Source organism: Trichormus sp. NMC-1 (assembly GCF_001858025.1).
Lineage (GTDB): Bacteria > Cyanobacteriota > Cyanobacteriia > Cyanobacteriales > Nostocaceae > Anabaena.
On the sequence record NZ_LZQD01000007.1, the window covers coordinates 155,550 to 260,239 of the forward strand.

Sequence of the window (104,690 nt, forward strand, 5' to 3'; positions counted from 1 at the left end):
TGAACCTTCCCGTAAAAACTCTGGATTGCTGACGACATCAAACTGAGCAGCAATCTCTGGTAATTTCTCCTCCACTGCTGTCCCACCCGCTGGTATCAATGTTTTTTGGCGTTCAGCAATGCCATCTAAAACAATCATCCTTACCCAGTCACCAGAGCCGATAGGTACAGTAGATTTATTGACAATGACCTTATAACCACCGTTGAGATTTTCCCCGATACCGCGAGCTACAGCTTCTACATAGCGGGTATCACTTTCACCAGTGGGTAAAGGAGGAGTTCCCACCGCAATAAACAGAATTTCGCCGTGAGCTACTCCAGCAGCCAGATCAGAAGAAAATAGAATATTGCCTGTATTAATGGCAGACTGCATAATTTCCGAGAGTCCTGGCTCGAAAATTGGCGACTGCCCAGACTTCATTAATTTTACTTTTTCTTCGTTGTTATCTATGCAAATAACATCATGTCCAATATGAGCTAAACAAGCACCTGTTACCAAACCAACATAACCAGTCCCGATTACACAAACACGCATTTTTTAACTCCTTGTTTTTTTGTCATTGGTTATTAGTCATTAGTCATTAGTTCACAAATGCCTAATGACTAATAACAACTAACTAATTGTTACTTTCAATACGTTGGCGGAAATCTTCTATTGCCAGTTTTAACCCATCTTGCAGAGGAATGGTAGGTTCCCAATTTAACCAAGTCTTAGCTCTAGTAATATCGGGACGACGACGACGAGGATCATCTGAAGGTAAGGGTTCAAACTTAATTTGTGCATCTGGGTTAATTAAGTTCTGCACAGCCTGTGCCAATTCCAAAATTGTGTATTCATCAGGATTACCCAGATTTACTGGCCCAATGTACTCACCATTCATCAACCTGATTAGTCCTTCCACTAAGTCAGAGACATAGCAGAAGCTACGAGTTTGTGTACCTTCACCGTACACAGTCAAAGGATTACCCCGTAAGGCTTGAACTATCAAGTTGCTGACTACCCGACCATCGTTTTCTAACATTCGTGGTCCATAGGTGTTAAATATTCTGGCAACCCGAATATCGACTTTATTTTCTCGGTAGTAGTCAAATGCTAAAGTTTCAGCGATTCTTTTGCCTTCGTCGTAGCAAGAACGGATACCAATAGGATTGACACTACCTCGATAATCTTCGGTTTGGGGATGAACTTCTGGATCACCGTAGACTTCACTGGTGGAAGCTAACAAAAACCTTGCTTTCACACGTTTAGCTAACCCCAACATATTCATTGTTCCCATCACGTTAGTTTTAACGGTTTTAATGGGGTTGTACTGGTAATGTACTGGAGACGCGGGGCAAGCTAAATGATAAATTTGATCCACTTCTAACCGAATTTGCTCGGTGATGTCATGACGGATCATCTCAAAATTAGGGTTGTTTAACCATTTGAGGATATTACGTTTATGTCCCGTGTAAAAGTTATCCAAGCATATAACTTCATGACCTTCAGCCATTAGTCGGTCGATCAAATGGGAACCAATAAACCCAGCACCGCCCGTCACCAAAATTCTCATAAATTTCTCGGTAATTTTACAGTTATTTCCAGTGGGTATGATCTTGATTGTGGGATTACCCAGCTAGGGTACAAAAATAGATAATTAACGAAGATCACGGAAAAATGTATTTGTGGATTGAATAATTTTTCTACATATACAATGTGGTGATCTTAGTGTTTGTTACCTGCATGATTAAAGAAGCAAAATAACTAACATTTTCTAATAATGGGAGGATTTTTAGCTAGAGTTCATCAAATCTTCAAAAAGAATATAAATGTTTTTTACAGTATTTTTACACAGAAGCTGTATTACTAGGAATAGTTTTTGACCAAAGTACATTTTGATTGTGTTGTGGTTCACCCAGAATAATGATTGAGCAAGTCAGTTGGCTAACTAATTGGTTGGTAACATCACTAATGGCTAATCCTCCCGGACTAGTACGATTACGGATAAAAGGCAAAACAATTAAATCATATAATCTGGCGGCTTGCAAAATCGCTTGGGCAACATTTTCATGAGCAATAATTTGAATCTCTGGCGGATGAGCCAAAGCTAATTTAGATACTAGTACAGAGAGATGGGATCGCCTAGCAGCAATTTTACTCGAACTGGTGCGGCGATCGCACACATTTAAGATAGTAATGTGGCTGTGATTGGCATCTGCTAACATCTGAGCAAATTTTACAGGAGTTAGTGTGGGAGTCATGAAGTTTTCTATCGGCACCAGGATGCGCTGAATTTTTTTTGGTGATTCTACCAGACGTGCCACAGCCACTGGGCAATGGGATGCCCACAGGACACTATCAATCACATTACCCAACAAACGCGCCCTCAAGCCAGTACGTTTACCCCAACCCATGATAATTAAATTTGCCTTTTGTTCACGAGCCGCCCTGCTAATTCCTGGGGCAAAGGCATCATCAATTCGCAGTAATGGTTCAGCTTTTGCTCCCAATAATTGACTTTGTGCAGTGGCTTTTGCTAATAACCGCTCACTCCGTTGCCAAGCGACTTCTAACTGGGGTGTATCCATCTGAGCCGTAGCATGAGCGATCGCTAATGGTAAAATTTTGCCATTGGACTGACAGGCCAATAATGCCGCCATTTCAATCAAATACCTTTGATTATGGGGATTATACAAAGGTACGACAATTGTCAAATGATCATCTGCTGATTGTCCTTGCTGTTCAGACAGAGGACTTGGTGATGCCTCTTGAGCGGATGAACAAGTTAAGCCAGTAGCACTCGCAGCCACCAGACTCGTCAGCCAAGGCCCCAAAGTCGCTGTCATCACCATTAAAACAATAACGCTGTTGAATACCAATGGTGGCAGTAACCCTGACCGATATCCCCCTAATGCCACTGCTAATGTCGTACTTACCAAAGGAATTGATAGCGACCAAATTGTGAGGGTTTCTTGCCAGTTATAGCGGTAAACCAGTTTTGCCACCAAAGCGGCTATAAATTTGCTAGTAATCAAACCGCAGAAAATTAACAACAATAACGTGATTGTGCTATCGCCGTCAAAAAAGGTAGGTAAATCAATCCTTGAACCCAGATCAACAAAGAAAATGGGAATAAATAGCACACTGCCAATAAACACCAATTTTTCTTTAACTGGCCCTTCGCCCACAGCTTCATTCACCGCCAAACCCGCTAAAAACACACCGACGATTTTTTCTAACCCCATCATTTGAGCAACTACAGCGGCGAGAAACACAGACATTAAGACAAATAAAAACTTGTTGCCCTCGTCGTCTCCAGAGCGTCGGAAAAATTCTTTACCTGCCCAATCAAACCCTACTAACACTATCAAAGCGTAACTTGTTATTAATGCTACTATAGGGATTAGTTGCTCAACGCTGAATACCCCAGCCTGAGAGCTTGCTATACAAACACTTAATATCAGCAGTGTACCGATATCCGTAAAAATTGTGGCTCCCATTGTCATGGTGATAGCCTCGTTATTTACCACTCCCAAATGACTGATAATCGGATATGCCAAAAGAGAGTGAGAGGCAAGTAAAGCACCAATTAATATGGAAGTATCCCAGCTAAAGCCCAAAAATCGCCCTACTAATGTGCCGATCATCAGGGGTAGACTGAAAGTCAAACTACCAAACACCAAGGAACGAATTTTCTGTTCACGAAAAACTTTGATATTAAATTCTAATCCCGCTATAAACATTAAGTAAACTAACCCAATGTCTGATAGCAAGGTGATCATTGGCGATTCTGACTCCAATAAACGCCAGCCTGACGGACCAAGTACTACCCCAGAGCCAACCAAACCCACTAATCCTGGCAATCTTAGCCGATCAAAAAGGATAGGTACAACTAAAATAACCACCAATAAAATAGCAAAGGGAACAATTGGTTCCTTACCAAGAACTTGGGAGGTTGGTTCCGAAGTCAGTACTTGTGATAAGAGTTCCATAAGTAGGACCGAAATGGGCAACGGTGCAGCTGCGATAATCGCAAGAACTATCGCCTGATTTATATAACTTTCAAAAGCTCCCCTGAACAAAGATTAAAAAAACTTAACTTAATACTACATACTACCCAGGTATTTGTTTGGGAACTAACTACCTAGGGGTGGATTTGACTCAAAATAAACCGCAAGCGATCATAATCGTCTTTTAGCAGCACACTCAAGTGTCTTCCCGCTTTAATCAACCATTCTCGGTCAGCTTTGCGTAACTGGTAAACCTCACGAATGGCAGACGCGGCCAAAGATTCTACCGGCGCACCGTTAATCAAAAGTAATGTCCGCAAAAAATCTAGTTTTTCGGTGAACTTGACAATCGCTTCCGGCTGACACCGATAAACAGCTTGATGAATCTGAGGTGGACGGGGTGGGAGATACTGATATACTCCTTGGTTATAACTTAGATTTTGAGACTGCTGTTCAAATCCAACAATCGCTGCCCGAAATTCAGTTCTGAGCATAGCAAATATCTGGGGTTGTTCCTCGCGCAAAGTTTGCAAGGACAACCCCAACGCCCTGGCTCTGTGTACTGAATCTATAGGCATAGTTGTGGCATGATACACCACAGCATAGACTTGATTGCCAGATTCTTCATCCACAGCACAAACCCAACTACCAAAAGGTGGCATAGGCGGAAAACTCAAGTCTTCCGGTTCTAAACACTGTGCCAAAAATTCGGTAGTCGCGGTTTCGATCACCTCCCCAATGTGGTGAGGATGGCGATCGCCTGTAGTAAACTGTGGTAAAGGTAGACGCATAGTAGTCCTTAGTCATTAGTCCTTAGTCATTAGTCCTTAGTCTTTTACTAATGACTCATGACCACTGACTAATGACTCAATTATTATTTTCCTTTTTTCTTGGCTGTAGTGTCTACAGGTTCTAATTCTGGCAAGCGAAAGGTAATTAATTTATCCCAATTACCACCTTCAAAAAGTACAGCTACCTTGCCATCACTGACTCGTTGCACAAGTCCTTCATAGCGATAATAGGTGTCTGCGGGATTTTTGACGCGAACAGTTGCTCCTGGCAGAATCATGTTTTTACCCTCGGTTTATTCTCTGTTAACACCTTAATATTAGTTGTTTGTTAGTTGTCAGAGGGAGGCTTTCTTGCTGGGGGCTTTCTTGCTGGGTGCTGGACGAAGAAAGATACAGGACTTACGCAAAATTTCTCTAAACCCTTTTTCCTTCTCTTCGAGACGCTACGCGTTAGCGGAGCTTTCGCTTTAGCGATACGCGCTCTTTGCTACGCAACGCTACCGCGAACGCGTCTTTGCGGTTCATTTTTTCTTTACTTTTGCGTAAGTCCTAAGATAAATACTCTCCCCATTTTGAGCGTCCCCGCGTCCCCGCGTCTCCCCATCTCCCCAGTCACCTGTCACCTAATTTAATAATATTTTTGACGTTGGCGGAAATTGGCTACAGATTCTACTATTCCTAAAGCGATGAAGTTGGTCAACATCGCAGAACGACCATAACTCATCCAAGGTAAGGGTATACCAGCTACAGGTGCTAAACCAACGGTCATACCTACATTAACAATTAGTTGAAAGATAATCATGGATAAAACACCAATAGCCAACAGAGAGCCGAAATTATCTTTGGCGGTTTGAGCTATGTGTAGTATACGGAAACAGATCAAGCAAAAGACAAATAATACTATTAAACAACCAACAAAACCAAATTCTTCACCAACGGCAGAGAAAATAAAATCTGTGTGCTGCTCTGGTACAAAATTGAGTTGAGTCATCGGACCTCTAAACAAACCCTGTCCCCAGATTTCTCCTGCACCAATAGCAATACGAGATTGAATTAAGTGATAACCCGCACCAAGGGGATCATGTTCAGGATTGATAAATACACTCAACCTATCTTTTTGATATTCTTTTAATACATGATTCCAAGCAAAAACACCTAATTCACCCCCCAACATATTGAGAGTAAAAGCAGCAAGCGCACCAAGATTAAATCTCCGCCAGGGTAAAGTCTGCCATCCCACAATCCCCATAGCACCTGCCCAAAATAAACCCAAGGGACTAAAAATGAGTTCTTTGAACAAAACTATCGGTTCTGATAAGGGCCAGGATATACTGAAGAGAATGGCGGATATCACAGGGGAAATCATCAGAATCAACCAACCAGGGTTGGCATTTGCCCAATACAGCATTCCCAAAACTATCGCCGCAAATACGAGTGAAGTAGCTAAATCTGGCTGTAAAAATATCAATCCCCAAGGAACAGCTGTAATTGCCAAAACACGGAAAACACTATCTAAAGAGGAAGCAGTACGCCTGTGTAACAAAGCTGCGAGGGTGATAATTACGCCTACTTTGGCAAATTCTGAAGGTTGAACATTGAAGCCCGCAATACTAATCCATCGCTGTGCGCCTTTGGCACTTGTACCAGCCACCATGACCACAATCAAGCTGAAATTAGTCAGAGCGTAAGTTATCCAATGCCACTGAATCAGGTTTTCGTAGCGGCAACGAGCTAAAAACAGAGCAATAATTGATCCAATACCAGCTACAAGCCAATGCCACCACCAGTCAATAACTGACTCATTGAGTTCTGTACTCAGGATCATGAGTCCGCCAAACATACTGGCAGCAATAACTAAACACAATAATAGCCAATCTATTTGCTGCCAGGGCTTAAACCAATATTGCCAGCGGATTTTGGGGAGCGAAGGTTTTAACAACATTGTGCGAGGAGGAACTTGAGCGTTAGATAGGGATTGAGGACGCGGAGATAGGGAGATGGGGAGACGCGGGGACGAGAAAAGTAAGAATTACCTGCCTTCCTTATGCCTTCTGCCTTATGTTAGAGCAGCGACTGATACTTTACCGGCGATAGTTAAAGCGATCGCTTTCAGGGCAATAGCCGAAGCTGAATTTGGTTCAGCAACAACTATTGGCACACCATTATCACCGCCAATTCTGGTAGAAATTTCTAAAGGTACACATCCCAACAGTGGTACTCCTAATTCTGCGGCAGTTTTTGAGCCACCTCCGGAACCGAAAATATCATATTGTTTATCTGGTTGATCTGGGGGAATAAAATAGCTCATATTTTCCACAATTCCCAATACCGGGATATTCAACTGCTGGAACATCCGCAACCCTTTCCGCGAATCCAACAGCGCTACTGTTTGCGGTGTAGTCACAATCACTGCCCCAGCTATCGGTACTGCTTGGGTTAAAGTTAACTGAGCATCTCCAGTTCCTGGTGGCATATCCACAATTAAATAGTCCAGTTCTCCCCATTCCACCTGATAGAGAAATTGGCGAATTATGCCATTCAGCATTGGTCCACGCCAAATAACTGGCTGATCTCGGTCTATTAAAAAGCCCATTGAGACTAATTTGACACCATGATTAAAAGCAGGTTCCAGGATGTCACCTGTTTCTGTGGAGCGAACAGCAATTTTGGCATCAGCCAACCCCAGCATCGTGGGGTCATTAGGCCCGTAAATATCAGCATCTAACAAGCCGACTTTGGCTCCTGTTTGTGCTAGAGCCACTGCGACATTTACCGCCACTGTACTTTTACCAACGCCGCCTTTACCGCTAGAAACAGCAATAATATTTTTTACGCCCGGAACACCATTACGGTCAGGTAAGCTTTTTTGCTGTGGTGTTTCTGCTGTCACTTCTACACTGATATCTGTCACACCTGGGAGCTTGTGTACCGCTTTTTTACAATCTTCAACAATAAATTCCCGTAAGGGACAGGCAGGAGTTGTCAATACCAAAGTAAAGCTAACCTTGCCAGCGTCAATTTTGACGTTGCGAATCATATTCAGTTCTACCAGGCTTTTGCGAAGCTCTGGATCTTCAACTGGTCGCAAGACTTCTAGGACTGAGTGAGAATCTAAAACATCATACATAGCGTGTATACCCTTGCGCCTTAATAAAATTTAAAAAATTGTCATTTTTACCTACTTGCATCTTAACTTTCTTGGGGCAGTTATCAGTTATCAGTTATTACAAGGCTTTTAACGCTTAACAGACAACTGACCCATTTCTCCAGTCCCTAAAAATCCAAACACCCACCATTCAAGGATTTTTTCTTTCCTGAAACTGCTTGTAATGCTGCCTTTTCTACAGCTTCCACCAAGGAACGTGCTACCCGATCTGCATAAGGACGAGAGAACGACCAAATTAGAGGTGATAACCAACCGCGTAATGTCACAGAATAAGATAAATAACTACCACAAACAGTTGACTCAACTTGGTATGTCACCCGTTCCTCAATTCCCGGAATTGCCAAAATGCGGATACTCAGCATTTTTTTGGGATTGACGCATTCTACAAAAATCTGGATGGGAATCGGCGAAAAGCGTGTGAAAGCCTGGAAAATCAATCCAGGTTTGGGTACTAGTCCTAAGGGTACATTTGTACTTTTGAGTAGTGGATGCCAAGAAACATCTGTGAAGTCAACCACTTGTTGCCACAGTTCATCTACAGAAGCAGAACTGATCTCTCGATAGGTCCGCACCAGAGCAGCGCAAAATCGAAGACGTTTGCGGTGGCTGAATTTTGACAACCAACTTTGCACTTTTCTCATCCTCCTCTAGGAGCAAACCTACACAGTATCTACTAACTTTGGCATTTTAGGCAGTAGCTCTTTGCTTCAGCCTTTCATCTATTTGCCACAGATGTCATCCAACAAACAAACTACTTTGTAGACTAATTGGTCAGAGTCTGGTATTCGTACCAGAATGTTCCAAGCAAAAAGTCGAAAAAAAACTTGGTTAATATACAAGCCTATACGCATTTGAGGGACAATAGCTCTAGTCATGCCCATCAATGGTGCAAATGCTTGATAACTAAGAAAAAGCAGTTTTGGCATTCTTGAGCTTTGGTGGCTCTGATTGCCGACAAATTTTGAAAATGAAAATTTGTAGCTTTCACAGAAATTGTAATTTTAGGTTCGGGAATCTATGTTGACCAACTCACAAACACCCACTCTAGCAGCAGAATCATCCCAGTTTCTTCCAGCATCTGACGCTCAGGCTAGAGTCAGTCAGTTTATGCAAAATTTACAAGCCGAAATTACTCAAGGTTTAGAGGAACTGGATGGTGTTGGTAAGTTTCAAGAAGACAGTTGGCAGCGTCCAGAAGGGGGTGGGGGGCGATCGCGTGTACTGCGTGATGGGGCTATCTTTGAACAAGCTGGTGTAAATTTTTCTGAAGTTTGGGGTTCCCATCTGCCACCGTCGATTTTAGCCCAACGTCCCGAAGCAGAAGGACACGGCTTTTATGCCACAGGAACTTCACTGGTGTTACATCCCCGTAATCCTTACGTACCCACAGTCCATTTAAATTACCGCTATTTTGAAGCAGGCCCAGTCTGGTGGTTTGGTGGTGGCGCTGATTTGACACCTTATTACCCTTTTGCTGAAGATGCAGCCCATTTCCATCAAACTCTCAAACAAGCTTGCGATCAACATCACCCAGAATATTACCCGGTATTTAAGCGTTGGTGTGATGAATATTTCTATCTCAAACATCGGGATGAAACACGCGGTGTGGGCGGTTTGTTTTTGGATTACCAAGATGGGCAAGGGACTATATATCGCGGACCCGACCCCAATGGAGCAGCGGCTATTTATAGTAACGAGGTAGGAAAACTACCACCACGCACTTGGGAAGAGTTGTTTGCATTGGTGCAAGACTGTGGTGGAGCCTTTTTACCAGCCTATGTACCAATTGTGCAAAGACGACATGGGATAGAATATAGCGATCGCCAACGGAATTTTCAACTATACCGTCGCGGCAGATATGTAGAATTTAACTTGGTTTACGACCGGGGGACAATCTTTGGACTCCAAACCAACGGACGCACAGAATCCATTCTCATGTCCCTACCACCTTTAGTGCGTTGGGAATACGGCTACAAACCAGAACCCAATACGCCCGAAGCTGAGTTGTATGAAACTTTTCTTAAGCCTCAAGATTGGATCAACTGGACACCAAGTCATACTTAATGTATGTGCGTTAAACTACTAAATACAGGCATTTGACAAAAATGTCGTATTTTTTAGTTGTAGCTTGCTCATCTCCAATTTCATCTGAGGATGCTCCTGTGTCTGGTGAGCCAACTAACTTACTAAAAATCTAAGAACTATCCCAATGAAGGTGAAATTTAAAGATGATAAGAACAGCAAGTTTTTTGGCTCACTAATTTTAAGTCTATATACAAAAGTAGTTGATCTTCAGCCCATATCACGGAGAGGTACAGTGAATATAGACCAAAAAGCCTATACAATCCAAGACGGCAGTACTGTAATTGTCTTGAAACCTACAGATCGCCTAGACATCACAACGGCTTGGCAATTCCGCCTGAAATTACAGGAATGTATTTCCAAACTCAGTCGTCATGTAGTTGTGAACCTGGCACAAGTAGATTTTATTGATAGTTCTGGTCTCACTTCTTTGGTCGCTGGGATGCGTGATGCTGATAAAGTGAAGGGCAGTTTCCGCATTTGCAATGTCCACCCAGAGGCCAAACTTGTTTTTGAGGTGACAATGATGGATACAGTTTTTGAAATCTTTGAAACTGAAGAAGAAGCTTTAGAAACCCTATTCCCCAGCTTAGTCAGCAACGATGATCATCTTTTCGAGCCGGGATATCAAAATACTCACCAGACAAGCCCCACATCAAGTTTAAATCCTTCATCTGCTTACTTTGTCCAATCATTAGCTGATGAATCAACGTGACGAAGAAGACGCTCTGACGTTGAGAGTTTCTATTCAATTAATCTTCGTGTAGCGTTGACACTCCCCTGCCTAAAGGCGAGGGGATTCTACATTCATAGACTCGCCATTAGACGACAGGTTTACACCAATCGCCCAAGAGGGCAAATCTCCTGTAGCGTAAGTTCCCGAATGTCCTGCGGTACTTAATGCTAATTTCAGAATATTGATACTGGCATTTATATCTCTATCTTCTACAAACCCACAATGATGACAAACATGGGTTCTAGTTGATAAAGATTTTTGTACTTTTTGACCACAATTAGAGCAATTCTGAGAAGTATTATGCGGAGGAACTGCAACAGTTACCTTTCCATACTTATATCCAAGATATTCTAACCATTGCCTAAAAGTAGACCATCCAGCATCAGAAATTGATTTAGCTAAATGTCGGTTTTTTACCATGCCTTTAACATTTAAGTCTTCATAGGCTACCAAATCGTTAGATTGGATCACGGAATATGCTAATCTCTTGCAATATTCTTTTCGCTGCCTACTTACCCTTAAATGTTCCATATTCTGCCTCATCCCCAGAAATAAAAATGATGGTGACAGAAAAAACTGTAAAGCTGATGCAGTAAGTCTTTGAGAACCCAAAATCTAAAATCCAAAATCCAAAATAGGATAACTTGGCAAAGAAGCCTTTAAGCTAGAAAATAAGAACACGTCGCCCTTAACATTTTCTCTGTGAATAACGTCCGTACTGTCTCTGATACAAAGCGAACTTTCTACAGTCTTCATACCCGTCCAATCAACACTATTTACCGCCGGGTAGTGGAAGAGTTGATGGTAGAAATGCATCTGCTGTCGGTCAATGTCGATTTTAGCTACAATTCAATTTATGCCTTGGGCTTCGTCACATCTTTTGACCGCTTCATGCAAGGCTATCAACCCGAACGGGATCAAGAAGCGATTTTTAATGCTTTATCTCAGTCTGTAGAGCAAGATCCACAACTTTATCGACAGGATGCAGCAAGATTGCAAGCTGTCGCTCAAAGTTTGCCAGCTAAGGACTTAATTGCTTGGTTGAGTCAAACCACTCACTTGGATGTAGATGGCGATTTGCAAGCACAACTGCAAGCGATCGCTCAAAATCCTAATTTTAAATACAGTCGCTTGTTTGCTATTGGTTTATTCTCATTGTTGGAACTAGCAGATCCCGAACTAGTCAAAGATGACAAGCAACGCAATGAGGCACTAAAAGCGATCGCTAATGGTTTGCATTTATCAGAAGATAAACTTAGCAAAGATTTAGAATTATACCGCTCTAACCTAGACAAGATGGCACAAGCACTGATAGTGATGGCAGATATACTCACCGCTGATCGGAAAAAACGCGATCAACGTCAACAAAAATCTACCATCCCAGTTGCCCCTCCTAGTAACAACGAATAATTTATAATTCATAATTCGTAATTCGTAATTCGTAATTAAAGGTTGCAGATCATAAAATAGTCAATGCAAAGCAACCTTGTTTACAACTAAGAAAATTTACCATGTAGTAAATTCTAAATTACGAATTAGCAATTACGAATTACGAATTATTTACACACCCAGTAATTTGTAAAGTACGCTGTTAATAACAGTCAGAGCAAAAGCTCCTAAAACAGCACTCCAAACACCATAACGTAAGCGAAAACCCTCCACTAACCATGCAGCAATACTAAAACAAGCCACAGCAATCATGAATGTGAAGATACCAGATAATAAGTCAAATGTGGCAAAATTTGGGATAATGAATACAGCACCTAGAATTGGTCTGACTAATGCTGTAATAATACCAAGAATTGCAGCGGAAAAGACGGCTTTCCCTGGAGTATCAATTTCAACCCCAAAAGGCAATTTGCTAATAATCCACAAGCTGATAGAAGTGACTATCCAAACAATTAACAGTGTCACAATATTCATTGCCGCAACCCTTGAAACGTAAATGGTGATGGCGATAAATTACTTGGTTTATTGATAGAAAAATCTTTGTAGCTTAACCAATTATTTATAAATTAGCAGCAGTTCTTATTCCAACTGGATTTTATTTTAGATATCTTTAGGTTTATCCAATTTTTCTTGATATTTCTAAAAAATAAAATTCCCCCTAGCCCATACTATTAAACAGGGTTTGGGGGATTTTCACATACAAACGTTTACAGAAATTGTGTCACCTTTTAGGTGTAGAATTGCCGTTTCCCGGTGCTACAGGCACTTGAGGGACGCTGTTGTTGGGAACTATAGGTGAAATACCAGGATTGATACCTTCCCCAGTTCCAGGGAATTGATTTGGGGCTGGGGGCAGAGAAGGGTTAAAATTGCCTTGAGAATCACTGCCCGGAATTGGTACCGTGTTAGGTATTGGCATCATCGGGGTAATTGGTGAGTTGGTGAGTGGTTGAGATGGCCCAGGAATAATTCCCAAAGACACACGATTACCTCCCACTTGCCGCAGCAAATCTAATGTTTGGATGACATCGTTATAAGTTGCTGTACGCGATGCATTCAGCACCAAGATGCCATTAGGATTTGCTTGGACATATTGTTTTAATCTTGCTTCTAATTCCTCCCGTCTGACAGGATCTTTTTCAATGTAAGTTTGACCAACAGCATCAATAGTCACAGGTAAGATATTGCTACTCTTCTGTGAACTGGCAGCAGAAGTTGTACCTGTGCTGGCTTTGGGTAAATCAACATTAATTGCTTGTTGACGAGTAAATTGCAAGGCTGCCAACAAAAAGAATGTCAGAATACAAAAAACGACATCAATTAAAGGGATAATTTGAATCTGGACTTCTTCAACGGGAGTATGCAGGTTAACTTTCATTTTCTAGCTCTGGTGACGAGTTAGGGTGAGAATTTGGGGGTGTTTCCTCCAGAGGAGTTTCAGGAGTTTCAGTAAACTTGTTTTTACCTCGCTTGCGGGGTGGATTAAAGCGTTCCCGTGCAGATTCCCGTACAATTTCTGATGTACTTTGATGAGGATCAGGGGGAAACTGACGATAGAGTAACTCTAAATCATTCCCAGCTTTATTAAAAACTTTGGCTTGGTTAACAACAAAACCCTGAAACAGGCGATAAAATACCAAAGTAGCGATCGCAACGATTAACCCAGTTGCCGTACTAATCAAGGATTCCCCAATCCCAGTAGTTACGCCAGCCGTCGATTCAGTACCCAAATCGCCAATGCGAATTGAGCGCAAAGACTGAATCAAACCTAAAACTGTACCCAACAATCCTAATAGCGGGGAGAGAGCAATCACAGATTCTAAAAGTTTTTCTCCCCTCCGCATATCTGCTATTTCTTCACCCGCCGTTGACTCTAGCGCCAATCGAAAGGTTTCCGCATCACCTTTTTGTAAACGTAGCGGTGCATAGAGAAAACGTCCAATCGGTTGATCTACTGCTTTTTGGGCAATTTCTGTAGCTATTTCCCAATTTTCCGCAGCAGCATCAAGAACGCGCTCAACTATTTCCTTTTCCTGTGTCAAAATCCGCAACCAGAACCACAGACGCTCGAAAATGACACTTACAGATAGGACAGACAGCACCAGCAGAGGCCACATTGCCGGGCCGCCCTTCTTAAACAAATCTAAAATATCCACTATGTAGGTTTCCTCCCTCCATTACTAGAGCAACAATGCTAGAGCATTTTAATTTTAAAGATTAATGCACCATTACCACACTCACCCACTTTATCGCTAGATAAGTAGTAAATAACTCCTTACTAGTACCATCTTCTATACACACTAGGGCGGTTATTCCCACCGGGAGTTTAGAAGAGAATTTGCCAAAATAAAAATAACTGGAGGTTAGAAATATGAACTTCTCAATTCAATCGCTTTACAGCTGGTATCGGAATACACTTCGTAACCCCAAATACCGTTGGTGGGTAATTCTGGGTACAATAGCGTATCTTCTCAGCCCCATAGATATTGCTCCCGATTTTATACCTGTTATTGGACAAATTGATGATGTTTTGCTTTTGACTTTACTAGTTTCTGAAGTTTCTGGATTAGTTATTGATGGCTGGAAAGCGAAAAAAGGTGATGTAGAAACTAGCGTTAATGAGTCTACATCTACAGATAATACTGTTGATGTTGATGCTGTTTCTGTGAAATAAGTTTTTTTAACGCTGAGTCACGCTGAGGTTAACGCGGAGGTACGCGGAGTTAGAGGTTGTTAGCTACTCGTTTGATGCCATCTTTGAGGTGGAGGACGTTAAAGTTGATGAGGAGTCCCAGTTTACATTTGGCTAGTTTGAGATAGGTGAGAAGTTGAACGGAATGAATCGGATTTAAGGATTCGACTGCTTTAACTTCGACAATAATTTTGTTTTCGACTAGCAAATCTAACCGATAAGCACAATCTAGTTTTACATTTTCGTAAATCAAGGGTACAGGAATTTGTCTACCAATATTGAGATTGGCTTTTTTGAGTTCATAGTCTAAACATTCCTCATAAGCTGACTCTAACAACCCAGGTCCCAACGCAGTATGTATCCTCATCGCACAACCAATAATCAACCCACTTAACTCATTCTCTTGCATTCTCTGCGTTCCTCCGCGCTTACCTCTGTGTTCCTCTGCGTTTAAGCATCTTCTCCAAACTCTATCAAGAACCTAAACGCCTTCAAAATATAATTAGCGCAATCTTGAGGAGAAGTATTGTAAAAATATGGCCATGCTAAACCTTTATCTTCATCATAATGATGACTGCGATGGGGATGATTTTCTAGCCATGCTAACCGCACTGCGTGACCGACTAACACATCTAAAACTATATATTCTTCAATTTGCAAGCTGGGGTTATTAGCGACTATGGCGGCTAATTCCATCAATGCTTCTACATTAACTTGGCGATATTCTGGGGCTTCAATTTTATTTAGCAAATGTTCAACTAGCAAAGCAAAATTTCTTTCTCCTGATGTCATTTCGGAAAGCATTATTTCACTATCTAAACGATTGCGTCGTTCTAATTTATCGCCAATTACTAGACCTTTACAATGTTGCATTAATAGCCAAACTTGTTTAAAAAAGTTTTTGGGAACTCGGTTCAGTGCGCCTTCTGCTTGGCGAAATCTCCGCCAATTTTCGGAATTAATGGCAATTTCTTCGCTAATTGCTGGTAAAATTACCCAAGCGATATCACTTTCTTTTTGTTTGACGTGAAGTGATTCTTGTTGACGTAATAAACCACTTACGCCACTATAACCAGTTAAGACTTTATACAAGCGTATTTTTACTTCAAATGGCGAAAGTTGCATTAAGTAATCGTAGGCTTCATCTTGAGTAACGTGCAGTTCTTGAGCTAGTTCGCTGGTAATTAATAGAATCAAATAACCAACTCTTAGGGTTAGCAGTCCTTGAAATAATTCTGGTTCTGATTTGATTAATATACCCAAATAAATCAAAATCTCTTGCGTCAAAACGCGATCGCGGATATCCTCACGACAGAAGTTATTTATTTTTTCCGCAATTTCATGGTGAGACATGGGTACAACCATCAGAGAAGCCTCACTGTAAGCCCTACCTACAGCAATTTGCTTACCTCGTACCACTATACTTGTGACTGCATCAGACAAGCCAATATCCACCATTCGGCGCAAACCCGCAGCGCGACGCACTACCGCCCAAATGCCTAAATCTCCGGCTTTGGTGTAAACTTCATCCAGTAAATCTGCTACTGTTACAGGCCGTCCAGGACCACCATATCCTGTATCAAATTCTAAGCTTTGTAACCGTTTTAAAGTTTGTAATAACTCAATTTGCTCATAAATATTTTCTGATGAACGCAAATGCAGCAACAATGAATTCAGGTTAGTTTCACATTCCATTTGGAATTCTTGGGTATGTCCTAACCGCCAATTTTTCGCCGGATTATAAGCTAGATAATAGCAACGTATCCCGGCATTTTTTAATGGTAATTGGGAAAATTCGGCATTGGGAAGAAAATCAATTGTTTGCATTCCTGCTGTCAGCATTAACTGATTTATTCGCCCTAATTTTACCTGGACACCGTTACAAACACCATCTTTTAGTTCTTGCATTAATTCTAATAATGCTTCGGAACCAATTTCTAACATGGTGTGAGTTAACATTAAAGTCAGAGTCGGACGACCTAAATCACTCCAATATTTTTGAATATAAGCTAATTCACTTCTCAGTTGATCTACCAAAAAATGGTAATCAAGAGTTAAATAAAACTGCTGAGAATCAAGAAAAGATGGCAAAAATACAACGGTTTCACCGCAAATCCTAAAAATTCTTGATGTTGTCAAACTCCGCAAACGTCGTATCGGACGACCAGTTAAACCGAGTTTATCATTCCGCCCAATTTGTGTATAAATGTGGGAAAGATCCCCAGATTTTCTCACTTGAATTGGTTCAACTTGGGTAGGAGTTTGGGTTTCAATTCCGTGAACTGCTAGTTTTGCTTGTAATTCTTCGTCTTCTGCTAACAAAGCAATTTGTATTAAGGCTTCGCGTTTTTTATTTATACACAAATGTCTACCTAAAGGATCAATTTCGCCAATTGCTATTAATCCTTCACTCAACATTTGACCCAGTAAGTATAAACTTTGCGCCCAAACTAAAGGGATATTTTCGTTAGGTAAACGCGGTTGAGTTTGTGGTGCTAATTTTTCGGCTTCGACGTTTTCAGCGGGGACATAATAAAGTTCAGGTAATAACCCTATTCCTTCACTTTCTACAAGTAATGATTCTAATAGTTGTTGATATTGTTTAACTTGTTCTTGTTCACCGCGAAATATACCATCCAGAACTAAATATGTGAAAAATAACGGCCATTCACATTCAATATCTTCAAATTGCTTTAATTCCCCAGGTTCATAATGTAAGCGTTGAGTGTCTTCTAAAACGGTTTGATGTCCATCTCGCAAAAAGCGTTTACAACCGTATTTACCTGCGAGTTTGGTGATAATTTTATTAAAAGTCCGTTCTCGCAATTGCACATCTTCCACTGCAAAAGCGGGATAACTAATAATACTTAAAAGCGCTGCATCAACTTCTTTAGAACCTGATTCTCTTGGTAATAAAGATTCTAAGGTAATTCTGGCTCTAGCAATTTCATCGGGTAGTACATGAATTACTGAAGTTTGACTTCCATGTATACCAAAAAGATTGAGTCCATTGATAGCTTCTAAAGCTGCTTTAGCCATTCCTACGGAACTAGCATTTAATTCAGCACTTCCATGATTAATTTTATTTCCTCTTTCCCAAATGCCAAAGTCGGGAGTGCGGTAAGCTCGGCCAATATAATAAACTAAATTTTGGACAAAGTTAACTTCATCAAGTGTATAAATAATTGATAATCCCCCAGCAGTCATTTGCGCCAACATCAGTAAAAATATTGATGTTGCATCAAGTTGCAAATGTCCCCATTCGTCATCACCAACTACAATGTCACCAGTGGCTGTATTGTATTTAGCGTGCAGTCCATCTAATAAAGATTGAGTATGTTTAAATGTTTCTACTTTTTGTGCTTGTCGCATCATGGCAAACAGCAAGCCACGCATTAACTTGACAACACTATGCTGAAGTTCATAGGTGCGTCCCTCGTCGTTGTCTAGTTTACGATATGCAAGAGCTAAACCCCAAACTGCTAAAATGCTGTAAACGTTATCTCTTACCCAAGCATCAGTATAATCACCATGAGCGGTAATTGCTGTACTCGCAGGAAGCAAACCAGTAATGGGATTTTGACGAGCTATGATAATTGTCTTGATTTGCTGGTAGTAAGTATCCAGACGAGTTGACAATGCTATGGGTGTTTTCATAAGTTGCTGGGGAACGGCGAGGTAAATAATGTAACTCGATACAGCAAGGCTGTTGATTGCTGAATTCCGATATCATTACTGATGTCTAAATGTGGAAATTATTAATGACCAACTTGCACTTATTAATTGATGCTCAAAACGATATCATATAAAGCATCACTTCAGACATCACAGTCTAGAACGCGCCATGAAAGCAGAAACAATTCGCACGACGTTAACAATCCCGAAAGAACTGCTAGAAGCTACAGATAAAGCAGTCCTAGAGGGAAAAGCCAAAAGTAGGAATGATTTTGTGGTGCAGGCTTTGAAGCGGGAATTAGCAGCCCAAAAGAGAGCCGAAATTGATGCTGCTTTGGCGGAAATGGCAAAAGACCCAGATTATCAGACCGAAGTATTAAAAATGGAGGCTGAATTTGCGCCGGCTCAGTGGGAGGCGTTGCAGCTAGGGGAATCTCCAAGATGAGAAGGGGTGAAGTGTATGATGCGCGTCTAGAAATGACTGAAGGTTCAGAACAGGGAGGAACTCGCCCCGTAATTATAGTCAGTCGTGACGTGATTAATCTATCTAGCCCTGTGGTTTTGGCAGTACCTTGTACCACCTATCAAGACGGGAAGCGAGTTTACCCTACTCAAGTTTTAATTTTAGCACCAGATGGCGGACTGAGGAAAGACTCAATCGCAATGGCAGATCAGGTGCGGGTGTTGTCTAAAACCCGCTTTTTGCGTTTAAGAGGGGTACTTTCTGAAGTGGTAATGGCGCATTTGGCACAGGCTTTGTTGATTGCTTTAGATTTACCCGGTTGAGTAGGAAGATTAATCAATTCAAGATTCGGCGCTGTTTAAATTTGGTAAAGTGCGTTAATTTCTGTTAACGCACCATTTGTATCATGTTTATAAATTGCTAACTGCTTCCGCAATTTTTCCGGAAACAAACGGTAAGATTTCCCGACTCTTCGCTTGTTCTTTCCCTTCCGTAAATACTACTAATAGATAAGGACGCTGATCTGGTAATTCAATATAAGCCGCATCATGGCGCACAGAACTTGTCCAACCGGCTTTTGACCAGATTTGACTATTTTGGGGTAATCCACTGCCTAGAAAGCCTGTAACTTGGTCTTCTTCCACGTCTTGGGGTAACTCATCAGGGTTAAGACTGCGTTTGAGTAAAGACATCATGGATTGCGATCGCACACTCGACACCGCTACCCCACCCACGATACTATGCAATAACCTAGCAGTAGCATTGGTAGTCAGCATATTCCGATTTTCAAACATCTCTCCATAAAACGCCCTTTCTCTTCCATAGGGGCCATCACCCCAAGTTTTTTGACAGACGTTAATCGTCGCCATTTCCTCCCACCCCAAAGACTGATAATAGCGATTAATAATATGGCGCTGATATTTCCAAGTTTCAAAAGGGCCAGGGGGTAACTCTGCTCCCGATGTAGTACCGCTGAGAATATCGACAATTAAACTGGTAGCATCATTACTAGAGTCCACAATCATATCCCGCAAAGCTCGCTCCAATTCCTTGGAAGTATTGCTCATTCCCTTTCCTAGCCATTCATGAACCGCTACTAAATAAAACAACTTGACTACACTAGCGGGATAGGTACGTTCAACACCACGATAACTAAATCCTCGCACCGGATGATTCCAAAAAGCATCAGGAGTCAACGCACCACCTGTATTTACTAGCACTGGTGGATCATAAACAACCCAAGTTAAAGCAATTTGGTTACGAGCTAAACTTGTAAATTTAGACCAAGTTGCCTCTAAAATTTCATTACCGAGATGTTCTAGTTGTTCGTTTTTATTAAAAAAAACCATTTGTGAATAATTTCCTTATGCTATCAGGAGTCTAGTTTCTCGCTTCATCCTATCATTACCTGTATAATTACTGAGATAGTAACTATAATTAGGCTGATTTTAGGTAATTTATCATGACACTTGATTTAATGAGGTTTTATCAAGCTTGCAACCCGAATAAAACTCTTGATAAAAGCAAAGCTGAAGATGAACAATACTATATTGATTTTTCAGAGGTGCGGGGTGCAGAAATAATTAGAGAATTAAAACGAACTATTACCCTACTTTCTCCAGAAACACCGACTTGTCAATTATTTACAGGACATATTGGTTGCGGTAAGTCTACTGAATTGCTGCGGTTGAAAGCAGAATTACAAGAACAAGGATTTCATGTAGTTTATTTTGAGTCTAGCCAAAGTTTAGATTTAGCTGATATTGATATTACAGATATTTTACTAGCCATAGCCCGTGAAGTTAGCCAAAGTTTAGAATCTGCACAAATTAAACTCAAACCAGGATATTTTCAAAACCTATTTACAGAAATAGCTGAATTTTTACAAACACCCCTAGATATTGGTGTGGAAGCTGAATTATCTGTAGGTATTGGCAAAATTACCGCTAAAACTAAAGATAGTCCTAAACTGCGTAGTCAACTACGACAATATTTAGAACCGCGCACCAATGGAATTTTAGAATCAATTAACAAAGAATTACTCATACCTGCAAAAGAAAGACTGAAAAAACAAGGTAAATCAGGTTTAGTTGTGATCATTGATAACCTTGATAGGGTAGATAATGCACTGAAACCAAATGGTCAATATCAGCCAGAATATCTATTTGTAGAACGTGGTGAACAGTTAAACAAATTAAACTGTCATGTTGTTTATACAATTCCCCTAGTTCTCATATTTTCTAACGCTTTAGGTAGATTAACAAATCGCTTTGGAGTAGATCCAAAAGTATTACCAATGGTGGCTATTAAACAAAGAAATGGTGCAGATTATCAAGCAGGAATTAAACTACTACAAGAAATGGTAATGAAAAGAGCTTTTCCTGGTGTAAATTGGTCAGAAAGTCAAAATTTAATTACAAAAGTTTTTGAGAGTCCTGAAACATTAGAACGACTTTGTAAAGTTAGCGGTGGTCATTTGCGGAACTTGTTAATGTTATTATTTCGCTGTTTGCAAATGGAAGATACACCAATTTCTCGAAAATGTGTAGAAAGCGTTATCAAAAAACGTTGTAATGAGTTGAATTTAGCAATTACACCAGATGAATGGGAATTACTAAAAGAAGTATGGGAAACAAAAACTTATAGAGGTAATGAACAATATGATATCCTACTTCGCAGTATGTTTGTTTTTGAATATCGAGATGATGACGGATCTTGGTTTGATATTAATCCAATTTTGATAGAATCAAAGGAATTAACATCATAAATAATCACATTGCATAGTAAAACATTAATTCCAGTTCCCCTCCACGAAACAGCGGGGAGGGGTTAAGGGTTCTTGCATTTCACTCAATTGAGAACTGCTATAATTAACTTGCGTAGTTTGGGTTCAAAAAACCTAACATTAAACCTTAATGGTTGGGTTTCGCTTCCCTCAACCCAACCTACAATTACACTAAAATCAACATCATGAATAATCAAGAAAGTCCTCCTGAGAATAACGATAACTCTTTACGAACTATTTTAAGAGCAATTAGGCTATCTCAAGGTCAATTATCACTGATTTTTCTGCGCTGTAATTATGCTAAATTACGTCAGCAAATAGCAGCACAACTCAAAAAAGAAACTTCTATACCCATTAAAGAAATTACTTTATCAGAATCAGTTAAAAGTCTGTACAATCAAATATCTCAAGAATTGGGAAATGAACAACCACAAGCTTTAATGATTTCTGGTTTAGACTCTGTTAAAAACATAGACGTAGTTTTGAGTTTGTCTAATCAAATTCGAGAGGAATTTAGAAAAAACTTTCCTTTTCCGATCTTGATCTGGATAGATGATCAAATTCTCAGAAAAATTATCAGAGTCGCACCAGATTTAGAAAATTGGGGTAGTATTCTGGACTTTGAAAATGATTCAGAGGATTTAATTAATCTACTTCAACACACAACAGAAGGAATTTTTACTAATGATGTTATTCCTACTCCTCAAATTTACAAAGAAATAGAATCAGCACGTCAGGATTTACAAGATAGAGGAGAAGATATAAACCCAGAAATACAAGCAGGTTTAGACTTGGTTTTTGGTTTACGGGAATATCAACAAGATCATCTAGATGATGCCTTAATTTATTATCAACGTAGTCGAGAATTTTGGCAAGCGAATAATAATTTAGAACGTCACGGTATAACATTGGTGAAAATCTCCTTAGCTTATACTCGAAAAGCTGAAATCAATAATACTGAAAATCAAGAAAATTGGCAAAATGCGAGAGATTATTTACAGCAAGCTTTAGATATTTTTGAAAAAGCAGAAAGATTAGATTTAGTAATTGAATATAACAACCGTTTAGGTGAAATATTACGACATTTAAAAGCATGGAATGATTTAGAAAGTTTCGCTCAAAAATCTCTAAAATTATATGAAAACCTCTCTCCAAACCTCTCTCCTACAAGGAGAGAGGCTTTAATTCCCCATTCCCTAGCAGGGAAGGGGGTTAGGGGGTTAGGTCAAAATTATGGTTTTCTCGCAGAAGTAGCATTAAAAAATGAAGAATGGACAAAAGCAAACCAGTACGCGCAGCAAGCATTAGATATTTTAACTAATATTCCTAATATTCCATCTCAAGAATATGGTTTATATCGCTTACTTTTTGCACGTTCTCAAATATTTTTAGGAGAAATTTCCGCAGCAATTAAAAATTTAGAAACTGCAAAAAATGAAAGCCTCCCACAATATAATCCTAAACTATATATTGATATATTAGAAGAATTAAATTTACTGTATTTTCAAGAACAACAATATTTGAAAGCTTTTGAAATTAAACAAGCAAGATTACAAATTAAACAACAATATGGATTTATAGCTTTTGTTGGTGCATCTTATTTAAACCCCCAACGCAAAGTTATTAAATCTGAAAATTCAGATATTGAAGATACAGGAACAATTGCTCAAGAAATTTCTGCTTCTGGTAGAGAACAAGATGTAAAACGGTTGCGGGGAAGAATTGCAGGAAATGAACATAAATTAACTGTCATTCATGGACAGTCTGGAGTTGGGAAAAGTTCAATTTTACAAGGTGGTTTAATTCCTGCACTTCAACAAGAACCTATTGGAGAACGTGATGCTTTACCGATACTTTTACGAATTTATACAAATTGGATAGAAATTTTAGGACAGTATTTACAATCAAATGTACAAACATTATCCAAATTAAATGTAGAGACGTTCCATGGAACGTCTCTACACTCTACGGATACAATTATTCAACAATTGCGAAAAAACGCCGATAAAAATTTATTAACAGTTTTGATATTTGACCAATTTGAAGAATTTTTCTTTGTCTATACTGAGCAAAAACAAAGAAGACAATTTTATGACTTTTTACGAGTCTGCTTAGATATTCCTTTCGTAAAAATTGTCCTTTCTTTACGAGAAGATTATTTACATTATTTATTAGAATTAGATCGTTTAGTGGATTTAACAGTTACTAACAATAACATTCTTGATAAAAATATTCGTTATCATTTGGGTAATTTCTTGCCCGAAGATACTAAAGCAGTGATTAAAAGTCTCACTGAAAAAACACGTTTTTATTTACAAGCAGAATTAATAGATGAATTAGTAAAAGACTTAGCAGGAGATATTGGGGAAGTTAGACCGATTGAATTACAAATTGTGGGGACACAATTACAATCAGAACAAATTAAAACTTTAGATCAATATCGAGAATTTGGTAAAGAAAAATTAGTTGAAAAGTTTTTAGAAGATGTTATTAAAGATTGTGGTGCAGAAAATAAAAAAGTTGCTCGACTGGTTTTATATTTACTCACAGATGAAAATGGCACAAGACCTTTAAAAACTCGTATTGAGTTAGCAGAACAATTTGTAGAAGACAGTGAAAACCTAGATTTAGTCTTACAGATTTTCGTTGCGTCGGGTTTGGTGTTATTGTTACCAGAATCACCTGCGGATAGATATCAATTAGTACATGATTATTTAGTTGAGTTTATTCGTCAACAACAGGGAAATGAGTTATTAGCAGAACTAAACAAGACAAAGGTAGAATTAAAACAGCAGCAACAAGCAACAAAAATATTAGCAGATGCGAAAATTCAAGCTGATGAACAAATCAAAAAAGGAGAAAAAAGATTAAAATTAAGTTCTGGTTTAGCTGTGGGTTTAGTAATAATTGCGGGTATGGCTTCTGTTTATGGGATGAATCAGTTGAAAAAGTTGAAAAAAGCTAACACTGACTTAGAAACAGTACAGTACCAAATTAGAACGGCTAAGGTTGATCTGAAAACCACCCAAGAGTTATTAGAAAAAGCAGAAATTTATAAGTCCTACATTTCGGTAAAACCTAAAGAAACAATCAAAGCTGCGAAAGAGATAATCCCTGAACTTGAGAAATATAAAAAGAATCAGTTCCCAATTGGTCTAAATGGAGATAGCCTCAAGCCAGATGCATTCCTCAAATTCTTCAACAGGAGAAATCTGCCATTTGCGTTTTATGTAAAACGTGTTTCACTGGGTGACTATTCTGCCTACGATCAGAATATCGCCACGCTAAATAAGTACATCAAAGATATCATCAACCAGGAGATTGACCAATGCGAATATACGATCACTAAACTTGAGGATTACAAAAAGAATAACTGGCCAATTAGTCCAAACGAAGATAACCTCAAAGACCCATTCCTCACCTTCTTTAACAGGAGAAATCTGCAATTTGCATTTTATGTAAAACGTGTTTCACTGGGTGACTATTCTGCCTACGATCAGAACATCGCGACGCTAAATAACTACATCAAAGAACTGAAAGCAGAGTTTCAACCATAAATTTCAATTCAGATAATGTTAGGATTTAGGAATTAATCACGATAATATGCTGTATTATCTTGTTCATCGTTTAATATTGTTAATGCTTAAATCCAGTACATCCTGATATGGCTACGCCACGCTTCGCTATCAGACAATAATTGATTATATAATCCTGTTCATCCTTAAATCCTGGATATCCTGATTCTGATAATATTAATTATGTCAATAAACGTACTAATTCCCCATTCCCCAACAACAGAATATCACTGTAACACTGACTTAAGTCTCTATGATTCTCCTGAATGTGTCCGTTTAGCAACTCAAGCCGCAACAGGACGACATTTGAAAATCACATCCAATCATCAAGATACAGCTATAGAAGTTCTTTTATGTGAAGATGATTATCCAGGATGGTTATCTGTTCAAGATTTGCAATTTCTCCAACCAGCAGAAGCAGTATATCAACCCCAATTCATCTCAGCCGCAGAAATTCAACAACGCATACCGGAAATTATCGCTTTTACTCAAGCTGCAAAACAACAAGATAATTATTACCTTTGGGGTGGAACTGTAGCACCAAATTATGACTGTTCTGGTTTAATGCAAGCAGCATTTAAATCTGTGGGTGTGTGGCTACCAAGAGATGCTTATCAACAAGAAGCTTTTACCCAACCAATTGATATTAATGAATTACAACTAGGGGATTTAATATTTTTTGGCACTCCTCAAAAAGCAACTCATGTAGGTTTATATTTAGGTGATAGTTGCTATATTCACAGTTCAGGAAAAGAACAAGGACGTAACGGAATTGGAATTGATCAACTTTCGGAACAAGGAGATCAAATTAGTCAGTCATATTATAAACAATTACGCGGTGCTGGGAGAGTTGTGAACAGCTATGTTGGTAATTCGTAATTTGTAATTCCTCGTTCCCATACTCTGTATGGGAATGAATTCTACAAGGCTCTGCCTTTAGTGACTCTAGAGGCAGAGCCTCTGTGATATGATTCCCAGTCAGAGACTGGGAACCAGCTAACTGTTTTAATATCCCTATGACCAATTACCAATTACCAATTACCAATTACCAATTACCAGATGTATCCGTAGTTGTACCCATAAAAGATGAGGTAGAAAGTTTACCTTTATTACTAGAAGCCATTTCTTCCACTCTCACAGCTAGTAATTTAAATTATGAAATCATCTGTGTAGATGATGGTTCTAGCGATGGTACGGCGGAATTTCTCAAGGAACAAGCCCAAATCCGCACTGATTTAAAGGCGGTAATTTTGCGACGTAACTACGGACAAACTGCGGCAATGGCGGCTGGGTTTAATTATGCCACAGGGAAAGCGATCATCACTTTAGATGCAGATTTGCAAAATGACCCGGCTGATATCCCTATGTTATTAGCAAAGCTGGATGAGGGATATGATTTGGTCAGTGGTTGGCGGCAAAATCGCCAAGATGGGGCGGTAAATCGGTTGCTTCCTTCTAAAATTGCCAATTGGTTAATTCGCCGCACTACTAGCGTGTATATTCATGATTATGGTTGTTCTCTGAAAGCCTATCGTAGCGAATTAGTTGCAGATATGAATCTTTACGGGGAATTACACCGATTTTTACCGGCTTTGGCATATATCGAAGGGGCGAGAATTACGGAATTGCCTGTGCGTCATCATGCGCGACGCTTTGGAAAAAGTAAATATGGGATTTCACGGACTTTCCGAGTATTGATGGATTTGTTAACTATTCTGTTTATGAAGAAGTTTCTCACCCGGCCAATGCACGTTTTTGGACTGTTTGGTTTAATTTCAATGGTTTCTGGGTTGGGAATCGGCATTTACCTGACTTTCCTGAAATTGGTTTGGGCTGAAATGATTGGGAATCGCCCTTTGCTGATTTTGGCGGTTTTATTACTAGTAACAGGCGTGCAGTTATTTTGCTTCGGTCTATTGGCAGAGTTATTGATGCGGACTTATCATGAATCTCAAGGAAGGCCGATATATCGGGTGCGAGAGGTGGTGGCAAAAAATGTTAAGTAACGTAACAATAGAAAGACAAATTACTTAGCATTAAAATTGCATCTGCCGTGAAAGCTTTTGATACTTTTGACCGTGATCTGCGGCGAAACCTGCTGATATTATTTGCGGCGGGTTTATTATTTTGGTCAAGTTTAGCTTCATTGTTGCCGACTTTACCCTTGTATATCGAATCTATTGGCGCGACAAAGCAACAAATTGGGACTGTGATGGGTAGCTTTGCCATTGGGATGTTGCTATTTCGTCCCCTAGTTGGTGCATTAGCAGATAGTCGGGGGAGAAAGATTGTGTTGCTGATTGGAATGTCAGTGGCAGCGATCGCTCCCCTTGGTTATTTGGTAGTAAAATCACTTCTACCTTTAATGGTAATTCGTGCCTTTCATGGCATCAGTATTGCCGCCTTTGGTACAGCTTACATCGCCTTAGTAGGAGACTTAGCACCAGAACACCGTCGTGGTGAAGTCATCGGTTATATGAGTTTGGTTAATCCCGTCGGTGTAGCACTTGGTCCGGCTATAGGTGGATATTTAATGGCAGTAGCTGGTTATACTCCATTATTTATTTTCTCTGCTGTTTCCGGTAGTTTGGGTTTACTATGTATCTTGCCCATTGTCAATCCACCTATTCTTGAACAACCTACAAAGACTGCTGATGATGGATTTTGGCAATTGCTGATTAGTCCCCGTGTGCGTGTACCCGCTATTGTTCTGTTACTAATTGGTTTGTCTTTAGGTACTGTACATACATTTATCGCTTTGTACATCAAATCAACAGGGGTAGATTTAAATGCTGGGTTGTTTTTTACTGCCGCTGCTATATCTAGTTTTAGTATTAGATTGTTTGCCGGTCGAGCTTCTGATAAATATGGACGTGGTTTATTTGTAACTTTTAGCTTGATTGCCTATACTTTAGCAATGGTATTTATTTGGCAAGCAAACAGCGCCTTAATTTTCCTAATAGCAGCAGTTATTGAAGGTGCAGCTTCTGGTACTGCTATTCCCATGATTTCTGTGATGATGACAGATCGAGCCTTACCCCATGAACGGGGGCGAATATTTGGCGTATCTTTAATGGGCTTCGATATTGGACTGGCTATAGCTGGCCCAGTGGTGGGTTTTATTGCTGAACAAATCGGCTATCGCAGTATGTTTGGTTTTGCGACTGGTTTAACTGTCTTGGCCATTCTGATTTTCGTCACCCAGTCTAGCCGCGATTTATCCCATTCCCTGCGCTTTGCCTTCGGTCGTGGTAAAGATGTTTATGCTTTGAAAAGATAAAATATAGCAGGAGTCAGGAGTCAGGAGTCAGGAGTAAAACCCTCTTGTAGTGGAAGTTTCATTATCAATTGATGTCTTAGCCACCCTGTCCACGGCTATAAAAATATATATAATAAAATGCACAAACCCTAAACAAAGAGCTTGTGCAGTTTATTATATTTTCATTTAACGGGCGAGGAGGGATTCGAACCCCCGACACCGTGGTCCGTAGCCACGTGCTCTAGTCCACTGAGCTACACACCCTTAACCGACTGCATCTAACAATAACACATCTTTCCCAAATGACGCAAGATATTTTTGCAAATTCTGTTAACTTAACTCATCTCGATGATCAAGGAGAGGCGCAAATGGTTGATGTGTCTGACAAAATCCCTACTGTGCGCCAAGCTGTAGCGAAAGCCAGGGTGCGGATGCTACCAGCCACCTTTGCCGTCATTCAAGCCGGAAATGCTCCTAAAGGGGATGTTTTGGGAACTGCTAGGTTAGCGGGGATTATGGCCGCTAAACAGACCTCTAATTTAATTCCCCTCTGTCATCCTTTACCCTTACAAAAAATTACAGTTGAGGTAATACCAGATCCCCAACTACCTGGTTATCAAATTTATGCCACAGTGAAAACGAAAGCTGAAACTGGTGTAGAAATGGAAGCTTTAACTGCGGTTTCTGTGGCGGCGCTGACTTTGTACGATATGGCAAAAGCTTTAGAAAAGTCGATTCAAATTGAATCCATTAGTTTGGTAAGTAAGACTGGTGGAAAATCAGGAGATTATAGCAATTCGGGATTTTAGATTGGGTAATTGGTGATGAGAAAATCTATTACCAATTACCCATGATCTAACCTACTGAATCTCCCCTATAGCTTTGTTAAGTTCGGTTGGATCTTCATATTCTTCATCTTCTGGCAATTGTTCTAGTAATGAAAGCAGCTGCTTGTCGGCTCCTTGCTCTCTAGCGTGTTCAATCAATTCTTCCTTATTAGCAGGATAGTCAACACCTTTCAAATGTTTTTGGAGTTCAACTGGATTTGCTTTAGCCATTTTTATCCACCGCTTTAGGTCATTACCATCTTCACAAGTGGATTGATTAACTCCCTCTATCAAAAAGATGAATAAATGTTAATTCAAAAAAATAAAAATTCATCCAGTTGGTTGATGTAAAAATTTAGGGATAAAAACTGATAGTTCTCTATTTTTTTTGTTTTTTAGGCGGTGCGTTAAAAAATTTCTCATTCATCAACTAGGATTGCTATAGCTGTTGAGACATGAGCATAAAAATTGAGAATATTTGATAATTACAGCGGTTTCCGCTCTTATGAAGTACATCTTAGCCCCCTCATCGCTTGCGGGGAGGGGGTTGGGGGTGGGGTTCTTGTACCTCATAACACTGGGAAGTGCTGTATTTGATAATACAGCAGATTGCAGATCAATGAGGTACAGAATCAAAATTGAAACCTAGACACCAAGCCTGTTTTACTCCTGACTCCTGAACCGATAGCGCAGCGTGGCGTAAGCCATAGGTCTGCGAAGCGTCTCCTGACTCCTGAATTCTGCTGTAAGTAAGTGGGCGTTAAAAAATATAATATAAACCTAACCCCCCAACCCCCTTCCCTACCTCTCCCTGACCCTCTCCTAATTTTTGCTTTCCGTAAGTTCTCAGTGATATTTCTCACCAAGAGATGTTAAAACTATGTCCCCTCAGGGAAATAATGCAGTAGAAGCAGGACTTATATACACATCAACAGGCGGAATTCGTGCTGAGATGTTGCGCTCAGAAATCTATCGTGCTTGGGAAAGATCGCATTTACAAGGGGCTGATAACCGCGCTCTTCAAGCCGAGAAACTATCGAGCTTAGAGACTGAACGTTTAGTAAAGCAACATAGTGATCTGATTAATTTAGCTGCTCCCTACTTCCGAACCTTATCACAGGCTGCTGGAACAGATCGTCATGCAGTGATGTTAAGCGATCGCCAAGCCATTCTACTAGATGTGGTGGGTGACAAGCAAACTGTACAAGCTTCCGAATCATTTCCTACTCCGGGTTCTCTGCTGTCGGAAGCTGTCGCTGGTGCTAATGGTATCGGTACTCCTTTAGCTGAAGAAGATTATGTAGAAATTGTGGCCGCAGAGCATTTTATTCAAGGATTTCATCCTTTTACTTGCCAGGGAATTCCCCTGCGGGACGAAAACCGGGAGATTATTGGTGTATTAAGTATATCCGTCCGTCGTCCAGATGCGGGACAAAGGTTAAAAGAGATATTGCTATGTGCATCTCACGGTATTGAAGCAGAATTATTGATAGGAAATTTAGAAAAAGATATTCGTCGTGTGTTAGCATCAAATCCTGATGATTATCAACCATTAGAAGAACTGCGCCAAGATATCATTCAAGGTCATCAAGCCGCACGGTTAAAACTGGAAATTAGTTCTCGGATGGTAGCTGTTAATCGCTTAGATTATGCAATGCAATTACTGCAACAGGCTGAAAAATCAATTCAAATATTTCGTCATCGTGCTGCAATTTGGCGCAATTTGGCATCATTAGAAATCGGACAAATTCAACCTCTATCACTTACTGATAGTTTGGGCGATTTGGTAGACCTTTTAGCAACTGAGGCTGCTATCCGCAAGGTGGAAATTCTCACTGATTGGACAGAGATAATTACAGTATCAGCAGATATCAGATCGCTGTTACGCAAGCTGCTGCGCTGTTTTCTCAACTCTTTTGAGAATGCAGGTAAAGGTGGCACAGTAAAAGTTATAGTAGAAAAAATGCCCTATTCTGAATTTGCACAAGTTAGTTTTACATCTCTTCCCGTATTAAATACTTCTCAGTCAGAACCAATGACTGAGATGTTTTCTCTACCCATAACCAAGAAAAATTTATGAATAATGAAAATTTAAAAAAGCGCAAAGTTCTGATTGCAGATGATGACCAAGATTGTCGAGAGATGCTCTCTTTGTTGCTGGATCAAGAAGGGTGGGATGTCAGAGCAGCAAAGGATGGTAAAGAAGCTTTAGAAAAAGTAGTTAAGTGTCAACCAGATTTATTGATTTTAGATAATAGAATGCCCGAACTCACAGGAGTTGAAGTTTACCAACACCTTCAGATTCAGGGCATCAATTTAGCTATTATATTCGCTACGGCTTATGGTTATCCAGAGGAATTAGTTTCAACTTTGGGTATTTCCTATTGGGTAACTAAACCCTATGATATTCCCAAGTTACTGGAGACTATGGAGTTGGCTTACGAAAATTCAGCTACTTTAATGTAGGTAATTACCTCAGCAAAATTAATTAGACATTTTGCCGAAAAATAAAAATCTCTGTATTCCCTATTCCCTGCCCTAACTAGATAATTTATTTTGCACGACTACTTATGTAAGCAACTGACACCTAAAACCCTTAAAATGATGAGGGTGTATTAACGTCTGTAACAAATTCACAAATATTTATTATTTATGCCTCCTCGTTGGCCTCGCAAACCTGATCGCAAAGACCCAGATTTTCGCAAATTAGATGACCGGATGAATTTTGCTTTTCATGTAGCTGTTGCTGCTACTGTCAATTCAGGGTTGTGGTTTTTCCACATCTTGAAAGCCACATCCTGGGAGTGGTTAACACCTTTAACGCTAGGTTGGGTAGGTGTAGTACTGCTGCATCTAATTTATATTAGTGCGATCGCTAATTACGACCAAACACCACCCGAATCCACCTAAAGAATGACTGCTGAAGCTGGGGTAATTGTAACCTATGGTAGTAGAGATATTTTAGCTAATTGCGCGATAATGTGAGATAAGCTGAAGGTTCAGGCTATTATTTCCCATTAGGTTATTTCAATGGCTAAAACTAATACCACAGAATTACTAGAAGCCCTAGCATCTGAAATTGGCGAAACTGTCTATATAGATGTTGCTAAGTGGCATCTTTATTTATCTAATGCCAAACTTCATACCATTGTTGCTGAACAGTTATATCCTTTAATTACTTCCAAGACTGTCAATGAAGATAAAGTTATTCAAGTCTTGGAATCTATCCCAGTGAAAATTGGTGGTGGTAGAAAGGAACTAGCTTTAATTGATTTATTACCCTTGCAATGCCAAGTTGCCTTAGTAGATATTTTGGAAAAATACCAAAGAGAAATCTAAACTCTCTCTTCACCTCTTCCTCCTCTTACCTCTGCGCTAACCTCCGCGTACCTCTGCGTTGAAAATTCACACATCAACACTACACAAAATAATTAATGGAGGATTTTGTATATGTTTTTACAACTCAAAGATAGCCATAATTTAGTTAAAATAGTCGATATTCAGGAACTACTTGATCCTAGTAGTGAAATTGTCCACGCCAAAGACCAAGAAGGACAAGAAGAACAGGAAACGGATATTTATCAAAAAGAAGAATTAGTATTTCCCTCTGGGGAGAAACTACCGCGCTGTTGGTTAGATGCCCACTATAGAGAATCTGTAGCAGCTTAATATTAATTACCGCATCATTCAGGAGGGTTTAGCATTGCTAAACCCCTATATTAATTTAATTAGCAGCAGTTTTTTCTTCTAGCTTCACACCTTCAGAACCTTTAGAAAAAGCTTTAGTAATCCAAGATGTGAAAATATGAGAAAGGACACCCATTGGACCTGCAAACAGACACAAAGCTAAAGAGTGAATTGTCCAAATCTTGGTTTTTTGTCCTTCCCAATAAATCCATCTACCTACAAATAAATCCATCACCAAAAAATGAATCCAACCTGTAGCAGCAGCTGTTTCATCACCAAAAAACTTGGCTATATCTGCTAATTGAGGATTTGATAAAGCAGCGGCGTTTTCTGGAGTAATACTGACGACAAATAAATAGGAATATGCACCAGCTAAAACCACAAAAGGTAAATAAGATTCCATTACCTTGCGGGTGACATTCCAGTTAGGTAAGAAAATCATTAACGCCCAAAAAGGCAAAACAAAAAGATTGGCAACATTAAATAAATCTGTGATATTCATAATATTAGGTGACAGTTGACAGGTGAAAGGTGACAGTAATGAGATAAGAGGAAAAATTAATCAAGCTGAAAGATGATTACTACTTACAAACTGACTAATTGAGATTCTATTTCTGAAGATTGTAAATTACGACCGATAAAAACTAAACTGGTTTGTTTTGTTTCTTCTACTTTCCAAGGACGGTCATAAAATTTATCAAATCTATTTCCTACACCTTGCATAACTAACCGCATGGGTTTATTAGCAACAGCCACAAATCCTTTAATGCGGTAAATTTCTTGTTCTTGTGCTAGTTTTTCTAATCTTGCTTGTAGCTTTTCTGGGTCAAATGTCCGGTCTAAAATCACGTGAGTTGAATTAATTTCATCATCATGATCATGGTCTTCTTCTGTGTCGTGATGACTAGGACGTGAATCTAAATTATCTTCAACTGCGGCTGCAAATCCTAATAATATAGATGGGTCTAGTTTACCATAATCACTAGAGACAATTTTCACAACTCTAGGTAATTCATTCTTGACTAATTCTAGGACTTTGGCTTGAGTTTCACTATCAACTAAATCAGTTTTATTCAAAATTACTAAATCAGCACAAGCAAGTTGATCTTCAAACAATTCTTGTAATGGTGTTTCATGTTCTAGACTATCATCTTCTTGACGTTGTGCAGCGATCGCTTCTAAATCACTAGCAAATGTTCCCGCAGCAACCGCAGCACAATCTACAACGGTAATCACTGCATCTACTGTAGCAGCGTTGCGGATTTCTTGCCAACGAAAGGCTTTAATTAAGGGTTTTGGTAAAGCTAAACCAGAGGTTTCAATGATAATATAATCTATACTATCTCGGCGTTTAATTAATTCCCGCATTGTCGGGTAAAATTCTTCTTGAACAGTGCAGCATAAACAGCCGTTTGTCAGTTCAAATATATTAGTATTTTCTGGATTTTCTTCTGTTTCATCTTCGGGGCAAATTTGACAAGATTTCAATAATTCTCCATCTATCCCCAGTTCGCCAAATTCGTTGACTAATACTGCTATGCGTCGTCCTTGGTTGTTTTGGAGTAGGTGACGGATAATGCTGGTTTTACCGCTTCCTAAAAAGCCGGTGATGACTGTAACGGGGATTTTTGTGGCCATGTTTTGTGTGTGGTTTTATTAATTGATTTTACCACAATATCCAGATCCCCTCCAGATCCCCGACTTCTTTTTTCAACTTGTCAATAAATTGTAAATTAATCTCAGAAGTCGGGGATCTTATCCCTTCATATTAGTAATTGTATCTTGTAAAGATTGATTGTTAAGTCTTTGGTTAAGTGTTTCTCCTCTTTGAAGGATGCTTTTTTTGATAATATTCCAATCAGGTTTAATTTGTAATTCTGTTTCCAATAATTGTTTCTCTTCTGGGGATAAACAATGAATAATTTCAACTAATTTTTTCACTAATTCCCTGTTCATAGTTGTGGTTATTGGTAAGGAATAATTGTTGATATTTATTTGATTATAACCTAAGTTGCTTGATTTAACCTCAATTTTACCACAAGATCCAGATCCCCGACTTCTTAGATCAATTTACATTTTATTGACAAGATTAAAAAAGAAGTCGGGGATCTTCTTTATGCTTTATTTTAACAATATCCAATATCTATCATGTTGAAAAATTCCTGCACTACTTCATCAGGATTGTTATAACATCTTTCCGCATCAAATCTTTCTACAACTTTGATACCGTTTTTCTTGAAACTCTGGTCTGTTTCTTCATCCTTAAATCTCTGTTCTGGGGTGTCGTGATGTGGTCCATCAACTTCCAAAATTCCCCATTGACCATTGTAACAAATAAGAAAATCAGGTTCTTTATTTCCTCTTCCACTGACTGTGTTAAGTCGTGCTAAACAATTGGGAAAAAATAAAACTCCAGCGCGTTCTAATGCTTCAGCAATTTTAATTTCTGTTTTTGATTTGAATTTTAATCTTTGCCAATCGTAAATATTTTGGTTGAAAAATTGAACTCCTTGATTATTGATAGTATTATCGACTTGGGGAATATTGCGTAAAATTGAATCATTTCGTTGCCATAATCTGGCAAACTCTCCAGGTTCAAAATTACCATTGTTAGGTATGCGTTTTTTTGTTTCATCGTCATTAACATTAATAATATATACGTATTCACAAATTACTTCATTAATAGGTGTGAAACGTGGCCACGAATTTTCTTCTATGCAAACACCTGTAAAATTTGCCTTATCACAAGTGAACTTGATGTCATAATTGAACATAAAATCGCGTGATATATTAACTAATTCAAGGTTAGCACCGCGCAGGTTAGCTCCGTTCAAATAAACATATCTAAGGTTAGCACCACTTAAATTAGCACCACTCAGGTTAGCCGCTTGCAGTTTAGCGTCACTGAGGTTAGCACCACTTAGATTAGCAAATCTAAGGTCAGCAAATCTAAGGGTAGCAAATCTAAGGTCAGCTTCACTAAGGTCAGCCTTCATGGAGTTAGCCTTACTCAGATCATCAACGTCAACATACATATATTCAAGATTAAATCTTACATTTTGATCTTTATCTCTCCACTGATTCCAAACTTCTACCCCCCGCTTCAGTATTGCTAAATGCTCTGGATTTGCCATAATCTAGTTTTTATACCTAAAATTGCCAATATTCGGATTTTAACCTAATTTCATTAATATCAAATAAAACTCGTTAAAATTTACCGCCAAAAAATCAATTTAGTGTATTTTAAATTTCTCTTGCTGTAATGAGAGCATAATTATAAATTTTGGGACTAATTCTTGTTCCTTTACTGATTAAATCATCTAAAATATCTTTGACATTATCAATCAACCCTTGATCTTTGGCTAAAATAATCACTCCAACTAAACCAATAATTGGCAAACCTCTACTAATAGCAACCTTTCTACCAGCTTTTTCATCAATTAAAAGTTGACCTGCTTTTAATTCTTCTGCTAAAATAATTGCAGAACATTCTCCTAAATCTAAATCTGTTTCTAATTGCAATTGTTCAATCAATTGGGTATTGCTTACAGAAATAACTTCTAACCATAAAGCAGATTTTACAGCAGCAACGGCAGGATGATTACCTGTAGTCAATTCTTCATAGACTTGTTGAGGAATTATTACTTTTCCAAATACCGCATGAAGTAAATCTAATTTACCAACTTTAGAAAGTTCACTTAATGGGGTTGTATCGGAAACAATAATCATAAATTATTACCTTCTAACCTCATTTTTGCCTGATTTACTTCTGCTTGAAATTCCTCTAAACTCATACTATCATCAAAAATAGATATCTCATATTGAGACATTAATTCAATCACATCTAATCGAGATATTCCTAATAATTGACCTGCTTTACCACTGCTAATTTCTCCATGTTTAAGAAGTGTCATAATATAAGCTTCTTTAGCTTTATTTTCTGCTTCTTGTCTGATGGTATCTGTGATGGTATCAATGGGAAGAGTAAATTCTACTTTAGTCATAAGATTACAATTTTCTATTTGTAAGTAGTTCTCATTTTCAAAAAAGTTGATACCATATATAATATCATTTTTCATAAGTAAATTAATGAAATTCGTAAAACAATCTTTAGAATACTATTTAAACCTTAAATATTCCGTCACTCTTTACCCTGACGCAGAACAAGGTGGATATGTAGCAGAAATCAAAGATTTACCTGGATGTCTCACTCAAGGAGAAACCTTAGAAGAGACAATGACAAATATCAATGAAGCGCGGGAATTATGGATTGAAACAGCTTATGAATCGGGTGATAATATTCCTTTACCCAGTGAAAAAGATATCATAAATGATCCACTAGCTGATTTTATTGGGGTAGTAGAAAATGGGAGTTTAGCGCAAAATATAGATCAAGAATTATATGAATAGTCAATTAAAATCAGACAATATACAAACTTTGCTGTTAGTTAGTATATAATTTTAGCCTGATTCACTTTTTAATTTTTTTCTTGTGATTTATTTTCTGGAGAAAAATTTGATACTATCTATAAATAGACTGCAAATCATATTATTATGACTAAAGTAAACCTAGACTTACCCCCAGAAGTATTTTCTGCTCGTCGTCTTTCTCCAGATGATTTTGTGCGCGATATGCGCCTAGCAGCAGCTATATTTTGGTATCAAAAAAATGAAATTTCCCAAGAAAAAGCTGCACAAATAGCCGGGTTAAACCGCCGTGATTTTATTGCTGCCCTTGCCCGTGAACAAATAGATGTGTTTTCTGTAGACTTTGATGATTTACAACAAGAGTTAAATCTTGTCTAAAAAGTTACTAAATGGATCTATTAAGCCAGTAATAAATACCTCACCGTTGATATTTTTGTCAAAAGAATGATCATTCTTTGTAATTTTTCATTCTCAAAAAGCTTAATACTATTATAGGACAGCGACTATAGTTAATCACTGCCCCATAAATGTGTTCTCTATCTAAAGGCTTGCTTACGCAGGAATCAAGACTGTATCAATGATATGAATAACGCCGTTATCAGCAGCAACATCTGGTGTTGCAACATTAGCATTATTGATCTTGACACCATTGGAAGCGTCAATTTTCACATCTGAACCTTGTACAGTAGTAGCTGACTTGAGCTTAACTACATCTGCTGCTAGAACCTTACCTGAAACAACATGATAAGTCAGGATTTTCTTGAGCTTGGGAATGTCTTTCAGTAAAGCATCTACCGTACCTGGTGGAAGTTTAGCAAATGCCTCATCAGTAGGTGCAAAAACTGTAAATGGTCCTGGACCTTTGAGAGTATCAACTAACCCAGCAGCCTGAACCGCAGCAACTAAGGTGTTAAAAGATCCAGCATTTGCAGCAGTATCAACAATATCAGCCATGTTTTTTCACTAATGTCTTTACATTTCTAGACAAATCTAAACTTTTTTATGGTGGATTGTATCTACCCTTAGATATGTACCTAAAATCAACTTGTTGATGACAATATTAAGCCGATAAAATGTAACTTTTTTTATTCACCAAATAGTTGTTCTAAAAACTCAAAAACTATTCTGTATCTGCTTTAGGAACACAAATTAACAATCAAGATTCATGATAGTTAGTGATACTAAATACTTAGTAAAAATACTAAACATACGACTCCTGCTAGTATCTTAGGCAAGAATTTGGGATTTCCTGAGATATAGATATAGCTAAAAGCTATTGTTTATCCTCTTATAAAATCTATATGAGCAGCTACAAGCATCTGTGCTTGTCTTAAAACGTTGCTAAATAAATAAGTCGGAATCTGCCAAGCTGCTACTGTTCTTTCTATCGTAATATCCTGTACGCTAATTGCTATTAATTCATACTCTGATGGTTCTGTTTCAACTCCACTAGACCAAGTAAAAGCTAATAGAAAATCGTCGTATCCAGGTAAGGATGCAACCAAGCACTCTTCTGGTGCTGCTTGGCAATTAATCCCGTGTTCATTTGCAAGTGTTACTAATTTCTGGAACTTCTTGGAATTCATCATTTCTCTTTGCGTTGCATCAACAGCAGCTATAGCAATCCAAATTCAGATATGAGAAAATACGGAAATTAAAAGCACGTATTTATATACTGTAAACGGTTCATAGTTTAACCAAATATGGAACCCCTCTCCAAACCTCTCCCCGTGAACAGGGAGAGGCTTATAACTGAGTCTTTTCATCCATAAAAAGTAAAGTTCCTAACCGTTTTGAGTATAAGTGTTTCGCGTGTCTTCTCTCTCAAGAAGGATTTAAGATAAGCTATATTATCAAATTTTCTTGCGGGGTGTGCAAGAATTTCGTCTGCTGAATGACAAAATTTAGGGGTAACTTCCCTGCGGTTGCTTTCATGCACAGAAAACAATCACAGGGAAATTACCCCTATATAATTCGACATTCGTTAGTAATAGCCGTGACAATGAAAGGCTTTTCAAACTGTCACCTGTAACCTGTCACCTGTCACCTCATTACTCAGCAGTCACCAATTCAGTGCTACCCTTGGTGCGCTTCCGTGTCATGGCGTTATAAACCATGATGCCAATGGCTTTAATTAAGTTACCTTCTAACTCTTGGAACATCTTCATGTTCACGCCAAAAGCGGCATTTGCTTCTTCTGTAATGCGATCGCCTGTAGCATCATCAATAGGCATAGCATCCAAATTTTGACGATACTCGGCTTTAAATGCCTTCTCATCGGTAATATCTGCAAACTCATAAAAAGCAGTCCCTTCCCCTTCACCCAGCTTCATCGCTGTTTGGGCAATACCTTTAAGGATTTGTCCACCCGATAAATCACCTAGATAACGGGTATAAGAATGAGCAATTAATAACTCTGGTTCTGTGGCAGAAATTTCCCGAATCCGGTTTACATAAGCCTCACCCGCAGGAGATAATTTGATTTGTTCCCGCCAGTTGTAACCGTAGTAGTAAGTTAAATCTTGCTCTAAAGTATGTTTGCGGTTGAGTTGGGGAAAATAAATTTTGCCAACAATCGGGTGATTGCGGTGCTTCTCCATCTCCTCTTCCATAGCCGAGTAGATGAAATAAAAGTTAGCAACTAATTTGCGGTAGGAGTTTTTCTCTACTACTCCCTTTAAAAAACACTTGACAAATCCCACATTTTCTGCCATGGTGTGGGCTTTCTTTGTACCTACACGTAATTTGCTTGCTAAATTGCTGCTCATATTAAATTTCTCAACTCTAAAAAAATTAACTGCTGGAGTTTTCTGTACTAACGGCTAAAAAACACCATTAAAACGTTACATTAAAACTATTTGATGAGAATTTATATTAAAATTCTTTAAGATACAGAATATTTGTGTTAGATTATACAGACTTGTGAGAAATTTAGATATATTTTTTTGTCTTTATGATTTAAGCAGCTATGATTTACACAATATTCATCGTTAATGATCTATAACTATATGTAATTTTACGTAATATAGGATCGTTAAACTTAATTGTCATTAAGAAAAGCAATTACAGGCGAACTGTTGAAAAGCAATTTCGTCAGATCAGAATTGTTGAACAAAGTCTAACGTGTTATTCTCCGGTGTGATTGTGTGGAGTGTCTAAAAATATGGTTTCTTCTATAACTCGGACTCAAGGCTGGATTTCTGAGGGTTCTTTTACCAAATCTGAAGAATTGAGAACAGGAATTGAAAATAGTTGTGCGCTTAACTTAATTCCCCTACCTGCAAATCCCTTATTTGGTACAGATGGGATTCGCGGGAAAGTGGGAGAATTGCTGAGTGCGCCCTTAGCGTTGCAAGTGGGTTTTTGGGCGGGTATTGTATTACGCAATCATGGGGCAGAAGTTGGCCCAGTGATTGTAGGACAGGACTCTCGAAACTCCAGCGATATGTTAGCCATGGCCTTGAGTGCAGGTTTAACAGCAGCAGGATTAGAAGTTTGGTATTTAGGGTTATGTCCTACTCCCTGTGTGGCCTATCTTGCCAGCATGAGTGATGCTATCGGTGGGATTATGATTTCTGCCAGCCACAATCCACCAGAAGATAACGGCATTAAACTTTTTGGTGCCAATGGTGCGAAATTGTCCCCAGCATTACAGGCAGAAATTGAAGCAGGACTGCGGGGTAAGATATCACCTGGGGCGGTTGTGGATAAATGCGGACGGCATTATTCACGGACAGAGTTAATAGGGCATTATCGTGAGGCGTTGCAACAACCTTTACACCCGGCGGTGAATCTTCAGGGGATGAAGATTGTTTTAGACTTAGCTTGGGGGGCAGCAGTTGGGTTAGCGCCGTCGGTATTTCAACAAATGGGTGCAGAGGTGATTTGTCTGCATAATCAAGCAGATGGCGATCGCATTAATGTTAACTGCGGTTCCACTCATTTAGATATTCTCCAAGCCACAGTTAAGCAACATCACGCCGATATCGGTTTTGCCTTTGATGGTGATGCTGATCGGGTTTTAGCTGTGGATAATACGGGCAGAGAAATTAATGGTGATTATATTCTTTACCTCTGGGGTTGTCACTTACAACAAAAGCAACAGTTACCAGATAACCTGATTATTTCTACTGTCATGGCTAACTTAGGCTTTGAGAAAGCTTGGCAGCAATTGGGTGGTAAATTAATTCGTACCGCCGTAGGTGATCAGTATGTGCAAGCCGAAATGCTACGGACAGGGGGAATGCTAGGCGGTGAACAATCAGGTCACATTCTCTGCCGTCATTATGGCATTACCGGTGATGGCTTGTTAACAGCTTTGCATATAGCTACTGTGGTCAAAGAAGCAGGTGTTTCATTGAGTGAAATGGTAGATCAAAGCTTTCAAACTTATCCGCAACTATTACGGAATGTGCGAGTCTTAGATCGTGAGCGCCGTTTAGGATGGCAAAATTGTCAACCTGTACAAAATGCGATCGCACAAGCTGAAGCGGCAATGGGTGATAGAGGAAGAATCTTAGTCCGCGCTTCTGGTACAGAACCATTAATCAGAGTCATGGTTGAAGCTGCCAATGCTGAACTTGCTAACCATTGGACAAATGAATTAGTCTCAAAAGTCCAGCAACATTTAGCATAATCAAGTGCTAAGTAAGCGCCTCCGGCAGCCGGGAGTAACTCGAAAAAGTGAGATCATGGTGAAGAGAGCAGGGGAGGCAGGGGAGGCAAGGGACGCAGGGGAGGCAAAACGGTGAATAAACAAGCAATCAAAGATCATAAAGATTTGGGGATTTATAAAATTGCCTTTGAAGCAGCAATGAAAATTTTTGAGCTATCAAAGAAGTTCCCTGTGGAGGAGAGATATTCGTTAACTGATCAAATTCGTAGATCCTCACGTTCTGTTTGTGCTAATTTAGCTGAAGCATGGAGAAAGCGGCGTTATGAAGCAGCATTTATCGCTAAATTAAGTGATTGTGTTCGCGGAGCGTGTCGAAGACAGGCTGAAGCTGCCGAAACTCAAACCTGGATTGAATTTGCTGTCAAATGTAACTACATGGATGTAGAAATAGGAAGAGAAGTTTATGCAAATTACAACCAAGTTTTATCCGGTTTGGTGAATATGATTAATAATCCATCACCTTGGTTGCGAAATCACTAATCCCCCCCCTGCATCCCCTGAATCCCCTGCGCCCCCTGCTGTTTCAGGATCTCACAAAATCGAGTTGCTCCACCGGCAGCCTACGCTAACGTAATTCGTAGTTGCAATCACTGGGGGCTTGTACCCTCCTAATTACGAATTACGAATTACGAATTACGAATTATGAATTACGAATTAGTAATTATTGGTCATGGCAAAAACAAAGCGGAAATCTCAGGGAAAAAAAAAGCAGTCAAAAGCCGAGACTTCCACCCTCAGCCTGAAAGAAGAGTTAGCCCAAAAGCGCAAAGCCGCCCAAGCACGTAAAGAATTTACCAGCTTAATCAGTAAACTTTTAGGAAGCGGTTTATTCCTGGGAATGCTGCTTTTTCTCGTCGGTGGAATTAAAATCGCAATTCCTGGCGTATTAGGCATCGTGGTGATATCCCTTTGCTACAAATATCCCCGCCAAGCTTTATTTGCCTTTGTGATGTACGTACCTTTTGCAGGTACAATTATTTATATGTTGGGTAACAGTCCCATACTCCAATTAGCTAAAGATGCTTTTTATGTGCCAGTAGCGATCGCACTGTGGCAAACTTGCAAAAAACAAAATCAACCCTTCATCGTTCCTAAAGCCATTAAAACCCCACTTTTGATTCTCTTCGGTTGCTCTTTGCTAACCCTGATGTTTATCAATGGTGGACAGCAGTTCAACCCACCTATTAGCAATGTACCCGTGGGAATTCTAACCCCACCTTCTAATGACATACCTCTAGGGGTGGGAATTCTCGGTTTAAAAGTGTTCTTAGGCTATTTACCCTTAATTAGTTGTGTCTATTATTTAATTCGCAATAAGCAAGATTTTATACTGTTATCGCGCCTTCAGATTGTCCTGATACTAATCTGCGGTATCTTGGGAGTTATCCAATATATCCTACTCACAATTGGAGTATGTAAAGGGACTGTGGGTGTGTCAGGAGATGCCTTATTTAAAGCATCCCTAGAAGCTCGTTGCTTTTTTGGTGGAGCATTATTATATACTCCTGAACAGGGGGTAATTCGCTTGCCAGGAACCTTTGTCGCTCCTTGGCAATGGGCATGGTTCTTAATTTCCAGTACCTTTTTTACCTTTGCCACCACTTTTAGTGACAAATCCATTATTTGGCGGTTGGTCAGTTTGGTGGCTTTAGCATTAGTTTTTGTGAACGCCGTTATCTCTGGACAGAGAATTGCCTTAGCTTTAGTACCAACTTGCTTCGTACTTTTGCTATTATTGACTGGTCAAATTGGCAACCTTAAACGGTTTATTCCACTAGTAGGAGGGTTTGCACTGATTTTAGTAATTGCAATGGCAGCTAACCCCGTTGTTGTGCAAGACAGAATGGATAGTTTCGTTAGTCGGTGGAATGCAGCACCACCTCAAGCATTTATTGTTGGCCAATTTGAGGACAGCTGGAAAAATGTTGATACTCCTATCGGTAGTGGCTTAGGTCGAGCCACAAACTCGGCTCGTGTTATGGGTTCAACCAGGTTAGTGGAAACCTACTACCCCAAATTACTCTATGAAGTGGGAATTGTCGGAGTTTTGGCTTTTTTAGGCTTGGTTACTAGTATCACAATTGCGGCTTTTAAGGCACATCGCACCATCAAAAACCGTGACTTACGGACTTATGGCGCAAGTATGTGGGTGTTTATACTGTTTATTAGCTATAATACATATTACTACCCTTTAGATGTCGATCCAGTTGCTGTTTATTATTGGTTGTGTGCGGGAATAGCATTCAAATTGCCAGTAATCGATAAACAAGAAAGCCAAGAAGAAATACCAGGTAACCAAAAAGGTCAGAAAAAACGTTCGTTTAAAAATAATCTCAATAGTCAAGTATGTATCTGATATGAATACTCAAAGTCAAACACAAATAAGCAGATTTCATTGGATTGATAGAACAAAAGGATTAGCAATATTAGGAATTATTTTATTTCATTTTTTTCAAAATTATCCAGAACGTAATCAATTGATTTCTATTTTAGATAGAAATTTCGCCAGAATCGGATATGCTGCCGTCGATATATTTTTTTTAATGGCCGGTTTTAACACCAGCTATGCCTTAGTATCTCGATCAATGAAAGCAGGGAGTGATCAAATCAAAGTCAGATGGAAATCATGGTTGGGAAAAAGATTATTTAGGCTTTATCCATCTTATTGGTTAGCTGTAATATTAACTTGCTTACTTTATTATTTTTTTGGTAGGTTTCAAATTACTTCAACACCAAACTTTATTTTATCGGTTCTCGGTTTAGCAGGTGTCCATACACAAGCAATTAACCCAGGCTTCTGGTTTTTTACTGTAATTCTCGAAGCTTATCTTGTAACACCTTTGATATTTATAATTTGCAAAAATAAACGCCTAGAGATTTTATGGACTGGAATTATCGCAGCTACTCTTACTAAAATCCTTGCTTTCTACTTCCTGTTAGAAAATAATACGGCTAGTTACTTATTTTTCTTGCAAAATAATTTTCTGGGTAGCTATATATTTCAGTTTTTTCTGGGTTTGTATTGGGGATTTATTTATGCTGAACATCATGAATTTAGGAAAATAGATTTTCAGGTATCTAGCATTGTTTTTGCTTTAGGTTTGATGCTCTATGGTTTTTTGGTGATCAAAGGTATAAATATTATATATATGCTAGGTTTCGATATGCTATTTACTCCCTTCTTCTTTTTGGGTATAAAAGCAATATTATGGAAATTAGAAAAAATAGTCAGCTTAAAATGGATTCTCAGTTTTCTTTCAATTTCAGGAATTTATTCTTACCAAATTTATCTCATTCATCAACCGTTATACTTTGTACTTCTACCTAAATTAACTAAAAGCATACAGATAAATAGTTATTTGACCATATTATTTTCTTTATTTATATCTCTAACTTTACTAACAATATATATTTTTATGTTTACTAAATTAGAAAAAATTCTTATGCAAAAACTAGAACGTGTTTACAAATAAATTAATGTTGGAAATAAAAATGCTAACTTTAAACAAGTTTAATTAATACCATCTAAATCATCAAAACTTATGGATAATTTACCTCTTATTTCAGTTGTTATTCCCACATATCGACGAGAGAAACTGCTCCGGGATAGTATTGTCGATGTTTTAAAGCAAGACTATCCACATTTTGAAGTTTTAGTAGTAGACCAAACCCAAACTCACGAACCAGAAACTCAAGCTTTTTTGGAGGAAATGTCAGCAGCAGGTAAAATTAAATTGTTGCGTTTGGATTGGGCTAGTTTACCAGGAGCGCGAAATTATGCGGTGAGAAGATCACAGGGTGAAATCATCTTATTTATTGATGATGATGTAGTTTTAAATCCTGGATTTTTAACGGCTCATGTCAACAATTATTTGCAAAATCCAGAGATAGGGGCGGTTGCGGGGCGGGTTTTTGACAGGATGAAATTAGGTGACTCTGGGGGAGAATTGGAGATTGAATATCTACCCCCAGAAGCAATGGACCCTGGTATTGCTTGGTATCACATTGATTTAGTCCATACTACCAAACCTCAACAGGTACTGACAGCACGGGGTTGTAATATGTCTTTTCGTAGCGAAATTTTTACTAAGTATGGGCTGAAGTTTGATGAGCGGTTTCGCGGTAGTGCGGTGCGGGAAGAATCAGATTTCTGTTTGCGGGTCAGAAAAACTGGGTATAAAATTTGGTATGACCCAGCGGCGCATTTGGTACATTTAGGGGAAGAAACGGGAGGCTGTCATGATATTAGTATGCGATCGCTAAATTATCAAATCACTTTCTATCACAACCATTTTTTACTGGGGTTGAAAAATCTCACTTTTACCCAGGCTTTACGTCTCTATGGACGTTTGTTTGATTGTCACGTTCTGGGGAATCCACCTTGTTATAAAAGCGGTTCTCCGATTAAAGTTGCAACTCGTGGGGTTTTCTATGTTTTGGGTTTTCTGAAAGCTGTGGGTAGTATGATTCAATCACTCTGGAATGATGGACAAATTTACAGTCGTTTAGATCAACAGATTTAGATTTTTCTAACTCTACAATTAAAACATCTTTCTTGTGGGGTGGGCATCTTGCCCGCCAGAAGAATATGGATTAAATGAACCGCGAAGACGCGAAGGACGCGAAGAAAGATGGAAGAAGGAGGAAGATCAATGTTATTCTGCTGGGGAAGGATTAGGTTTTTCTTTATTTCAATGTTGTCAATTATATTCAAAATTTATTATGAGAATTTTAGTTGCTAGTCATACCTATATTGTAGATTTGAATTGCGAAAAGTTACGCGCTTTATCACGACTACAACCGGGAATTGAAGTTACTGTTGTAGTTCCTAAATGTTGGAAACCAGGAGGGGTGCAAAACAAAATTATTGAATCTAAATATCGTGATGAAGGTGCATTTAAAATAGTACCTGTATCTAATTTTAGTCAAAATCATCAAGGACTTCTGACTTTTGGTGCTGATTTGATAACTTTGTTGCGAAAATTTCGCCCCCAAATTATTCATGTAGAACAAGGTTCTAGGGGTTTGGCTTATACACAAATGATTGTCTTAAATCAGCTATTAGGACTTAAAGCTAAAAATGTATTTTTTACTTGGTGGAATTTACCTTATGAATTAAAATTACCCGTTGCTTTATTAGAAAAATATAATCTTAACAACAGTCACGGTATTATTTCTGGTAATCAAGATGGTGCGGAAATTTTACGTCAACGAGGATATAATGGCACCATTAAAGTTATGCCACAATTAGGTGTAGATGAAACTCTTTTTACTCCTCAACTTCAGCCAGAATTAGCCGCTAAATTAGGTATCAATGAAGGAGATTTTGTTGTTGGGTTTGTGGGCAGATTTGTACCAGAAAAAGGTTTATTAACTCTCTTGCAATCATTGATATCTTTAAAAGATCAACCTTGGAAATTACTTCTATTAGGACGAGGAGATTTAAAAGATGAATTAATTAAAATCTCAGCAGAAAATAATATTCAAGATAGACTAATTATGGTAGAAAGTGTTCCCCATGATGAAGTCGCTAAATATATCAATTTAATGAGTACTTTAGTTTTGCCTTCAGAAACAACTTACAAGTTTAAAACTCTCACTGCTGTAGGTTGGAAGGAACAATTTGGTCATGTTTTAATTGAAGCTATGGCTTGTAAAGTTCCTGTAATTGGTTCTGACTCTGGGGAAATTCCTTATGTAATCGGTGATGCTGGTTTAATCTTTCCTGAAGGTGATTCTCAAGCTTTAGCTAATTGTTTGTTGCAATTAATGGAAAAACCTGATTTGGCTGAAAGTTTGGGTGCTTTGGGTTATGAAAAAGCCATGTTTCAATATACAAATAAGGCTTTAGCACAGCAACAGTTTGAGTTTTACAGCAGAATTCAGGAGTCAGGAGTAAAAGCATAGAAAATGAAAATATTACATATTGTTCCCTCGATTTCTTTAATTTATGGTGGTCCTAGTCAAATGGTATTAGGGTTAGCCCCAGCGTTGGCTGCATCAGGTGAAGAGGTTACAATCATCACAACAGATAGTAATGGCGATTCTGGTCAAAAAGCTCTTGACGTGCCTTTAAATCGCCCTATAAAGCAAGATGGTTATGAAATCATTTACTTTCGTTGTGCGCCATTTCGCAGATATAAGTTTTCTCTGGATTTATTAAAATGGTTAATAAGTCACGCTAACGAGTTTGATATTGCCCATATTCATGCTTTATTTTCTCCTGTTAGTAGTGCGTCAGCAGTAATTTGTCGTCAACAAAATTTACCTTATATTTTACGTCCTTTAGGAACTCTTGATCCTGCTGATTTACAAAAGAAAAAACAATTAAAACAGCTTTATGTTGAATTGATAGAACGTCGTAATTTAGCGGGTGCAGCAGCAGTTCATTTTACTAGTGAACAAGAAGCGAAAATATCAGCAAGATTTGGCGTACAAACAAAAGATTTAGTGATTCCTTTGGGTGTTATTCCGCCGCCAATAAATACCGAGGAGGTGTGGAGTAAGCTTGGTATTCCTAGTGATAAACCTGTGGTTTTATTTATGTCCCGCATTGACCCCAAAAAGGGTTTAGATTTATTACTTCCCGCATTAGAAAAATTATTAAATGATGGTTTGCAATTTCACTTTGTTTTAGCGGGAACAAATCCCCAAGATCCAAATTATGAAGCTAAAATTCAATCGCAAATTGAAAATTCACCATTAAAGGCACACACAACAATTACAGGTTTTGTCACTGGAAAAGTCAAAACTACTTTATTAAAAGCTGCGAATTTATTTGTTTTACCTTCTTACTATGAAAATTTTGGAATTGCGGTAGCTGAAGCAATGGTAGCGGGAACACCTGTGGTAATCTCTGACCAAGTGCATATATATCAGCAGGTGATCGATAGTGAGTCTGGTTGGGTGGGGAAAACTCATGTAAAATCACTGGTGGAGTTGTTAAAAGCAGCCTTGTTAAATCCCCAAGAATGCCAGAGACGGGGGGTAAATGCCCAAAAATACGCTTTACAAAATTTTAGCTGGGATGCGATCGCACAGCAAATGATTCAAGCCTATCAAGAAATTGTGGTGTGTCAAAAAAATCCCCAAACTTAAAATTTTGTTACAAACCTCGACAGCCCGATGGGATAATCGGTGTTTTATGGCATTATTTCAAAGTAGAATATATATGTTTTTCTAACTACAGGGAATCTTGCATGACTCTCCGTCTTGGTGATACAGTACCCAACTTTACTCAAGCCTCAACACACGGTGATATTGATTTTTACGCATGGGCAGGTGATAGCTGGGTAGTGCTATTCTCCCACCCTGCTGACTTTACACCAGTTTGCACCACTGAATTAGGTACAGTAGCTAAACTGAAACCAGAATTTGATAAACGCAACGTAAAAGCGATCGCACTCAGCGTCGATGATGTAGACTCCCATAATGGCTGGGTGGGAGATATTGAAGAAACCCAAGGAACCGCCCTCAACTACCCCATTCTCGCAGACGCAGACAAAAAGGTTTCCGACCTTTATGACATGATTCACCCCAACGCAGCTGCAAACATCACAGTGCGTTCCGTCTTCGTTATTGACCCCAACAAAAAACTGCGTCTTAGCTTTACCTACCCCCCCAGCACCGGACGCAACTTTGATGAACTATTGCGAGTAATTGACTCTCTGCAATTAACTGATCATTACAGCGTTGCTACTCCCGCTGACTGGAAAGATGGAGAAGACTGCGTAATTGTTCCATCATTAAAAGATCCCGAAATCCTCAAAGAGAAATTCCCCAAAGGTTACAAAGAAATCAAACCTTATTTACGCATGACACCCCAACCTAACAAATAATTTCCAGTAACATCAACATTCTTCGTAGGGTGGGTTAGCGACAGCGTAACCCACCATTTTTTATATATAGCGATTTTCATCAGAAAACCTGTAGGAACGGGCTTTCCGCACCCTCAATTGTCTCGATTGTATTGCATCTCACCGAGAACCGCTATATAGTCACAAACCTTTCGTAGCGATATAATAAAGTCATTTAGGTAAGCAAATATGGAGGAAATCACCATGCTATCATCCCCCTTAATATTGCAAATGCCGTCATCAATGACAGACGAACAATTTTTTGAATTCTGTCAGGTAAACCGTGACTTACGCATTGAAAGAAATAGATTTGGAGAAATATCAATTATGTCACCGACAGGTTCAGAAACAGGAAATCGAGAAGGTAATATATTTGGACAATTGTGGGTATGGTCAGAAAAAGATGGTACAGGTATCACTTTTACTTCCAGCACAGGTTTTAAACTCTCCACAGGTGCAGAACGTTCTCCTGATGCTGCTTGGATAAAATTAGCAAGATGGAATACACTCACACCAGAACAACAAAAAAAGTTTGCACCCATATGTCCTGATTTTGTCATCGAATTAAGATCAGCTTCTGATAACCTGCAACCGTTAAAAGACAAAATGACCGAATATATGCAGGAACCAGGAATACAATTAGGCTTATTAATTGATCGCAAAAATCGCCAAGTTTATATTTATCGTCCTGGACAAACAGAAGAATGTTTAGAAAATCCTGATACTGTTAGCTGTGATCCTATTTTACCTGGATTTGTTTTGAATATGAGTAAAATTTGGTAAATATAAAATTCATAATAATTCATCAAGGATAAAAAACTATGCAATCTCCTCTAAATTTCCTTAGCGTTCAAGAATACTTTGAAGCCGAGAAATCCAGCGATATTCGTCATGAATACATAGCCGGACAAGTCTTTGCAATGGCAGGTGCTAGTGAAGAACACAACCTCATTGCTACTAACATTATTGCCATCTTACGTCCTCATTTGCGTGGAAGTTCTTGTCGTGCTTTCGTGTCAGACATGAAAGTTAACGTCCAAGTAAAAAACGCCGACATATTTTATTATCCTGATATTTTAGTTACCTGCGACACCGAAGATAAAGAAAGGTATTTTAAAACTCGTCCTAATCTAATTATAGAAGTATTATCTGACTCAACTGCAACCACAGATAAACGAGAAAAACGCATCAATTATCAAACCCTAGATAGCTTGCAAGAATATGTGTTAATTTACCAAAATCAAATCAAAGTAGAAGTTTATCGTCGAGAAATTTCAGGAAATTGGTCAATGGTAGTTTTGGGTAAAGATGATAAATTGCGTTTAGATTCTGTTGGGTTAAATTTAACAATGGAAGATATTTATGAAGATGTTAATATAATTCGTAATTAGATAAAATTTATGAGTTAATATGGGTAGGGGTTTAGCATTGCTAAACCCCTACAAACATGAAATATATACATGATTTTAATATACATTTGATTAATCAATATTTCCTATTTTAGCTTTTTCCACTTTCTCAATTTGCTTGGGTGCTTCCATTTCGTTGAATAGTCGGATAGCTTCGTTAAAGTTGCTGTTGCTGTTTTCGGTTTCCCCCATTTTTTGATATGTTAAACCTAGTTGGTAGTATGCTTCTGCTAAATCACATTTAGCACCGATTTCATCTAATATTTCGATTGATTGTAAATGATGGGAAAGTGCTATTCATGTATTATAATTCCGCTAAAATATTATAAGCATCATTAATTAACCGCATCTTCTCCTGTGTTTGTTTTTGCATTTGTGGTTGATTCACAAATAAATCAGGATGCCATTTTTTCACTAAAGTCTTATAAGCTTGTTTCACTTCATCAAAAGAAGCAGTCGGTTGTAACCCTAAAATTTTATAAGCGCGAACAATTTTATCTATCTCAGCTTGTTTTTTTGGCGGATTTTGTGGTTTCTGATTTGTACCCGGTGATTTCATATTAGCTTTTATTTGCGCTATTTCTTGATCAAGTTCCCAATTCCGAAATTTCGCTTCTACCTCTGCGGGGTTTGGTGGTGGAGGTGGTGGAGTATAAACCTGTTGACGCAGAGGTTCTACCTTTGTTTGAGTATTCCGAGGAGTATTTTCTGTTGGAGGTGTATAAACTTGTTGTTTTGGTGGTTGAGGACTTGCAGATTTAGGTTTATCTTGATAAGGTTGATATTTAGTTGAGATATTCGCTTTCTTTAACTCTGCCAACAACTGATTAAATTCATTTTGAAACTTTTGTAAATCTTCCCTTTGTTGAGTAATTTCTACTGGTTCTTTACTCGCTTCAAAGTAAATTACTTTAGCAGCTTTTTGTTCATATTCAGCCAAGATAGATAAACCCTGACTACTAAAACGTGATAAATAATTTTCAGCCGCAGCTATACAAATTTTAGCAACTTGTTGATTATAAGAATCTTTAGTTGATTGTTCATCTTGTTTTTGCAAGTTTTTATTTAATAAATAAGAAATACTCCCAACCACAGCAGCACCTACTGGCCCACCCAACAACCAACCAATACCACCTCCAACAGCTAGAGAACCAGGTTCACTTAAATCATTTGTATTAAGATTAGTTTGTTTTTCAGGTAAAGTTAATTGAGGTGCATTAGGAAAGGGAATTTTTAAATCTTCTGGACGTTCTGATTTGAAAAAATCATAAGCTTGATACAACCATTTAATTACAGAGTTTTGTAATTCTGTCAAGTCTTTTTTAAAAGTTCCTGTTTGCCAAGATTGCAAATTATTTTCAGCTAGTGCAACTGCAATGTCAGCTTGATATTTGGCTAATAGATTAGGTAAAGATAACCAACTTTCTAATTCATAAATGCTGGTTTTAAAACCTTGATAAATTAGATTTTGAGCTTTTTGTTTAATTTCTATTCGGGCATTTTCTTTATCATCAAAAATTTTAATTTCTTGAGAACATTTATAAATTTTATCAACTAATAAAGTTTGCAGTTGAGAAGATACAGCTTGCACTCTTGGTAAACGCACATTACCGGAATTTTGCTGTAAAATCCCAACTAGATTTTGTAAAGCAGTTTCAAAAGCAGCTAAACCGCTACTATTCGCAAGCGCAACATCACCTTTTAATCTCGCGCGTAAAGCAGGTAAAGCATCAACTCGATATAAATTACTAAAACCTGGAGGTAAATCAGCGCGGAAACTTTCAGCTACAAATAGTAAACGATTTTGGACTTGTTTTTGTTCTTCCGGTTCGAGTAAATTCAGAAAATTCGCTACAAAAATAACTGTTTTAATATTTCTATCTAATAACCAATCGCGGAGATTTTCTCTTTCTCCTAAAGTCATTAGTTTCCGCGCATCTAATAATTGAATGACTAAATCTGTACCTAATAATCTATCTTTGACTAAAATATCCTGTGCTTCTCTATCATTAGTTCCTGGTAAATCAATAAATTCTATTCCCGTTTCTAAAAAAGGATGGGGACAAAAAACTTCAACAGAAGCAACATCTTTTCGCATCTGTCTATTACCATCTAAAACCGCAAATTGTTGTAACACTTCTGTTCCACTACGATAGATTTCTGTACCATCTACTAACATAATCCGAGTGCGGACAGTTGTACCATATTTAACAGTAATTGCTGCACCTGTTGTGGGAATTAAATCAATAGGTAAAGTCCGATTTCCTAACATCGCATTTAGCAATGTTGATTTACCATGATTAAAAGGACCAAATACCGCAATCTGGAAATTAGGATTAGCTAAATAATCACAAAGAGAAGTTACATCTTGATGTAGTTGTGAATTCCGCTCTAAATTCAATACTTTACAGGTAGATTTTAGAGCATTAATTAATTCGCTATAATCTTGATATTTTTGTTCCATGATGTTATTTGTCATTTAGTTAAACACCCAGATCCCCGACTTCTTAAAGAAGTCGGGGATCTTTTATTTTAGCTATAATAAGCTAATAGATTACTGTAAGCAGCTTCAATTTTTTGCAATTGTTCGATGATATTCTCCTGTAAATTCTTAAACCGTTTAAATTCACTTTCTCGATTAATTTCCCGTGTTTTTTTCTGTTGGAGAAGATTATCTAATTCCGATTTACGAGAAGTAATATCATCATTTATGCGCTGACTTACTTCTTTTTCGTAAGTATTAAAACACTCTTTCACTGCATCGTAAACAATGGGAGTTTGTTCATTTGCTACTTGAGGAAGATATTTTACCAACTCTTTTTTCGCAGTTTTTACTAACTCTTTTCTTGCTTGATCTGCTTGTAAAATTCCTACTCCCAAACCTAACAAAGCAAAGCCAATAGGACCAAGAAAAATACCTGTCACTGCTGTAATCATCCCCCCCACACCAATGACAGTGAAGTAGTTCAAGAGGATGTTTTTCCAATCAAAACCCGCACTAGCTAAAGCTACACCTGCTAAGTTACCTCTAGATAAAGATAACAAACCCATTGCCCATTTTGCCCAGCCAGGAGAGTCATCATCTTCTGTGGTAGAATAGGCGTTAACATTCACTTTTTGTCCAGTTAATTTTTCGTTAATTTGGTTGGTAACTTGATTGTAAGAAGCACCATATTGTGCAGCGGAATTAGATAATTCTCTAAACCCTGCATTCATGTCTTTTTCAGCAGTTAAAGTCCAAGCTGAAAATTTATCTGTGATATATTGTTCAAAGGCTTTTTGGAGTGCGATGTTAAAAGCGTCTCGTTTTCCACTACTTAAGAAATCAAGCAAATTCAATTCTGGTTGATAACGCAAGAAATCATTTTCAAAGTTATTACCTAAGTTTAAAACGTAGCTGCGAAAAGATTCTGATATTCCTCGCGCTTGAGAGTCTCTGGTATTGATAATTTCTTTTTGGAATTGATCACGGATACTATTGAGTTTGGTAAATTCAGGTTCAACCGAATCAATCCGTTTTTTCAATTCATCTACATCTTGATCAAGTAAAGGAATCCGTCTGTCAATCGCTTCGTAAGTATGGTTTACAGCTTGTCTAGCTAAGGTTCTGACTTGACGCAATTCTGCGATCGCTCTTTCCCTCGTCAGAAACGTATTTAACGCCCCCATAAACTCAGGAAAGCCAGTTTTACTTAAATCAGCTTGGGGATTTTTTAATCTGCGTCTCAGTGCTTGAATTGAAGAAAGTTCAAACACTCTTTCATCGTAGATATCTTGTCCATCTACAGAACAATATTCAGCTAAATTGGCTTTAAATACTTGTCGAAGTCTAGTTTCTGCTGCTGTCAATTCATCAATATCATCAGGATCAATTAATGATTCTTTCACCTGATCCCAAGCATTAACTAAAAAGAAAACTGATAAACCTCGTCCTTTGATATAATTCTCTAAGTAACGTCTTTCCCCTAAAGTACAAGGTTGTGAAGCCCGCATCACAAATAAAATTGCATGACAGTTATTCACATATCCTAAAGATAACTCATTTCGGGCTTCTGTGTCATTCAAACCAGGACTATCAACAATTTCAATCCCCTTTTCTAGTAAAGTTAAAGGATACTCAACAACTGCATAATCAACATCAGGAAATGCTTGTTTTTGTTCCTGTTCTAACTTCTTCGCTTCTGCCGGATCAATGGTATATTTATATTTAAAGGTTTGAAAGTCTAGCTGTTGCGGACTTTTGCCATCATTGAAATGAATAGTAACTTTCTTTTCTGCTCCATAGCGTAAAATTGTTAATACTGCTGTGCAGGGATTTACGTCACTGGGTAATAAATTCTCACCAATTAAAGCATTGAGAAACGTACTTTTACCCCGTTTCATATCGCCTAAAACCAACAGCCGAAAGACACCATTTCTGAGATTTTTACTAGCGGCTGTAATGTCTTCAATATCTCTGATTAAACTTAACTTACCAGAAGAAGTATCTCCAGCTAATTCGGCTTGATTAATAGTATCGGCGATTCTACTTAAACAAATAGAAATCTCAGATCGAACTTGAGAAACCCGTTCTAAATCATTGATAAATTGGTCAGTTCCAACTTGATAATTCATGGTGATGACACTTTATTTAGAGTTCTTAATTTTCGATTCCCAGAAAAGCTTGTAAGTCAGAAAAGCCAAAGCCCCAAAAATAACAACTCCCGCTAAAACTGAGGCTACTCGCACTGCAACCAAAGCTGCAACAGCCAAGCCAAAAAATTTCCCAGCGAGAATTACTTTTTTTAGCCAAGGTTTTTGAGATTGTTCTGGTTGATGTTTCTGAGTTTTATAGAAAGGTGCATCAATAGCATGGATTTGATCGTCCATTTCTCTCAGTCGCTTTTCTACCTGACGTTGAATGTCTTGATTATGTTCATCGGGAGATTTCATCCGCGTCCACCTTGTTTAGGACATTATTTAGTATATTGTATGGTAATTTACCCCAGGAATTGAAATTACTGTAATAAATAAACAAGGTAATATTACCATTACTGTATCTAGTTTAGATTCAATCTTTTGTACTTGCTTTTCGGAAATTGTCGATAAAAATATCGCCATAGGATGGAGATTAAATGTCAGAATTTGATAGCGAAGAACTCAGGTAGATTCAACATGGATATCAAAAATGGATTTGTCGGTACAATTGGTAACACGCCACTAATTCGCTTAAACAGTTTTAGTGAAGAAACCGGTTGTGAAATCTTGGCTAAAGCAGAATTTCTCAACCCTGGTGGTTCTGTTAAAGATCGCGCAGCACTGTACATTATCGAAGATGCAGAAAAAAAAGGACTTCTCAAACCTGGTGGCACAGTAGTAGAAGGAACTGCGGGGAATACGGGTATTGGATTAGCGCATATCTGCAACGCTAAAGGTTACAAATGCTTGATTATTATTCCCAATACCCAATCCCAAGAAAAAATAGACGCTTTGACTACCTTGGGTGCAGAAGTTCGTCCTGTTCCGGCTGTACCTTACAAAGATCCTAATAATTACGTCAAACTATCTGGTAGAATTGCGGCGGAAATGGAAAACGCAATTTGGGCAAATCAGTTTGATAATTTAGCAAATCGTCTCGCCCATTATGAAACCACCGGTAGAGAAATTTGGCAACAGACCAACGGTAAAATAGATAGTTGGGTAGCGGCAACTGGTACGGGTGGTACTTATGCTGGTGTAGCAATGTACCTGAAAAAGCAAAATCCGGCGGTTAAATGTGTTGTTGCTGACCCATTGGGTAGCGGACTATACAGCTATATCAAAACTGGCGAAATCAAAATGGAAGGTAATTCCATTACTGAAGGTATCGGAAATAGTCGCATTACAGCCAATATGGAAGGCGCACCTATTGATGATGCCATGCAAATTGATGATCCAGAAGCGTTACGTGTTGTTTATCAACTATTAAGAAAAGATGGTTTATTAATGGGTGGTTCCACGGGAATTAATGTGGGTGCAGCTGTGGCTTTAGCCAAACAATTAGGCCCAGGACATACTATTGTCACTATTTTGTGTGACAGTGGTTCTCGCTATCAATCACGGATATTTAATAGTGAATGGTTAGCGAGTAAAGGATTGGTTATCAATTAGAAGTTTTTTACCTATCGCCACTATTGGGTGGCGATTCGTTGTTCCCGTAACGAAGAGGTAAGTATTGATGAAAGCTGAAGAATTTGATGCAAAATTTGACAACGATGAAGACATCACTGAATTCTTAGATTTATCTCAAGCACGTCGTCCAGGTTATGAACAAAAACGAATTAATATTGATTTCCCGATGTGGATGATTGAAGCCTTAGAACATGAAGCCAAGCGTTTGGGTGTGACTCCTGATTCTATTATTAAATTGTGGCTGGCTGAACGTCTTGATAAAAAAGTTATTAGTGGGTAAAAACAGTAAATATTTAGCTATTTTTAGGGAATTAACACCAAAAAAATGTCAACCGTCCCAACTCAGGAACAATCTCTTCCTAATTGTGTGCAAGTATGTCAACATCGTACTTGTAGAAAACAAGGTGCAGAGGAAGTTTTAGCCGCTTTCCAAGCTTTACCTGTACTTAATGTGACAGTTACAGCTAGTGGCTGCTTAGGTCAATGTGGTAATGGTCCAATGGTGCTAGTCTTACCAGAGATGGTTTGGTATTGCGGAGTTAAACCTCAAGAAGTACCGCGACTGGTAGAACAACATTTATTAGGTGGTAAAAAAGTTAAATATATGCTTTATTATCGGTTTCATCCCCAGGGATAAAGCTAACTGAAAATATATAAATTCTGTAATTTGGTGCAAATAAAGCGAGGGAATAAATGGATATTCAACAGCTACGTCAATCATTAAAAATGAAGTGGCTGAGTTATTACGAAGAAAATCGTTCTTGGCTAGTCAAAATGCAAATTTGGCGAGATTATGATGGTTTACGCAGACCGTCTTCTGGTTATATTTTAGCCACTTTATCTATTTTAGAACCAGAATTGAAAAAAATACTCCCTTTTCTTCTAGAGTTAAATAATAATCCAGATAAAATAGTTGCGGCTTTAGGTCTTAACTTCAATCTTGAAGAAGAGTTAAATTTATTAAAATCACAGCATTCTCTAGCTAAAAACCAGGTTGTTAGTACGTCTCTAGCCAAGAGTCAGGTTGCAGATACACCAATACAAAAAGAACACAAACAGGTGTTATTGAGAATTACCACAAATGTGGATCAAAAGCGGGAATCTGTGGCGGTTGGTGCAGTAACTACATCAGTTAATCGCCATTCTCCAACCAAACCGCTTTCGCAAATAGGGCGAGAACAAGCACTAACGCAAAGTGACAAGACGCTCCGCAAAACTGACGGTTCAGAACTGGCGCTCTCGCTCTCAACAACTACAACAGTTCCTCATCAAACCAAAGCTGTGCCTAGCCTCTCAAGAGTTAACAAACCCAATCACAACCCTACATTTATGAGCATTCCAGTCAAACAAGTTTCTCATCTTTCACCTACTACTAACGCCCGTAGTTTACCTTCTTGGATAGATGAATTTTGTCAAGGTGTGAGATGGGAAAAAGACGAAACAATTACCCGCAAAATGTAAATCCAGATTTTTGATTTAATCCCACTGAAACACAGCACATCTCCCCTACAAAAGCAGCCTTCTACGGATATTCGTGAGATACAAATGGAACTGCAACTACTTCCCCCTCGGTTTCTCCAACTTGCACTTTTAAACCTACACCACCGGCTTTACTACGGATGTAACCTAGTCCAAAGTGACCATCAGGGGTTTCTGTGTAACTGGTGAGTTTACCCACTTTTTCTTCCCCAATCGTGATCACGGTTCCCGGTTCCGCAGCAGCATCAAGCCGAATTCCCCAAAGGTATTGTTTTACACCTTTATATGTATTTAATCTCGCAATAGTTTCTTGTCCGATGTAGCAGCCTTTATTAAAAGATACTGTCTGCCATAAACCTACTTCTAGGGGATTATAATCATCCGTGAGTTCAAAATCCGGGGCTGGACGACCTTGTAATATTCTTAATATATCCCAAGCGCGATCGCTCAATTCTACCGCACCAAATTCTAAGATTTGATTCCACAATTTTTCTTTTTCAGCAGATGGGAAAATTAGCGTATATCCAGGGTTCGCCAAACCGCTACCCACCGCAAATATCACACCATCAACTAAGATATGATTACCATCAGGTTGACCAATCAGCCTCCCAGCGCCCAGCTTTTCAATTATGCCGTTACTTTGAGTGCCAATTAAGCTCAGGGTTGCAGTTTCATCAGTCACATCGGTTAATATTACCTTGTCAGCAAAGAAAATATAACGATCTAACCATTGCATGAGCGACTCACGGCGCTTAAGTGAAACCAACAGTAATACTGCATCATCTAGAACATAGCCAGTCACCAAGTCAATCGTTCGGGCTGTAGATGTCACAATCACCGTATCACAGCCTGATCCAGGTTTCAGTCCTTGGAAATCATTAGTACTTTGTCCGTGTAAAAAGCGCAGTCTATCATCATTAGAAACACGGATGATTCCCCAATGAGAGCGATTGTCGCAGACAGCAACCCCTTCCCTCGCTGCGTGGATAGCTGCTGCGTCTTTATCGTCAATTGCAGATGTTGGCATAGTGTTGCAGAGTTGCTTTTTTTGAATATACATCTCCGCAAATCTTAGCAAATAAGGGTTTATGGCTTCAACTTGTTTTGAACAAGAAAGCAATGTGTGTAATTAATTCTGTCCGAGTACTGACCTAAGAGGACGCTCCAGAGTGGGAGACGCGGCGACGCGGAAGAAGAAGACGCGGTGAGGGGGAGACGCGGTGACGCGGTGAGAAAGAAAGATTGTCTTCTGACAGTCAACTCTTTTCCCATATTTCCGTGTCTCTTTACTCTTGACTTATCCCCGTGTCCCTCTTTCCCCGTGTCCCCGTGTCCCCGTGTCTTCTTCAAAATTCAATGGGTTGCTATCAAATCCCAAGTGCATATGTCAAATTAAAGATGTAAAATCGTTTTTTTGGTGTTAGATGTTGAGTATTGCTCAAATTTGTTGAATTAAACCAACAGAATCCCTTTTTGCCATAATTATTGTAGATTCTTGTAGGAGTGAATGTGAATATGATGTTTTTGCGTAAAAATGTTTTGTCTTTACCAAGTCTAGCTGCCCTTGCAGTTTTAAGTATTAGTCTATCCGCCAATGCTCAGACGACACAGCCTATTGATCCTGTAATGCCTGACAACCAAGTCAGTGCCGAACCCTCAGCAGCTTCTTTGGCAAAAGTGCCAGCGCTCACCAACACTTCTACAGACATAATACCTGTTTCCGAAACAGAAGCAACTGAGCTTGCTGCCAATATCATGCCAGACAGCCAAGTTAGCGCCCAATCCACAGCCACCACCTCTGAAGAAGTACCCCAGTTTCCTAACGCTGCTACAGAAAAAACACCTAGTCGGACAATCATACCCGTTCCCGGTACAGTTGCCACCTCATCCATGATGCTGACAGATGTAGCTTCAGAGTCTACTTCCCAACCATCTGCGGCTCAAGTAGCACAGCCAAATCAAATAGCACAATCGGATATTGATGTAGGAAGATCCACCCGTGGCGGTAGCAGCTATGTTGGCGTAGGCGGTAATATTGGTGTAAGTGGTGGAGCTTCAGCCTTGGGCGATGGTAACTTCACAATCATCAGCAAAGTCGGTTTTACGAGGTCTTTATCAGTAAGACCGTCAGTGATTCTAGGAGATAATACCCTATTTCTCATTCCCATCACTTACGACTTCTCCTTCCAGCCCGCAGGAGGAGATCCTTTTACTGAACCCCTAGCAATTGCTCCTTATGTAGGAGTCGGTGCAGCCATTCAAACGGGTGATAACTCGGAAACGGCTGTATTACTGACTGGTGGTATTGATGTACCTCTAAATAATCGCTTTACTGCCACAGCCTCTGTCAATGCTGGATTTTTCGGTCAAACCGATCTCGGTCTCTTGTTTGGAGTCGGTTACAATTTTGGCGGGTTTTAATTAAAAGGGAATAGGGAATAGGGAACAGGGAATAGGGAACAGGGAATAGAAGGAAGAAATAAGGTAGAAGAAAGATAAATATTCCTCCCCATCTCCCCATCTCCCCCTGCCTCCCCTGCCTCCCCATCTCCCCATCTCCCCATCTCCCCTGCCTCCCCAACTACTTGGGACTAACTTTATCAATCACCTTGATTTTGCCGTCGTCTCCCACAGTCCAAACATCGTAAACACCAAGGACATCGCCATTGGCATCAACGTCTACATTACCACTGGCTCCTTGGTAGTTAATCTTTTTACCTTCTTTTAGTAACTTCAATCCCTCACAGACATCAGTTACTTCTGTGCCAGTTCCACCAGCTACTTCACGGATTTTTCCCGCAATACCAACGCCTGTATTTTCTTTAGCAGCTTGTGCTGCCAATGTTAACAAAGCAGCAGCATCCCAAGCTTGAGGTGCATATTCTCCTGGGGAACCGCCTTTTTTCTCTTGCCAAAGTTTTTTGAAACTTGCTAATGCTTTACCATCAGAACCAGGTACTGTCCCAATCGCACCCGATAATAGATATTTTCCGTCAGCACTTTTACCAACTTGTCCAGGAAAGGTATCTGATTTCACCCCATCTGTGAGCATAATTTGTACTCCTTTTGCTACACCTTGCTGATAGGCTGCTTTGAGGAATAAACTGCCTGTTTCGGCATACATCACAGCCAGTACTGCGTCGGGTTTACCAGCAAAAGTAGCACCTGCTTCAGTATCAAAGGTTTGGGCTTTGGGGTCGTAGCGAACTGGTTTATCTTTATTAACTACTGTTCCACCTAATTGTTCAAAGGTTTTCACAAATGCTTTTTCAAAACCTACGCCATAGTCGTTGTTAATTACAACTGTGGAAACTCTTTTAAATCCTTTTTTCTTAGCAAGTTGGGCTAAAGCTAGTGCTTGGTAGGTATCAGGGGGAGCAGTCCGCGCCCAAAAGCCTTTAAAGTCACCTTTTTGGGCTTTGTCGGTGAAGACGGGACTGGTGCTACCAGGGGAAACGATCATAACTTTATTGGGTACAGCTACGGAAACAGCAGCTGTAGAAACGCTACTAGCAAAGGAACCAACTACACCAGCTACTTTATCTACAGTTGCTAATTTGGTCATACCAGCTGCACCGGCTTTGGGGTCGGTTTGGTCGTCTACTTCTACTAAAGTGACTTTTTCTCCGTTGACACCACCGCAAGCGTTGACGGTATCGACAAGTAAGGGAACGGAACCAACCATTTGCTGACCAATAGAGGCTAAGTCACCGGTTGTTGGTAACAAACTACCAATTTTCAACCCTTTAGGATTATCGGTGGTTGTGGTTGAGTTAGCTGCTGGGGTGGCAGTAGTTCCTGCGGGTGTTGGGTTAGTTGTGGTGGTATTATCACAAGCAGCCATGAATAAGCCGCTGGCTATGGTAAATACTGTTAAAGCTAGGGAAACATTAATTCTGGACATGGATAACTCTCAATCCTGGGATATTCAGGAGCCTGAAAGTAGGATAAAACTAGGTTGAAAATCCAGATCAATTCTATCCAGACTCCAAAGCCTAAATAATAGCATCCATCTCAAGAAGTATCAGTGCTAGGAAAATATTAATTTTTACTCGGCTAAAAACGGAGAAGGAGGGATTCGAACCCTCGGATGGACCTTACGATTCCATCAACAGATTAGCAATCTGCCGCTTTCGACCACTCAGCCACCTCTCCCGGTCATAGACAACAATGTTATCAGAGATTTTTAAGCAAGTCAATAGTTATTTTTTCATTTGTTCAGTGGTCAGTTACTAATCACTAGTGACCACTGACAAATGACCCTATAATACTTGCGATCGCATCCAAGCTCTTGGTAAAGTAAGTAACTTTTGCCCTTGGGGAACGTAAGCACGCTGACTGAACACTTCATAATCATTGCGCTCAATCACATCTAAAATCTGCCCATACAGCATTGATGCAGTCCAAACTGGCCAACGGGCATCGGGTGCGAGGTAGCTAACTCCTTTGTCTGCCTGAATATAGAATTGGCGGGCGCGGTCAATTTCAAAACGCATAAGAGAACGCCAGCGATCATCTACTACACCTTTAAAAAAGTCTTGTTCGGTGTAGTTGAATTTGGCCAAGTCTTCTAGGGGAATATAGATCCGCCCCCGTTTTGCGTCCTCACCGACATCTCGGAGAATGTTGGTGAGTTGATTGGCAATTCCTAGAGCGATCGCTTCTTCTGTGGGAATATAAGGTTGTTGGTTTCGATGCCAGGGCGCTGTATAGATGCTGGTATCTATACCCATAATCGCTGTTGACATTAAGCCGACAGTACCAGCAACCCGGTAGCAATAGAGGTATAAATCCTCAAATGTTTCATAACGACTGCGATATAAATCCATGCGCTGACCGGCAATCATATCCCGGAAGGGTTGAATGTCTATGGCAAAGCGGTGGAGAGTATCGACTAAAGCTACGTCGTAATTGTCCAATGGGCAGCCGGCAAAAATTGATTCCAGCTGCTTTTCCCATAGGTCTAGGGTTTCTGGCGTGGTTAGAGCAGATGCGGGGCCATCTACTAATTCATCTGTACGGCGACACCAAGCGTATATTGCCCAAACAGATTGACGCTTTGCCCGACTCATCAGCAATGTACCCAGGTAAAATGTCTTGGCATACTTGGCAGTGAGTTCCTGACAAAGTTTGTAGGAATCGTCTACAGAGACCAGCGTTTTCATGCGCGGGGGGGAATCAGGCAGTTGCAGCATTCGTTGCGGGCGGTCGAGTTAGCGTTTGCAGGTTGGAAGAGTTTGCTACCGATGGCGCTATGGCTCCTTTGTCGCCACGCAAGCTATCGGAGATCGCCTGCGCTGTTAGCTTACCAGAAAGTACTGCTCCCTCCATACTGCCTAGATAGCGTTGCATGGTGTAACTCCCGCTCAAAAAGAAGTTGGCTACAGGAGTTTTTTGGGGTGGACGGTACTGTTGACGACCAGGTGTCGCTTTGTAAACTGAACGCGGCGTTTTTACGACGTGAGATTTCAGCAGTTTTGCCGGGTTGTCTCCTTTAAAGTGGTCAGGAAAGAGTTTTTCCAACTCGGCCATAGTAGCCCTGACAATTTCCTCGTCAGATTTGCTAATCCAATCTTTGGCGGGAGCTAGAACTAATTCCAGCATTGAGCGAGAGGGGTTAGCATATTCACGACAAGTGTTGCTCATATCAGCATAAACGCTGAGGAGGGGCGATCGCGAAAAAAGTAGGTGATCAATGTCTGTTAACTTCTGATCAAACCATAGATGCAGGTTAATTACTGGTACACCTTCTAAACCTTCCAGCTGTTGGAAAAATTCCATCTGCTTCCAAGGTTCTGGCAACATGACTTTTAATGGGTCAACCGACATGGCTGATACGTAAAAGTCTGCTGTCATTTCTTGATCTTGCTCCTCATTTAACCCGCGGAGCAAGAACCCTTTTACTGTACCATCCGGGTTGAGCAAAATCTCTTTTAAGGGCGCATTTAGTCTGACTTGTCCACCCCGTTCGGTAATGTAATCCACGATGGGTTGGCAAAGTCTTTCTGTGGGAGAACCATCCAAAAAGGCGATTTTGGAGCCGTATCGTTCTTGTAAAAAACGATTGAGGGCGGTTAATAAAATTGTGGAGGAAACTTCATCGGGGTTGATAAAGGTTAACGCTTTGGAAGCAGCCATAAACACGTCACTGGCTACCCGCTCACCAACACCTCGCCTTTTTAACCAATCTGAGAAGTTGTACTTGTCCATCTCCTCAACATACTTTTGACCGCGAACTATGGCTGGAAGCAACCCAATGGCGAAACGAATCTTCTGCTCCCAAGTCAACATATCGTTGTTGCGAAGAATCGAGGTAATGATGTTAAACGGAGCAGGAATATCAGGAACATCAAAACGTGAGAGTGTTCCGGGTTTATCTGGTTGATTAAAAATCAGTGTATGCTCTTTCCACTGGAGTCGGTCTTCAATCCCCAACTCCTTGAACAGTTGCAGCATATTGGGATATGCCCCAAAGAAGGCGTGTAACCCGGTTTCGTACCAGTCGCCGTCAGAGTCTTTCCACGCCGCCACTAGACCACCCAATACATCCCGACGTTCCAAAACAATGGGAGTGTGTCCTAAATCTGTGAGATATTTGGCGCAGGAAAGTCCTGCTAAACCAGCACCAGCAATCACTACTCGCATTTAAACCTACTGCTTTTCAATATTTCTTAACTGTTTTCTCGATTCTCATTATATGTTGCAATCCGTTACATTTGGTATCACTTCCTGAAAAGGCTGAGGAATTAGAGGCCAAAAGATAGAGTAGAGAGGATTTAATTTTCTTTTGGTCAGCCAATTATGCACACATCTCAGCATCTCCAAAGCTTTGGTAATCACCTGATTCTCGGTATTTCTGGTACAACCCTCGGCGATGATGATAAACGGGCGCTAAACGAGTTAAAACCAGTTGGGGTCATATTTTTCGCCAAAAATTTTCTTGACGGTGTACCTTATCCGGTTTGGTTAGAAAGCTTCAAGCAGCTAATTGACCAAATTCACCAATATGCTGAACGTGATTTCATGTTCACTACATTAGACCATGAAGGTGGTCGTGTTGTCCGCACACCTTTACCTATTACCCGTTTTCCTCATGCTTATTTGCTACAAAGCCACGCATATGAAGTCGCAAAAGCCACAGCATTAGAATTAAAATCACTGAGTATTAATCTTTCTTGGTCTCCTGTGGCTGATATTTTCTCAAATCCCCAAAACCCGATTATTGGAACTCGTGCTTTTGGGACTACTCCCGAAACTGCTAGTCAAGGTGCGCGTGAATATTTTCAAGGACTAAGGGAAGGAGGAATTCTCGGTTGCGCTAAACACTTTCCCGGACATGGAGACACTAGCACAGACTCTCATCTTGAGTTACCAATATTGAATTTAAGTTTAGAAGATTTGCGAAATCGGGAATTGATACCTTTTCAAACCTTGATTAAGGAACAGGTTCCATTAATTATGACAGCGCATATTTTGTTTCCTCAAATCGATGCTGATGTGCCGGCAACTTTATCTAAAATAATTTTAAATGATATTTTGAGAGAAGAATTAGGTTTTCAAGGTGTGATAGTTTCTGATGATTTAGATATGAAAGCAGTTGCTGAGATGTTTATGCTATCAGGAACGGTGGCGCGAGCTTTTCATGCTGGTTGTGATTTATTTATAGTTTCTCGAAATATCAATTCTTCATCTTTGGAACGGACTTATAAAATAGCTGAAGATTTTTCTGCCAGTTTGAATAATGGTAGTTTAGATACAGCAGTTGTAGAAGCGGCGAGGCAGAGAATTGAAAAGTTATTGCTGTTAACTCCCCAATATCCAGTTTCTCTTCTTGATCAAGAAACATTGGTAAAAAATGCGGAATTAGCAATTGCTTGTACTTTTCAAAATCAAAACTAATTATAACCAGTTGCAGTTTTTCAGGAGAATAAAGCTGATTCCTACAATCAGAAATCAGCTTTATTATGTTGGTACTTACAGCAGATTGCAGATCAATGAGGTACAGCATCTAGATTGAAACCTATACACATTCGCCAGTTTTACTTCTGACTCCTGTAGAGACATTTCGGCGAAACGTCTCTACTAAATGTACGGGCGTATTGCAATATGCCCATTTTGAGTACGGGCGTATTGCAATACGCCCCTTCTGACTCCTGCTGTATGTGAACTGAATTAGATGAAAATCTAAATTCATTATTAGTGGTTGAATATTCATGCAAAAAGCCAAACTTGCTGATGATTAAGTCGCATCAATCTGGCTACTATTTCCAGCCTTGGTATTGAGCTAACAACGCTTCCTCATCGGTTATTTCATTAGTTCCTGGAGGACTGAGATAAGCAATACCTAAGGCTTGGAGATATTTGCTTTGATTAAACGTAGTTTGACCGTTTTGACCGTTTTGACCGGTTTGGCCATTTTGACCGTTTTGGCCATTTTGAGAATCTTGACCACCTTTAATGTTAGCAGATGCTTCAACACTAAGTTCGGTCAATAATTCTTGATTTTTGATTTTTTCGGAGTATAACATCAATTTTTCTCCTAATTACACCTGGAGCATTACGTTAGTTGAGAACAGATTTGTAATTGTTCAACTAATTGCTTCCTTGTTTGTATAGTAGAGTCAATTTTTTTTGATTACCTCCGAATTATCTGAATTGAATTAGGTAGTCATTGAGAGATGATCAATCTGTTCCCAGTTATTGACAATGAAATCATAATTTCCTGACATAGCTAACGCAAATATCTAGTTTTGCTCAAACTCGTGTGAGCAGATTTATCAATAAGCGAGTTAATCACAAATAAGTTGACAAAATCTGATTGAAAACTTTGTAAATTTTGTGTAGTAAGGCTTTGCACGTTTATACTCATTAAATATATTTTTTGTTATCTACGTAATATTTGTGTGGTAAAAGTTATTTTATTAACTAAAAATCACAGGAAAGACATATTTCGTAATCTCAATAAGTATTCTTTATTTATTCATTTGAATACTTAAAAAAGCTGTATTAAAAATAGCATTGTCAGCAAACCCCGAAGGATTAGAGAACCTGAGATACTAGCAACTTACGTGAATATCAAATTCCATGACTTTTGCCAATTACCCAATTACGACGGAAAAACCGAGCTAAAGAAGATTCTTCCAAAGATAAATAAATCGGTCTACCATGTGGACAGGTGCGGGGGTTGCGTGTGCGTTGCCAATCATCTAATAATTTCTGCATTTCTGGTAAATTCATTGGTGTACCGTTACGAATAGCACTGCGACAAGCAACAGCAACTTGGGCTGTTTGTAAATCTCCTCCCCAACTCAGTTCTAAAAGTGCTTCGGCACAGTCTTCACGTTGTTGTAACATTGCGGGAATATTGCGAACTGCCCAAAGTTTTTCACCAAATGGTTCAATATCTAAATTGATATTTTGCAGTTGGGAAACTTGCGCTGGTGATAATTGATAAAGAATAATTGGTGTTTCTACAGCTACAAGTTGCCAATGATCACAAAGTTGTTCATACAAAACTCGCTCATGGGCAATGTGCTGTTCTACTAACCACATTCCTCCTGAATGTTCAGCAATAATATAAGTATTGCTTACTTGGGCAACAGCTTTTAAATAGTTCTGAGTATGAGCTTGATTTTGATTTTGAGGTTGATTTTGAGGTTGAAAATTATAACCACCTTTTGTTTCTGCAACTTTGAGTAATTTACTGACTCGTGTTGTTTGAACAGATTCTTTAATATTCACTTCGGAAATCCGCAGTGCTTGGTTAATAGCTTGGGTAATTTGTTCTTGCCAAAAAGTTATGTCGTTGAGATAAATTTCAGTTTTGGCAGGGTTGCGATTCCAATTGATTTGGTCAGGAGAAATGGCCAGATGTAAAAAACAAATGGGATAGCGATCGCGCGGTAATGTTTTGTGAAATGCTGATAAAATCGTTTGCTCTAATTCCGGTGATTTAATCATCCTGCCATTAATCGCTACTTTTACCCAATCAGGACGATGACGATGACACCTATCTGGTAAACCTATGACTATATTTATGACTGATTTGTCCAAGTTTGGTAATTCTAACTGACAAAAATGCAAATCACTCGCTCGCACTTGGGGCAGAATTTGCGGGATTAATTGTTCTACAGTCGCAGCTGGACAGATAGTGAACAATTCTCGGTCATTTTGCCAAACTTGGTAAGTGACTTGAGGATGACAAAGGGCAATTTGTTGAATTATCCCTTGTACTGCCTTCATTTGCTGTGCAGGGGCGGGTAAACCTTGACGACGGGCGGGGCAGTTAGCGAACAAATTAGAGACCGTGACGACTGTTCCAGGGGCTATTGGAGCTATTTCTAGTTTGACTACTTCTCCACCTTCGTTATAAACAACCCGGTATCCCTCATTTCCACCTACGGGACGACTGAAAATTTCTAAATCTGCCAAGGTTGTTAAGCTGTGTAACGCCTCACCACGAAACCCTAAACTGGTAATTTTCCATAAATCCGCACTAGAACGAATTTTACTGGTGCTATGGGCTGCTGCGGCTTGTTGCAAGTCATCAAGATTCATTCCACAACCATTATCAGCTACGCGGACTCGCCAATTTTGTGGCCATAGAGAAACTACAATGCGCGTTGCACCAGCATCTAGGGAATTTTCCACCAATTCCCGCACTACAGCGGATAAAGAGTCAATTACCTCTCCAGCCGTAATTAAATATACAACTTCTGTTGGTAAAGCTTGAATAGTAGATGCCATAGCCGGAATTACAAATCAAAAATCAAAAATCAAAAATCAAAAATCAAAAATTAAAAATTAAAAATTGAGCGAACGTACAGAACATTAGCCTACAATATTCCGACTACTGGCTTCTGACAGATGTGTAGTTTTATTTAATATCTATTTAACATCTCAACAGAATTTTTGATTAATTGTAAAGAAAACCTGATTATAAGAGGATCTTTGATAAATTGCAGATGAGGTGATAAGCGGAAAAAACTTATGAGTAGTAGTTTAGTCGCTGATGTTCAGGATCTGATGTCCCTTCTCGAATGGGGTCAACCTGCTTTTACAATTGTTGATGTGCGCGATCGCTACACTTACAATCACGGCCATATCACTGGGGCTATCTCAATTCCCTTAGATGACTTGGAATCCCGTGCTAAATCTGCTCTGCACAAAGAACGCCAAATCTACGTTTATGGCGAACATGAAGCCCATGCAGCCCATGCAGCCCAAATCTTGCGCGGTGCTGGCTTCACTGATGTCTCGGAAATTAAAGGTGGCCTTACTGCCTGGAAAACAATTGGTGGCGCTACAGAAGGGGTGTAATACCGTTTCACTTTAAGGTGTATACAAATGGACAGACGCGGTGACGGGGAGATCCATTTGTAGCTTTAATTAAGTTAGGACTTACGCAAAACAGAACCAAAGTAGCGGTAATTCATGAATTACCGCTACACAGGAATAAGGTTTTCAGTCACATCTTGCGTAAGTCCTACTTTAATCTTGCATTGCCAAAACCTGATCTGCTTCCGGTTTCAATAAGCCATTTAATAAAGATGCAGGACGTTGAGTATAAGGCCAAGCAAACGCATGACGGAAAGCTGCATCTTGACAAGCTTGTAACTGGGCAAAATTGATGATGTCGTAAGTCAAGAGATTTTCATACTCAAACGGTAGTCGCATATTGTGCAAACCAGCGTTATCCGTACATATGGCAATATCAACCCCCGCTGCAAAACATCTATCAAAAACTAACTTTAATTGGCGAATATCCTGTAAAGTTCCTGTTTTTAAATAAGTTGTGGGACAAACTTCTAAACATTGACCCTGTTTCGCTAAATCTGTCAATAATTCTGGGTAAAGTAAAGGAATTTGGATACCGTGACCAATTCGCATTAAATAAGGTAAAAGTTCTGGATAGCAACCATCGGTAGTTTCGTAAAGATGTCCGGTGGTGTTCAAACCTTGAGAACGGGCATAGTTATATAAACTCATCCATTCTGGCATTCTTTCAGCATAATAGCGATCGCCCCCTGCCACATCCACAGCACAAACATATTCTCTATTTTGCGCTGCTAAATCAACAATTGCCTTATTTACTTCATAAGGTAAACGGGAGTGCATACAGAGAATTTGGCTAGTAATAATCGGATATTCCAAAGAATGACTAGCTTTACCCACAATTTCCACAATTTCTGCCATCTTATCAATTCTTTCGTTTTGACTCAGATGTTCAGGAGTGCGTAAATAGGGAGTATACCGCAATTCCAAATAAGCCAAGTTTTCAAAGATATACGCACCACGCAGCAAGCGATAGATAAAATAAGGTAATGTTTCCACAGTTTGCACACTTTCCACCAAAGTATGCAATTCTAAATACTCATCTAAAGTATTGCGGGGACGGGTGTAAAAGTCCTCAAATTCAGAATATTCAGCAAAACGAGAAATTAAATCTGTAGCATGGCGCTCAAAATACCGCCATAATACACGAGGTACAACTGAACCACCTAGATGCCGATGCAATTCTGCGTATAAAGCCATAGTGGTCTTTTTTTGTAAAAATTTTATTAATCTTAACAAAAACGGTCATAAAAAAAATCTCTCTCTGAAGAAGGATTATTGGTATTGGTCATTATCGCTGCACAGAGGGGAAGGAGTATGTACAATAGCGATCGCGCCCTTGTTGTTTAGCATTGTATAAAGCTTGATCAGCATAAGCAATTAATGTATCTGGTTGAACTTCCAATGTTGGTACAACAGAGGCAATTCCTAGACTAACTGTGACGATATCTTTGACATTAGACTGTTCATGAGGAATCGCCAGATCATGAATTGCTTGCTGAATTCTAGCTGCTACCTTAATCGCTCCTTCTAAATTCGTATTTGGGAGCAGTACCGTAAATTCTTCCCCACCGTAACGAGCCACCAAGTCAGTAGGACGATTGATATCTTGACGACGAATAAATTGATACAATGTTTGCGAGATTTTGAATAGACAATCATCACCAGCCAAATGACCGTAGTAGTCGTTATAGCGTTTAAAGGCATCAAGATCGAGTAAAATCAAGGAAAGTGGCTGCTGTTCTTGGGCTAGTTTCTGCCATTCCTCTTTGAGACGATTATTGAAACAGCGACGATTAGCCACCTGAGTCAAAGCATCCAAATTTGCCAGTAATACAAGTTGATCATTTGCATCTTGCAAAGCCAGTTCAGTTTGTTTCCGGGCAGTGATATCACGTATGGTAATAGCAAAACCATCACCTAACTTTACCGCCACAAAGTGGAACCAATAAGAATTTCCTGATGGATAGTAAAAATCCTGTTCTAGAGGTTCACCCATCTCGACAACATCAACAAAGCGATCAAAGAGTTCTGGGTCAAGACGGTTTACGAATTTTTTTAGCACCAACTTGCCGATCATCTCTTCACGGCTACGGTCAAAGGCTCTGGCGATTACCGGGTTGACAACTAAACAACGAAAATCTTCAATATCCCCTGTTGTAGGGTCGCGGACAGCTTGCAGTGCCGCAATACCATCAAGTGAACTATTCAAAACGCTCGACAGCAAAGCTCTAGACTGATAAAGCACCTCTTCTGTTTCCCTGCGGTTAGCAACTTCTTGTTCTAAAAGGCGTTGTTGACGTTGAATGGTTAACTGATTTTCCAGACGCGCTACTACTTCTTCAATTTGAAAAGGTTTTGTGATGTAGTCTATACCACCTGATTTAAAGGCGGTTACTTTGTCGAAAACATCATCTAAAGCACTAATAAAAATAACGGGAATATTGCGTAAATTCTCATCAGCTTTCAGCGCTTGACAGACTTGATAGCCATCCATTTCTGGCATTTTGATATCTAAGAGGATCACATCTGGTCGTTTCACCTTCACCGTTTTCAGAGCCATTCGCCCACTGGTGACGCTGCGAACAGTGTAGCCGAGTTTAACCAGTAAATCGCTTAGTAATTGTAAGTTCTCTGGAATGTCATCTACTAGGAGAATGTTACCTTTGTTTTCTGGTTGAGAATCAAGATTCATTGGTTATTAGGGGTTCGGCTAAGTCAACAAGCTGCTCAAATTCAAATTGACGCGCAAGTTTCGCCAAGGCTTGTGCTAGGCGATTTTCTGTTTCGGGAATTTCTCCTACTAGTTGCAAGACGAGGTTAGTATTGGCATCAAGAGCAGCTGCATATAGCTGAGTAATCCATTCTTCAGACATACAAGTCAAATTTTGGGATGTAAAAGCGTTTTCTGCTGAATTATCTAATATAAGTGATCTTGTTTGGGTAAAGATATAGCTTACACCCAGATGTTTAGCTAGTGCATCAAAAATTGTGTGTTCTCTAAATGGTTTGCGGAGGAAGTCATCACAAGCAGAAAGCACTATCGCTTTCTCTTCTTCCAAAACGCTGGGTGTATCGGTTAATTACAGCGGTAGCATTACCTTTGGTAGTGAATTTGATGTACTTGGTAGCTTCGTAACCGTTCATGATGGGCATTCTCATATCCATCCAGATTAAATGCGGTTCCCATTCATCCCAAATTGCGATCGCTCATCATGGATTATTGAGATGTTCTATAAGTTAATCCTAAATCGCAAAGCTCCCTGTATTTGTATAATTTTTATGAGCGATCGCTCGATTGCGTCCCTGCACTTTAGCTGTATACAAGGCTTGATCAGCAGAGGAAATCAGAGTTTCTAAATTTTGTTCTAAGGTAGGAACCAGACTGGCAACCCCCATACTCAGGGTAATGTAATTACTCACTTGAGAATTCTGATGGGGAATCTCCAAAGAAGCGATCGCAGTTTGGATAGTATTAGCAACCTTGAGCGCCCCTTGGATATCGGTATTGCTCAAAATTACGGCAAACTCTTCACCACCGTAGCGGGCAACTAAATCAGTCTGTCGTTGAGTAACTTTGGCAATTTCCTGTGCTACTTTAATCAAACATTCATCGCCACCTTGATGTCCATAACTATCGTTATAAACCTTAAAGTAATCGATATCAATCATGATCAGTGCCAGGGGATTTTGTTCTCGTTGATGCCGTGTATGTTCTACAGCTAGATAGTTATCAAAACAGCGGCGATTAGCAATCTGAGTTAACCCATCCACATTTGCCAACAACTCCAATTTATGATTGGCAATCACTAGCTCTTCGGTGCGTTCTTGGACTCGATGTTCCAAAGTTTCAAAAGAGGTTTGTAACTGAAAGGCCATATTATTAAACGATTTTGCCAGTTGACCTATTTCGTCTTTTGAGTTAATTTTGACGCGGATATCTAAGTTACCTGTGGTAAAATGGGAAACTATATTATTAAGGTAAATTATTCGCTTTGTTACCAGTTGGCCAATAGCAAAAGCGATGATTGTCACGACTGAGGCGATCAAGGCAAATAGAAACATTGCGTCACGAATTTGCTTTTCTACGGGTGCTAAGGCAACAGCAAGTGGCTGTGCAAACAACACAGTCCAAGGTTTATATTGCAAACGAGAAATCGCAATCAGATTAACCTGATTACCGGCTGCTTCTAAAGAACCAATTAAATACGACTGTTTATTATCTAATGCTTGTTTAAGTTTTGACTCATTAGTTGCCAATTCTTTAACAGGAGAATTAGGCAAGCGCCCTTGCTGTTGCAGTTGAGTTACAACATCGATAGGTAGAGGCACAATTGATTTAAAAATTAGTTTTGGTGCAGTGCTATGTGCCAGATAAATATTATTTTCATCTAAAAGAATAGCAAAAGATTTTGCCCCAGCCCGTTCAGTTTGTCGAGTTACTAATTGCTGCACAACAGTAGCATTGTATGAAACACGCAATACACCCAATATATCTCCCTTGGCGTTGCGAACTGGGCTGCTAAAAAATAGGGTAATCAGGTCAGGAATTGTCGGCGATAGCTTCATGCTAGAAACAAAGGAGAACCCAGTTTGCAATGGTTTTTTAAAATAATCTTGAACTGATTCATCTTTGCCAATATTCAGTGTACGTGTATCCAATACATTTTTACCGTTTAAGTCGAGCAAAGCATAAGAGAGAACATTGAGCATATCTTTGCGACTGAGACGGATTAATGTTTCTGTCGCCAATTGCATTTCGGGGCTATCATCTCGCTGTTTTGGAGTGAGGCTGAGGTAGCGTGACAAACCTGGTAAAATTGCCTCTACGCGGACAGAATCGAGATTTCCATTAATAAAGGTATCTATTCTGTTAGCAGTTTCGTTAGCCGCCGCAGATAGGGCTTGTTTGGCGTTGTCAGTTAGTGCCTTTTCAGTTGTCTGTTTGTTGATAAATGCCAATAGCAGCAATGGAACCAAAGCAACAACGAGAAACGACGCGATCAACTTTGTACGGATGCCCATAGCTTTAAATTAGGAGGGAGAGTTCAAAAACGAAGAATTGAACAAACTTTTTAGCTCAGGAATGCGCGTCACGTTTCCAGAGCGAATAAAAAAGTCTGCATATATTTTGGCAGTTTTGTAAATGGAGTTAGGGTTGCTAGATTGAAATAATTTTTGATTTTCACCTAAATCAGTGAGGTTTACTCCCTCCAGGGAGATTGTATTACTAGGAATTTTTAAGGCTTTACTGACTATCGCGTTTCCTTCCTGAACATTTGCCCTCCAGTAGGCAGCGGCTTGCAGCCATCCTCGCACAAATGCCCGAACGTCTTCGGGGCGATCGCGAATTATCTCTTTGCGAAAGACAATCAGATCTAAAATCAAGCCTGGGGTTTGTTTGCTGGTAAATAGGATATGTCCCCCTGATTTGATAGCTTCAGAAAGATGGGGTTGCCAAGTGTGTCCGGCTTGAATAACATTATTTTTCAGGCCTTGAGGAATTTCTAAAGCCTCTAATTTAACCAATTTCACATTATCGCTGGTCAAGTTGACAGTTTTCAACATCTCAGTCACGAAAAGTTCGCTAAAACCACCTAGACTTGCACCTAGTTTTTTCCCTTGCAAGTCAGCGACAGTTTTTATTTGTGGTTGGGCGACTACTACATCTGCTCCTGTTGATTCATCTATAACCAGCACGCCTTGTATATCAGGATTTGTGGCACTCAAGATGATAACACTTCCCAAGGAGATTGAAGTACCATCATACTTACCCGCACTGAAATTTGCTCTTTCCAATTGGGCGTATGGTTTAGAAATTAGTTCCACATCTACCCCTTGGGCTTTGAAGAATCCTTTTTCTTGAGCAATGATGCCTGGATACTCTCCAATAAAAGATGTAAATTGCACTTTCAAAGGAAGGCGTTTGAATTCGGTCGGCGATGAAGCATGACAAGCAAATAGCAAACAGACGGTAATCAGAAAAATACTAACATATCTGAGTAGTTTCAACATGGCAACTTAATATTTTCTAATTATTACTTATCAAAGGTTCAGTGAACTCAACTAATTTCTCAAATTCAAATTGTCGGGCAAGTTTTGTTAAAGATAGAATTAACAAAGTTTCTGTTTTGGGAATTTCTTTGATTAATTCTATAACCAAATTTGTATCTGGTAAACCATTGGGAAGAACACCGTTAGCAGCACCGAATTCACCATTTTGAAACTTGAGAAAACAAGCATCATATATAGTTGTCAAAGCCGAAATGGCGCGATCGCTGGGGACAATATCTGGTAAACTCAATAAACGAGTGTAGAATTGCCCACACAATTGGTCAGCCATAACTACATCAGAACCACTTTCGCTATCCAAACGGTAATATTCACCACTTCTAAAGCTGCTTCATATAATTGATTAATCCATTCTTGATCCATACAACTTAGACTATCAGATGTTAAAGATTTTTCTTCTATATGTTCCAAATTTGCAGAATGAGTTTCAGCAAATATATATTTAACACCAAGATGTTTAGCCAGGGCATCAAAAATTGTGTGTTCGGCAAAAGGTTTGCGGAGAAAGTCATCACAACCAGCAGAAAGAACTATGGCTTTCTCTTCTTCTAAAACACTCGCAGTTAAAGCTATCACCGCCGTAGCATTGCCTTTAGTAGTAGATTTAATATGCTTAGTAGCCTCGTAACCATCCATGACAGGCATCCGCATATCCATCCAAATTAAATGCGGTTCCCACTCATCCCAAATAGTTATGGCTTCTTGTCCGTTACTGGCTTCTTTGATCTCAAAACCCAAGGGTTCTAAAAGCTTAATTAACAATTGACGATTAATAGATTTATCATCTACTGTTAATAGTTTATATATAGGCTGTCCTGGTGCAATTCCTAAAACTTGTGGCTGTTCTTCTAAAGCATTACTGTTAATTTTTTGACCTAATTTAGCTTGAATATAAAATTTAAAAGTTGTCCCTTTTCCTAATTCACTTTCAACGGCAATATCTCCTCCCATTAACTGTACAAATTTCCGACTGATAGCTAAACCTAAACCTGTTCCCTCCTGAGAATCTTTCCCAGATTGTGTTTGCAAAAAAGCCTCAAATAATTTTGGTAATTCGGCAGCGGCAATACCCATTCCTGTATCACGAACTTGAAAATCAAGAGTCACAATATCTGTGATTTCTTCACTGCTATTATTGACAGTTAAAATAATTCCTCCTGACTGAGTAAATTTGATAGAATTACTAATTAGATTAATTAACACTTGTCGTAGTTTTACTTCATCAGTGCAAATATAACGGGGGACATTTTCACTCCTTTGAAATATTAAAGTTAAGCCTTGATTACTGGCTCGTAAATGTAGCATATCTTCTAAATCATCTAGCAAGCGATAAAGGTCAAAATCTTTAGGATTAAGGGTAGTTTTACCTGCTTCTATTTTGGATAAATCCAGAACATTATTAATTAATGTTAGTAGATAATCTCCACTGCGATAAATGATACCTACATTTTCATATTGATCGGAGGGGAGATTTTTAGCACGTATCATCAATTGCGAAAAGCCAAGAATAGCATTTAAAGGTGAGCGCAATTCATGACTCATGTTGGCAATAAATGTACTTTTAGCTTGATTTGCTACTTCTGCTTTTTCTTTAGCAATTACTAATTCTGCGGTGCGTTCCTGGACACGATTTTCTAAAGTTTCAAAAGATGTTTGTAACTGAAAAGCCATACTATTAAATGAATCAGCCAAATTTTCTAGTTCAGAAACTCCTTTGATTTCTACGACCTGACTAAGTTCACCAGTAGAGATCGCTCTACTAGCTTGACTTAATAGCTTAATCGGTTTAGCAATCAAATTTGAGGTAATAATTCCTAATCCTGTAGCGAGAATTAAAGTTAAGAGACAAAGTAAAATAGTTGTCTTGGTATTAGCTTGAATTTCTCCCAGGAATTGAGATTCTGGAATGGCCATCACTACTACCCAATCCAAACCATATTTATCTCGATAGGGAATGACGCGAACAAAAGGATTTTGGTCAAGATTAGGGCGGAGTGATTGTGGTTTATTAATTGCTTTTAAACTACCAAATAGTTTTATTAACTCCCCAGTCAAATCACGAATGACTATTTCACGACTATTCAAGGCTTTCAGTCTTGTTGCTTTGCGATTGACAATGGGTGCAGGAGATTCATTTGATGTACTCGCAACCAGTAATCCCGATCGCTCTATGATGAAGATGTGACCTGAGTTTTGTTTATTCAGTGTTTTCAGAAATTGGCTAATTTTATTAAGTTCAAGATCAATACCAAATACACCTAGAAAATTTTTCTGTTTGTCATAAACTGGAGTGCTGGCTGAAATGCTGAAGAAAGTAGCTGCATCTCCCTGATTGTAAATAGAACTCCAAATGGGTTTACCTGCTTTTACTGCATCTAAGTACCAAGCAGAATTAATTACCTCTGGATCTTCTATTGTGTAGCGTAAATTGACACGATTACCTTGATCATCTACTGAATAGCCATATCTTTTATTGCTATGTGGAAGAATTTCTACAATTCCCCAACTGTAATCTTCTTCATAACCACTACCAATAAATCCTCCCTCTTTACTACCAAAGTTATTATAAGCAAAATTAAACGCTCGCACCTGATGATAGAAATATTTACCCAAAGCCTTAAAATCATTCAAGTCCAAGATTCCCGACTCAAAAGCCTCCACATTCATGCGGTTGATTTCCTGAGCTTTTCCCATATAACTATCAAGATATTGCTCAATGCGATTACTCGTCTCCGTCATCAATTCCTCGGCCAGTTTTGCAATCGCCTGCTGTCCGGTTCGGTAAGACAAATAGCCCACTAGCCCTACCGCGCCGACAATTTGCAAGACAAAGGGGATAATTAACAATAATCTCAGGGGGATTTGTTTTGATTTTTTGGCGTTATGACTATTCATTATTTATCAAAGGTTCAGTAAACTCAACTAATTTCTCAAATTCAAATTGTCTGGCAACTTTTCTTAAAGATTGAATTAACAAAGTTTCTGTTTTGGGAATTTCTTTGATTAATTCTATAACCAAATTTGTATTGGCTTCTAAAGCTGCTTCATATAATTGATTAATCCATTCTTGATGCATACAAGTTAGATTATCAGATCTTAAAGTATTTTCTTCTATCAATTCTGATTTTTCAGAATGATTTTCAGCAAATATATATTTGATACCCAGATGTTTAGCCAGGGCATCAAAAATTGTGTGTTCGGCAAAAGGTTTGCGGAGAAAGTCATCACAACCAGCAGAAAGAACTATGGCTTTCTCTTCTTCTAAAACACTCGCAGTTAAAGCTATCACCGCCGTAGCATTGCCTTTAGTAGTAGATTTAATATGCTTAGTAGCCTCGTAACCATCCATGACAGGCATCCGCATATAGTTCCACATCTACCCCTTGGGCTTTGAAGAATCCTTTTTCTTGAGCAATGATGCCTGGATACTCTCCAATAAAAGATGTAAATTGCACTTTCAAAGGAAGGCGTTTGAATTCGGTCGGCGATGAAGCATGACAAGCAAATAGCAAACAGACGGTAATCAGAAAAATACTAACATATCTGAGTAGTTTCAACATGGCAACTTAATATTTTCTAATTATTACTTATCAAAGGTTCAGTGAACTCAACTAATTTCTCAAATTCAAATTGTCTGGCAACTAAGATAGAATTAACAAAGTTTCTGTTTTGGGAATTTCTTTGATTAATTCTATAACCAAATTTGTATTGGCTTCTAAAGCTGCTTCATATAATTGATTAATCCATTCTTGATCCATACAACTTAGACTATCAGATGTTAAAGATTTTTCTTCTATATGTTCCAAATTTGCAGAATGAGTTTCAGCAAATATATATTTAACACCAAGATGTTTAGCCAGGGCATCAAAAATTGTGTGTTCGGCAAAAGGTTTGCGGAGAAAGTCATCACAACCAGCAGAAATAACTATGGCTTTCTCTTCTTCTAAAACACTCGCAGTTAAAGCTATCACCGCCGTAGCATTGCCTTTTGTCGTAGATTTAATATGCTTTGTAGCCTCGTAACCATCCATGACAGGCATCCGCATATCCATCCAAATTAAATGTGGTTCCCACTCATCCCAAATAGTTATGGCTTCTTGTCCGTTACTGGCTTCTTTGATCTCAAATCCCAAGGGACTCAGAAGTTTGTACAAAAGCTGTCGATTAATAGGCTTATCATCCACTGTGAGAATTTTGTAAGTAGGCTGTCCCGGAGCAAGCGCCAACACACGCTGCCGCCCTTCTGTACTATTGCTGATTGTTTCTTGACCCAATTTCGCCTGAATATAGAATTGAAAAGTTGTGCCTTTTCCTAATTCACTTTCAACGGTAATATCCCCTCCCATCAACAGCACAAATTTACGACTAATTGCTAAACCTAAACCCGTTCCTTCCTGCATTTCTTTTCCAGCTTGAGCTTGAATAAAAGCATCAAATAGTTTTGGCAGTTCCGCAGGTGCAATACCCACACCAGTATCTCGAAGACAGAAATGGAGGCTAAAAACATCCTCTGTTCCTTCATCCCCTTTTTCTACACTCAGAGTAATTGATCCTCCATTGGGGGTGAATTTGATGGCATTACTCAGTAAATTAATTAAAACTTGCCGGAGTTTTACTTCATCGGTGCAGATATGATTGGGGACGTTTTGACTACGCTCGAATATCAGTTCTAAGCCGGCATCACTAGCCCGCAAATGCAACATATCTTCTAAATCATCCAGCAAGCGATATAAGTTAAAGTTATGTATATTTAGAGTTGTTTTACCAGCTTCGATTTTCGATAAATCCAGAATATGATTAATGAGCGTTAGTAAGTAGTCACCGCTACGATAAATAATCCCGGCATTTTCATACTGCTCTGGGGGGAGATTATTAGCCCGTAACATCAATTGCGAAAACCCAATAACTGCATTGAGAGGCGATCGCAATTCATGGCTCATATTGGCAATAAACGCGCTTTTGGCCTGGTTCGCTGCTTCGGCTTTTGTAGCTAGTTCCTGTGCTTTAGCTTCACTTTCTTGTAAATCTCTAGTACGTTCAAAAACTCTTTGTTCTAGCTCGGCATTGGCTGTTTTCAGATTTAACCTATATTGATGGTTTTCTGTGACAATAGCTAACATAACCATAGTAGTCACAGATATTACACCTATAAACAATTGTAATAACAAAATTGAATGATTCTTTAAAGCCGCGTCATAAAATACTCCTAAGCGATAACCAGTGGCAACAGCAGCTAGTGTCGAAATAATTACTACCAATATAGTAGTAATTTTGCGACCAAAGCGAAAAGCAGACCAAAACAATGGCGGTAATAGTAAATACTCTAATGGTTTTGGTTGAATAAAAGTAAAATAACTAACTATAGATAAAGTAATGACTGTTACTAATATTTCCCGGTTTAGCCAATATTTCACTTCAACAGCAGGTATCTTTTTAGCTAAATTTAAGACAAGTGGAGCAAATAATAAAATTCCTATAGAATCACCAACCCACCAACCCAAGGAAATTTCTAAATATTTATGCCAAGGTTCATAACCACCTAAACAAACTGTAATTGCTCCTAATAAAGCTTGAAAAATAGTGCCAGTAAACAAACTACAAAGAGAGAAAATGACTACATTTTTAACTTGATTAAGAGGATAATTGGTTCGAGTTAATAGCAGTATTAGCGTTACAGAAATTAGTGAGCCAATAGTAGTACCAATACCGCCAATAAAAGCTAAAATTATAGTTTTAATGCCGATAGAATTAGCTAACATTGCTCCTAAAAAAACTCCAAACCAACGCGCGCGCCCCCACAGCAACAAAAAGCCAATAGCAAAACCTGTAGCTGGCCAAACAGGAGTACCAAAAGCAGGAACAGACATTTTTTTCAATACTAGCCAAGAGACAATATAGTAAATCATGGCAATAATTAATACATCAAACCACCAGCGGGGATTTTGGTAGTCAACACCAAGGTGATCAAAAATTCGGATTTTTTTCATAAAGAACAGGGAACAGGGAACAGGGAACAGGGAAAAGTTTTTCTGAATTTTGAATTGATTTGAGTTTCTTGACAAAAGATCAAGAATCTGTTAATAATTGTAATTTGTGGAAACTTTACCCTTTAATATAATCTCTTGGCTAACGTCATTGTCATAGGTGCCCAGTGGGGCGATGAAGGAAAAGGTAAAATAACTGACTTACTCAGCCGCTCCGCAGATGTGGTGGTACGTTACCAAGGGGGAGTTAACGCTGGACACACAATCGTAGTCCAAGGTCAGACATTTAAGCTGCACTTAATTCCCTCTGGTATTTTGTATCCAGATACTGAGTGTATTATCGGCTGTGGGACAGTGATAGATCCACAGGTTTTGATAAAAGAACTCGAACAACTAGAAAAACTCAATATTTCCACTGCTAATCTGCTCATATCTCAGACGGCTCACGTTACCATGCCTTACCATAGGTTGATTGACCAGGCATCGGAAGAACGACGGGGAAGTCATAAAATCGGCACGACTGGTAGAGGAATTGGCCCCACCTACGCTGACAAATCTGAGCGGATAGGCATCAGGGTTTTGGATTTGATGAACCCAGATGAATTACGTGACCAGTTAGAGTGGACGATTAATTATAAAAACGTCATTTTAGAAAAGCTGTATAATCTGCCGCCCTTAGATCCACAAGTGGTGATTGAGGAGTATTTAGGTTATGCAGAACGCTTGCGTCCTTTCGTCGTCGATACATCGTTGAAAATATATGATGCGGTTTTACGACGACGGAATATTTTGTTTGAAGGCGCACAAGGTACATTGCTTGACCTAGATCACGGAACTTATCCCTACGTCACATCCTCAAACCCAGTTGCTGGGGGGGCTTGCGTTGGCAGTGGACTAGGCCCGACAATGATAGATCGGGTGATTGGGGTATCGAAAGCCTACACTACAAGAGTAGGCGAAGGTCCATTCCCAACGGAACTAGATGGCGAAATTGGGGAATTGTTGTGCGATCGCGGTGCAGAATTTGGCACAACAACAGGGCGTAAACGTCGCTGTGGTTGGTTTGATGCTGTCATTGGTCGCTATGCAGTCCGCATTAACGGTATGGATTGTATAGCAATTACTAAACTTGATGTTCTCGATGAACTAGAGGAAATCAATGTTTGTGTAGCTTATGAGATTGATGGTGAACGTTGCGAACACTTCCCCACTAACGCCCGTCAATTCGCCCGTTGTCGTCCCATCTACAAAACCTTACCAGGATGGCAAGTGTCAACAAGTCACTGTCGTCAGCTGGAAGATTTACCACAGCAAGCACTGGACTATCTGAAATTCTTAGCCGAATTAATGGAAGTCCCGATTGCGATTGTCTCCTTGGGAGCAAGTCGAGATCAAACCATAATTGTAGAAGACCCCATCCACGGACCAAAACGCGGTCTGTTACAGCCAGATGGTACACCCGTCTCTCTACTGAGTGCATAGCGCAATTGAAGAAGACGCGGGGACGCGGGGACGAGGGGACACGGGGACACTCTTACACCCCATGTCTAAAGCCAGGGGATTCCAGCAAGGAATGTCTTTTTTCTTCTCCACGACTGTAGTCGGGGGCTTGAAACCATTTGCGTCGAGCGTCGGACACAGGCAACTCTCCGCGTCTGTGCGTCTCCCAGTCTCCGCGTCCTCTTCGGTCAACTCACAACTCACAACTCACAACTCACAACTCACAATTACTATGGCAATTACAGTCGAATCTCAAAAGCGCCCAGAAGGTAGCAAGCCCAACGCTTTGCGCCGTTCAGGGTTAATACCAGCAAATTTGTACGGTCACAAAGGTGCTGAATCAATTTCTCTAGTAGTTAATGCTAAAGTCGTTGAACGCCTGCTCAAACAAGCTATTCCTAACAAGACAGAAATTCAACTTGATATTCCTGAACTGGAGTGGAGTGGTAAAACTGTGCTTCGTGAAGTTCAGATTCACCCCGCTAAAGGTACAACCTATCACCTAAGTTTTTTTGCTGCTAAAAACTAAAACAAGTGTAAATTTTTTATTTCATATCACTTGAAGTTTGTAATAATTACTGATAAAACCAGGGGTTTAATCCTGGTTTTTTTTGTTAAGCGCCTTAATATCAGAGCCAAATATGGCCACAGATGATATAGCAGGGGACAGGGGACAGGGGACAGGGGACAGATGACTCTTGACAGTCTAAATATTTTTGCTTAAGTACTTATCTGCGTTTAAAAATCCAAAAACCTAAGTACCTGAGCAAAATTAATTGCACATTTTTTGACAAAACAGAAATCGCTGTATTCCTTGTCTATTCCCTATTCCCTATTCCCTCTGCTCAATATGAAATTTATTTTGCATGACTACTTATGACACAAACAACTCTTCCGGCATTAATTCAGCAAATGTTACAGCCAGGATTTTATCCCCATGCGGTGACAGAACCAATTCAACTCATTCAAACTCATGTTTCTTATGTATTGCTAACGGGCGATTATGTTTATAAACTCAAAAAACCTGTAAATTTTGGCTTTTTAGACTTCTCTACTAGAGAAAAACGCCAGCATTTTTGTCAGGAAGAGTTCCGTTTAAATCAGCGGGGAGCAGGTGAATTGTACTTGGAAGTTTTACCTATAACTTTAGCAGGAGAACAATACCATTTAGATGGAACAGGAGAAACTGTCGAATATACAGTCAAAATGCGCCAGTTTCCTCAAGAGTCTCTATTTAGCGAACTGTTTGCTGAGGGTAAGTTAAATGAAAGCAACTTAGAAAATTTGGGACGAGTGGTAGCTGAATATCATTCCAAAGCAGAGAGTAATGATTATATTCGCAGCTTTGGAGAAGTGCCAAAAGTGCGGTTAGCAATTGATGAAAATTACGGTCAAACTGAAAAGTATATTGGTAAACCTCAGACACAAGAACAGTTTGAGCAAACAAAAAAATATACAGATAACTTTTTTGCTCAATATCCAGAATTATTTAGCAGTAGAATTGCCAATAACTACATTCGTGAATGTCATGGAGATTTACACCTCAGAAATATTGCTCTGTGGAATGACAAAATACTGTTGTTTGACTGCATTGAGTTTAATGAGCCGTTCCGCTTTGTTGATGTTATGTATGATGTAGCATTTACGGTGATGGATATTGAAGCGCGAGGCCGTAAAGACTTGGGAAATGCCTTCTTGAATGCTTATGTAGAGCAAACTGGAGATTGGGAAGGTTTGCAGGTGTTACCTTTGTATTTAAGTCGTCAAGCTTATGTCAGGGCTAAGGTGACTTCGTTTTTATTAGATGATCCTAGTGTACCTGCGACTGTCAAGGATGAAGCTGCAAACACAGCATCTGCATATTATCGCCAAGCTTGGGAATATACTAAACCCAAACAAGGACAACTGATTTTGATGTCGGGTTTATCAGGTTCTGGTAAAAGTACCACAGCTAGATATTTGGCACGGAAATTGGGAGCAGTTCACTTGCGTTCTGATGCGGTGCGGAAACATTTGGCGGGAATTCCGCTGCTAGAACGTGGTGGTGATGAAATCTATACACCTGAGATGACACAGAAGACTTATGAACGGTTGTTGACATTGGGAATTACACTGGCTAATCAAGGCTGGACTGTGATTTTAGATGCCAAGTATGACCGTCAGCATTTACGCCAAGATGTCATAGCGCAAACACAACAACATCAATTACCTCTACAGATTATCCAATGTACAGCACCCCTAGAAGTACTACAAGAGCGTCTTGTTAACCGTACTGGTGATATTGCTGATGCTACTGCTGATTTGTTGGTTTCTCAACTTAACCAAGCTGAACCTTTTACAGACAAAGAGCAAGCATATATTAAAATTTTGGATACAACTCAACCACTAGAGGCACAATTACTAAAAAAGGGAATAGGGAATAGGGAATAAGGAATAGGGAACTCTTAACAGATAAGAAACTTTAGTTCTGAGTTTAAAGCTCAGTCAAAAAAAAGATGTTTTTTGAAGGAGAGTGGCACGAAAAAACATTGCGGAGCCGGAGCGGAGCCGCCTCCGATCATTAGTTCAATCTCATGTTTTTAAACATGAGTTTTTCCTATTCCCTGTTCCCTGTTCCCTGTTCCCTCTGAACTTATTTAATAATTTTCCCAATTCAAAATCTAAAACCCAAAATCCACAATTGGTATATGGCTCCCAAAAATAATCTCTTAGGCGATATTTTGTCTTCTTCGCCAAACTTCTTTTCTCAACTAGTCTTTGGGTTCATTTTAACCATTATCGCCACCTTCACAGGAGCCTCACTCATCTTGAGTCTCTTTGTGGGTATTATGGGTGGTTTTGCTTTAGGATGGTTCACCACTGTCAACGAAAATAACCCCCCGATGCCCAATGTAGCTTCTAATGATGGCATCGATGCTGCACTGAAATACTGGTTATTTTTCATGTTCAGCTTTTTGTTATTGGGTTATCGCGCCCCGATAAGTATCTTATTTGGGGGATTTGCTGCTGTCGGTGGAGGCTGGATTATTGCTTGGTGGAGAAGTAAGGAAGACGCTCAAATTGAGCCGACAGATGATTTTGCTGAAGAAGAAATTGAAGAAACCAATGAGAGGAGTACTAAACAGCAAAAGAGAAAACCTATCCGCCGTTATCGTCGCGCTCCTGGAAGTTTCAATTTTCGGTTTTGGCAAAGGTAAAATTGGGCATTGGGCATTGGGCATTAGAAAATTAATTATAGCCGTGGACAGGGTAGTTAGGACATCAATTGATAATGAAACTCCCACTACAAAAGGGTTTTACTCCTGACTCCTGACTCCTGACTCCTGACTCCTGCTATATATAACTCTTGCCTATTCCCTATTCCCTTCTCTACGAATTATGTTTCTATATCTTTCTAAATTCTTGCCTCTATTTTTTTACCCTTTGGGATTAGCTAGTGTCAGCTTGATAGTGGCTTTGGTAACGTTGTGGAAACGTCCACGAATTGCGGCAAGCGCTATTTCTCTATCTTTAATTTTATTACTTCTGTGCAGTAATGCTTGGGTGGCTAAAAATCTGGTGCGATCGCTAGAATGGCAAAATATCCCTGCTGCCCAAATCCCCAATGCAGAAGCTATTGTAGTCTTAGGTGGTGCCACTAAATCAGCTATTTGGCCTCGTCCCACTGTGGATTTAAGTGAACCAGGCGATCGCGTTATTTATGCGGCTCAACTCTATCGGCAAAAAAAAGCGCCTATAATCATCTTAAGTGGCGGTCGCATTGATTGGCGTGGTAGTGGTTCCCCAGAGTCAGCAGATATGGCCACCATCCTCACATCTATTGGTATCCCAGCCGAAGTAATAATTCAAGAACCATTATCTCTCAATACCTATGAAAATGCTGTCAATATCCGTAAAATTCTGGAAAATCGGGGTATTAAAAAGGTATTATTAATAACTTCTGCCATGCATATGCCGCGATCTCTGAAAATATTTCAGCGTCAAGGTATTGATGTCATTCCTACACCTACTGACTTTTTGGTTAGTCGGGGTGAACTGCAAGAACTCACCAGCACTCCCAAAGCCGCTATCCTGAATTTATTACCAGATTCTAATAACTTGAACCAATTTACCAACGCCTTAAAAGAATATATTGGCAGTTTTATTTATAGCTTACGGGGTTGGTTATGAAAAATTGATGTCAAACTTAAATATAGCCGTTGACAGGGTGGTTAGGATATCAATTGATAATGAAACTCCCACTACAAGAGGATTTTACTCCTGAACGGCAGTTGACGGCAGTTGCTACAAGTCGAGGAACCCGTCCACCGCACTGCCTCCTCCTGTACGGGCGTATTGCAATACGCCCCTCCTGACTCCTGCTATAACTTATAATTATTACCAATTACAGATGAGTAACGAACTACCATATATCGTCCCGTCACCTCAGCCGGAAGTTGACGAAACCTTTGCTAGTTACCAAACAACCCACCAGTTTTATCATGAAGTTCAGACACGTTCTGAATTTCAGGATCATTGTCAGTGGTATTACACAACCGCAGCAGAGAATCGTCGAGACTTAGAAAAAATGCGCGGCGAACTCAATATTATGGGGTGGTTTCGTCGCCGCTAATGAGTGATTTAAATAACTTCTATTTCCTGTTCGCGTAAATGAGCTTTAAATTTTTTACTAAACTGGACTAAGAGTGGAAAGTTAGCACTTACAGGTCTATCGTTCCATTGAGTAACAATAGCGCTGATTTCGCCTTCTGTACCTTGGATGTCAAAAGCCTGGCCGCGATGCTCAGGATGATGATAAACTACTACCGATTCTTTAACACGAACGCGATCGCCAACTTTCATAAAATTACTTACATTTAACTTTTGCTGTTCCACAACCATCTCCACAGCTATCCGTCACTGAAATTGCCTTAATGAACTGTTCCTCAAGATAGGCTGTTGCTGCTATCCAGAGTTAGATGGTCATTTTCAGCATCGAGCGGACTCTATTACTGATTTTTCACGCTTGGACGATTTTACCACATATGGACGATGGTCAAATATCACCTTATTTGGGTTCTGGACATAATTGCTGTACTTTTTGGGGAAATTGCTGACAAGTTTGCCTAAAAGATTGAGGATTTAGTTGCCACCAAGCAAATAAACCCACACTGGCACTTCCTAGCAGCAAAGCGAAGAATCCCACCAGCATGACCACCAGCTTACCCCGATTTGGTTGTTTAACGGGAGTTTGGGCAGGTTCCTCTGTCAAATCTAAATCCAGCAAGGTTTGAGAACTTTCTGCTAATGATTCTACTGTGGGGGCTTCTAGTTCTGGTACTGTTATTGCTGGTTCCTCTGGTTCAATAGGTTCTATTGCCAAGGGTGCAGGTGTAATCGGCACTAAAAAGGCTTGAGAGATTCGGCAAAGAGTGACAACAACAGATGTATTATCTTGACCATTTTTTTCATTTGCCAGCTTCACCCATTTCTGGGCAGCATCTGCTACTGATAGTTGACCTGTTAATAGTGGAATTGCGTAATCTTGCCAAGATTTTTCCACCCAGTTATGATCACTTAAACCATCTGAACACAGCAACAAAATCCCGTCTTCTTCCAAGATCAAGCGCTTGATGGCAAAGTTGAGAAATTCCGCTTCTTTTGTGCCTAATGCTTGGGTAAGGGCATTGGCATTAGGTGCTTGAATTGCTTGGCGATACAGACTCTGCCCAAAACATACTTCCCTTGTGGCCATATCATCGTCTATTGTCAGTAATTGGCAATAGTTGGGAGTTATCCAGTAAGCACGACTATCACCAACAGTCGCTAAGTAAAGTTCATGGGCATTTTCTGACTCCCAGCCAGCCGTTGTAACTACTTTTTGTGGTAGTTGTACAGCCATAACTAAAGTCGTTGCCATGCGTTCTCTACCTTGGCGGTTTTGTTCGTCATTGCGTGACCAAATCATGTTATTCACTACCCGCAAGCTGGCAGCTAATTGCTGCTGCAACAAGTCTGGGGGGACAAATTCTGTTTGTTCGGCGACATCTTTTAGCAAGGCGCGAATTTGCAACTTCAGAGACTGCACTGCTAATTTACTGGCAACTTCGCCGCCTTCATGTCCACCAATACCATCACAAACAATTGATAAATGTGGGTATAAATAGTCATTTAATTCTTCAGAGTGACTGGGGTAACAAGTGTCTTCGTTATGTCTCATGACTACCCCTGAATCTGTCACCCCTGCGACTGTTAGCATTAAGGGCAACTCAGATGCTGATATTAGTAATAATTGATTGAGTTGGGTGGCTATGGCTGTGAATTCTGCCTCTTTTTGGCACATTTGCTCGATTATGTTGCCTAAACGTTGGGCAATTTCTGTTTTTGCCCCTGCTACCCAAGGCTGCCAGAACTGACCCAAATCCTGTAAGCTGATTGTCTCTGTTGTGGGGTGAAGTTCTAACAACTTTACACACCAACCTTGAACAAGTAAGTTATCTGCTATGAGCAAACTTTGGGCTACTCCCAATTCTGATAATGGTGTCCACAGTTGGAACATTTGCCATAGCCAGTAAACTTGTCTGACTGCTTTTGCTTGTTCCCAAGCTGCGGTAATAGTTGGGTAGAGATTTCCCATTTCATCTATGGGCGCATTTTCTAGCAGTAAGATGTCACCAGCATCTAAGAAACTAGTAAATCCATAGGGTTGGGGGATGTGTAACTGCTGTTGATATAACTTTAGGTAAGGAATAACTGTTTTTGGCAATTCTGACGGTACTTCTGGTGGTAGTGCTGGTTGAGTATCTAGCCAAATCTGCTGTGTAATTACTTCATACCTATCTGCTATCAATCTCCCTGGTAACATTTTCGCTGCTTCTGCGCCAGTCGCCCAAAGATAGCGGTAAATTAGGGGAGTCTGGCAACTGACACAAAACTTATCTCCGACAGAATTAATCGGTTGATGACAGTCTGGATTTGGGCAATGAATGATCTGTTGAGTAGAAATCATAATGTATAAATTATAAAGAATGAATTAACTTGTGAATTTCGATTAAGTTTAGCTGTCAATGACTGGCAGATTATAATAAACTCGGTTTGTGTACGCCAGGCTACACCTTATTAATCAATTTAATCAAAAATTGCCTGTTAAAAATACCAAGTTTTATTTTCCGTAATTCATCAGGGTATGACTGTATCTAATCACAGAAATATATAGGACTCCTATTTGAATTTTGAACAGAACTCCGTATACCTTGATTCCTTCTTCTCTGTTCCCTGTTCCCTGTTCCCTACCTCTACGAGTAAATTCAGAAACCAAACCGGATTCCTATATTTAGCTGAATGTAATGTAGTGTCTAGGATGGCGCTATGCCAATTTTTACCTTAATCTGGCTGCTGGCAGGATCGGTTCTGTGTTTAATGGAACTATTTTTACCATCGGCTTTTGTGGCTTTCATGATGGGAATTAGCGCTTTTGTAGTGGCGCTACTGTCTCAACTCGGTTTGGGAAGTGTCTGGCTGCAAGTCGCAGTTTGGCTGTTGCTTTCCACAATGCTGATTTTACTTTCGCGGCGATTTTTGCAACCACGACGGCGTAAGTCGAAAATTCAGGATGCAGTCATTGCAGAAACTTTAACAGAAATTCCTGTGGGACAAACAGGAAGGGTTTTATACGAGGGTAATTCTTGGCGGGCTAGGTGTGATGATGACAAACTGTGTGTACCACCTCATCAAAGTGTTTATGTGGTGAGAAGGGAAGGGACTACTTTAATTGTGATGCCAGAAAATATTTTGCATTCTTAGTCTGTGGTGATTGGTTTTGTAAAATCTAGACTCCGCAATTAGGAGAATTATTATGGAACAGTTTTTTTTACTTGTCTTTTTGGCGCTTGGTGGTTCTGCTGTTGCCGGATCTGTGCGTGTTGTCAATCAGGGAAATGAAGCTTTGGTGGAAAGATTAGGTAGTTATAACAAGAAAATGCAACCAGGGCTAAATTTTGTTCTGCCTTTCCTTGATAAAGTTGTCTACCGAGAAACTATCCGCGAAAAAGTCTTAGATATTCCTCCCCAAAAGTGCATTACCCGCGACAATGTGGGGATTGAGGTGGATGCTGTGGTTTACTGGCGGATTGTGGATATGGAAAAAGCCTGGTATAAGGTGGAAAATTTGCAGTCGGCGATGGTTAATTTGGTGTTAACTCAAATTCGCTCGGAAATGGGACAATTGGAGTTAGACCAAACTTTTACTGCCCGTTCTCAAATTAATGAGCTGTTGTTACAGGATTTGGATGTTTCTACTGATCCTTGGGGTGTGAAGGTGACAAGGGTTGAGTTGAGGGATATTATCCCTTCTCAGGCGGTGCGGGAAGCAATGGAATTGCAAATGTCGGCTGAACGACGGAAACGGGCATCAATTCTTACTTCTGAGGGCGATAGAGAATCTGCTGTTAATAGTGCTAGGGGTAAGGCTGATGCTCAACTTCTGGATGCTGAAGCTCGACAAAAATCAGTAATTTTGCAAGCTGAAGCTGAACAAAAAGCGATCGTTTTAAAGGCGCAAGCTGAACGTCAACAACAGGTTTTGAGGGCGCAAGCTATTGCAGAATCAGCAGAAATTATTTCCCAAAAAATTAAAACTAACCCTGAAGCTAAGAAGGCTGTGGAAGTTCTGTTTGCTTTGGGTTATCTGGATATGGGGACAGCTATTGGTAAAAGCGATAGTAGTAAGGTGATTTTTATAGATCCTCGCACTATTCCCGCTGCTTTAGAGGGGATACGTTCTGTTGTGTCTGATGTTTCTACTGGCTCAAACCCTCAGTGATAGCGTGTTCGGTTAAATACTTATAATTAGGGCAGACGCGGAGAGGGGGAGAGGGGGAGACGCGGAGAAAATTAAGAATAACTTAATGACCAATGACTATTGACTATTGACTTGACATTGGTTACACAAGCCGAAAAATTCTAAGGTGTGATAAAAAACTTTGAATTTATGGCTGGCTTTTAATTCTGTTTCTAGTTCATGGACGGGACATTGATGAATGGGTATGGAAAGTCCACATTGTAAGCAAGTTAGGTGATGTTTGTCTTGCTGGGTGAGGCTGTAGAGGGCTTCTCCATTAGCCAATGTTCGCACCTGAACCTGTCCTTCTAGTTTGAGGGCTTCCAGTGAGCGATAAACTGTTGCTAAACCCATGCTCTGACTGCGGTTCCGTAGTTCTATGTAAAGGTCTTGGGCGGAAATTCCTTGTTTAATGTTTTTTAACAGAGTTAAAATTCGCTCTTGACTGCGGGTGCGTATGGCTCTCATAGCAATTTTAGATTTTAGATTTTGAATGGGGAATTATAAAAATTTGGTATCATGGATGACTATTTCAAATTAGCATCTGTTTGGTATAACTAGTTTGTGATTATATTTTCACCCAGTTGGAACAGTAAAGTTATAGTATAGCGATCGCAGCATTCAGCAAAAAGACCTGTGCAAAGAAAATATTTAGCTAAAATTTTCGTGACGCTTCGGCCTTCAGTCTTAGATCCTGCTGGTGTGGCTGTACAATCTGGCCTCAAGCAACTGGGATACGATAATGTTGAGCAGGTGCGTATTGGCAAGTATATGGAAGTCACCATCATTTCTCCTGAGGAGACTAAAGCGCGTCATGACCTAAATCAAATGTGTGACCAAATGTTAGCAAATCCGGTGATTGAAAATTACCGCTTTGAGTTGATTGAAGTCGAATCACAAACGGGAGTGTTCTAAAGTAGGTAATGGGTAATGGGTGATTGGTGTATAGGAAATAACTATTACCAATCACCAATGACTAATGACCAATGACTAATGACTAATGACTAATTATGAAATTCGGTGTTTTAGTTTTTCCAGGGTCTAACTGCGATCGCGATGTGGCTTATGTCACTAGAGACTTGCTAGGACAGCCAACGCGCATGGTATGGCATCAAGAGACTGATATTGGTGATATAGATGTGGTGATTGTCCCCGGTGGCTTTAGTTACGGGGATTATTTACGTTGTGGTGCGATCGCTCGGTTTTCTCCGGTGATGCCACAGGTGATTGAACACGCACAAAAAGGTAAATTTGTCCTCGGTATTTGTAATGGGTTTCAGGTATTAACTGAAGCTGGTTTATTACCTGGGGTATTAGCGAGAAATCAAGATTTGCATTTTATTTGCGATCGCTCTCCGTTGAAAGTTGAGCGTAATAATTTACCTTGGACTCAAGGTTATGCAGAGGGTGAAATTATCACTTTACCCATTGCTCACGGGGAAGGGCGATTTTATGCTGATAAAAAGACTTTAGCAGAAATTGAAGATAACGGACAAGTTCTATTTCGTTACCAAGGGGAAAATCCCAACGGTTCATTAAACAGCATTGCAGGGATTTGTAATCTTCAAGGCAATGTTTTGGGAATGATGCCACATCCAGAAAGAGCAGCAGATTCTGCGTTAGGTAATAGCGATGGTTTGCGTTTGTTTCAGGGTTTGTTGGGGAAAGTGGCAGCTTTGGTGTAACAAATACCCGATTTCTCTAAGAAGTCGGGTATCTTTATTTTTATTCTGTATTGACTTGTCAAGACGTAAAGCATTATTATTTTTATAATGTGATTTTAAAGACAACAATTAAGGGTGCAAATGAATAAAATAACAATAAATCCAGACTTAGCCAATGTGGATTATACTGATTTATTAACAAAAATTTTATTAGTTTTACAGAAACCGAATCAACAAATATTTAAACTTTCTGATGATAATAAGCGGTTAAGAATCAATATTGATCAGGTAGCAACTGAAGTTGCTAATTTACAGGTAGAAAATCCCTTGGGAGCATCTACAAATAGCGTCCGTTCTGCTACTGTAAATATTAGTCCAGGTTCTGAACAAAATTTTCGGACTCAAATTCATGCAATTAAAGATTGTGTCCAGAAATTATTAACATCATCATTAGGAAATAGTGCATCAATCGAAGAATTTGTGAGTAAATTAATTACAGATTTACAAACATTCAAAGGAAAAACAGCTAAATTAGACTTTACCTATCCTTTTCTTCCTTATGATAATTTGCAAAAACAACGGTTAACATTTAATAGAAAGAATCCTGAAAATAGAGAATTGCTAAAAGTTCATAAACTAACTATTTCTGTCCAGAAAACCCGTGATTTTGAGGCAGAATTACGAAAGGGTTTAGAACATCATATTCGGGTGGAATTTGCGGGTGTAAATGCTGAAGAAAAACAAGACTTAGAATACATTCTTGAAGATTTAGAAAAAGATCAAAATTCTGACCTTTTCCGGTTGCGGGATGTTGTCAATAAAGAAACATTAGGAAAACTCAAAAAACAAGCACAGATAAATTATTTAGAGTTTCTGCTAGAAAATATTAACACTAATAGTAGCAATCTCAATTCAGCAGGTGCTATACCAGGTGGTATATACTTAGAAGATTTAATTAGAAGACTAAGACTTATAGAAGAATATATCAACGATAGCAATAAAGCTGATGGTGATTACCTCGTCAGTTATGCAGGTGCTGAAGTTAATTACAAAGATGCTTTTTCCCTTGGTGAAGCATTTGATAAGCTGCCAATTATTCCTATAGTAGAAGGTTTTTTGGGAGAAACAAAAGATGAAAATCGGGGAGAAATTCAATTTGTATTTGGACTAAAATTGAAGTTTGATGGTAAAGTTCATACTGATGGCGGTAAAAGCGTTTTTGATTATCGTTTCAATATCCTGAATCCAGATAGCAAAGAACATAAAGATGCACTTGCAGATCCTTTACAGCAAGAATCATTTGCAAAAGAGGTATTAAGAATAGCGTTTTTGTACTATTTTTTATTTGCGTCTTGTCAAGATCCAAAAAGAAAGGACTACAACCTGAATGATGAATTAAAATATGATCCTATTACAGAATTTGAACAAGGAGTAATATCAATACTGAAAGGGTCTGATGATATAGCAAAACAGGACTTATTTCGGAGAATTCTTGAAGATTTTACTGAGTTTAATGTTCATTTTAAAATCAATCGTCTCAAGAGTGTGCTGCAAAATCTCCTCAAGCGTAAAACTTCCTTTCCCACAAGAGATTATCCTGTACATATTTCTGTAAAAAACGGGATTCTTGAAGAAGATACCCAGACTATTTTTAATAACAATACATTTTTTAAACCTGTTGTCAGAAGAAATCCCAAGGAAGTTCTAAAATACATATCTTTGGGAAAACCAAATACAGAAACAAATTCCCTTTGTACCCTACCAGCTAAAGTTACTATCAACGACATTCACTTTTTTGCTAAAGATGATCAAGAAACCTTTAGCATGGAATATGATTTAACTGCTATTCGTACATTACCAGTAGTTTTTGCACCTTTAAATGATAAAAGATGTTTAAATATTTACAGTCAACATTTCAAAAATCGGCAACTTTTATTATTTCCCTATCGTTTAGAAGAGAAAAAACTAGAACCTCATCAAGCTTTTGTTTATAAATTTACTTACGGGTTGCTTGCTTATATATGTCTTAAAATTTTATTAGACAAGCAGACAAGATTATTTATTCCCATTCTCAGATTACATCTGCACGGTAAAGATGATGATGCACCGATAGAAAAATTTATAGTTTCTTTATCTGCTGTTTTATCTCATTTATTCAATGAAACACATCGCGCTAATTACCAAGGATTTGACATTAGAGAATTAGGGTTTAAAATTCCTAATACCATGAGTTCTTTGTACTCTGTTTTACCTAAAAAATTTAGTTTCAATAGTTCCTCAAAATCTCCCCAATTAGACAAACTAGCGATTATTATTGTCTCTAGTCGTGAAAGTGATCGAGGGTGGAGTGGTTCGGCAAAAATCTCCAATTTAATGGGAGAAATTATAGGTGTAAACACGAAAAATGGAGTAGTTAAATTTCAGTTACCTACAACTTTTTCTGACAACTATAACCAGAAAGAAATGTATACAAATCCTAGCGTAATTATTGATAAAGTGACTGAACTTTACCAATTGGGATACAAACACATTGTCTATATTGCGAAAGCACCTTTTACTAGCACATTACACATGACACAGACAGAAGATGATGATGGACTTTTCTTCATGTCAAGAGATGTGATTAAAGGGTTAAAATCTGAATATCATGATATCAAAATCTATCCCATGTTTTTTGATAAATATTATGCGGTTAGATTGGAAGATAAAGATAAAGGTACTGAACCAAGTTCTTTGTATATTCAAGACACAGTAGAACTAACAAATTTACTCGAAGATCCTAGTAAGAAATCCGTTGTATTTTTCAACTTATTTAATGGAATTAAAGTAGGTAAAGACGAAGAAAGATATTATAGAGGTGTAATTTCTTATGCAACACTGTTAAACATTTATCAAGGAATTCTTGACGATGAAGATATCCATAAAGGACTGATTTTTGATGGTTCATTAAAAGATGATATCTTGCAATATTTGACTTTACTTCACTTCTCGCGCTACCAAAAAGCCGACAAACAAATTCACATTAAACTTGATCCCTACGACAATTTAATCGGAGATAAATCCGTTGGTAAACTTTCTTTGTTTAATCATATTAGAGGAAAAGGTGAATTTAACTCTTTAGCATTTTTAACTCTGGTAAGAACCATTTTAAACGCAGAGTGACGCTGAGGTTAACGCAGAGGAACATAGAGTTCTCTTTCTCTGCGCTACTCTGCGCTTTACTCAGCGTTCCTCCGCGTTTAAAAAATATATCACTAAACATCATGAAATCCAAAATAGCTGAAGATTTAGGACGTTTGTTTGAAGTAGGTTTTAATATTGGGATTCTTGCTTACATTGAAGAAAAGAAAATTCAGCACAGATTTGGTGATTTATATCGTCAGGAATTACAGCAGCTAAAGTTATTCAAAATCCAACAGCGAGTTGTTGATAAAGTTATCAGCACTGTAGAAAGAGATATGGCTAAAAATTGGAGTATATTTTTTATTCAAAAGGGTTTTTTAAGTGGCTTTAATTTCTTTCGAGAATACATCAAATCTACAGGTTGGGATAAACCGTATAAGTTCCAAAATGTGGAAATATTATATTATCAATGTCGGTTTAATGGTGATAACAGTATTGGTACTTATGACACCAAAGATGATTTTCAGTGGTTTAGTGAAGTATTATCTCAATTTGACAACTTAGATAACATCTCTCAAGATATTACAAGGTATAAGAGAAAAGGTGAATTTCTCAATGCAGATACTTTGATTTTATTACGTCATAGAAAAGAGTATCGAGTTATTTGTGTTGATTTATCGGTATTTTCTATCAATACTAATGAAGATGTTGAAAATATTGATTATATAGAAATAATCCGTCGGTTATTAATGCGGGATATTAGCTATTTACGTTCTAAAAGTGTCTTTTCTAATCTTAGAATTGATACTGAATCTTTAGGGTTGGAATTTTCGGAAGGTTTAAAGACATATTTTACTGCTTTTAAATATAGAGATAAAGAAAGTACCAAGTCAATTCAAGCTGCTTGTTATCTCCATAGCTTCTATGAATTTCTCCAAAAATCTACTATTCTCCCAGATACAGCAAGTGTGGTCTTCAATTCTATAGGATATAGCGATCGCGGAATTAGTACAATATCCATTCAACAGGAAAATGTAGATATCTTAAAAACCTGTTATCAGATTTACAAACATGATTCTAGTCCTAAAGAAATTCCCGAAGCACGCAAGCAGGTTTTAAATCAAATTAAACGCAGTGCTTACCGGAGTTTTGAACGCGGTAAAGAGTTTGTTGATTCTCTTTTAGAAATTCCTGCTGATAAGATTACTATTCTACCTCGTCACACAGAGAAAATTACTGGATTTATCAACTCGGTTGGAACAGTTCCTTCAGAATTGATGAATGAGTTAGGGTTAACTGGAAATATAACATTAAGAGATGCTCATGCTGAATTAATTAAAAAAGCTCTAATTTCTCAATCCACTTATATATTTTTAACTGGAAATCCGGGAATTGGTAAAACTACCGCAATTGTTGATTTTTTGAAAGCACATATAGATGAAGGTTTTCTTTTCTTTTATGTTAGTCCTCGTAAACAAGTTAATTTGGATATCATCGAAAAATTTAAAGATAAAAATACCGGAAAATTATCTCATGACAAATTATTAGCTATAAACACTAACAGCAACCTAATTACAAATAATTTTGGTCGTTACACAGTTCAATACACATCTAACCAGCGTCAGGGTAAATTTATTGAAAAATCTGTTGACTTTCTGGATAGTAGGGATATTGAACAAAAAGCCCGACGTTCGGACAGATTTAAACGAACCAAGGAAGATGTAATTCAAGATGTTGGACAAAAGAAACTGGGTGTTCTTAATAGTATTTGCGAGGCTATTTCCACAATTGTCGAACAAAAAATATCAAATAATATTATCGCAACTGCTTCTATTCAAGCCTTAAAAATGACTGATGCTGGTAACACATTAAAGCATTTTGATAAAATATTTAGAAATGCTTACAACACCCCAGAAGGGAAAGTTTTACCTCAAAAAATGCAAGAAATATCTAAGAGAATTAAACACTTATTTATCATGATAGATGAAATCACAGGTAATGATGGAGGTGTGGAGTTTTTAAATGGAATTCATCAAATCATAGAGAAGTATCAATTAATGGATTCTCAACATGGTTTTAATACTAAAGTAATTGTCGCTGATGCTTCTATTGTTGATAAAAATGTGATTATTCAACACCTATCTGATACCTCACCAGAACCCGATAAAATATATTTTCGTCGTGCTGTAGATATTGCTCAACCTCTTTCTGTTCAACCATTAAAATTTAAAGGTTTAGAAGCAACTGTTATTAATACTAACTCTTACCCAGCTAGTAGTTTATCTCTAAGTTATAAAGTATTAATTGAGTCTTGTAAATTTAGTGAAGAAGGGGGATTAAAGCAACAATACAATTTAGAATCTGGGTTACAAGCTGAGATTTTAAAAGATATTGAATCTCTCTTACAACGGTTAGATGTTGAGCAGGTAATTGTTTATATTCAAAACAAGCGTAAATTAGCAGAATTGATTGATAAAATTAAACAACACCGGGGAAAATTTGAAAAATGTATAGATTATTTAGAAATACACGCAAATATATCTGAGGATGAAAAGAAAGAAATTCAAAAATTTCAAGAAAATGTCAAAGTCATTTTTATGACTGCTTCTGGTAGTCGAGGTTTATCCTTTCCTAAAGCTAAACATATTTTGGTAGAAATTCCTAACTTTGAAATTGAAAAAAACCTGATGGAAGTAATTCAGGTTATTTACAGAGGTCGAGGAAATGAGAATATAGATAATCAGGATAAAGAACTAATTTTCTATTTAGCAGAACGAGCAGTTTATTATCAAGATGACCCAGAAATATCTTTACAAGAAAGTGCGCTAAGTCTGTTAAATATTTTATTGATTTTAAAAGCTTCTATCATGACCAGAATTTTTGGTTATGGTCGGATAGGTCGAGATAACTTCATTCTTATTCCTATCGGTGGAAAATCTGTTTTTGCTGCTGGGGAGACATTTTCCGCTCAAATGGTCAACCTTATCCGTCAATTAAAAACAGAATATCAACGCACTAAAAGCGATGTGTTGTTAAAACAAGTTTATACAAATTTAGAAAACCTGCTAGGACGAGCAGATTTTGTGATTCAAAATGCAACTGAGTCTAATTATTTAACACTACAAAAGTCTTTTAACAGTAAGTTTTCAGAAATTTATCATACTCTCGATAAGTTACTAGATTTTGGTAAACTTGAACCTGGTTATATTAGTGGAGGTTTATTAGTAGTTCCTATTGTTAATAATAAATTAGAAGAAACTTATCAAATGCGACTAGCTGATATATCAACCTACGCAAATGAAGAACTGTGGAAAAATATGCACGAAATTATCCGTCGTAAATCTTCTTATCCAGGAAGTTTATCAGTAGCTATTAAAGATGCTATAGAATTGGTGAAAAATCTAAAAGATGATGTAAAGAAAACACAAAGACTAGAACAGAGTAGTCAACACACAGATCAATATTATGCTTTACCATTATTTGCGTTTATTAGTGGTGAAGTGATGAAAGAATATTTTGAAAGTGAACCAAAAGAACCGGAAGATCAACTTTTTCGGGATATTTTATCTACCTACATTCGTTTATTATACCCTGTCGGTAACGTTTTACCCATAGGTCACAATTATCAAGAATTTCCCTTTGTAGTGTTTAGAAGTTATAGCTTAGAAGAAATTAGAAATAAAGTCTTTACCGAAAAGTATCTTTTAAATTCTCATGAGTTAAATGTACTGAATTTGATTCTTTCTCAATAACCTCAGTTAGCAAAGAAAATATTTTCGCATTTTATGAGTTAAAGCTATTGACTGGCATCCAAAAATCTGATAAAATTAATCTTGATAAGGAAGAACTATCCTTGTTGCTTAAACGAGTTTCAAAATATTAAGCAAAGCATTAATTCAAACCGAATAAATCTATATTTGTGCTGTCAATTACTTCATGAATTATTTTTTCAGATATAAAATATATTTCTAAGCAGTTCGTAACAACAGACAAATATTTTTTAACTGGTTATGTAGCTAAAGCTGCAAAACTAACTTCTTTAAATTCAAGAGACTAATGAAAATTCTTAGCAAGGGACATCTACCTAACTATTTTTACCCTTCTAGGTATTTATATGACTTACAGTTCAGAAGAAATGCAACAGATTCTCCAAAAAGCTTTTGCTCGTAAGCAGGAGGGAGAATTTTCTCAAGAGCAAATTATCGAGATTGCATTAGAACTAGGAGTTTCGTCCGAATCATTGCAAGCTGCTGAAAAAGAATGGTTAATACAGCAAGTAGAAATGAAAAAACAACAAATATCTAATTCTCAAAAACGTAAAGAATTCAAATCACACCTAATTTCTTTTATTGTGATCAATGGGTTTTTGATTTTATTGAACCTGTTCACAAGTCCTTCATATTTCTGGGCAATTTATCCCATATTAGGCTGGGGATTAGGTTTATTGCTTCATGGTATCAAGACTTATATGATCGAATCTTAATCATATCCTGTAAGGGCGAAGCATTTGGGTGATAACTTATCGCAGAAACGATTGATTTTCTGTCCAAATGCTTCGCCCCTACGATTAATTAACTACTTCAGAACTTGCTAATGTTGGTGCTGTAAAGATTTGCGAGTACAAATTAGTAGGTTGTTGACGAGCAATAACTGGCAACACTTGACGAGCATGAGCCGCAACTTCTACTGTTTTCACATCATAAGCTTGTGTCACCATCTTAGGATAGAAACCAATACCGATGATGGGAATTAACAAACAAGCAGTGATGAACAATTCGCGGGGTTTAACATCAGAGATAACAGCATCTAAATGTAACTCTTCGCTTTGCTCACCGTAGAACACTTGACGCAACATTGAAAGTAGATAAATCGGTGTCAAAATCACGCCAACTGCTGATAAGAAGATGACTACAACTTTGAAATTGGAACTATAAACATCACTGGTGCCAATACCCAGGAATACCATCAACTCACCGACGAAACCACTCATACCGGGTAAAGCTAGAGAAGCCATGGAACCGATAGTAAATAGTGCGAAGGTTTTGGGCATTACCTTAGCCATACCGCCCATTTTATCCATCATTAAGGTGTGGGTACGTTCGTAAGTCACACCAGACAAGAAGAACAAACTAGCTGCAATTAAACCGTGAGAAACCATCTGTAACACAGCACCGCTGATACCGATTTCTGTGTAAGAAGCAATCCCAATCAACACAAACCCCATGTGGGCAATTGAAGAGTAAGCCAAACGGCGTTTGAGGTTGGTTTGAGCAAAGGCGCAACAAGCACCGTAAACTATGTTAACTACTCCTAAGACTGCTAAAACTGGAGCAAAGACAACGTGGGCATCTGCTAACATTTCCACGTTAAAGCGGATAAGTGCATAACCACCCATCTTCAACAACACACCAGCCAAAATCATGGAACCAGGAGCAGATGCTTCACCGTGAGCATCAGGCAACCATGTGTGAAAAGGGAAAATTGGTAGTTTTACACCGTAAGCAATTAAAAAACCTGTATATAGTGCTAGTTCTAAGGCTTGGGGATATTCTTTCATTCCCAATGCTGTCATGTTGAAGGTGACGTTATCACCATAGAATGCCATTGCAAAACCAGCTACGAGAATAAATATAGATGCGGCTGCGGTATAAATAATGAATTTGGTAGCTGCGTAGCGGCGGTTTTTTCCTCCCCAGATGGAAATTAGTAAGTAAACGGGTACTAACTCTATTTCCCACATTAAGAAGAACATGAGCAAGTCTTGGGCGAGGAACACGCCTAATTGGGCGCTGTACATCACCAACATTAAGGCATAGAATAAACGCGGCTTGTTGTCTACTTTCCAAGCCGCGAATATTGCGAGAGTGTTGATTAAGCCTGTTAAAAGTATCAGGGGCATTGACAAACCATCAACCCCGACAGCCCAGTTAAAACCAATCTGGGGTATCCAAGCATAGTTTTCTGTCAGTTGCAGGGCTGAACTTTGGAAGTCGTAGCTCTGCCAGAAGGCAAAAATCATTAATGCAAAGTCTGCAAATGCTACTCCTAGCCCGTACCAGCGAACGGTTTTACCGTCTTTATCGGGGATGAAAGGGATGGCTAGGGTGGCCACTAAAGGGAGAAATATTATGGCTGACAACCAAGGAAGTTCTATGGCATTCATCACTTCTGACAATATATTTTTGGTTTCGCTTTTGTTTACATTATATTAAGGAATCGTTACTTTTGTAAACGTTTTTGCTCTTAATATTTGCTATCTTGGGCATTATTAGTAATAAATACTTACTCAAATGCCTTCGTGTCTATTCTAAAAGCAAAGTTTTGTAACGTCAACAAAAAAACGGCAACTAATGTTACCGCCTTCAGTTATAATCCTGATTTTTAATATCGAGTTTACATTTCTACAAAATTGATATCTAGTCTTTAGACAATACGGTTGACAATTGTCCATACTTCCCCATCAGAACGGACGTAGGGAACGGAGATGGTTTTAAATCCGGTAATAAAGGGTTTGTAGTAAACTTGCCAATACATGGGACTAAGTTCATCAGCACAGGCTTTGAGGAATTTGATTTCTGTGGCTAGTTCCTGGGCGAGTTGATTAACCCGCAGGGCGTGAACTTGAGCCACTTTTTTGGCTTCTTCTAGCTGCTCCTGCTGTTGAGAAATGCGGATGGATAGGGCTGAACGCTTGCTTAGATAGCCTTGTTTTTGTTGTATCTCTCTTTCTAGAAATGTGATACCTTCGGTTAGCGCAGCGATCGCATCATCAATGCCTTTAAGTTCAGCCGATAATTGCACATTTTCTCTAGCTTGACGACGGTAAGCCTCAACTATTGCCTGAGGTGAATCATTCTCCCCAGACTCTACTTTATTATTAGTCAGGGCATCGCGTTCTTGCTGGAGCGCCTGAATTTGCTCGTTAAGTTCTTTTATCTGTACCTGCATTTGTTCCATATGTATATTATTTTGGTAATTGGTAATTGGTAATTCCTCCCCTGCCTCCCCTGCCTCCCCTGCTC

Annotated in this window: 98 protein-coding genes, 2 tRNA genes and 4 pseudogenes (1 of these 104 only partly in view); 49 read left to right on the forward strand and 55 right to left on the reverse strand. The window is 39.0% G+C overall.

The genetic code is table 11. The features are described 5' to 3' along the window. The 9 genes from A9Y75_RS20375 to A9Y75_RS20415 form a co-directional block, all read right to left on the reverse strand. A protein-coding gene (locus A9Y75_RS20375) for a UDP-glucose/GDP-mannose dehydrogenase family protein (protein WP_071191361.1) crosses the window boundary here: on the reverse strand, nt 1–534 show its beginning. It extends 858 nt beyond the left edge of the window; the window shows 534 of its 1,392 coding nt (coding positions 1–534); its start codon is at nt 532–534; the stop codon falls past the left edge of the window. 82 nt (nt 535–616) lie between these two features. Beyond that, nucleotides 617–1,552 (reverse strand): UDP-glucuronic acid decarboxylase family protein, encoded by a 936-nt coding sequence (locus A9Y75_RS20380; protein ID WP_071191362.1) that lies wholly within the window; start codon nt 1,550–1,552, stop codon nt 617–619. A gap of 274 nt (nt 1,553–1,826) precedes the next feature. Continuing rightward, nucleotides 1,827–3,971: a cation:proton antiporter gene (locus tag A9Y75_RS20385; protein ID WP_071191363.1), complete on the reverse strand. Its 2,145-nt coding sequence runs from the start codon at nt 3,969–3,971 to the stop codon at nt 1,827–1,829. A gap of 152 nt (nt 3,972–4,123) precedes the next feature. Then, nucleotides 4,124–4,780 (reverse strand): HAS-barrel domain-containing protein, encoded by a 657-nt coding sequence (locus A9Y75_RS20390; protein ID WP_071191364.1) that lies wholly within the window; start codon nt 4,778–4,780, stop codon nt 4,124–4,126. Between the two features lie 83 nt (nt 4,781–4,863). After that, nucleotides 4,864–5,058: an NAD(P)H dehydrogenase subunit NdhS gene (locus tag A9Y75_RS20395; RefSeq protein ID WP_071191365.1), complete on the reverse strand. Its 195-nt coding sequence runs from the start codon at nt 5,056–5,058 to the stop codon at nt 4,864–4,866. 350 nt (nt 5,059–5,408) lie between these two features. Beyond that, on the reverse strand, nt 5,409–6,722 hold the full coding sequence (gene rodA, locus A9Y75_RS20400; RefSeq protein ID WP_071191366.1) for a rod shape-determining protein RodA: 1,314 nt from the start codon (nt 6,720–6,722) through the stop codon (nt 5,409–5,411). A gap of 114 nt (nt 6,723–6,836) precedes the next feature. Next, a complete protein-coding gene (locus A9Y75_RS20405; RefSeq protein ID WP_071191367.1) occupies nt 6,837–7,907 on the reverse strand; it encodes an Mrp/NBP35 family ATP-binding protein in 1,071 nt (356 codons plus the stop codon). A 146-nt stretch (nt 7,908–8,053) separates the two neighbouring features. Further along, nucleotides 8,054–8,578: a polyketide cyclase / dehydrase and lipid transport gene (locus A9Y75_RS20410; RefSeq protein ID WP_071191469.1), complete on the reverse strand. Its 525-nt coding sequence runs from the start codon at nt 8,576–8,578 to the stop codon at nt 8,054–8,056. Between the two features lie 87 nt (nt 8,579–8,665). After that, nucleotides 8,666–8,872, reverse strand: coding sequence for a hypothetical protein (locus A9Y75_RS20415; protein ID WP_071191368.1), 207 nt, complete (start codon nt 8,870–8,872; stop codon nt 8,666–8,668). Nucleotides 8,873–8,963: 91 nt separating this feature from the next. Here A9Y75_RS20415 and hemF point away from each other — a divergent pair, with 91 nt between their 5' ends. Continuing rightward, nucleotides 8,964–10,010: an oxygen-dependent coproporphyrinogen oxidase gene (gene hemF / locus A9Y75_RS20420; RefSeq protein WP_071191369.1), complete on the forward strand. Its 1,047-nt coding sequence runs from the start codon at nt 8,964–8,966 to the stop codon at nt 10,008–10,010. Nucleotides 10,011–10,263: 253 nt separating this feature from the next. Then, nucleotides 10,264–10,626: pseudogene (locus tag A9Y75_RS29825) on the forward strand (STAS domain-containing protein); the annotation flags it as partial. Nucleotides 10,627–10,812: 186 nt separating this feature from the next. Here the strand turns inward: A9Y75_RS29825 and A9Y75_RS20430 are convergent. Then, a pseudogene (locus tag A9Y75_RS20430) lies at nt 10,813–11,292 on the reverse strand (transposase); the annotation flags it as partial. 174 nt (nt 11,293–11,466) lie between these two features. On the opposite strand from A9Y75_RS20430, the gene psb29 reads away from it, so the two are divergent. Further along, on the forward strand, nt 11,467–12,174 hold the full coding sequence (psb29, locus tag A9Y75_RS20435) for a photosystem II biogenesis protein Psp29 (RefSeq protein ID WP_071191371.1): 708 nt from the start codon (nt 11,467–11,469) through the stop codon (nt 12,172–12,174). A gap of 150 nt (nt 12,175–12,324) precedes the next feature. Here psb29 and A9Y75_RS20440 read toward each other — a convergent pair whose 3' ends face one another. From A9Y75_RS20440 to A9Y75_RS20450, 3 genes are all read right to left on the reverse strand, one after another. Beyond that, on the reverse strand, nt 12,325–12,687 hold the full coding sequence (locus A9Y75_RS20440; RefSeq protein WP_016953266.1) for a phage holin family protein: 363 nt from the start codon (nt 12,685–12,687) through the stop codon (nt 12,325–12,327). Between the two features lie 247 nt (nt 12,688–12,934). Then, nucleotides 12,935–13,591, reverse strand: a complete 657-nt coding sequence (locus A9Y75_RS20445) for a biopolymer transporter ExbD (RefSeq protein WP_071191372.1) — start codon at nt 13,589–13,591, stop codon at nt 12,935–12,937. Continuing rightward, nucleotides 13,581–14,369: a MotA/TolQ/ExbB proton channel family protein gene (locus A9Y75_RS20450; RefSeq protein WP_071191373.1), complete on the reverse strand. Its 789-nt coding sequence runs from the start codon at nt 14,367–14,369 to the stop codon at nt 13,581–13,583. The genes A9Y75_RS20445 and A9Y75_RS20450 overlap by 11 nt, the downstream gene beginning before the upstream one ends. Before the next feature lie 215 nt (nt 14,370–14,584). On the opposite strand from A9Y75_RS20450, the gene A9Y75_RS20455 reads away from it, so the two are divergent. Further along, nucleotides 14,585–14,887 (forward strand): YkvA family protein, encoded by a 303-nt coding sequence (locus A9Y75_RS20455; RefSeq protein WP_071191374.1) that lies wholly within the window; start codon nt 14,585–14,587, stop codon nt 14,885–14,887. Between the two features lie 49 nt (nt 14,888–14,936). Here A9Y75_RS20455 and A9Y75_RS20460 read toward each other — a convergent pair whose 3' ends face one another. Then, nucleotides 14,937–15,314 carry a GxxExxY protein gene (locus tag A9Y75_RS20460; protein WP_071191375.1) on the reverse strand — a complete coding sequence of 126 codons (378 nt, stop codon included), beginning with the start codon at nt 15,312–15,314 and terminating at the stop codon, nt 14,937–14,939. A gap of 41 nt (nt 15,315–15,355) precedes the next feature. After that, nucleotides 15,356–18,562, reverse strand: coding sequence for a glycoside hydrolase family 15 protein (locus A9Y75_RS20465; protein ID WP_071191376.1), 3,207 nt, complete (start codon nt 18,560–18,562; stop codon nt 15,356–15,358). A 187-nt stretch (nt 18,563–18,749) separates the two neighbouring features. On the opposite strand from A9Y75_RS20465, the gene A9Y75_RS20470 reads away from it, so the two are divergent. Next, entirely contained in the window at nt 18,750–19,025 is a 276-nt protein-coding gene (locus tag A9Y75_RS20470) for a ribbon-helix-helix domain-containing protein (RefSeq protein ID WP_071191377.1), read from the forward strand. Next, nucleotides 19,022–19,366 (forward strand): type II toxin-antitoxin system PemK/MazF family toxin, encoded by a 345-nt coding sequence (locus tag A9Y75_RS20475; RefSeq protein ID WP_071191378.1) that lies wholly within the window; start codon nt 19,022–19,024, stop codon nt 19,364–19,366. Before A9Y75_RS20470 ends, A9Y75_RS20475 begins: the two co-directional genes overlap by 4 nt. Before the next feature lie 87 nt (nt 19,367–19,453). Here the strand turns inward: A9Y75_RS20475 and A9Y75_RS20480 are convergent, their stop codons facing one another. Then, nucleotides 19,454–20,392, reverse strand: a complete 939-nt coding sequence (locus A9Y75_RS20480; protein WP_071191379.1) for a serine hydrolase — start codon at nt 20,390–20,392, stop codon at nt 19,454–19,456. Between the two features lie 113 nt (nt 20,393–20,505). On the opposite strand from A9Y75_RS20480, the gene A9Y75_RS20485 reads away from it, so the two are divergent. From A9Y75_RS20485 to A9Y75_RS20505, 5 genes are all read left to right on the forward strand, one after another. Further along, entirely contained in the window at nt 20,506–21,810 is a 1,305-nt protein-coding gene (locus tag A9Y75_RS20485; protein WP_071191380.1) for a P-loop NTPase fold protein, read from the forward strand. Between the two features lie 203 nt (nt 21,811–22,013). After that, on the forward strand, nt 22,014–25,385 hold the full coding sequence (locus A9Y75_RS20490) for an ATP-binding protein (RefSeq protein WP_177176255.1): 3,372 nt from the start codon (nt 22,014–22,016) through the stop codon (nt 25,383–25,385). 201 nt (nt 25,386–25,586) lie between these two features. After that, complete coding sequence (locus A9Y75_RS20495) at nt 25,587–26,282, forward strand: C40 family peptidase (RefSeq protein WP_071191381.1); 696 nt, start codon at nt 25,587–25,589, stop codon at nt 26,280–26,282. Between the two features lie 137 nt (nt 26,283–26,419). Continuing rightward, a complete protein-coding gene (locus A9Y75_RS20500; protein WP_071191382.1) occupies nt 26,420–27,409 on the forward strand; it encodes a glycosyltransferase family 2 protein in 990 nt (329 codons plus the stop codon). 47 nt (nt 27,410–27,456) lie between these two features. Then, nucleotides 27,457–28,683, forward strand: a complete 1,227-nt coding sequence (locus tag A9Y75_RS20505) for an MFS transporter (protein WP_071191383.1) — start codon at nt 27,457–27,459, stop codon at nt 28,681–28,683. A gap of 169 nt (nt 28,684–28,852) precedes the next feature. Here the strand turns inward: A9Y75_RS20505 and A9Y75_RS20510 are convergent. Continuing rightward, nucleotides 28,853–28,926, reverse strand: a tRNA-Arg gene (locus tag A9Y75_RS20510). A gap of 38 nt (nt 28,927–28,964) precedes the next feature. Here A9Y75_RS20510 and moaC point away from each other — a divergent pair. Continuing rightward, on the forward strand, nt 28,965–29,471 hold the full coding sequence (moaC, locus tag A9Y75_RS20515) for a cyclic pyranopterin monophosphate synthase MoaC (protein WP_071191384.1): 507 nt from the start codon (nt 28,965–28,967) through the stop codon (nt 29,469–29,471). A 51-nt stretch (nt 29,472–29,522) separates the two neighbouring features. On the opposite strand, the gene A9Y75_RS20520 is transcribed toward moaC, so the two are convergent. After that, nucleotides 29,523–29,720, reverse strand: a complete 198-nt coding sequence (locus A9Y75_RS20520; RefSeq protein WP_071191385.1) for a DUF2795 domain-containing protein — start codon at nt 29,718–29,720, stop codon at nt 29,523–29,525. Nucleotides 29,721–30,369: 649 nt separating this feature from the next. Between A9Y75_RS20520 and A9Y75_RS20525 the strand changes: the two genes are divergently transcribed. From A9Y75_RS20525 to A9Y75_RS20545, 5 genes are all read left to right on the forward strand, one after another. After that, nucleotides 30,370–31,569 (forward strand): GAF domain-containing protein, encoded by a 1,200-nt coding sequence (locus A9Y75_RS20525; RefSeq protein WP_071191386.1) that lies wholly within the window; start codon nt 30,370–30,372, stop codon nt 31,567–31,569. Next, complete coding sequence (locus tag A9Y75_RS20530) at nt 31,566–31,955, forward strand: response regulator (RefSeq protein WP_071191387.1); 390 nt, start codon at nt 31,566–31,568, stop codon at nt 31,953–31,955. The genes A9Y75_RS20525 and A9Y75_RS20530 overlap by 4 nt, the downstream gene beginning before the upstream one ends. A 186-nt stretch (nt 31,956–32,141) precedes the next feature. Beyond that, nucleotides 32,142–32,399: a hypothetical protein gene (locus A9Y75_RS20535; RefSeq protein WP_071191388.1), complete on the forward strand. Its 258-nt coding sequence runs from the start codon at nt 32,142–32,144 to the stop codon at nt 32,397–32,399. A gap of 120 nt (nt 32,400–32,519) precedes the next feature. After that, nucleotides 32,520–32,828, forward strand: coding sequence for a DUF3181 family protein (locus A9Y75_RS20540; RefSeq protein ID WP_071191389.1), 309 nt, complete (start codon nt 32,520–32,522; stop codon nt 32,826–32,828). Nucleotides 32,829–32,939: 111 nt separating this feature from the next. Next, the gene (locus A9Y75_RS20545) at nt 32,940–33,158 is read left to right on the forward strand and encodes an acetyltransferase (RefSeq protein WP_071191390.1); all 219 of its coding nucleotides are present in this window, start codon (nt 32,940–32,942) and stop codon (nt 33,156–33,158) included. Between the two features lie 55 nt (nt 33,159–33,213). On the opposite strand, the gene A9Y75_RS20550 is transcribed toward A9Y75_RS20545, so the two are convergent. The 6 genes from A9Y75_RS20550 to A9Y75_RS20575 all read right to left on the reverse strand — a co-directional run bounded on the left by A9Y75_RS20550 (nt 33,214) and on the right by A9Y75_RS20575 (nt 37,180). Next, on the reverse strand, nt 33,214–33,678 hold the full coding sequence (locus A9Y75_RS20550) for an ABA4-like family protein (RefSeq protein WP_071191391.1): 465 nt from the start codon (nt 33,676–33,678) through the stop codon (nt 33,214–33,216). A gap of 83 nt (nt 33,679–33,761) precedes the next feature. Further along, nucleotides 33,762–34,814, reverse strand: coding sequence for a cobalamin biosynthesis protein CobW (gene cobW / locus A9Y75_RS20555; RefSeq protein ID WP_071191392.1), 1,053 nt, complete (start codon nt 34,812–34,814; stop codon nt 33,762–33,764). A gap of 117 nt (nt 34,815–34,931) precedes the next feature. Then, the gene (locus tag A9Y75_RS20560) at nt 34,932–35,132 is read right to left on the reverse strand and encodes a hypothetical protein (protein ID WP_071191393.1); all 201 of its coding nucleotides are present in this window, start codon (nt 35,130–35,132) and stop codon (nt 34,932–34,934) included. Between the two features lie 170 nt (nt 35,133–35,302). After that, nucleotides 35,303–36,310 carry a pentapeptide repeat-containing protein gene (locus tag A9Y75_RS29830; RefSeq protein WP_236721482.1) on the reverse strand — a complete coding sequence of 336 codons (1,008 nt, stop codon included), beginning with the start codon at nt 36,308–36,310 and terminating at the stop codon, nt 35,303–35,305. 109 nt (nt 36,311–36,419) lie between these two features. Next, on the reverse strand, nt 36,420–36,905 hold the full coding sequence (locus tag A9Y75_RS20570; protein WP_071191394.1) for a DUF3368 domain-containing protein: 486 nt from the start codon (nt 36,903–36,905) through the stop codon (nt 36,420–36,422). Beyond that, the gene (locus tag A9Y75_RS20575) at nt 36,902–37,180 is read right to left on the reverse strand and encodes a UPF0175 family protein (protein ID WP_071191471.1); all 279 of its coding nucleotides are present in this window, start codon (nt 37,178–37,180) and stop codon (nt 36,902–36,904) included. Before A9Y75_RS20575 ends, A9Y75_RS20570 begins: the two co-directional genes overlap by 4 nt. Before the next feature lie 85 nt (nt 37,181–37,265). On the opposite strand from A9Y75_RS20575, the gene A9Y75_RS20580 reads away from it, so the two are divergent. Together A9Y75_RS20580 and A9Y75_RS20585 are read left to right on the forward strand one after the other, a co-directional pair. Then, nucleotides 37,266–37,586: a type II toxin-antitoxin system HicB family antitoxin gene (locus A9Y75_RS20580; protein ID WP_071191395.1), complete on the forward strand. Its 321-nt coding sequence runs from the start codon at nt 37,266–37,268 to the stop codon at nt 37,584–37,586. A 144-nt stretch (nt 37,587–37,730) separates the two neighbouring features. Next, a complete protein-coding gene (locus tag A9Y75_RS20585; RefSeq protein WP_071191396.1) occupies nt 37,731–37,982 on the forward strand; it encodes a UPF0175 family protein in 252 nt (83 codons plus the stop codon). A 174-nt stretch (nt 37,983–38,156) separates the two neighbouring features. Here A9Y75_RS20585 and A9Y75_RS20590 read toward each other — a convergent pair whose 3' ends face one another. From A9Y75_RS20590 to A9Y75_RS20600, 3 genes are all read right to left on the reverse strand, one after another. After that, on the reverse strand, nt 38,157–38,558 hold the full coding sequence (locus A9Y75_RS20590) for a fasciclin domain-containing protein (RefSeq protein WP_071191397.1): 402 nt from the start codon (nt 38,556–38,558) through the stop codon (nt 38,157–38,159). A 326-nt stretch (nt 38,559–38,884) separates the two neighbouring features. Then, a complete protein-coding gene (locus A9Y75_RS20595; RefSeq protein WP_236721483.1) occupies nt 38,885–39,190 on the reverse strand; it encodes a hypothetical protein in 306 nt (101 codons plus the stop codon). A gap of 465 nt (nt 39,191–39,655) precedes the next feature. After that, nucleotides 39,656–40,372 (reverse strand): heme oxygenase (biliverdin-producing), encoded by a 717-nt coding sequence (locus A9Y75_RS20600; protein ID WP_071191399.1) that lies wholly within the window; start codon nt 40,370–40,372, stop codon nt 39,656–39,658. 395 nt (nt 40,373–40,767) lie between these two features. Here A9Y75_RS20600 and glmM point away from each other — a divergent pair, with 395 nt between their 5' ends. From glmM to A9Y75_RS20650, 10 genes are all read left to right on the forward strand, one after another. Next, entirely contained in the window at nt 40,768–42,240 is a 1,473-nt protein-coding gene (glmM, locus tag A9Y75_RS20605; RefSeq protein ID WP_071191400.1) for a phosphoglucosamine mutase, read from the forward strand. A gap of 111 nt (nt 42,241–42,351) precedes the next feature. Next, nucleotides 42,352–42,759, forward strand: coding sequence for a four helix bundle protein (locus A9Y75_RS20610; RefSeq protein ID WP_071191401.1), 408 nt, complete (start codon nt 42,352–42,354; stop codon nt 42,757–42,759). A 190-nt stretch (nt 42,760–42,949) separates the two neighbouring features. After that, on the forward strand, nt 42,950–44,635 hold the full coding sequence (hpsL, locus tag A9Y75_RS20615; RefSeq protein WP_071191402.1) for a hormogonium polysaccharide biosynthesis protein HpsL: 1,686 nt from the start codon (nt 42,950–42,952) through the stop codon (nt 44,633–44,635). Nucleotide 44,636: 1 nt separating this feature from the next. Next, a complete protein-coding gene (locus A9Y75_RS20620) occupies nt 44,637–45,752 on the forward strand; it encodes an acyltransferase (protein WP_071191403.1) in 1,116 nt (371 codons plus the stop codon). 69 nt (nt 45,753–45,821) lie between these two features. Next, on the forward strand, nt 45,822–46,802 hold the full coding sequence (gene hpsN / locus A9Y75_RS20625) for a hormogonium polysaccharide biosynthesis glycosyltransferase HpsN (protein ID WP_071191404.1): 981 nt from the start codon (nt 45,822–45,824) through the stop codon (nt 46,800–46,802). A gap of 199 nt (nt 46,803–47,001) precedes the next feature. Next, entirely contained in the window at nt 47,002–48,186 is a 1,185-nt protein-coding gene (gene hpsO, locus A9Y75_RS20630) for a hormogonium polysaccharide biosynthesis glycosyltransferase HpsO (protein ID WP_071191472.1), read from the forward strand. Nucleotides 48,187–48,189: 3 nt separating this feature from the next. Further along, nucleotides 48,190–49,377: a hormogonium polysaccharide biosynthesis glycosyltransferase HpsP gene (hpsP, locus tag A9Y75_RS20635; protein WP_071191405.1), complete on the forward strand. Its 1,188-nt coding sequence runs from the start codon at nt 48,190–48,192 to the stop codon at nt 49,375–49,377. A gap of 101 nt (nt 49,378–49,478) precedes the next feature. After that, nucleotides 49,479–50,117, forward strand: a complete 639-nt coding sequence (locus tag A9Y75_RS20640; protein WP_071191406.1) for a peroxiredoxin — start codon at nt 49,479–49,481, stop codon at nt 50,115–50,117. A gap of 222 nt (nt 50,118–50,339) precedes the next feature. Next, entirely contained in the window at nt 50,340–50,918 is a 579-nt protein-coding gene (locus tag A9Y75_RS20645) for a Uma2 family endonuclease (RefSeq protein ID WP_071191473.1), read from the forward strand. A 38-nt stretch (nt 50,919–50,956) separates the two neighbouring features. Continuing rightward, nucleotides 50,957–51,526, forward strand: a complete 570-nt coding sequence (locus A9Y75_RS20650) for a Uma2 family endonuclease (protein WP_071191407.1) — start codon at nt 50,957–50,959, stop codon at nt 51,524–51,526. 90 nt (nt 51,527–51,616) lie between these two features. Here the strand turns inward: A9Y75_RS20650 and A9Y75_RS29835 are convergent, their stop codons facing one another. From A9Y75_RS29835 to A9Y75_RS20665, 4 genes are all read right to left on the reverse strand, one after another. Beyond that, on the reverse strand, nt 51,617–51,841 hold the full coding sequence (locus A9Y75_RS29835) for a hypothetical protein (RefSeq protein ID WP_143046466.1): 225 nt from the start codon (nt 51,839–51,841) through the stop codon (nt 51,617–51,619). Nucleotides 51,842–51,848: 7 nt separating this feature from the next. Further along, a complete protein-coding gene (locus A9Y75_RS20655; protein WP_071191408.1) occupies nt 51,849–54,008 on the reverse strand; it encodes a dynamin family protein in 2,160 nt (719 codons plus the stop codon). A gap of 68 nt (nt 54,009–54,076) precedes the next feature. After that, nucleotides 54,077–56,158, reverse strand: coding sequence for a dynamin family protein (locus A9Y75_RS20660; RefSeq protein ID WP_071191409.1), 2,082 nt, complete (start codon nt 56,156–56,158; stop codon nt 54,077–54,079). Nucleotides 56,159–56,170: 12 nt separating this feature from the next. Next, a complete protein-coding gene (locus tag A9Y75_RS20665; protein ID WP_071191410.1) occupies nt 56,171–56,476 on the reverse strand; it encodes a hypothetical protein in 306 nt (101 codons plus the stop codon). Between the two features lie 222 nt (nt 56,477–56,698). On the opposite strand from A9Y75_RS20665, the gene A9Y75_RS20670 reads away from it, so the two are divergent. The 4 genes from A9Y75_RS20670 (at nt 56,699) to A9Y75_RS20685 (ending at nt 59,155) form a co-directional block, all read left to right on the forward strand. Beyond that, complete coding sequence (locus tag A9Y75_RS20670; RefSeq protein ID WP_071191411.1) at nt 56,699–57,673, forward strand: cysteine synthase A; 975 nt, start codon at nt 56,699–56,701, stop codon at nt 57,671–57,673. 67 nt (nt 57,674–57,740) lie between these two features. Then, nucleotides 57,741–57,974 carry a CopG family antitoxin gene (locus A9Y75_RS20675; protein WP_071191412.1) on the forward strand — a complete coding sequence of 78 codons (234 nt, stop codon included), beginning with the start codon at nt 57,741–57,743 and terminating at the stop codon, nt 57,972–57,974. Nucleotides 57,975–58,019: 45 nt separating this feature from the next. Further along, complete coding sequence (locus tag A9Y75_RS20680) at nt 58,020–58,331, forward strand: (2Fe-2S) ferredoxin domain-containing protein (RefSeq protein WP_071191413.1); 312 nt, start codon at nt 58,020–58,022, stop codon at nt 58,329–58,331. Between the two features lie 56 nt (nt 58,332–58,387). After that, nucleotides 58,388–59,155, forward strand: coding sequence for a DUF5331 domain-containing protein (locus A9Y75_RS20685; RefSeq protein WP_071191414.1), 768 nt, complete (start codon nt 58,388–58,390; stop codon nt 59,153–59,155). 61 nt (nt 59,156–59,216) lie between these two features. Here A9Y75_RS20685 and A9Y75_RS20690 read toward each other — a convergent pair whose 3' ends face one another. Then, entirely contained in the window at nt 59,217–60,200 is a 984-nt protein-coding gene (locus A9Y75_RS20690; RefSeq protein WP_071191415.1) for a folate-binding protein YgfZ, read from the reverse strand. A gap of 491 nt (nt 60,201–60,691) precedes the next feature. Here A9Y75_RS20690 and A9Y75_RS20695 point away from each other — a divergent pair, with 491 nt between their 5' ends. Further along, on the forward strand, nt 60,692–61,594 hold the full coding sequence (locus tag A9Y75_RS20695) for a hypothetical protein (protein WP_071191416.1): 903 nt from the start codon (nt 60,692–60,694) through the stop codon (nt 61,592–61,594). On the opposite strand, the gene A9Y75_RS27845 is transcribed toward A9Y75_RS20695, so the two are convergent. The 5 genes from A9Y75_RS27845 to pds form a co-directional block, all read right to left on the reverse strand. Next, entirely contained in the window at nt 61,595–61,777 is a 183-nt protein-coding gene (locus A9Y75_RS27845; protein WP_177176256.1) for a hypothetical protein, read from the reverse strand. Beyond that, nucleotides 61,755–63,077 (reverse strand): ABC transporter substrate-binding protein, encoded by a 1,323-nt coding sequence (locus A9Y75_RS20700; RefSeq protein ID WP_071191417.1) that lies wholly within the window; start codon nt 63,075–63,077, stop codon nt 61,755–61,757. Before A9Y75_RS20700 ends, A9Y75_RS27845 begins: the two co-directional genes overlap by 23 nt. Nucleotides 63,078–63,236: 159 nt before the next feature. After that, nucleotides 63,237–63,328, reverse strand: a tRNA-Ser gene (locus tag A9Y75_RS20705). A gap of 107 nt (nt 63,329–63,435) precedes the next feature. Next, nucleotides 63,436–64,368, reverse strand: a complete 933-nt coding sequence (crtB, locus tag A9Y75_RS20710; protein ID WP_071191418.1) for a 15-cis-phytoene synthase CrtB — start codon at nt 64,366–64,368, stop codon at nt 63,436–63,438. Then, complete coding sequence (gene pds, locus A9Y75_RS20715; protein ID WP_071191419.1) at nt 64,352–65,818, reverse strand: 15-cis-phytoene desaturase; 1,467 nt, start codon at nt 65,816–65,818, stop codon at nt 64,352–64,354. Before pds ends, crtB begins: the two co-directional genes overlap by 17 nt. A 156-nt stretch (nt 65,819–65,974) precedes the next feature. On the opposite strand from pds, the gene nagZ reads away from it, so the two are divergent. Continuing rightward, complete coding sequence (gene nagZ / locus A9Y75_RS20720) at nt 65,975–67,072, forward strand: beta-N-acetylhexosaminidase (protein ID WP_071191420.1); 1,098 nt, start codon at nt 65,975–65,977, stop codon at nt 67,070–67,072. A 362-nt stretch (nt 67,073–67,434) separates the two neighbouring features. Here nagZ and A9Y75_RS20725 read toward each other — a convergent pair whose 3' ends face one another. Together A9Y75_RS20725 and mutL are read right to left on the reverse strand one after the other, a co-directional pair. Then, the gene (locus A9Y75_RS20725) at nt 67,435–67,701 is read right to left on the reverse strand and encodes a hypothetical protein (RefSeq protein WP_071191421.1); all 267 of its coding nucleotides are present in this window, start codon (nt 67,699–67,701) and stop codon (nt 67,435–67,437) included. A gap of 547 nt (nt 67,702–68,248) precedes the next feature. Beyond that, a complete protein-coding gene (mutL, locus tag A9Y75_RS20730; protein WP_071191422.1) occupies nt 68,249–69,919 on the reverse strand; it encodes a DNA mismatch repair endonuclease MutL in 1,671 nt (556 codons plus the stop codon). 243 nt (nt 69,920–70,162) lie between these two features. Here mutL and A9Y75_RS20735 point away from each other — a divergent pair, with 243 nt between their 5' ends. Then, nucleotides 70,163–70,492: a rhodanese-like domain-containing protein gene (locus tag A9Y75_RS20735; protein WP_071191423.1), complete on the forward strand. Its 330-nt coding sequence runs from the start codon at nt 70,163–70,165 to the stop codon at nt 70,490–70,492. 171 nt (nt 70,493–70,663) lie between these two features. On the opposite strand, the gene A9Y75_RS20740 is transcribed toward A9Y75_RS20735, so the two are convergent. The 11 genes and pseudogenes from A9Y75_RS20740 to A9Y75_RS20780 all read right to left on the reverse strand — a co-directional run bounded on the left by A9Y75_RS20740 (nt 70,664) and on the right by A9Y75_RS20780 (nt 82,566). Next, nucleotides 70,664–71,707: an adenosine deaminase gene (locus A9Y75_RS20740; RefSeq protein ID WP_071191424.1), complete on the reverse strand. Its 1,044-nt coding sequence runs from the start codon at nt 71,705–71,707 to the stop codon at nt 70,664–70,666. Between the two features lie 91 nt (nt 71,708–71,798). Beyond that, a complete protein-coding gene (locus A9Y75_RS20745; RefSeq protein ID WP_071191425.1) occupies nt 71,799–73,202 on the reverse strand; it encodes a diguanylate cyclase in 1,404 nt (467 codons plus the stop codon). Then, entirely contained in the window at nt 73,192–73,548 is a 357-nt protein-coding gene (locus tag A9Y75_RS20750) for a hypothetical protein (RefSeq protein WP_236721485.1), read from the reverse strand. Before A9Y75_RS20750 ends, A9Y75_RS20745 begins: the two co-directional genes overlap by 11 nt. Then, nucleotides 73,532–73,654 carry a hypothetical protein gene (locus A9Y75_RS30260; RefSeq protein WP_269086320.1) on the reverse strand — a complete coding sequence of 41 codons (123 nt, stop codon included), beginning with the start codon at nt 73,652–73,654 and terminating at the stop codon, nt 73,532–73,534. The genes A9Y75_RS20750 and A9Y75_RS30260 overlap by 17 nt, the downstream gene beginning before the upstream one ends. 99 nt (nt 73,655–73,753) lie before the next feature. Continuing rightward, nucleotides 73,754–75,532, reverse strand: coding sequence for a diguanylate cyclase (locus A9Y75_RS20755; protein ID WP_071191427.1), 1,779 nt, complete (start codon nt 75,530–75,532; stop codon nt 73,754–73,756). Nucleotides 75,533–75,541: 9 nt separating this feature from the next. Continuing rightward, nucleotides 75,542–76,522 (reverse strand): ABC transporter substrate-binding protein, encoded by a 981-nt coding sequence (locus tag A9Y75_RS20760; protein ID WP_071191428.1) that lies wholly within the window; start codon nt 76,520–76,522, stop codon nt 75,542–75,544. Nucleotides 76,523–76,676: 154 nt separating this feature from the next. Further along, a pseudogene (locus A9Y75_RS29840) lies at nt 76,677–78,493 on the reverse strand (ATP-binding protein); the annotation flags it as partial. A gap of 204 nt (nt 78,494–78,697) precedes the next feature. Next, nucleotides 78,698–79,474, reverse strand: a pseudogene (locus tag A9Y75_RS29845) (cache domain-containing protein); the annotation flags it as partial. Continuing rightward, entirely contained in the window at nt 79,467–79,928 is a 462-nt protein-coding gene (locus tag A9Y75_RS20775) for a response regulator (protein WP_071191430.1), read from the reverse strand. The gene A9Y75_RS20775 and the pseudogene A9Y75_RS29845, both read right to left, overlap by 8 nt. After that, nucleotides 79,906–80,136: a hypothetical protein gene (locus A9Y75_RS27850; protein ID WP_236721486.1), complete on the reverse strand. Its 231-nt coding sequence runs from the start codon at nt 80,134–80,136 to the stop codon at nt 79,906–79,908. Before A9Y75_RS27850 ends, A9Y75_RS20775 begins: the two co-directional genes overlap by 23 nt. Before the next feature lie 84 nt (nt 80,137–80,220). Further along, a complete protein-coding gene (locus A9Y75_RS20780) occupies nt 80,221–82,566 on the reverse strand; it encodes an MASE1 domain-containing protein (protein WP_236721487.1) in 2,346 nt (781 codons plus the stop codon). A 135-nt stretch (nt 82,567–82,701) separates the two neighbouring features. Between A9Y75_RS20780 and A9Y75_RS20785 the strand changes: the two genes are divergently transcribed. From A9Y75_RS20785 to A9Y75_RS20810, 6 genes are all read left to right on the forward strand, one after another. Continuing rightward, entirely contained in the window at nt 82,702–84,045 is a 1,344-nt protein-coding gene (locus tag A9Y75_RS20785) for an adenylosuccinate synthase (RefSeq protein WP_071191431.1), read from the forward strand. Nucleotides 84,046–84,295: 250 nt separating this feature from the next. Continuing rightward, nucleotides 84,296–84,592: a 50S ribosomal protein L25 gene (gene rplY / locus A9Y75_RS20790; protein WP_071191432.1), complete on the forward strand. Its 297-nt coding sequence runs from the start codon at nt 84,296–84,298 to the stop codon at nt 84,590–84,592. 347 nt (nt 84,593–84,939) lie between these two features. Continuing rightward, entirely contained in the window at nt 84,940–86,493 is a 1,554-nt protein-coding gene (locus tag A9Y75_RS20795; RefSeq protein WP_071191433.1) for an AAA family ATPase, read from the forward strand. A 257-nt stretch (nt 86,494–86,750) separates the two neighbouring features. Then, the gene (locus A9Y75_RS20800; protein WP_071191434.1) at nt 86,751–87,260 is read left to right on the forward strand and encodes a hypothetical protein; all 510 of its coding nucleotides are present in this window, start codon (nt 86,751–86,753) and stop codon (nt 87,258–87,260) included. A gap of 181 nt (nt 87,261–87,441) precedes the next feature. Next, nucleotides 87,442–88,233, forward strand: coding sequence for a YdcF family protein (locus tag A9Y75_RS20805; protein WP_071191435.1), 792 nt, complete (start codon nt 87,442–87,444; stop codon nt 88,231–88,233). 220 nt (nt 88,234–88,453) lie between these two features. Then, nucleotides 88,454–88,675 (forward strand): hypothetical protein, encoded by a 222-nt coding sequence (locus tag A9Y75_RS20810; protein WP_071191436.1) that lies wholly within the window; start codon nt 88,454–88,456, stop codon nt 88,673–88,675. Between the two features lie 8 nt (nt 88,676–88,683). On the opposite strand, the gene A9Y75_RS20815 is transcribed toward A9Y75_RS20810, so the two are convergent. Both A9Y75_RS20815 and A9Y75_RS20820 read right to left on the reverse strand, forming a co-directional pair. Next, nucleotides 88,684–88,956 (reverse strand): ferredoxin-thioredoxin reductase variable chain, encoded by a 273-nt coding sequence (locus A9Y75_RS20815; protein ID WP_071191437.1) that lies wholly within the window; start codon nt 88,954–88,956, stop codon nt 88,684–88,686. A gap of 154 nt (nt 88,957–89,110) precedes the next feature. Next, nucleotides 89,111–91,051: a protein phosphatase 2C domain-containing protein gene (locus tag A9Y75_RS20820; RefSeq protein ID WP_071191438.1), complete on the reverse strand. Its 1,941-nt coding sequence runs from the start codon at nt 91,049–91,051 to the stop codon at nt 89,111–89,113. Nucleotides 91,052–91,410: 359 nt separating this feature from the next. On the opposite strand from A9Y75_RS20820, the gene A9Y75_RS20825 reads away from it, so the two are divergent. Continuing rightward, nucleotides 91,411–91,845, forward strand: a complete 435-nt coding sequence (locus tag A9Y75_RS20825) for an NfeD family protein (protein WP_071191439.1) — start codon at nt 91,411–91,413, stop codon at nt 91,843–91,845. Between the two features lie 52 nt (nt 91,846–91,897). Then, a complete protein-coding gene (locus A9Y75_RS20830) occupies nt 91,898–92,863 on the forward strand; it encodes an SPFH domain-containing protein (RefSeq protein WP_071191440.1) in 966 nt (321 codons plus the stop codon). 96 nt (nt 92,864–92,959) lie between these two features. On the opposite strand, the gene A9Y75_RS20835 is transcribed toward A9Y75_RS20830, so the two are convergent. Continuing rightward, nucleotides 92,960–93,349: a Fur family transcriptional regulator gene (locus A9Y75_RS20835; protein ID WP_071191441.1), complete on the reverse strand. Its 390-nt coding sequence runs from the start codon at nt 93,347–93,349 to the stop codon at nt 92,960–92,962. Between the two features lie 168 nt (nt 93,350–93,517). On the opposite strand from A9Y75_RS20835, the gene purS reads away from it, so the two are divergent. The 5 genes from purS to A9Y75_RS20860 all read left to right on the forward strand — a co-directional run bounded on the left by purS (nt 93,518) and on the right by A9Y75_RS20860 (nt 102,151). After that, complete coding sequence (gene purS, locus A9Y75_RS20840) at nt 93,518–93,796, forward strand: phosphoribosylformylglycinamidine synthase subunit PurS (protein WP_071191442.1); 279 nt, start codon at nt 93,518–93,520, stop codon at nt 93,794–93,796. Nucleotides 93,797–93,891: 95 nt separating this feature from the next. Then, nucleotides 93,892–94,566, forward strand: coding sequence for a phosphoribosylformylglycinamidine synthase subunit PurQ (gene purQ, locus A9Y75_RS20845; RefSeq protein ID WP_071191443.1), 675 nt, complete (start codon nt 93,892–93,894; stop codon nt 94,564–94,566). 120 nt (nt 94,567–94,686) lie between these two features. Beyond that, on the forward strand, nt 94,687–97,707 hold the full coding sequence (locus tag A9Y75_RS20850) for a hypothetical protein (protein ID WP_071191444.1): 3,021 nt from the start codon (nt 94,687–94,689) through the stop codon (nt 97,705–97,707). A gap of 101 nt (nt 97,708–97,808) precedes the next feature. Next, nucleotides 97,809–101,420 (forward strand): helicase-related protein, encoded by a 3,612-nt coding sequence (locus A9Y75_RS20855; RefSeq protein ID WP_071191445.1) that lies wholly within the window; start codon nt 97,809–97,811, stop codon nt 101,418–101,420. A gap of 362 nt (nt 101,421–101,782) precedes the next feature. After that, nucleotides 101,783–102,151, forward strand: a complete 369-nt coding sequence (locus A9Y75_RS20860; protein WP_071191446.1) for a 2TM domain-containing protein — start codon at nt 101,783–101,785, stop codon at nt 102,149–102,151. An 84-nt stretch (nt 102,152–102,235) separates the two neighbouring features. On the opposite strand, the gene A9Y75_RS20865 is transcribed toward A9Y75_RS20860, so the two are convergent. Together A9Y75_RS20865 and A9Y75_RS20870 are read right to left on the reverse strand one after the other, a co-directional pair. After that, on the reverse strand, nt 102,236–103,831 hold the full coding sequence (locus A9Y75_RS20865; protein ID WP_071191447.1) for an NAD(P)H-quinone oxidoreductase subunit 4: 1,596 nt from the start codon (nt 103,829–103,831) through the stop codon (nt 102,236–102,238). 260 nt (nt 103,832–104,091) lie between these two features. Then, entirely contained in the window at nt 104,092–104,625 is a 534-nt protein-coding gene (locus A9Y75_RS20870; protein ID WP_071191474.1) for a hypothetical protein, read from the reverse strand. Nucleotides 104,626–104,690: the final 65 nt, after the last annotated feature.

Excerpts from the sequence above, each read along its gene's own strand:
- A9Y75_RS20380 (WP_071191362.1), bottom strand. The coding sequence starts at position 1,552 with ATGAGAATTTTGGTGACGGGCGGTGCTGGGTTTATTGGTTCCCATTTG.
- A9Y75_RS20385 (WP_071191363.1), bottom strand. The coding sequence starts at position 3,971 with ATGGAACTCTTATCACAAGTACTGACTTCGGAACCAACCTCCCAAGTT.
- A9Y75_RS20390 (WP_071191364.1), bottom strand. The coding sequence starts at position 4,780 with ATGCGTCTACCTTTACCACAGTTTACTACAGGCGATCGCCATCCTCAC.
- A9Y75_RS20395 (WP_071191365.1), bottom strand. The coding sequence starts at position 5,058 with ATGATTCTGCCAGGAGCAACTGTTCGCGTCAAAAATCCCGCAGACACC.
- rodA (WP_071191366.1), bottom strand. The coding sequence starts at position 6,722 with ATGTTGTTAAAACCTTCGCTCCCCAAAATCCGCTGGCAATATTGGTTT.
- A9Y75_RS20405 (WP_071191367.1), bottom strand. The coding sequence starts at position 7,907 with ATGTATGATGTTTTAGATTCTCACTCAGTCCTAGAAGTCTTGCGACCA.
- A9Y75_RS20415 (WP_071191368.1), bottom strand. The coding sequence starts at position 8,872 with ATGCCAAAACTGCTTTTTCTTAGTTATCAAGCATTTGCACCATTGATG.
- hemF (WP_071191369.1), top strand. The coding sequence starts at position 8,964 with ATGTTGACCAACTCACAAACACCCACTCTAGCAGCAGAATCATCCCAG.
- A9Y75_RS20440 (WP_016953266.1), bottom strand. The coding sequence starts at position 12,687 with ATGAATATTGTGACACTGTTAATTGTTTGGATAGTCACTTCTATCAGC.
- A9Y75_RS20445 (WP_071191372.1), bottom strand. The coding sequence starts at position 13,591 with ATGAAAGTTAACCTGCATACTCCCGTTGAAGAAGTCCAGATTCAAATT.
- A9Y75_RS20455 (WP_071191374.1), top strand. The coding sequence starts at position 14,585 with ATGAACTTCTCAATTCAATCGCTTTACAGCTGGTATCGGAATACACTT.
- A9Y75_RS20460 (WP_071191375.1), bottom strand. The coding sequence starts at position 15,314 with ATGCAAGAGAATGAGTTAAGTGGGTTGATTATTGGTTGTGCGATGAGG.
- A9Y75_RS20465 (WP_071191376.1), bottom strand. The coding sequence starts at position 18,562 with ATGAAAACACCCATAGCATTGTCAACTCGTCTGGATACTTACTACCAG.
- A9Y75_RS20470 (WP_071191377.1), top strand. The coding sequence starts at position 18,750 with ATGAAAGCAGAAACAATTCGCACGACGTTAACAATCCCGAAAGAACTG.
- A9Y75_RS20475 (WP_071191378.1), top strand. The coding sequence starts at position 19,022 with ATGAGAAGGGGTGAAGTGTATGATGCGCGTCTAGAAATGACTGAAGGT.
- A9Y75_RS20480 (WP_071191379.1), bottom strand. The coding sequence starts at position 20,392 with ATGGTTTTTTTTAATAAAAACGAACAACTAGAACATCTCGGTAATGAA.
- A9Y75_RS20485 (WP_071191380.1), top strand. The coding sequence starts at position 20,506 with ATGACACTTGATTTAATGAGGTTTTATCAAGCTTGCAACCCGAATAAA.
- A9Y75_RS20490 (WP_177176255.1), top strand. The coding sequence starts at position 22,014 with ATGAATAATCAAGAAAGTCCTCCTGAGAATAACGATAACTCTTTACGA.
- A9Y75_RS20495 (WP_071191381.1), top strand. The coding sequence starts at position 25,587 with ATGTCAATAAACGTACTAATTCCCCATTCCCCAACAACAGAATATCAC.
- A9Y75_RS20500 (WP_071191382.1), top strand. The coding sequence starts at position 26,420 with ATGACCAATTACCAATTACCAATTACCAATTACCAATTACCAGATGTA.
- moaC (WP_071191384.1), top strand. The coding sequence starts at position 28,965 with ATGACGCAAGATATTTTTGCAAATTCTGTTAACTTAACTCATCTCGAT.
- A9Y75_RS20520 (WP_071191385.1), bottom strand. The coding sequence starts at position 29,720 with ATGGCTAAAGCAAATCCAGTTGAACTCCAAAAACATTTGAAAGGTGTT.
- A9Y75_RS20525 (WP_071191386.1), top strand. The coding sequence starts at position 30,370 with ATGTCCCCTCAGGGAAATAATGCAGTAGAAGCAGGACTTATATACACA.
- A9Y75_RS20530 (WP_071191387.1), top strand. The coding sequence starts at position 31,566 with ATGAATAATGAAAATTTAAAAAAGCGCAAAGTTCTGATTGCAGATGAT.
- A9Y75_RS20535 (WP_071191388.1), top strand. The coding sequence starts at position 32,142 with ATGCCTCCTCGTTGGCCTCGCAAACCTGATCGCAAAGACCCAGATTTT.
- A9Y75_RS20540 (WP_071191389.1), top strand. The coding sequence starts at position 32,520 with ATGGCTAAAACTAATACCACAGAATTACTAGAAGCCCTAGCATCTGAA.
- A9Y75_RS20545 (WP_071191390.1), top strand. The coding sequence starts at position 32,940 with ATGTTTTTACAACTCAAAGATAGCCATAATTTAGTTAAAATAGTCGAT.
- A9Y75_RS20550 (WP_071191391.1), bottom strand. The coding sequence starts at position 33,678 with ATGAATATCACAGATTTATTTAATGTTGCCAATCTTTTTGTTTTGCCT.
- cobW (WP_071191392.1), bottom strand. The coding sequence starts at position 34,814 with ATGGCCACAAAAATCCCCGTTACAGTCATCACCGGCTTTTTAGGAAGC.
- A9Y75_RS20560 (WP_071191393.1), bottom strand. The coding sequence starts at position 35,132 with ATGAACAGGGAATTAGTGAAAAAATTAGTTGAAATTATTCATTGTTTA.
- A9Y75_RS29830 (WP_236721482.1), bottom strand. The coding sequence starts at position 36,310 with ATGGCAAATCCAGAGCATTTAGCAATACTGAAGCGGGGGGTAGAAGTT.
- A9Y75_RS20570 (WP_071191394.1), bottom strand. The coding sequence starts at position 36,905 with ATGATTATTGTTTCCGATACAACCCCATTAAGTGAACTTTCTAAAGTT.
- A9Y75_RS20575 (WP_071191471.1), bottom strand. The coding sequence starts at position 37,180 with ATGACTAAAGTAGAATTTACTCTTCCCATTGATACCATCACAGATACC.
- A9Y75_RS20580 (WP_071191395.1), top strand. The coding sequence starts at position 37,266 with ATGAAATTCGTAAAACAATCTTTAGAATACTATTTAAACCTTAAATAT.
- A9Y75_RS20585 (WP_071191396.1), top strand. The coding sequence starts at position 37,731 with ATGACTAAAGTAAACCTAGACTTACCCCCAGAAGTATTTTCTGCTCGT.
- A9Y75_RS20590 (WP_071191397.1), bottom strand. The coding sequence starts at position 38,558 with ATGGCTGATATTGTTGATACTGCTGCAAATGCTGGATCTTTTAACACC.
- A9Y75_RS20595 (WP_236721483.1), bottom strand. The coding sequence starts at position 39,190 with ATGAATTCCAAGAAGTTCCAGAAATTAGTAACACTTGCAAATGAACAC.
- A9Y75_RS20600 (WP_071191399.1), bottom strand. The coding sequence starts at position 40,372 with ATGAGCAGCAATTTAGCAAGCAAATTACGTGTAGGTACAAAGAAAGCC.
- glmM (WP_071191400.1), top strand. The coding sequence starts at position 40,768 with ATGGTTTCTTCTATAACTCGGACTCAAGGCTGGATTTCTGAGGGTTCT.
- hpsL (WP_071191402.1), top strand. The coding sequence starts at position 42,950 with ATGGCAAAAACAAAGCGGAAATCTCAGGGAAAAAAAAAGCAGTCAAAA.
- A9Y75_RS20620 (WP_071191403.1), top strand. The coding sequence starts at position 44,637 with ATGAATACTCAAAGTCAAACACAAATAAGCAGATTTCATTGGATTGAT.
- hpsN (WP_071191404.1), top strand. The coding sequence starts at position 45,822 with ATGGATAATTTACCTCTTATTTCAGTTGTTATTCCCACATATCGACGA.
- hpsO (WP_071191472.1), top strand. The coding sequence starts at position 47,002 with ATGAGAATTTTAGTTGCTAGTCATACCTATATTGTAGATTTGAATTGC.
- hpsP (WP_071191405.1), top strand. The coding sequence starts at position 48,190 with ATGAAAATATTACATATTGTTCCCTCGATTTCTTTAATTTATGGTGGT.
- A9Y75_RS20640 (WP_071191406.1), top strand. The coding sequence starts at position 49,479 with ATGACTCTCCGTCTTGGTGATACAGTACCCAACTTTACTCAAGCCTCA.
- A9Y75_RS20645 (WP_071191473.1), top strand. The coding sequence starts at position 50,340 with ATGCTATCATCCCCCTTAATATTGCAAATGCCGTCATCAATGACAGAC.
- A9Y75_RS20650 (WP_071191407.1), top strand. The coding sequence starts at position 50,957 with ATGCAATCTCCTCTAAATTTCCTTAGCGTTCAAGAATACTTTGAAGCC.
- A9Y75_RS20655 (WP_071191408.1), bottom strand. The coding sequence starts at position 54,008 with ATGGAACAAAAATATCAAGATTATAGCGAATTAATTAATGCTCTAAAA.
- A9Y75_RS20660 (WP_071191409.1), bottom strand. The coding sequence starts at position 56,158 with ATGAATTATCAAGTTGGAACTGACCAATTTATCAATGATTTAGAACGG.
- A9Y75_RS20665 (WP_071191410.1), bottom strand. The coding sequence starts at position 56,476 with ATGAAATCTCCCGATGAACATAATCAAGACATTCAACGTCAGGTAGAA.
- A9Y75_RS20670 (WP_071191411.1), top strand. The coding sequence starts at position 56,699 with ATGGATATCAAAAATGGATTTGTCGGTACAATTGGTAACACGCCACTA.
- A9Y75_RS20675 (WP_071191412.1), top strand. The coding sequence starts at position 57,741 with ATGAAAGCTGAAGAATTTGATGCAAAATTTGACAACGATGAAGACATC.
- A9Y75_RS20680 (WP_071191413.1), top strand. The coding sequence starts at position 58,020 with ATGTCAACCGTCCCAACTCAGGAACAATCTCTTCCTAATTGTGTGCAA.
- A9Y75_RS20685 (WP_071191414.1), top strand. The coding sequence starts at position 58,388 with ATGGATATTCAACAGCTACGTCAATCATTAAAAATGAAGTGGCTGAGT.
- A9Y75_RS20690 (WP_071191415.1), bottom strand. The coding sequence starts at position 60,200 with ATGCCAACATCTGCAATTGACGATAAAGACGCAGCAGCTATCCACGCA.
- A9Y75_RS20695 (WP_071191416.1), top strand. The coding sequence starts at position 60,692 with ATGTTTTTGCGTAAAAATGTTTTGTCTTTACCAAGTCTAGCTGCCCTT.
- A9Y75_RS20700 (WP_071191417.1), bottom strand. The coding sequence starts at position 63,077 with ATGTCCAGAATTAATGTTTCCCTAGCTTTAACAGTATTTACCATAGCC.
- crtB (WP_071191418.1), bottom strand. The coding sequence starts at position 64,368 with ATGCTGCAACTGCCTGATTCCCCCCCGCGCATGAAAACGCTGGTCTCT.
- pds (WP_071191419.1), bottom strand. The coding sequence starts at position 65,818 with ATGCGAGTAGTGATTGCTGGTGCTGGTTTAGCAGGACTTTCCTGCGCC.
- nagZ (WP_071191420.1), top strand. The coding sequence starts at position 65,975 with ATGCACACATCTCAGCATCTCCAAAGCTTTGGTAATCACCTGATTCTC.
- A9Y75_RS20725 (WP_071191421.1), bottom strand. The coding sequence starts at position 67,701 with ATGTTATACTCCGAAAAAATCAAAAATCAAGAATTATTGACCGAACTT.
- mutL (WP_071191422.1), bottom strand. The coding sequence starts at position 69,919 with ATGGCATCTACTATTCAAGCTTTACCAACAGAAGTTGTATATTTAATT.
- A9Y75_RS20735 (WP_071191423.1), top strand. The coding sequence starts at position 70,163 with ATGAGTAGTAGTTTAGTCGCTGATGTTCAGGATCTGATGTCCCTTCTC.
- A9Y75_RS20740 (WP_071191424.1), bottom strand. The coding sequence starts at position 71,707 with ATGGCTTTATACGCAGAATTGCATCGGCATCTAGGTGGTTCAGTTGTA.
- A9Y75_RS20745 (WP_071191425.1), bottom strand. The coding sequence starts at position 73,202 with ATGAATCTTGATTCTCAACCAGAAAACAAAGGTAACATTCTCCTAGTA.
- A9Y75_RS30260 (WP_269086320.1), bottom strand. The coding sequence starts at position 73,654 with ATGAACGGTTACGAAGCTACCAAGTACATCAAATTCACTACCAAAGGT.
- A9Y75_RS20755 (WP_071191427.1), bottom strand. The coding sequence starts at position 75,532 with ATGGGCATCCGTACAAAGTTGATCGCGTCGTTTCTCGTTGTTGCTTTG.
- A9Y75_RS20760 (WP_071191428.1), bottom strand. The coding sequence starts at position 76,522 with ATGTTGAAACTACTCAGATATGTTAGTATTTTTCTGATTACCGTCTGT.
- A9Y75_RS20775 (WP_071191430.1), bottom strand. The coding sequence starts at position 79,928 with ATGGATGGTTACGAGGCTACTAAGCATATTAAATCTACTACTAAAGGC.
- A9Y75_RS20780 (WP_236721487.1), bottom strand. The coding sequence starts at position 82,566 with ATGAAAAAAATCCGAATTTTTGATCACCTTGGTGTTGACTACCAAAAT.
- rplY (WP_071191432.1), top strand. The coding sequence starts at position 84,296 with ATGGCAATTACAGTCGAATCTCAAAAGCGCCCAGAAGGTAGCAAGCCC.
- A9Y75_RS20795 (WP_071191433.1), top strand. The coding sequence starts at position 84,940 with ATGACACAAACAACTCTTCCGGCATTAATTCAGCAAATGTTACAGCCA.
- A9Y75_RS20800 (WP_071191434.1), top strand. The coding sequence starts at position 86,751 with ATGGCTCCCAAAAATAATCTCTTAGGCGATATTTTGTCTTCTTCGCCA.
- A9Y75_RS20805 (WP_071191435.1), top strand. The coding sequence starts at position 87,442 with ATGTTTCTATATCTTTCTAAATTCTTGCCTCTATTTTTTTACCCTTTG.
- A9Y75_RS20810 (WP_071191436.1), top strand. The coding sequence starts at position 88,454 with ATGAGTAACGAACTACCATATATCGTCCCGTCACCTCAGCCGGAAGTT.
- A9Y75_RS20820 (WP_071191438.1), bottom strand. The coding sequence starts at position 91,051 with ATGATTTCTACTCAACAGATCATTCATTGCCCAAATCCAGACTGTCAT.
- A9Y75_RS20825 (WP_071191439.1), top strand. The coding sequence starts at position 91,411 with ATGCCAATTTTTACCTTAATCTGGCTGCTGGCAGGATCGGTTCTGTGT.
- A9Y75_RS20830 (WP_071191440.1), top strand. The coding sequence starts at position 91,898 with ATGGAACAGTTTTTTTTACTTGTCTTTTTGGCGCTTGGTGGTTCTGCT.
- A9Y75_RS20835 (WP_071191441.1), bottom strand. The coding sequence starts at position 93,349 with ATGAGAGCCATACGCACCCGCAGTCAAGAGCGAATTTTAACTCTGTTA.
- purQ (WP_071191443.1), top strand. The coding sequence starts at position 93,892 with ATGAAATTCGGTGTTTTAGTTTTTCCAGGGTCTAACTGCGATCGCGAT.
- A9Y75_RS20850 (WP_071191444.1), top strand. The coding sequence starts at position 94,687 with ATGAATAAAATAACAATAAATCCAGACTTAGCCAATGTGGATTATACT.
- A9Y75_RS20855 (WP_071191445.1), top strand. The coding sequence starts at position 97,809 with ATGAAATCCAAAATAGCTGAAGATTTAGGACGTTTGTTTGAAGTAGGT.
- A9Y75_RS20860 (WP_071191446.1), top strand. The coding sequence starts at position 101,783 with ATGACTTACAGTTCAGAAGAAATGCAACAGATTCTCCAAAAAGCTTTT.
- A9Y75_RS20865 (WP_071191447.1), bottom strand. The coding sequence starts at position 103,831 with ATGAATGCCATAGAACTTCCTTGGTTGTCAGCCATAATATTTCTCCCT.
- A9Y75_RS20870 (WP_071191474.1), bottom strand. The coding sequence starts at position 104,625 with ATGGAACAAATGCAGGTACAGATAAAAGAACTTAACGAGCAAATTCAG.